Genomic DNA, 115343 nt, shown 5'->3' with positions numbered 1-115343 from the left:
CTAGCTCGCGCAAACGATTAGATGCCGATGCGGATGCCGCCGGAGTGGCCAAAGAGAGCGCACAAGGGCACGTAACGACTAAAACAGACAATGTTATCCAAAGCGCTTTATCCGGAGCCTGCCACAACCAATAGCTTCCAACTGCCATGGACACCAACAAGACAGCCAGCACAAAGTAGCTGGCAATTCGATCAGCATAAGCCACTAGCGAGGGCTTATGCTCCAACCCTTGTTCAACTAAGCGCTCTATTTCTGCAAGCCGCGTATCGGAACCCAGCGCCTGAACCTGGACAATTAAACCCGATTCAACGTTTTGACTGCCGGCAACAACGCTATCGCCCACCGCTTTAGCCCGTGGTAACGACTCCCCTGTTAACAGCGATTCATCGGCACTGCTGCTTCCCTCAAGAACAGGGCCATCACAAGGGAAAGTATTGCCAGAAGCAACCCACAAGCGCTCCCCGACCGACAATTCCGAAAGCGGGACAACCTCTTTACGCCCCGCGCTATCAACTCGAGTAGCTGTTACTGGCATTAAGCACTGAAAGCCCTGCCCCGATAAAAAATTGTTGTAACGAACGCGCTGCTCTAAATACCGCCCCAGCAATAGAAAAAAAATAAACATAGATACGGAGTCAAAATAGACCTCTCCGCTATGGGTCAGCGTCGCCCATACACTAGCGCTAAACGCTAGAATCAAGGCGAGGGAAACAGGGACATCCATAGTCAGGTGCTGCAGCTTAATAGAACGGAACGCAGCACTAAAAAATGGGAAACCACTGTAAAACAAAACTGGAGTAGCAAAAAGTAAACTAACGCACCGCAAAAAGAATTCCCATTGACCGGTAATCCCCTGCAACGCACCTGCATGCAAGGCAATTGCAACCATGCCCGCCTGCATCATCCCCAAGCCTGCAACACCTAAACGTAGCAACGCAGCACGCTGCCTTTGCTGCCAGCTGGTTTGGGCGTCATTGCCAATGCTCGGCGAAGCCTTAAATCCTATGCGGGCAAGCGCATAAAAAAGATCACTTACGTTTAATTCAGTAGCGTCAAAAGTAATGCGGCCTTGATGACTACTGGCGTTGACATTTACCTTAACAACACCCGATATCGTCAATAAATGTTTTTCAATAAGCCACACACATGCCGCGCAAGTAATCCCCTCAATATTGAGGCTTGCTATAAAGAATGATTCACTGCTGGAAGGGCGAACAAAGTCGGCTTTTACTTTAGGTAGGTCATAAACATGGAAGGCTTCTAGGGCCAACGCAGAAGTTTGCTCAGGGCGAACATTTTGCCCCTCTCTATAGCTGTAAAAATTTTCTAGCCCGCCATTAACAATGGCCATGGTAATGGCTTGGCAGCCCGCGCAACAAAATAGCCGAGGCTCACCCTGAATATTAGCCGTAAATTCAGGCACGCTCGGTTGCGCACAATGAAAACAAGGGTCTGTAGACATTAATGCGTCGTTGCAATTAATTCTTTGCTTGTGCGATTTGAAGCATCAACATTGGCTAAATTAACATCGCTCGGTATGCGCCAATGACTCTCAACGCCCTCGTGATTAACGGTACCTTGTAACGATATATACCAGCGCCCTCTTTCCATGCCATCTAAGTCTGCGCGATAACGATTAGGCGAAACTTGCTTTAAGGTTAACGAAAAGTCTTTGTTTGCATTCGCGGGGTGTGAAAAGTAAAGATCGAGGTTGTTGCTAGTTAACGGTTTTTCAGCGGTAAACCATAACTCGCCAACAGTCCAATCAAATGCAAGAACACCAGTAACACCGAGCTGAACAGCCAGCTCATGCTCCTCGAAACGGTGATTAATCATTCGGCCTTCTTTGTAATAGTTGTCCAGAACTCGATCATCCGCACCTTTAAAGGCTGTAGTCAGCATCACCGGTACAGAAACAACCAGTGTCAGCATCGGTGAAACCAACAACCAAAACCATAACTCTTTGTACCACGGCTTGGCCGATGACAAGGTATTCATATCTATCTCGCTTTAGGTGCCATAAAGACTGTTGACTCAGTTGCGACTAGCGCCGGATTATCTTCTGCAATAATACGAATAATTAAATCGTGTTTCTCTTTTTTAATTGCCGCCCGCGGCGCTGCTATGCGTATGGGCAAAGTAAACACCTCGCCTTCACTTATCGGCACCGCATGGTATTTTTTTAAACTATAAGGTAAATCACCTTCAAGCTCTATACGGTAGGTATGCGTTTGCCGATCCATATTATTAATATTAATGGTATAGACATTGTGCACTTCTTTACCTTGTATGCGGTACATTCGGGCGCTACGATCACGCAGTACATCAACCCCAAGCGGACTTCTGGTGTAAATTGTGTAGCTCAGTAGCGACATCATAACGAGCACTATCGCAAAATAACCAAAGAGCCTAGGCCTTAAAAACTGCGTTTTTCCTGTTTCTAGCTCATCTTCTGAGGTAAAGCGAATTAGCCCTTTGGGGTAATTCATTTTATCCATAATGGCATCACACGCATCTACGCATAAACCACAGTTAATGCACTCGTATTGCGCGCCATCACGAATATCAATATCAACAGGGCAAACCTGAACACACCAAGAGCAATCAACGCAGTCGCCCAAACCTTGGGCTTTGTAATCATCTTTAGGCTTCCTTGGCCCTCTTTTTTCACCTCTCGCTGCATCATATTGTACGTACAGGGTATCTTTATCGTACATCACCGCCTGAAAACGCGCGTAAGGGCACATATACTTACAGACTTGTTCACGCAGCCAACCAGCATTTAAATAGGTAAAAGCGGTAAATAGAAATGTCCAAAAAATAGCGGCTGCAGGGGTATCCCAAACAATTCCATCTAACGATATTGTTGGAATAAACCCCGCCAATAAATCGCGAATAGGATAAAAGTAACCAATAAAAGTTGCCCCAGTAACAAAGGCAATCAAAAACCAGAGGCTGTGTTTACCCCCTTTACGAACAAGCTTTTCAGCACTCCAAGGCTGTTTATCGAGCTTTATGCGTTTATTGCGATCACCCTCGCACAAATCCTCGACCCAAATAAACATCAATGTCCAAACCGTTTGGGGGCAGGTAAAGCCGCACCAAACGCGCCCCACAGTCACTGTCACAGTAAATAATGCAAAGGCTGCAATGATTAAAGTCCATGCTAATAGCATGAAGTCCTGAGGCCAAAATGTGACTAATAGAATATGAAATTTACGTTCAGAAAGGTCGAATAACATCGCAGGGCGACCATCGATGACCAACCAAGGCATCAATAAGAAACCAAGCAATAGTGGAATGCCGGTATACCGACGCAACCGCTGATAAAAGCCTTTAACCTTGCGGGTGTATATTTTGGCCTCAGATTCGTACAGATTTACATATCGAATTTCATTATTCGATGACGTGTTTTTTTCATCTGATTGAGACAACTAAAAGCACCTTTGGTAGACAAGACTATGGGCGAGGGCGAGAAGAAATGTATTAGCACTTCGCGTAGCTTTTATAAAAAAGGCGCGCTAAGCGCACCTTTTCAAGTTAATGAGACAAGCTATAAACGTAAGCTGTTAAAAGATGAATTTTATCGTCTCTTAACAAGTCTTTTTGTGCAGGCATACGATTAACTCGGCCATTGCGCACAGTGCCCGCAATGGTTTCACGGTTGCTATCGAAAAGCCAAACATCATCAGTTAAGTTAGGTGCACCCATTGCGATACTGCCTTTAGCGTCAGCGCCGTGGCAAGTAGTACAAATAGTGCCAAACACTTCTTTACCCGCAGGCACTAAAGTCGCATCGTGCTCTAAGCCCGACAAACTCAAAACATACTCAGTCACGGCGGCAACGCCCTCTTCACCAATCGTTGGCCCCCAAGCTGGCATATTTGCATTACGGCCGTTAACAATAGAGGCTTTAATGTGATCAGGCGTACCGCCGTGCAGCCAGTCATTATCCGTAAGGTTAGGGAAACCATAGTTACCGCCGCCATCAGCACCGTGACAAACTGCGCAGTTATTGGCGAATAAGCGAACTCCCATTTTCATGGCTTCAGGGTTTTGGCTAAGCTCTTCGACGCTCATTTTGCTATACGCATCATAACTATCAACATATTGCTCGCGCGCCTTTTCTTGTGCTGCCGCCAGCTCGCCTGTGCTTGTCCAACCCAAAATACCTTTCCAATTCCCTAGCCCTGGGTACAAAACCAAATAAATTGCTGTAAAGATAATGGTACCCACGAAAAGCTGAAACCACCATTTAGGCAGAGGGTTGTCATACTCTTCAATACCGTCATAAACGTGCCCGGTCGTATTGTTTTCTGCGTCAGCATCGTCTCGCTTGGCTACTTTTTTATTCGCAAAAAGTACCCATGTACACAAAGCTATGCATGCAAGGGTTAATACGATAACCCACAAACTCCAGAATGTACTCATCATTGTAGTTAGCCCTATTTCTTAGTCTCGTCAGCAGATGATGGCGATGCGTCTTCGCCCTGCGCCTTAGGTTCATCCGCAAAAGGCAGTTGCGCCGCCTCGTCAAATTGCTTGCGGCGCGAAGGCGAAAAAGCCCACCAGCACACCGCAAAAAAAGCTACAGCAACCAATACGGTTGCCACGCTGCGTAAAGTGTTGATATCCACAGCAGCTACCGCTTATGTGTCAGCAGCGTACCCAACTGCTGCAAGTAAACAACGAGAGCATCAATTTCAGTACGCCCCTGCACAGCGGCTTTGGCGCCCGCAATATCTTCATCGGTGTAAGGCACACCAACAGAGCGCAAAGCTGCCATCTTCTTGCCGGTATCATCACCCGACAGCTTATTATCAAATAACCACGGGAAGGCAGGCATGTTGGATAAAGGCACCACACTGCGAGGGTCATATAAGTGCGCACGCTGCCACTCGTCACTATAACGCTGCCCTACCCGCGCAAGATCGGGCCCGGTACGCTTTGAGCCCCACAAAAATGGATGCTCATAAACACTTTCACCAGCCACGGAATAATGACCATAGCGCTCAACTTCTGCACGTAATGGTCTGATCATTTGGGTGTGGCAAACATGGCAGCCTTCGCGGATATAAATATCGCGGCCTTCTAACGCCAAAGCCGGTAAAGGCTTAAGGCCTTCGATAGGCTGGGTTGTTTCTGGGCTGAAAAACTGCGGAACAATTTCCACCAAGGCACCGAAGCTAATCGCTACCACTATCAGCACACTCATTAAACCAATATTTTTTTCAACTAAATCGTGATTTTTCATGCTCGCTCTCCTATGCCGCTTGAGGCGTAGCTTTAGTTTCTTCTGGCTGCACTTCAAACTTCATAGTGCGAATAGCGTTGTAAGCCATAATCACCATGCCGCTTAAGAATAATGCACCACCCAAGAAACGCACAAAATAACCAGGGCGACTAAACTCTACCGCCTGAATAAAGCTATAGGTCAGTGTTCCGTCAGCATTGAACTGGCGCCACATTTGGCCTTGACCAATACCATTCACCCACATCGCCGCGACATATAACACGGTACCAACCGTTGCCAGCCAGAAGTGGACATTGATTAATTTTACGCTGTGCATTTCTTTACGACCCGCCAAAATCGGTAGCAGGTGGTAAATAGCACCGATACTAATCATAGCTACCCAGCCTAACGCACCTGAGTGCACGTGGCCGATAGTCCAGTCTGTATTATGCGATAGCGCATTTACGGTTTTAATCGCCATCATAGGGCCTTCAAATGTGCTCATCCCGTAAAACGACAAAGAAACCACTAAAAAGCGTAATACTGGATCGGTCTTTAACTTATGCCAAGCACCAGACAAAGTCATCATGCCGTTAATCATACCGCCCCACGAAGGCGCTAGTAGAATTAAAGACATCACCATGCCTAGGCTTTGGGTCCAATCAGGTAATGCAGAGTAGTGAAGGTGGTGCGAACCGGCCCAAACATATAAAGAAATTAGCGCCCAAAAGTGCACAATAGACAACTGGTACGAATAAACAGGACGCCCAGCTTGCTTAGGCACAAAGTAATACATCATGCCCAAGAAACCTGCCGTTAAGAAAAACCCTACGGCGTTATGGCCATACCACCACTGAATCATGGCATCCATTGCGCCACTATAAGCCGAGTAAGACTTCATAAAGGAAACCGGCACAGCCATGCTATTCACAATATGCAAAAAGGCGACGGTAATAATGAATGCGCCAAAGAACCAGTTGGCAACATAAATATGCGAAGTTTTGCGCTTAACAATAGTGCCGAAGAAAACTACACCATAAGCTAGCCAAACTAGGGTAATAAGAATATCGATGGGCCACTCAAGCTCTGCGTACTCTTTGGCCGAGGTATAACCCATCGGTAGCGTGATCGCTGCAGCCACGATAACTAGTTGCCACCCCCAAAAAGTAAACGCAATAAGTGGGCCGCCAAATAATGTAGCTTGGCACGTGCGCTGCACCACATAGTAAGACGTCGCAAATAACGCACAACCACCAAAAGCAAAAATTACGGCATTGGTGTGTAGTGGGCGCAACCGGCCAAAGTGGCTGTAAGGCTGCAGAATGTTATTAAGCTCTGGCCACACTAGTTGTGCAGCGATCAAAACGCCGATTCCCATACCGACAATTCCCCACAGTATTGTCGCTAATGAAAACGACCGTACAATATCGAAATTGTAAGCAGGTGCCTCGGACGCGTGCGCCGAATGACTACTCATAGGATTTTCCCAAGTTTAAAATTAAAAGCAAAAAAGGTATCAGCTGCAAAGCAGCATAAAAATACATTTAAGATAGTGGAAACCGTAGGTTTTGCCGCATATTTTCTTGATGCGTTACAGGTGCATACCTAAAGTCCATAAAATGTAAGCCCGTAGCAATAAGCAAAGGCTTTATTATTTCAATCTAAAAAGCAAAACATCACTAGCTTAACCAACTCGCAAGGCTTTACTTTGATAAAAATCAAAGCAAAGCCTATTTAAGTTTAAAAAGCCATTCGTCCGCCTATGGCGAAAGAGCGCTGATCAGAGCCAAAGCCAATATCTGCAGTTGCAGAGAAGTTACCATTAAACCAGTACGCACCGCCCACTTTAGCGGTTAAATCACCATCGTTTAACGTTGAATAATCAACCTCAAAGTAGCCTTCAATACCCGGTACAATATAACCGCGTATGCCGCCACCAATAACTAAGCCTGTATCTCCTGAACCCGAATCAGGCGACACATCAGTAAAACCCGCAACACCATATAGGTGAGAAGCCTCGCCCCATGCAGAACGGTACCCCACACTGGCAGATAAAGAGGTTGAACCACAGCTATCACCGTTAACATCGCCCAAGCTACCGCGAGCAAACACTTGACCATTAATATCGAAAGAACCATCCACAAACAAACCGTCTTGAGAGCAATCATAGTCGGTTAAACGCTGCGCAAAATATTTAATGCCCGCGTAGTTGTACGTAGGGCGCACTTTTTTAGTTTGTTTGGGTTCGGCGGCATAAGCAGCAGATGCCAATAATGATGTAGCTACAATAGCGCTCATTAATTTTTTCATGGTTGTCTACCTAATACATTAAAAGAGTTTACGGCCTTTTTGAGCAGCGATACGCATACGCAAGGCATTCAATTTAATGAAACCCTCAGCATCTTTTTGATCATAAGCACCCGCGTCATCTTCGAAAGTGGCAATCTTTTCATCAAACAAGCTTTGCTCAGAGCGTCGGCCCACAGCACTTACGCTACCTTTATACAGCTTCAGCCTTACATCGCCATTAACATTGGTTTGAGACTCGTCAATGGCTTTTTGCAGCATGATGCGCTCTGGGCTCCACCAGTAACCGTTGTATACCAATTCGGCATATTTAGGCATTAGGGAGTCTTTAAGGTGCGCAACTTCACGATCCAGTGTGATTGATTCAATCGCACGGTGCGCTTTTATCATAATGGTACCGGCTGGTGTCTCGTAACAGCCGCGCGACTTCATACCCACATAACGGTTTTCAACAATATCCAAACGGCCAATACCGTGTTTACCGCCAAGCGTATTTAGCGTTTCCATTACAGTTGCAGGGCTCATAGCTTCGCCGTTGATGGCAACAATGTCGCCTTTCTCGAAACTAACTTCAATATACTCAGGGGCATCCGGCGCATTCTCTGGCGACACGCTCCAGCGCCACATATCTTCTTCGGCTTCAGCCCAAGGCTCTTCTAAAACACCGCCTTCGTATGAAATATGCAGTAAATTTGCATCCATTGAATAAGGCGACTTTTTCTTTTTATTGAAATCGACGGGAATATTATGCTTTTCACAATAAGCCATTAAGGTTTCACGACTGGTTAAATCCCACTCGCGCCAAGGCGCAATAACCTTTACACCGGGTTTTAGCGCATAAGCACCTAACTCAAAACGAACTTGGTCATTACCTTTACCCGTTGCACCGTGAGAGATGGCATCGGCACCGGTTTCGTTGGCAATTTCGATTAAACGCTTGGCGATTAAAGGGCGCGCAATAGACGTACCCAATAAGTATTCACCTTCGTAAATTGCGTTAGCGCGGAACATAGGGAAAACATAATCGCGCGCAAACTCTTCACGCAAATCATCAATGTAGATTTCTTTAACGCCAAGGGCCTCTGCTTTGGCGCGCGCAGGCTCTACTTCCTCACCCTGACCAATATCAGCGGTAAACGTAACCACTTCGCAACCGTAGGTTTCTTGAAGCCAACGAACAATAACGGAGGTATCAAGACCACCCGAATAAGCCAGAACAACTTTATTTACAGACGACATAGAGGCTCCAAAGGTAGAAATTTGTGACAAATGGTAAAAACGGCGGCATTGTAGCGGGTACAGCGGTGAAATAACAGGTATAAGCACCGTCATTATCATCAGTCAAAACAAACTTTTACGCGCCAAAAGTGTCAAGCTGTACAGACAGCCCAAACAATCACTGATCATTAGCGCCTAAAGTAGGCAACTAGCCCTCTGTTTAAGACGCAAAACGGCATCAACATGACCCTTTCTGTTCCTCCATCACGATTAAAACGCCACTTACTTCTGTGGCTGGCGCTGCTACTAACCCATGTTGGCCAAGCCCAAGCACTTAACCGTACCGAGTTCGGGCAAAACCCTTATCCGATCTGGAGCCCACTATCGTTCTTTGAGCGTCAGACCGTCGGCGAGCGTCACGCCGCCGAAGCCGGCGACCCAGATGCCTTATTGGCACTTTACATTATGGCCTCAGGGCGATATTCCGTTGATGATTACCTCGCCATCAAAAAACAAATCGACACATTTATAAACACCCTGCAAACGCGCACCGATGGTATGTTAGACCCTTGGCAACAAGGCGAGCTATTAAATGGGGCTATGCACCATACTTTTTTCAAAGCTCCTAACCCCAAAAAAACATCCTCCGATAATGAGAAACAAGCCAACAATAAGCCACCTAACAACTACGATTTAGATCAATCGGCACTGACCGGAATATTTCAACAACACACGTTTAACTGCATTAGCTCAAGCTTGTTATACGCTGTTTTGGCGCGCCATTTAAATTTCAACGGCCGTGGCGTAATGCTGCCGTCTCACGCCTTTATTCAGCTCGATTTTGATGATGGCAAAAGCGCCGAAGTTGAAACCACCAGCCCAAAGGGCTACGACAAGCACCACGACGCAGAGTTTTACCAACGTGCCGCCGAAGCTTGGTTCAACCCACGAGGTTTAGCGCCATCGACCTACGAGGATTACCTAAACCGCGAGCTCATTCCATTTTGGCAGCTGGGTACTCGCAATATGCTGCACCAGCATACACACCCTAACCGAATGAATGACGTCGATCGTGGCCGGCTTGCCGAAATAAGCGCCTTCATCGACCCGCGCCACGAGCCCGCGCAAATCAACCGTATGCACTACTACACAACCGAAGCTTCGGCATTGGCCGAAAAGAAGCAATGGCAAGACCTAACCCGCTTACTCGAAACCGTGCTAGAACAACTATCACTCGATACCGCAAGCTTCAGCCATAACGAACAACTGCAAAATAGTTTTTTTTGGTTGCACTTATTAGCTATTGAAGCTTACTCCCAGCGGCTTGATCTAGACGCGACGCTTAATGCGATTGATAGAGCAAATAATCTAGCTTATACCGATGAGCGCTTATCACGAGTTAAAAACCGCAGTGTCGATGCTTTAAATACGCTACTCAAAAATACAGTATCCAAAGAAGACTTTGACAGTGGCCTAGATGCCATTACAGCAATCGAAATGATCATTAGCGACCACCCGCAATTCATTCAAATACTCGAATGGTTCTACAACCAATGGGCTAAGTTTTACTGGAATAGCCAATCATGGCCAGACGCGGTTGCTACCTTAGAGGATTATTTGGCACAACCCTACTTGCCCAGCGACATTAGCCAAACCCAAAAAAACCTCGCTAGCGCTTACAAGAACTGGGTACTTTATGAAATTGACTACAACAACCTTAAAAGTGCAAAAGCCATTGCCTTACAGTGTGAAATGCAACATTTAGAAGCGCAGATTTGTAAAGCCGCGAAAGACGAAGTCGCCATTGCCAACACGAAACACACCATGCTCAAGCCGCACACTCACTAGGCTTTGTTTATACAGGCGATGATGCAAAAATAAATGTATCGTAACTATTCAGCCGTACTCAAATAGGTCGGCAAACTGATCATTTTCTGGGCCGCTCAAGCCATCAACGACTTCGTGTTCCTGCAAAGTCTACCCCCACGCACCCTTGCTGGGGCTGGGCGCTATGAATGCGATCCCGACGCATAAATGCCTAGAAAACAATCAACCAGCCCTCCGAGTGAGCTATATTTTTTATGGCTGAATAGCTCCAATTTATCTAAGGGGCATCTCTAAAAATAGTAATTTTTTTGTGAGAGCAAGGAAGCACCGCCCGGACGACTGAATGGATTCAGGAGGTAGAGCGACGCATCGGTGCAGGAAGCACCTTATTAGAACGGCGCAGGAGCTGAATGTCGAGGAGCGAAAACCTGTAAGCCGCTATTGCGGAAAAAGTGCATTTTTAGAGATGCCCTAAGAACCTTTAAGGGCATAAACCACACAGGCAAGTGCGTTAAGCTATGATGTTAAATGCCATTGAAATCACCACTATGACAGGCATAAAAAAACGGTAAAGAACCTAACCCTTAAAAATAGGTTCTTTACCGTCGCCGTACGCTAGCTTAGCCAGCAGTATTATGTTTATTTTTATTATGGAGTAGCAGGATACGCCGGTAAGCTAAAGCCTCTAGCATTCGTAATCACTTCCCAAATATCAGGGACGTCATTCGCCGCATCAACATCTCCAGTAAAGTCGCCAGGGTGATCTACCGCAAGTAAATCGAGTGATAAAGTGGCGCCATCATCAACAATCAGTGTATCCGTAGTCTCATTGAATATATCACCATCTAAGTCACGGTCATAAATGAAACTGCCGGTACCATCGTATTCACAACTATTAGTTGGCGCATAAGTGATATTGGAAGACGAGCCATTGTCGTTCACGGTGTAAATACCCGCCGTAGTATCCAGCGATAAGTGCTGACGCTGAGCATAATCCATTAGCGTATGATCACCATTAGGGCCCGCCCAGTTACAAATGAAGCCACCGATAATGCCGAATTCATTAACGGCAGTCACATCCTGAACACGATTGCCATAACCAAACCAAGACTCCCCTGCAACTCCAGCACTTAAACCCACATCCAATATACGAGCATGACTATCAAAATTCCCTGCTTGCCACGTATAGGTGTAGCGACCATCTAATTCGCCATCTGCGGCTGTTGGGTCATAAGCCGCGGTAAAGACACTAAAGTTATCAGACCAATCCGCTAATGGGGATAGTACAAAACCCGTGACATAAACACTTTGCCCCTGCACCGATTCGGAAAATGCACCGTGGGTAACGCTATCATCATCCGCATTACCGCAGAACTGCGCTTCTCGGCTTTGCAAGCGTAAATCGGTTTCAGCATTTTTCACATAATGGACAGAGGTATAGCGAGTGACATCGTTTTCACCCATACCGCAATTACCGCCATTAAAAGTGTCTTTAATCTCAAGTGTTAATAAACCTTCGTACGCGTGCTCTGAAGTTTCATCCTGTTCGTGAAGCAACGTTATTGAAACCTCCTCATCAACCCCATCGTCGTTGTAGTCGGCTAATAACGTTATGTAGTAGGAAGATAAAGTGCCATCGTCAATTTCTTCCACTGAAAAATCAACGCCACTAGAATCCATACCTACCGGTAAATCGGCACTAATATCCGCATCACCCGTTGCATCATAATTCGCCTTCATTGCCGCAAGAACAGCTAGCGCCATGGTAGAACGGCTTTCAACCGCATCCATTTGTGCGTTTAATTGAGCTGCAGCACACGCTTCCTCGACACCATCATCGTTATCATCCGGCATAGTTTCACGCCAAATACCTAAATCACCAGATGGCAGCTGCCCGCTATTACCGGCCGTACCATCGGGGTGCTCTTCATAGTTTAAGGTTGGGCCATAACAATCCTGCGCATTTTGCGCAGTGCGGAAAAAATCCGCTACATCTAAGTAATTTGCCAATGCACTGGGCGAAGCAAGCACAGTACTTAGCAGCATTTCTATATCTAAAGCGTGGCGAACTTTTTGTGATGCCTGAGCATCAGTTTGAACCTCCACTGAAGCGAGTGGTGAGCTAACAGCCAACTTCATGGGGAAACCGGCACTCACCCCACCACCAGGAGTACCAACATTATTTAATGCCATAACATAAGCACTGACGTCCTCTGCACATTTATCAATGCAAGTTGAAGCAGTACCAAAAGGCATTTGCGTCGCGTTGTATTCCACCAAAAAACTCATATCCATATAGGCTTCTCGCAAAGGCACAATGATTGAGTTTTCAAAGGAAGAAAACTGGCTAGTTCCGTCAGCACCGTGGCAATGAGCGCACTTGGCGTCATACTCAAGCTTACCTTGCTCAGCATCACCAACTGAAGGTGGCGCGCACTCATCAACTGCAGGGTCGCAATCCTCAGGCGGAGCACAAGTCTCAACCGCTGGATCACAATCCTCATGAGGCATGCAATCTTCTGTCATCGGATCGCAATCTTCTGGGGGCGTGCAGTCCTCAAGCGCAGGGTCACAGTCCTCTGGCGGAGTACAAGTCTCAACCGCTGGATCGCAATCTTCAGGAGGCATACAGTCCGCAACCGCAGGGTCACAGTCCTCTGGCGGAGTACAAGTCTCAACCGCTGGATCACAATCTTCATGAGGCATGCAGTCTTCTGTCATAGGATCGCAATCTTCAGGTGGCATGCAGTCTTCTGTCATTGGATCGCAATCTTCAGGTGGCATGCAGTCTTCTGTCATAGGATCGCAATCTTCAGGTGGCATGCAATCACCACTCGTAGAGTCACAAGGCTCGCCTTCCATAGATAGGTAAAAACCCAGCACTACATCATCACGCGCTATAGCGTTAAAAGTGAGCGCCATTTCTACATCACCGGCAAAAGAGACATTGGCAAGGCGAACGACAGGCATATCCTCTTCTGTGCTATCGACAAAAATAGCGCTCGCCTCGTGTTCTAACAGCTCTTTAATATCCTCAGGGTGGGTCAGCTCTATGACTTCAGTATTACCAACATAAGAGACAGCTAAAGCTTGAGCAGCGACTAACTCGGCAGTTTCTTCGCCATTGTCATTCATAAAATGCACGTAGTTAGCTGTTAAGCCCTCTCCCATAACCGTGCCATCGAGACTAGTGATAATGACCTCTATCGATGAATGAACCTCACCATCGTAATGCTCGCCCAACATAATGCTCGGCAAGTCATAACTAAACAGATCTTCAGCCGATACTAACTCTGCCAAACTCTCCGCTAGCACAGGCACCTCCCATGTAGTGGTCATATCACCATCAGCGCTAGTTTCATCGTTCCAATCAAGCACAACACCGTTTGCGCATACTAGATTATCTTGGCTCCAGCTATCCCACAGCTGATCGCACTCAAACATATAGGCTGTTGCATCAGTAGTCAGCTCGGTAACATAAGCCATTGCGCCATCAGAAAACGCTGCATCATGCGCAACCCCTTTGGCAATATCACCCACAACATCACGTATTTGCATACCCGAAATATCAAAGCCTTCAAGTTCAACGGTACGTGTTACTCCTTCGATACCGCTACCAAAAGACGTTGGCTGCAAAGTTGCTAGCTCGCCATTTTCGCCATAGCCAGTAATTTGATTAAGATCGTCAGAAAGCACAACGCCGTTGATCGTTAAGAAATATTCTGCATCCGAATTATCCCAGGCAATCCATGCTGCTGTTTCGTAATCCCAAGAGAAAGACTCTTCAAGTCCATCATCCGTGATAACGCCATAATCAACATCAAAGTAGCCTGCAGCAGAACCACCATCAGACCAGAACCAGTTAATACCGCCAACCGATACAACATCCTGTTCATTAATAGCGACAGGTGGCAAAGCGTTAACCGACATTCTGCTAGTGCAAAGCTCTACAGCTTCTTCACCTGAAGTCGAAGTAAAATCAAAACCTAAAACATCTTCAGTTGAATCATAGAATTCACCGCTAGCCACAAAATTTTCGCGATCAATAATCTCAAAACTTCCATCGTCAAATAACAGCGCATGGATTTTGTGGTCGGCCCCTTCAGGGTGAATAAAGAGTTGTGAGCCTACAGTCTCTACAAACAATAACGATTTATGCCCTTCTGCCGCTTCACAGCTAGCGGTCTCTTCGTCGTATTCTTCGCTACCCTCTGCAGGCGCTAATGTCGCGAGATAAACACCAGAGATTTCAAAACCTACAGACTCACAAGCATCACCAATACCATTTTCATTAGTATCTTCTTGCTCAGGGTTGTACACCAATACGCAATTATCTTCCCGCCCGAACAAACCATCATCGTCAAAATCGATAGCCATAGGCATTGGTGGAGCACAATCCTCAGAGCCATCAGTACAACCTTCTGATGGATAGCAGCCCTCAGCAGTTAGCTCACAATCTTTAGGTGGCTCGCACATTTCAGTTCTGGGGTCGCAACCTTCGGGCGGATAACAATCGGCCATAGTTGAGTCACAGTCTTCTGGGGGGTAGCAATCCTCAAGCGCAGGATCACAGTACTCAGGTGGATAGCAATCTTCTGGGTAGGCGTCGCAATTAGGCTCGGAAGGCTCAGGTAACGTTAAAGCAAAGTCCACAATAATATCTTCACGAGCGACGACATTTAATGTCAATGCCATTTCCTCTTCGCCAGCAAGCTCTATACTTCCGCGGCGTACAAGTGGCATCTGGTCAAGTTCAGACTCAACTAAAATAAAGCCGCCATTGTCGCGAGCCTCTATTTCGTCGACTAACTCACTAGGGTAAATGAAACTAATCAGCTCGATGTCACCACGTACTTCCAACATTGCATCACCAGTGGCCATAACCATCGGCGGCATGCCGTAATCGTAGTGATAATGCGCGATATAATGCACCATCAAATTAGCACCAAGTGCTGTGCCATCGTCACTGGTTATATGCGCATGAATGCTAAACTCGCCATACTCATCAAAACCACGCCCCACATACACACCTGTCATAGCCATGCCATTTTCATCGGCCATCGTTTTCATGGTGGCATCAGCAGCGGCAGACGATGAAGCCCCATTTGAGCTATCAGCCTCTGACTCAGACATATCCATATCTGAAGACATTGCTATCAAATCATCAAGACTTGCAGCTAAGATCGGATCAATATTGCCATCAACATCCTCAAGCCAGTCGATAACAAAACTGTTATTACACACTAACGTAATATCAGCTTCTTGATGGTGATCGCAATCGAAGCTGTAGCTCGTACTTTCAGCGGTCAAGGTGGTGATATAAGCCATTGCACCGTCTGAGAAGACTTCGTTAGACGTCCCATTAGCCAAAGGTCCTACAACATTCTCAATCGCCATACCACTAATATCAAACGCCTCTAGCTCTACAAGTGTTTGAACGTTCTCGACCCACTGGCCGTTAGAGGTTGGCTGTAATACACCCACTTCGCCTTCAGCGCCGTAACCGGTTATAGCGTAAAGGTCATCAGAAGGCACAATCGCTGTATCAGTGACGAAATATTCGAGGTCGATTTCGCCATCAACCCATGCTTGTGCTTCAAAGTCCCAATAGAATGTCTCTTCAGGCACATTATCCAGCACAATCCCGTAATCTACATCCAGTGATACAGCACCAAAGTCTTCGCGCAAATCATAATCAAACCAAGTTACGCCACCGTTAGTGAATACCGCTTGCTCATTAACCGCATCAGGGCCATAAGCAAAAACAGCAACACTCTCGGTACAGCCTATAGCGCCTGCACTAGCAGAAGATGGGTCAGCAGAAGATTCTGTTTCGGCTACTTGCCCATCGCCCGATTGCGCATCAGTACTAGCGACCGAACTGCCATCATCAAAAGAAGATGAGTAGCCTTCGTCATAGCCATATGGGTATTCTGTCTCGGTAAAATCAAAGCTGAAAGTGCCGTTGGTAACATCATAAAAGCCACCCGCGCTATAAAAGGCGTCGCCGCCCATCACGCTAAAGCTACCATCAGCTGCCATCACACCGTGAAGGCCATCCATTGGATCATCACCCACTTCATGGATAAATAATTGAGAACCCATAGAATGCACAGCGATTAGCAAACGCTCATCATCAGCAATAACACAGGCGCCTGTGTCTTCATCAAACACTTCACTGCCTTCTTGCTGCGTAAGCTCTGCCATGTATATGCCGTCAATCTCAGGGCCAACAGCTTCACACGCATCGCCCAAACCATTTCCATCAGTATCCATTTGGTCTTCGTTGGGTACGATTACACAATTATCTTCGCGGTCAAACCAACCATCCCTATCGGTATCACGCTTCTCTGGCTCTGGGTAATGTGGGTCAGTGGGCGGTTGATAACCTTCAAAAACACGAACCACAACATCGAACCCGGTGTCGAAAACTTCTAGATCCCACAAAACGCCATTATTATCGAAACTAATAAACTGTAATGCGCCCTGCCCTAGCGGGATCGATGTACTAGCGCCTTCAATATATTCTCCAAGCTCAAAATCATAAAAGCCTAAGTAAGCCTCTGTGGAAACTCCATCAGCAAGAGTAATAACTATTTCATCACCCACTATTTCAAAGTTAAGCAATGCGGCACCGTTATCATCAGTGTTTAACCCAAGGTCGCCGCCATCAAATAACGATAGCGGATGCCCGTCTTTAAAAACAAACTCAAATAAAGACTGAGGGCAGTCATAACACTCGCCGGGGTTACCTCCTGGGTCCGTTGGCTGACCATAGATTTCAAACCACTCTAAGAAACCTTGACCATCATGCTCGAACTGCACATACAGCTGATACTGCGTGTTATCGAGCACCACCATGAAATCAGCAAAGCCTGTATCCTCTGCAATTGTTGCACTATAAGAACCGTCAGTTTCTGCCTCTAACACTTCAGGGCCATTAAAACCAAAGTACTCAACACGCTTAGCGGCATCCGTGAATACAAAACTCCAGTCCCGTAATTCAGCGCTGTAGCTCAACGTGATATCAGTATTACCATCGCCATCGATATCATGTTCACCTTCCAATGCTTTGCGTGGCGGCGGCATGAACCATGCGAGTTTTATAACGCCATCGCGAACAAAACGAATATCAAAATCGACAGGTTGACCACTATTATGCGATACAAATAAATAACCAGGAGACGATAAGTCGAGTGTATTATCGCCTTCACCATGATATTCATTACCACCAGCGGTTAATGTGAAGTGAGCAAATACTTCTGAGGCACCGTCTGCATCAATAAATGCATCAACACCAATTTCCATAATCTTTTCACCATTAAGCGGATCAACAAGCGCGTAAAAGCCTGAAGAAGTTAATGGGATTTCACCGCTTAAATCCAACAACTCGCCACCGGCAAATTGAAGATCAATAGGCAAGGCATCCGCCAGCATCAAGCTATCGCCCTCTGGTGAAACAACAAAGAACTCTGTTAAAACATCCGTTACATCGTGATCGAAACAGGTATTCGAGAATTCATCACCCGAAATAACACCGCATGTAGGCGCTTCAATATCGACATCTTCTGGTACGTCAAGGTTAACGTTGAATGTTACGGTTGCATTAGCTGTTAAGCGTCCGCCAGTAAGGTCTTTACGGCTGCCATCGGCAAAAGCTTCAGTAACATTTTCACCTAATTCAACAATGGCAGAAGCATCAGCCGCTGAATCAACAACCGTATCAAGTAGGGTAAATAATGTTGAATCTGTATCGCAATTTTCTTTGGAAACAACGGTAGCGCCATCACTTGCAGATAAGCACAAGCTTTGTCCAACCTCTACTTTAATCTCGTTATCAACAAAGTCGCCGCCACTGCCAGCACCGCCAGAGATAACAACATCGTCAAAGCGCAAGAGGCTGACACCCACAAAATCACCGGCATCATTTTCTAACGCTGCCTCTAAGGTGAAGTCGCAACTGCGGCCGCCCAACCAAGGTAATTGAAGGAAGAACTCTGGTCGTACACTTTGCCCTGCTGCGTCAAATGCTGGCGCATAGAAGTGCATATATTCTTCAGGCAAAAAGTCTTCGCCAGGTAAAGAGCCTGCACAAAATACGTTAAGCTCGTATTCTTTCGCCCCTTTAATAGTGGCGCCAGTCATAGTAAATTCACGCGTAACGTCTAACGAGGTAAGTCCACCAAAATCTTTAGGCTCATCCGTTCCCAAAGTAACGCGCATATCGCTAATAACGGCCACAGTAGTAGGGATTCTTACGGTTAATTTGCCCGTTGAATTAGGTCGTGCAGGACACACTTCTGTGCCACACATAAAGGCATTGCCATTCAAATCTATCGGGGCGCGATAACTCACCACATATTCAATATCGGCTCGGTTACCCAATTCAATCAAAGTGGCTTCCGGCGCAATTAGCTGGTACGCAATTTGATCACCCGTTTTAGAGTGCTGAGTAATAGTTACATCACCCGCTAAATCACGTGCAGAGCATTGAAAATCAATAAAATTGCCCGTTGATGAATCAAGTTTTGGCGGTGTACAGGTGAATACAACCTGTTGGTCAGATTCACTACCGAACAAGTCACTTTTTAAAGTAACCGCTTTGATATCACCGGGGTAAACATTATGCGTCTCTAATAAGAACGACTTAACGGTTCCCACATCGGCGACAGACTCAGCCAAGACAAAAACATTAACACCTTCCCCATTACCGCCGCCATCACCATTTTCTGGCGCATTAACGACTGGCGAACCAGGGATATTAGGATCTTGATCGTTAGGATCGAAAACAAAGGGCACGCCGTCATAATCACTATCAAAAACCACACCTACCGAAGTTGTTAATGCAGACGACAAATAAAGGTTTGGTTGATCGCTAGGGCATGGACGCGTTTCCTCAACAAAACATACGACCTCTTCAGGGCCTATTTCACCATCGGCCGAAGGCATAAACGGTACAATTTCTAACGACAGTTCGAAGTTTGCCCATGGATCGCCCGCAGGTTTATCGCGAATCACGCGCGCTAGGTAAACAGGCGTTGCACCGTCGTTAACGTTGTTATCGAAAATCGCAATAATGTTATTGTGCTTAAGGTTAGTCACAAAGTTCTTCGCATTTTCGGGCGAAGGTGTCATCACATATTTACGATCTTGTTTATTAAAACTTAGATTAACAAATGTAATACCCTCACGACCCGCATCTATACGCACAGGAATCGCACTGTAATCTGGAGGATTCCCAAATGCAGTATCGAAGTCACTTGCCGATATAATTTTCTCCTCGAAATGCTCGGAGGCATAGCGAATCACAATGCCATCAGTTGCTGCCGCTAACTGTGTATAGTCGTCTTGCGAACCACCAAACGCTAATTGCTCTGCTGGCAACAAGTGTGGTCCGGCGTAATCCATTGGCGACTCTATAACTAACCAATCTCCATAAGCCATATAGTTGTACATAGGACCATAGTTAACATCCGCCCCATCGGTTGGCGCGCCGCTAAAGTCATCAAAGCCCGCCTCAGGAATGTCTAAGTTACCTACATTGCTGATACCGGCAAAACCAATATCAATAAAGCCAGCTTCTTCGCCGTTAGGCTCGATAAAAAAGTCTAAGAAACGTAATTCAATAACCCAATAAAGGCCTTTACGATCGCGCATTAAGTACAAACGGTCGTACTGCCAATTATCCAAGTTACTATCTATTGCAATTTCAGGCTCAAGCAGTAATTCATTAGCCAGTAAAGTTTCTACTACGCCGCGTAAGTTAGTACTCTGTATAGAGTGCATACCAAACAAAGGCTCTAAGCCTGCATCAGCCTCAATAGACAGTACTAATTGACCATTTTGATATTCTCCAAACAATGGCGCAAAACCAACACCTTGCGCACCAGTTAAGACATAGCCAGCAACATCGCTCTCGAAGTAGAAATCAGCAAGCCCCAAGGCTTGCTCCTCTTCGAAACCAGACACATAGACAGGCGCACCCGGTAGCTCGAAGTTTGATAGATCCACACCTTCAGGCGTTTCGTTACCCGCCCCGTCAAAACGCATTTGATCAGCCATTAACCCAAGCCCTGGAATCGCTGCGAATTGTTGATCTGGACCAATAAAGAGTGGGAATTGTGCATCGCAAAGATTTATATTTTCAGCATAACCATCGACGAAGATAAATAACTCTGGCAATTCATTTTGATAGCCAGGAATTTTTAGTCGAATAACATAATCACGCCCAAACTGATCACCTGACTTAGACGGAATACTACTTATGGTATACGTTCGTCGAACAGCACCGCTACCATCAACTATTTCAGAGCTAAGTGTAACTTCACTCAATATATCGCCCTTAAAGAACTCACCCGTTTCAGGATTGATCTCAACAGGGAATACATTAAGCTCTAGACCTTTGTCGCTAGGGTCTGTGCCATCAAAGTTTTCGATAGTACATGTAGCACTAACCAATTCAGCACGCCCACCTAAATCAGCCTCAAGCTCTTCTATATTTTGCTCTTTAAATTCAGGAATAACAGGCAAATCACTAAGTCCTACAGCAAGAAGAGTACTTAAAGACTTGAAGAATTCACCATTATCAATTTGAGTAATATTTAACAGAGACGAAACTAGCGTACCCATTGAAACAGAGTCGTTAGGACGCATAAATTTGTAGTTCTCAAAATTGGGAACGTAGCGTTCACCAATATCAGGCAAATTTAATGCGGTAAAATAGCCTTTATCTTTTTCAATTAAGAATTCGCTTTTAATTATCAAATCCATAAAGAAAAGTGCAGATCGAATATTAATAGCACTTTCACTTGTCAAAGTTTGACCAAATAATACACTAGGCACCGCAGACGTTAAGCCACGTGCAACACGCTCCCTAGCAACGCGATAAGCTGGTGCACCAGGTGTATTAACCGCCCCGTTAACAGCGCCTATGACTAAATCTCTATAACCTTCTGGTACGGTGGGGTAAACACTGCTTAGTGCCGCTATAACATCAAAGCTATCTCCGCTTTCATAGCGCTTGCGCTCGATAGCCGACTGCACAGCATCCGGTGAAAACTGCGCATAAAAACTAAGGCGCTCAGTTAAGAATTTGGCCGCCGCACTTGGATCATCCGCCAACGTTAAGCTTAATGCTCGAACGAGTTCAGAGCTTTCTACTGTGCGAGCACCCGTTGCTAATAACTCTGTTCTACCAGTAAAAATAGGGAACCCTTCTGGCGTCACATTAACCTTTTCGCGCGCCCACTTAAAATTATTGGCCAGCACTTTTGCTAAATAACCAATATTTACTGTTACATCGCGATTAGTCACTAACGTAGTAATCACTGCCTCAGACACCAAAGTAGCAGCACTTAAGCGGCCATCCAATTCATGATAAAGGCGCACTTGGTCAATTAATTCGTAGTCTTCCTTCGATGCAACAAAATCATCAACAGAATTCGCTACGCTATCAAGTGCTATGCGTTCAAAGGCAGCATCGATATCATCTTGGCTCGGCAGCGCAGCGGCCACCTCAGATAGCGCTTGCGCAACTGGGCGGCTATCGCTAGCAGTTTCGCCACAAGCAGGCTTAACTCCCGAAAACTCACTATCATCATCTAGCGTGCCGGCACCCACTTTAAATAACCGAATGCCACGATCTCCAAAGCCCTGACCACCAGGCAGCTCACAATTGCTAATGAAAAACGGAGCTTGCACGTTTAAAGCAACAACCGCAGCATCACCTGCAGCATTTTGCTCTAGCACAACACCTAAGCCCATGGATAAGAAAAATCGCTGCAACGCTATTTTTAACTGTTTCGCTTTTTGCAATGCTTGCTCAGCAAGCTTCGCGTCTAATGCCGCTTGGTCTTCCGCGCCCACTCCAAACAGTAGTGCAGCATCTTCTTCAATTTTGGCATCCACTGTAGTATTGATACTTTCAGAAAGCACACTATCCAAGCTCGATAACAAGCCTTGTGATTCGCTGCCCAAAGAAGTACCTAGCGTACTATCTTCCAGGGCAATAATTTCCTCGGCTTTTATAGTATTCTCTTCAAGGCCAGTAATTTGTTCTTCTGTGAGTTCTTCCTCTTCGGAACTCACAAGAACATTCAGGCTTTCAATTTCGTCAGCAGGAAGATTAATTTCAAATTCATCTTCCTGAGCCTTAACCACAGACTCAATAGACTGCCCCTCAGGGATTTGAATAATGTCATCGGCGGCGGCAGCAACCACATCAATAATCGTTGCTGCAACGTTATCGACAACCGTCGCTGCCAGCTGATCTACAACATCGGCCGCAACACCCATATCTTTTAAGGAATTAATTGTCGCGCGAATTTGGTTAACAATGCCGCGTACAACACTGTGCACAATTGGATTAACCGCAACAGGAGCAGGCAGGTCTTGCCCTTCTGGGGGCACGGGGTCAGCAATTGATTGAATCGCCAAAGCTCGCTGAACCCCATTATCCTCTTTAACCACCAAGGCCCTAACTTGTAGTTTTCCGAGCAAACGGAAGGCAGCTATTATTTCGTCATCCGATGCGTCCTGTGAAACCTTATTGGTTTGCACTAGGTAGCCTTTAACATCTTTAGCTCGGACTTGGTAATCACCATCAGCATCAGTTTTTACCGTCGCGATAGGTGTTGTAAATTCCGTGTCACTTAACAAAAAGAGCGACACTAAAGCGCGGGCATTTACCATGTCTTGACTGGTTAAATTCGATTTCGCGCCCTCTTCGCCAGCCCTTCGCAGCTTGGAGTAGTAATTCGCAATACCTCCCGCTTTTTGCACACCCACCTTGTTAGACGAAGAATCTGTACTCGCCGTTGGGAAGGTCGTAACTTTACCTTGCAGCGTCACGGGGCTGTCAGCCACAGCTTCTGAACTAGCTTCACTACTGGCTGCTATGGAAGAACTTGCCACGCTCGAGCTGGAGGGAGCATCATTACTGGCTTCGCTACTCGAACTAGCAGCATCACTGCTACTAGCCGGTGCAGGCACAGAGCTTATAGCGCTACTAGAACTGGCAACACTACTAGAGCTGACAGTAACGCTACTTGTGGCCGCAGGCTCGCTAGAGCTCAATGCCGCGCTAGAAGAATTACCAGCATTGGCGGGCGTACTGCTACGCGCGACAATGGGTTCGTCATCACCGCCGGAGCTTCCGCATCCTGCGAGGTAAACAGTAAACATTAAGGGTAACGCACGGCTCAGCAATTTCATTATTCGCTCCTGCTGCCAGTTAAAAAGTGAAGCAACACCGTCAACCTGTTCACCACTTAAACGCAGCCGGTAAAAAGGTTGGCGGTACAACTTCTATCAACACCAGCTAAAACCTTAGACCGAAATTCTTAATACAACTGTTTAAATTTGCCGCATATAACCAATTAGTTCTAACAAGTTATTAATATTCAAAAGTAACCAGGCTTACATTCAGCCACTCTAAATTTAACAGCGAAAAGAAATGAAATGATATTTACCAGACGAGTAAAGCACACGTGGTAAAAAATGATTTCAAAGATCCAACAAAATGACTTTTACAAACTTTCATGAAACAGCCTATACTCAGCGACTTTTTTTTGACGCATTCCAACCAAAGGGTACCCCGTCATTTATCATTAATGACGTTTGTAGAAATAGTAATCTTTCCTGAACGCGGGGGCAGGAAAATCGCCCGCCTTGCCTGCATACATGCCACCCTAGGCCATAAAGTACCCCCCTGACGACTGAGTGGAGGGCGTGAGCGACGCATCGGCACAAGACTTATTTATTAGACATTGCATCCGTATAGAACGTACGTTTTAGGATAATGCATCGAGGCGGAATGCCTCTTATTAGACATTACACCGGCACACCGGAGTGGCTAATTAGAATAGCGCAAAGAGCAGTTAGCGAGAGTACAATATCGATGAGCTATTGCGGAACGAAATATCGAGGAACAAAAAAACGATGACGCAGCCTTCGCGAAAAAAGTGTATTTTTAGGAATACCCTTAAGGCGAATAAGCTAATCGCAGATACACAGCTAACCAAAAGTAGTAATAACAATATGCATTCTATAAATGGGTAAACAAATATTTATCCACCGGATTCGCCCTCAAACTAAATTACAGAAAATTTAAAAACAGTAGCGTTATGGCCATTCAAAAATATTTAGCAAACTACCCACCTGCTGTGCTTGCTCAAGTTCAAGCATTAGTCGATAAAAACCGGTTAGCCGAGGTGCTGCTTAGTCGCTACCCTACTACCCATAGCATTACAAACGATCACGACCTTCGCCAATATGTTGTCGACATTAAAAACCAATACATGCAAAAATCTGCACCCTTGAGCAAGGTCATATACGATAGCAAATTGCATGTTATTCATAATGCGCTTGGGCTACACAGTTACGTTTCGCGCGTTCAAGGCGGGAAGCTAAAAAGTAAAAATGAGGTGCGTATTGGCGCTGTTTTTAAAAAAGCACCGGAAGATTTTTTAAATATGATTGTGGTACACGAATTAGCGCATTTAAAGGAAAAGCAGCACAACAAAGCATTTTACCGGTTGTGCCATCACATGCAGCCAAACTACCACCAGCTAGAATTTGATATGCGCCTTTACTTAATCCAGCTGGACCTTTTTGGTAGTATTTATGCGGCATAAAACTAAACAGGAAGCTTCTTAGTGCTCACCCCAATCAAAAGCCCTGCCCTCAACTTTGTCGTGATACTTTAATTGCATGCCCTGCAAGAAATTACGCAATACTTGATCAAGGCATTCACGGTACTGTTTATGCCCTGCGCGGCGAAAAAATGCGCTTAACTCATGCTTGCTAATTTTAAAGTTCGCCAGTGCCAGCAACGCCAACACATCGTCTGCGCGCAAATTAAGCGCTATTTTTAGCTTCATCATCACCATATTATTGGTGAGCTTTGCTTCCGGTTTTGGCGGTTGTTCCTCGCGCGCGCCGCGTTTGTCGATAATCAAGCCGTTCAAGAAAATAGCCAAGTTCTTATCATTTAACGATACAAACCCTTGGGCATCTTCTTTTTTCAACCAGCTACTCACCTGCTCGCGGGTTACAGTGCTGCCGCCATGCTGGAACAGCGTTATCATTTGGGTATCGGTAAAATCAAAGGTGTAACGCAAGCGGCGCAATATATCGTTATTTAACATACGTTTAGTCTAATGGGCTGGATAAAGGAAATAGAGGCGGCATTGTACTGCATGCCTCTGCATTGTACGAACGCAACAAAAAGGCCCATTAAGGGCCTTCACGCTTAGATAACCAACTTTGCTTACACTACCAGTACGAATAACCCGCCCAAGGTACGCCACCTGCAGTTATTTGCACGCAATAGCCACCGTTTTCGGGGGCTGGAACATCCCAACTACTACACGACATAACTTGGCCATTAACCGACAACTGCCGCGGGCTCGCTAAGTTATAACAATTGCCGCCTTGAATAGGGCTGTTAATTTCTTGGCACACATCACCAGTGCCTACACCGCTATTTTGGCCAGATGTGACGGTTTCGGGGTTGCTACAATAATTAGCACAAGGGCTATTACCGCCGCTGGCAACAACCTCAAAGGTTGCACTCAGGTTTTGATTGCTCGATATATTTTCAATCGTGTAGCTCGTAAGGTTGCCCACAGATTGGCCATTAACTACCACATCTGCCACACGGTAACCGGCATCAGGCACAACGCTAAAAGTCTGGCTGCTGCCGTGCGTCAAAGTGGCTGTGGTCGGCGATATACTGCCATTAGCACCCGCATTAACCGCCACGGTATAACTTGCAACAGCATCTTGTGCAAAAGTTGCGCTTAGGGTTTGATCTGCCGATACATTGGCAAAGCTCACACTATCAACCGACCCCAAGGACACGCCGTTTTTAGTCACATCCAAAATGTGAAAACCGGTATTCGGCGTAATGCTGAAAGTCGCGCTGCCGCCATTAGCCACCGCTGCCGACGTTGGCGAAATAGTGCCGTTTTGGCCAGCATCAACAGTAATGGTATGCGTTATCGCGGCATCTTGCTCAAATGCGACCTGCAAAGTTTGGCTAGCGTTTACATCTGTAAAAGTAACGCTTGTTAGCGCCCCCAAAGAAATGCCATTTTTTACCACATTCAATACGTGGTAGCCCGCATTGGGGGTAATGTTAAAGGTTTGATCATGGCCCTGAGTAACATCAATGCTGCCAGGCGATACCGCACCGTTCGCGCCGCTGGTAACGGTGATTTCGTAACTTGGGGGCGGCTCTGCTGCATCGCAACCTACCACTGCGCCACAAGGGTCTACGCTACCTGCCACTAACCACATGTTGTCGACAACAATATCGCTATTGCTATTGCCCACATTCATCACAACTCGAGCATTGCTTAACGAAGTGGGCATCTCGAAGGTATAGCTAAAGCGCTGCATAGTGGTTGTTAGTGACTGCCCAGCGCCCGTTTGCGAAAAGTCTTCCCAAGGCGAGCCACTGCGTTCGACTTTAATTTCGGCGTTTCGGCTTGCACTCGCGCGTGCATCAAAGGCAAAAGTGTAGGTTTGACCACTGGTTAAAGTTAAACCTTCCTGCTTTGGTTGAATATGCCATGCAGCAGAGCCGCCATTTTGAATATTCACAGCATAAGCACCGCCCGCCGCGCTGCACGTAGCATTGCCCGAGGGGGTTGTACACAACCAACCCGAGGTCGACAGTGCGAAATCACCGTTTTCCAGCAAGTTGCTAAATGCGGGTAAAGCGGTCGTCGTTGCATTTGTAGCAACAGCTGCTGATGCGCCATTCGCATTAAAGGCTTCTAGCCAAAAATAGTACGGTGTTTGTGCAGTCAAACCAGTAGCCACCCAAGATGTTGCCCCCGCTGGCAAGCTAGTAACAGCTGATGCCGGCTTAACATTCTGGCTATTGCGGTAAACATAAAAACCCGTTTCGGCATCATCATTGGCGCCAGAATTATCGCGCCAGCTTAACGTGATGCTATTTGCACCGCCGGCTTGTGCGCTAAACAAAGAAGGCGCTGCCGGTACGTTGGCCGGCAAAGTGGTGTTACCTAAAGGGTCCTGCGCTAAAATAGCCGGTGCTATTTCGGTAGCGAAATAAGCCACTGGCACCAAAGCCGCATTAGCATCGATAGATATTTCCCGCGATGACCAACCGGTGCCCGTCACTGCAAACATTTTAAGGCCAGGCTGGCTATTAAATGCGGGCATGGCACCATCATCAGCGTTGGTCCAGTTATTAGGGCCTAACACTAACTTACCCGACCACGAATCAGAGTTATTCGCACCATCGTGCGTGCGCTCTACCGCATTTTCAAACTGCGGATAATCCGGCGCGGTAAACATGGCTAAATTCATCGCGTTTATACCGCTCATGTGGTCCAGCACCTCAATGGCACTGCGCGCATAACCAGCTGCAGCGGCAGATTCATTCGCGTCTTTCTGAATTTCAGACGCCGCCATTAAAATTCGTGCATCGTTTAACGCCATACGGTGCGAACCCCAGCGCACATTGTTATCCGCATTATCTAAATCGCCATTATCCCAAGCATTTGATGTCGGGTCCCAAGTAACCCCTGGGTAACCTAAAGCTTGGTTAGCTTGAATGGCATCGGCTTTATTAAGAACATTATTTTTAAACCCTGTAAGGTCAATGGAGTGTAACGCCGCGTGAGTTAACAGCGATAAATTCCCCTCCATACTGACAGCCCCCCACCAAAACGACGAAGCCTCAGCAAAGCGCGCATGGTTAATGACTTGGCTGCGGTAATTAGCCGCATCAGTGGTAAACCCCAGTTTAATAGCCGCCAGGTAGGTTTCTACCAAAGCGGCATATTCGTCGTCGGCGGTATTATCTTTATCGGGCGCACAATTATCGCGTGCGGCTTTAGGGTTGCGGTAAATACTGTAATTATCGTTATCGGGGTACATGCCGCCCTCACCGCCAAACGCATCGGCTTGGTTGCATACCAAGGGCTCGCTTTGCGCGCTAGCAAGCGCGGCTTTGGCATTGTTGTAGGCCGTTAAAGCCAAAGCTTCAGAGGCATAATCTAAATGCAAACGCGCCATCGCTGCCAGTGTACGCGCGCTGGCGAAAGTCGCTTTGGTTTCTGGCTCAGAAATACATGTACCACTGGTATAAGGTGCGCAAGCAGCCCAAGAGCTATTAACATTGGTATGAAATTTAGCAATGGCTAAAGGTCCACCGTGATCAAACACATGGTCGAATTGCTCGGTTAAAATCAATAATTGCTCGTATACCGTGCGTGCGCCGGCCCACTGGCTACTGTAATAACTATTAACCGCAGGGTAGGTTTCCAATAAATTAATTAGCGACCATGCCGCCTCGGCGGTATTGGTAGGGTAAGCGCCGTTATCGCCGGCATCTTTAACATACGAAAAACTAATGGCGAGCCCTGTCGCCCAGTTATTTTTTGCATTAATAAAGGTTGCAGCACCTTCGTGGTCCTTAAAATAATCAAAGAATTCGTATTTGATATTGCCGTACGGGTCATTGCTGATATTAAAAGGAACCGATTGGTCAGCACCAATAACCAGCCGCAAGCCATCTCCCTCTTCTACGCAATGCGAAAAATCAATACGGTAAAAACTATCGCCAGAACTTATATCATTATTAATATAAGAATCTTCTGAGCCGCTGCACTGGGTGCCTGCAATTTGCCAATTTACAGGGCCGGTATATGGGTTGATGTATAGCGCCGTTTTACTCGCCTGCGGCAGATAACCAGCATAGTTAATGCGGAACTTGGCATTCATCTGGCTACCGTTATCAATCCCATAGCTTAACGGCGCCGCCAATACGCTACCTAAACACAGTGTAAAAATGGCCATCGAAAGTTGTTTTGTCAAAATACAGTACTCCTAATACATCGCACAAAATAGAAACAGCCCCAAGCAAACCCATCGTCAATGTGACAGCAGGCGCCAAAATAACCTTCTCAGAGCCTAGTCAAAACAACCTCTATCGTCGGGTCAGTCATCCGGTAAATGGCCGATAAACGGTCGCCATCACCAAAACAAGACCCAGTGCACACTTGACCCAAGGCTGCGCATACACCGAGGGCAATCAATGAATACCAAAAGCACGCATAGCCTGAATCAAAGCCCATTTCATGGTATAAATAGCGCCCATTTTTGACCGCTGTACCCCATGGCCAACAAACTTAACCCCCGTCAAAGCGAAGCCGTTCATTACATTGCAGGCCCATGCCTAGTGCTGGCTGGCGCAGGTTCTGGCAAAACCAGTGTAATTACCCGCAAAATTGCCTATCTCATTGAAGAATGCGGCATGGGTGCGCGCAATATCGCTGCTGTAACCTTTACCAACAAAGCCGCGCGCGAAATGAAAGAGCGCGTAAACAAGCTTGTTAAAGGCAAGGCCTCTCGCGGGCTTACGGTATCGACCTTTCACAACTTGGGCATGAACATCATTCGCAAAGAACATAAAGCCTTAGGCTTAAAAAATGGCTTTTCGATTTTTGATGCCGAAGATGCGAAAGGGCTATTAAAAGAAATAATGCTCAAGCAAAACGAGCTTGATAGCGATAATGTCGATTTAGTGCAAAGCGAAATTTCCAACTTCAAAAGTGCAATGATCAGCCCAAAAGAAGCCCTAAACCGGGCAGATAGCCCTGCCGAGCTTTGCATTGCCAATGTTTTTGAACGTTATAACCAAGCTTTACAAGCATACAACGCCGTAGACTTTGACGACCTTATTTGCCTGCCGGTAAAACTGTTTAATGACCAACCTGCGGTACTTGAACGCTGGCAACACAAATTGCGTTATTTATTGGTCGACGAATATCAAGATACCAACGAAAGTCAGTATCAGCTGGTAAAGCAAATTGTTGGCGGGCGCGGCGGTTTAACCGTGGTCGGCGACGACGATCAAAGTATTTACGCTTGGCGTGGCGCACGCCCCGAAAACTTAAGTTTATTAAAACAGGATTTCCCTTCCCTACACGTTATTAAGCTAGAACAAAACTACCGCTCTACAGCCCGCATTTTGCGCGTAGCCAACGCAGTGATTAGCCACAACCCGCACGAATTCACTAAAACATTGTGGAGTGATTTTGGTTTAGGCGAACACTTGCGTTTAATCCGCTGCCCAACCGACGATGCCGAAGCCGAACGCGTCGCGATGGAAATTCTCAATCAAAAAATGCGTCGTGGTTTAAGTTTTAAAGATTTCGCCATTTTATACCGGGGCAACCACCAAAGCCGCATACTCGAAATTAAATTGCAGCAAAACCAAATACCCTACAATATTAGTGGCGGCACCAGCTTTTTTGCCCGCACCGAAATTAAAGACATCATGGCCTACCTGCGATTATTGGTAAATAGCGATGACGACAACGCATTTTTGCGCGTTATTAATACACCACGCAGGCAAATAGGCACCTCAACACTAGAGGCCTTAGGGCGCTATGCCACCGAGCGTGAAATAGGCCTTTTAACTGCTTGCGACGAAATGGGCTTACACGCCATTTTGCCCGCCAAAGGTCTAGAGCGGCTGCGAGAGTTTTCTGGCTGGCTAAAACGTGTACGCGATAACTGTCACCAAAATAATCCCGTCACGGCCATTCGAGAAATGATCGAAGATATCGATTACGAAGGCTGGCTTTTTCAAAACGCCAGCAGTGCCAAAGTTGCCGAAAAACGCATGCAAAATGTTTGGTATTTAACCGACAATATCGAAAATGCCATCGCGCGCGACGAAAGCGCCGAAGACAACGAAGAGTTCGTTAAAAACGCCATCGCTAAATTATTATTAATGGATTTAATGGAGCGGCAAGAAGACGAAGACGATTCTGATCAGGTTCAATTAATGACCCTACACGCAAGTAAAGGGCTGGAATTCCCCCATGTATTTTTAGTCGGCATGGAAGAAGAACTACTCCCCCACCGCAACAGTATTGACGACGACAACATCGAAGAAGAACGCCGCTTAGCTTATGTAGGTATTACCCGCGCTCAAAAAACACTCACAATGACACTCAGCGCTAGCCGAAAGCAATTTGGCGAAAAAATAGAAACATCACCTAGCCGCTTTATTGAAGAAATACCAGAAGAAGATTTAGAAATGGAAGGGTTTGGCAAAGCCAGTGTTGCGCAAGTAGAACAACGCGCAAGCGAAACCGTGAGTAACATTATGAATATGTTTGATGATTAATGTAGGCTCTACCCAGTAAAAACTGAAAAGCGCCCCATTCTCAGGGGCGCTGAGTTAGATTACTGAATCACAATATAAAATGTTCCCATACCACGCTGGATATGCAGCAAGGCTTGCTTTTTATTGCGTGACAAAGCGTCTTTCAATTCCTGCATATTATCAGTGCGCATGCGGTTGGCTCCGATAATAACATCCCCTGGGCGCAAGCCCGAGCGTGCAATATGGCTATCACGAGCAACTTGCGTAATGATAACGCCCTTACCATCTTTATTGGGCTCTAAGCTAGCGCCTTCAAATAGCTTATGCACTTTACCATTGCCAGAAATCGACGACGGATCACCGACTTTAACTTTAAAGGTTTTTTCATCACCTTCGCGAATTATTTTAATTTTTACCGTATCACCAATGCGGCGAATACCAATTTGATTACGTAGCTGGCTAGCGCTGAGCGTATCTTTACCATCAACCGCAATAATCACATCGCCAGGGCTTAGCCCCGCTTTATCAGCCTCAGAGCCTTCGCTAACGTTAGTCACTAAAACACCCAACTGGCCATTTTTCAAACCGAAAGCTTTTTGCAACTCTTGCGTTACATCTTGTATGCCTACACCAATTTGGCCGCGCTTCACCTCACCGTGACTCAGGATTTGCTCGACACTGACGTTTGCCATATTCATGGGAATGGCAAAGCCAATTCCTACGTTACCGCCACTGGGGGCAATAATCGCGGTATTAATACCAATTAACTCCCCTTTTAAATTCACCAAAGCCCCACCAGAGTTACCAGGGTTAATAGAAGCGTCGGTTTGAATAAAATCTTCGTAGCCCTCTATGCCCAACCCCGTGCGCCCTAGCGCACTCACAATACCGGTTGTCACTGTTTGCCCTAAGCCAAAAGGATTGCCAATGGCAACAACAAAATCGCCCACACGCATTTTTGTGGAATCGGCGCGCTTAACTTCCGTTAGGTTTTCTGCATCGATTTTGAGTACTGCAATATCCACTTCAGGGTCTGAACCTATCAGCTCGGCTTTAAAAGAACGGCCATCAGTGAGGGATACATGGATTTCATCCGCCCCTTTGATTACGTGATGGTTAGTAATAACAGTACCTTCACCGGCATCAACAATAACGCCAGAACCGGCACTGCGTTCTCTGCGCTCTGGCTGATCGGGAATATTAAAAAAGCGGCGAAAGGCTGGATCGTTTAATAAGGGGTTGTCGTTATCACGCGAAGTGTAAGTCGCAATATTCACAACTGCGGGGTTTATCTTTTCTAACATTGGCGCCAGTGTTGGCAAATTATTACCATCACTATCAGCTGATGGCCACAAAGCTAATGCATTATTGGACAAACCGCCTAACGACAATCCAGCCGCAACAATAACAGACGCTAAAACATGTTTCATAATTAAAGGCTCTCCGTTAATCGACGGGTTTACAAACGTAAACCCTGCATGATGAATCGATTAAAAAGAGCCTATGATTAAAAAAAAGTTCCAGTAATTACTTTAATTTTTTAATGCTAAACGGCCTTTAAAAATGGCTGGCAGGCATCACCATTAGATCATCACTGTGTGAGCGTATTCGCTCTGCCAAAAAGCTTACGCGTGGTAATTCGCGATTAAGGAAGTATCGGCACAAATACTGTTTGGCAGCCAAAAATTCGGCACTGTAAGCGCCCTCGCTTGCTACGCCGCCGCTTTGTATATGCTCTGTACTGTGCGCCATTTTAAGCCATAAATAACCGTAGGAAACTAAGCCAAGCGCGTGCAAAAAATCAACAGCACTTGCACCAATCACATCAGGGGATTTACCGGCGCGCGCAATCAACTCTTGCGCTAACGCTGTAACCTCATGGATGCACTCAACTAATTTCGCGCCTTCTTTTTGCCACTCGCCGCTTAAATCATGTTGAACAAAATGGAGTATTTCGCTGCAATAGTCGTTAAGGATCACCGCTTTGTTGGCAATAACTTTGCGGCCTAGCAAATCTAACGCTTGTATTCCATTTGTACCCTCATATATTTGAGTAATACGTATATCTCGCACATACTGCTCTTGTCCCCATTCGCGAATATAGCCGTGGCCACCAAAAACCTGCTGGCCTTCAATAGCTGCAGATAGCGCCATATCACTCATAAAAGCTTTGGCCACAGGTGTTAACAAGGCGATGCGCCCTTCAGCTTGCGATTTTGTTTTGTCGTCCTGGCTGTATTTAGCAATATCCAAATATTGCGCAACATACAAATAGAAGGCTCGGCTGGCTTCGTTAAAGCTACGCATATGCATTAACATGCGGCGTACATCGGGGTGCACAATAATGGGGTCGGCCGGATCATCAGGAAATTGGGCGCCGCTTAAGCTTCGGCTTTGCAAACGCTCGCTGGCGTAGTCTCTGGCACTTTGGTAGCTAGCCTGCGCTACTGCAACCGCTTGAATACCGACTGTTAAGCGCTCGTAATTCATCATGGTGAACATTGCCGCCAAACCTTTATGCGGCTCACCGACCAACCAGCCCTTGGCCTCTTCAAAATTCATCACGCAAGTGGCAGATGATTTAATACCCATTTTCTTTTCAAGCGCACCGCAACTCACAGTGTTGCGGGCCCCTAAGCTGCCATCTTCATTAGGGAGGTGCTTAGGCACTAGGAATAAAGAAATGCCTTTAGAGCCAGCAGGTGCATTGGGCAGTTTAGCCAACACTAAATGCACAATGTTTTCGGCCATATCGTGCTCGCCCCAAGTAATAAAAATCTTGGTGCCAGTTACCGCGTACAAAGCCTCCCCTAGCATGTTTTGCTCTAAGGGCACCGCTTTGGTACGAATAAGGCCAAGATCTGTGCCCGCATGGGGCTCGGTTAAATCCATTGCCCCCGCCCACTGCCCCGTGTACATATTAGGCAAAAAGCGCTCTTTTAAATTGTCGCTGCCATGCGCGTTAAGGGCAAGGCATGCGCCCGCTGTAAGCATGGGCGCCAAGCCAAATGCCATACAAGCGCCCTGCAGCATTTCCTCAACACAGGCAACCAAGGTTTTCGGCATACCCATGCCACCGTATTGCGCATCACCGCCTAATGCTCCCCAACCACCTTCGCAATAAGCGCTATACGCCTCGTTAAAACCATCGGGAACAACCACCTTGCCCGCCGTCAAGTGCGTACCGGTCTCATCGGCCTCTCTGTTAAGTGGGGCAATAACTTGCTCACACAACTTAGCGGCCTCCTCCAATATGGCTTTAGCGGTTTCTGGGTCGGCATCGTGCAGGCCTAATTGCGGCCACAGCTGATCTGCCTTAATCAAGTGCTCTAACAAAAACGATAAATCGGTAATTGGTGCTTGGTAATCGGCCATAACTTGCCCTCGCCTATTGGCTGCATTCAATACACATTTATTAAAGTAACAGCTTAAGTTTACGACACGAATAGCGAATTTGGGCAAAGCCAATGTTGAAGATGCTCTTGCGCTAGATATGACACACAGATTGCAGTTTTAGAACGCTACAGTGTGTAAGTGATATCGCCAGATTGGGTATGGTAGTCAATATGTACTGGCGGCAGCTTTTCGTGGTGGTACGAAAAGCGGCAAGCGTTGCCGCGAGGGCTCGCAAACCAATAACGTGAGCGATCACCTACCGGGCTGGGTAACGACACTAGCGCGCGCCATAATTGATCACAATCAGCTTGGCTAGCTTGCGGCAGGGCATCAACGCCCATTGGTATACCCTGCGACGAGAATACTAACCCAGATGCCATATTTCCCTGGCTAACAGCCCACTTTGCCTGCTGTAATATTACCGCGCTATGCAACGCTGAGGCCGTTACTTGGGCATGCGTTTGCAACGCCAACTGCTCTGTTGCTTCATTATTATGTAACGCAACGGCAGCCACGCTCCCCATTACCGTCACCCCAGCTAACACCTCGACCAAAGCCGCCCCTGCTTGCTTGCGCTTAAGGGCAACCACGCGGCCCCCTTTGCCTGCGCAATTCAACGAAGCTATACGTAAAATATCGTGAATAAAGTGTTTAAAGCGAAAGGACATGTTTGATACTTAAGGTTAGTTATTCCATTACCGGCATGCTCGCAGCCCACCAATACGCAGCAATATGGTTGAATTGAACCCGACACAAAACGGGCAACACGTGCGTGAGTGCTAGCCGTTCAGATTGTATTCAGGACTAAAAGCAGATTCTGTGCGTCAATTATCAGTGACCACAAAGGTTATAAGCCACCCGTCGGGTGATGGCGCCAGTAAATTGACATTCGTACCGAGATAATTGCTGTTGCAAAATCGTAATCCGGTCACATATAGCCTGTGTGCATGCAATCCTTGCTCAAGTCGATATAATGGGCGATATTTACATGTAATTGGTACACGTTGGCCCAACTCACCCATTACCTTTGGTAAAGCAACGATATATGCCCACAAAAAAAGCCGCTAGCAACCAGCCCAAATCATCTGCACATTATCAGCGGGAGTTTCGCAAGCGTTTGCGCGAACAAGGCCTCGTTAAAAAAGAAGCGTGGATTATTCCCGAAAACGGTAAGCTTTTATCGCTTGTAGAAAAAGAACTGCGCTTGCACATCGAACCACCCACGCTAGGCAATGCCGGTCAACTCGTTGGCGATGCGATGTTGTCGCACAACCCGCCAAGCTGGACTATCGAGAAACTCTATGAGGCATTGCTTACCACCGATTTAGCCACCAGCGAGCTTGCAACCTTTACGGTTTTAAACGAAGACAATACCCTAGAAGTCACCCTACATGAACTTGGCGACCTACCACTACTACTAACCATTGCTGGGCAGCAAATGCTCGTTGAAGCGGTACTTTGGGCCGTTACCGACGTAAATGACACAGCCGAGTTTGATGCCGCGATTTTGCGCACCCATAAATATTTCCCATTATCAACCATTGGCGTAGAAACATTCTCAGACGGTAACGATTACTACACCGTATTTGGCGCACTCTCGACCAACTCATTGCTAGCAAATATTGTGTTAGAAATTGAAACTTTAGGCGTCAATGTTATCCAAGCTGCAAACGCCTATAGCCACTTTTTAAAGGACTGCATAAAAAAAGAAGGCTTTTTAATTGACGATATTGAGTCCGCATTATGAATACTTGGAGCACCGTAATAGCCCAACTCGCCAATACGCCTGGTGGCGCGCAAGCACAAGCTAGCGCGCAGGCCAAAGCGCAACACTTGGTGCGCAAAGAGTATTGCACGGTAAAACAACAGTTTGAAGACAGCGAAAAACAGCTAAAAGCGCTAGAAAGCGATTATGCCGCAGCCAAAGCGGCACTATTGGCGCTAGAACAGCAAACGCAAAAAATAGAACGCGACACCCAGGATGCGTTAGCGCAGGAAGAAGCACAAAAAGCATTGGGCCTTGCCACTGAGATTGCCAAAATCAACCTGAATGTTTTTAATAATCGCCAGCAGGTTTTAACCATTGAGAGCACACTAAATACACTTAAGGGTACTCTTAGCCACAACCGCTACAACCTATTTCGGTTAGAACAACAGCTCGACACCCTCAACGCAACCTGCCAACTTCAACAAGCGCAGTCCCAGCTAGCTCAAAATAAAGGCATTCGCACAGCTTTGCATTCCATTGCCACGCTTCATGCGCGCGCAGGCCAACCAACCTCAAAAACGGCGCCTAAAGCTAAGCAAATAGTAGCCACCGCCAAGCAGCCCGAGTCCGCCGAGCAAATCATTCGCCGCCTAAGAGCTGTCAAGTAAAACCGCTTTCAAACGCCGATATCACAATGATCTCGCGCCTTTAGCTATTGTTCACCTAGCCGCCCGCCCGTATACTCCAGCGTTTAATTAAATTTATCTGGAGTTGGGCTATGCGCACTTTGCGAAAGATGGGCAGCGCATGCATTAACAGTGCACCTTTGGCCATATTACAGCTAAGCTATAACGGGCAACATAAATACCGCGCGGGGTTTATTCTAGCGCTGGTATTTTCCCTATATGGTTGCGGCCACAAAGGGCCACTTATAGCCCCTGAAGCCAACTCGGACTCAGCCGTTAGCGCTTCCGACACTCAACCCGGCGCGCTACAGCTCCCAGAGACCCACTCTCACTAGGTTTATATATGCCATTAACATTACAAAACAACAGCTTGTATTTTGAGCAAGCGAGCTTAGATGCCATTGCCAACCAATTTGGCACGCCGGCTTATGTTTATAGCCGCGCGGCGTTAACCAGCGCCTACCAAGACTACGCCAATGCCTTGGGCGAATGGCCCGGCACTATCTGCTACGCCGTAAAAGCTAATTCGAATATTGGTGTATTAAATGTACTGGCGCGTTTAGGTGCGGGTTTTGATATTGTCTCTGTCGGTGAACTTGAGCGAGTATTACGCGCCGGTGGCCAGCCATCAAAAATGGTATTTTCAGGTGTTGGCAAAACAGCCAGCGAAATGGCTCGCGCACTTGAAGTTGGCGTAGGTTGTTTTAATGTAGAGTCCGCAAACGAGCTAGAAACCCTTTCTCAAGTTGCCGGATCACAAAATAAAGTGGCCTCCATTTCAATTCGTGTAAACCCGGATGTCGACGCCAAAACCCACCCCTACATTTCTACCGGCCTTAAAGAAAATAAATTTGGTATCGATATTAATGACGCCGTCGCCGTGTACCAGCGCGCTTCTAGCTTGCCAGGCTTGCGCATTGTGGGTGTGGATTGCCATATTGGCTCTCAGTTAACAGAAACACAGCCATTTATTGATGCTCTCGATCGCGTATTGCAGTTGGTCGACAAATTAGCCGACAAGGGCATTACCATTCACCACCTCGATTTAGGCGGTGGCTTGGGCGTGACTTACGATCAGGAAGTTCCACCCGCTGTGAGCGATTACATTAGCGCTATTAAAGCAAAGCTTGGCGATAGAAAACTGGCATTAATGTTTGAGCCGGGTCGCTCAATTGCCGCCAATGCGGGTGTGCTACTAACTCGGGTGGAATACCTCAAGCCCACCGAGCACAAAAATTTTGCCATTGTTGATGCCGCCATGAACGACTTAATCCGGCCAGCGCTTTATCAAGCTTGGCAAGGGATCGTTCCGGTCAACCCTCGCGATGCCGACAGCCAAGTGTGGGATATCGTAGGCCCAGTATGCGAAACCGGTGACTTTTTAGGTAAAGATCGTGAACTCGCTATCGAGCAAGGCGATTTACTCGCCATTAAATCCTCAGGCGCCTATGGTTTTACCATGAGCTCCAACTATAACTCTCGCCCTCGTGCCTGCGAACTTATGGTTGATGGCGATGCCGTTCACGTTATTCGTAAACGCGAAACGATTGATGACTTAGTCGCCCTCGAAGCCATACTCCCTGCATCAGAATAAGAGGCATTATGAAAATTCGCTTCACCAAAATGCACGGTTTAGGCAATGACTTTGTCATGATCGATGCCATTAGCCAGCAAGTGAATATTACGCCAGATCGGGCGCGTAAAATTGCCGACCGCAATTTTGGTGTAGGCTGCGACCAAATATTAATTGTTGAAGCCCCCACGCGGCCCGACGCCGACTTTAAATACCGCATTTTTAATGCCGATGGTTCAGAAGTAGAAAATTGCGGTAACGGCGCCCGCTGCTTTGCTGTTTTTGTACGTTTGCGCAAATTAACAGGAAAGCATGTTATCCGCGCCGAAACGGCAACAGGTGTGCTGATATTAAATGTGGTCGACAAATATAACGTCACTGTTGATATGGGCGTACCGGAGCTTTCGCCACCTAAAATTCCATTTATTGCCGATGCTGAAGCTAGCGTCTACGCTATTGATATCAATGAGAACACAGCCAATATTTCAAGCTTGAATATCGGCGCTGTATCCATGGGAAACCCGCATGCGGTTGCAGTAGTAGATGATGCAGCAGCCTACCCAGTAGAGCTTATTGGCCCATTGATTGAATCACACCCGCAGTACCCTAACAAAGTTAACGCGGGTTTTATGAGTATTGTCAATCGCGGCGAAATTAATCTACGGGTATACGAGCGTGGCTCGGGCGAAACCCTAGCCTGCGGAACCGGCGCTTGCGCTGCTGTGGTAGCAGGAAGATTACAATCACTACTAGATGAAACCGTTACGGTTAACTTACCCGGTGGCAGCTTGAGCATCACTTGGCCAGGCCCAGGCCATTCAGTAATGATGACAGGCCCTACAGCAACCGTTTTTCATGGGCAAGTGCGTATTTAACAAGGGGAACATAGTGAGCGATAGCCATAATAAAAAACCAACTGCTCCAGAACCTACACCAGTAATTAATGACGAAAGCGTAGCTAATTATTTAGTAGAACACCCCGAGTTCTTCGAAACCCACCTTGATTTACTGCTAAGCCTGAGGCTTTCACACCCGTCAGGCAATGCAATTTCGCTGATCGAAAAACAAGTACACACCTATCGCGAACGCAACAGTAATATTCGCGAGCGGCTCAATATATTACTCGCCAATGCGCGCGAGAACGATCGCCTTTTTGAATTGAGCCAGCGCCTTACATTATCACTCATTGAGTGCTCAGAGCTTGGCGATATTTTTGATGCACTTAGCTACAGCTTGGACCAAGAGTTCAAAGTAAAACACGCAGCCATTTGGGTGCTAGATCAGCGCCTTAACTCAGCAACAACACACTTCTGGGCCGAAAACAGCTTTCACCCCATGCTTAACGACCGACTCAATAGCAGCAAAACGGCTTTCAGTGGTATTAGCCAGGCCGAAATTAATGCGTTATTTGAACATCAAGAGGAAGTAGGATCTGCCGCGGTAAGTATTGTTCGTCACGGCAGCCGCCCAATTGCTATCATTGCTGTTGGGCACGAAGATAAAGAGCGCTACCAACCCAATGGCGGCACGCTATTTCTACGTCATTTAAGTGAATTATTAAGCCGCGTATTAGGCCGTTTTTTGTAATTTATTCGATTGACCCAGCGCGGTTTTAATTCGCCCCAATAGTTTAAAACAAAAAAAGGCGAGCTTGCCAAGCTCGCCTTTTTGGCGTTAACGCACCACTAACCTTTCATATCTTCCAGTTCTACGCCTTTAGTTTCGTGTACATACTTCATAATAAACACGACCGAAACAAAGGCACAGAAAGCATAAAATCCGTACGCGCCAGCCAACCCAACACCGGCAAGCAATATTGGGAAAGTGATTGTGATTGCGAAGTTTGATCCCCACTGGAATAAGCCTGCCACGGCTAGGCCCGAACCGCGAATTTGGTTTGGGAACATCTCACCCAGCATGACCCACATTACAGGCCCCCAGGACAAGTTAAAAAAGATGACGTATAAATTCGCACTGATTAATGCCAAGGTACCCATTGAATTAGTCAGTGACAGCTGGCCGCTGTCATCAAACGAGGCGGTCGCAAACGCAATGGTACACAGCGTTAAGGTCACCGCCATTCCGGCAGAACCAATCCACAATAAAGGTTTACGACCGATCTTATCAACCAACAGCAAGGCCACAACACAAGCTGCAATACTTAATGCACCTGAAACCACGTTAATTAACAGCGCATCATTTTCCGAGAAACCAACAGACTGCCAAAGTACAGCACCATAATAAAATACCACATTAATACCGACCAACTGCTGGAACGTCGCCAATCCAATACCCACCCAGACTAAACGACGAATCCGGCCGGTTTTACTATCAATTAAATCTTTTAACGCTGGACGATGGTGGTCTTTGGCTAATGACTGATCGATTTCAGTGTATTTAGCTTCGCCCTCGGCATCGCCATAAAGCTTTTTAAGTACGGCTAAGGCCTTTTCTTTTTGCTGACGACTTACTAGAAAACGTGGGCTTTCAGGAATTAGCATCAAAGCGCCTAGGAATATGGCTGCGGGAAGAATCTCAACCCAAAACATCCAGCGCCAAGTATCAAACCCTAACCATAAAGGGCTTAAGGCTGAGCCAGAAATATCAGCTAGCAAATAATTACTTAAAAATGCCGCCGTCAAACCCGAAATAATAGCCACTTGCTGAATTGTTGTTAAGCGTCCGCGATAAGCGGCAGGCGCAACCTCACTGATATAGGCAGGTGCCATAACACTGGCAGCGCCAACAGCAAGCCCCCCGAGCACACGATAGATAATGAACTCAACGGAGCCGCCTGCAACGCCAGACCCCCAAGCAGAAACAATAAAGAATATTGCCGCTAGGATAAGCATCGTTCTACGGCCGTAAAAATCGGCTAACCGCCCAGCCATTGCAGCCCCTACAGCGCAGCCCAATAACATAGAAGCAACATTAAACCCTGTGCCCATAGAATCAGAATTAAATGCTGTTCTTAAACCATCGACAGTGCCATTAATTACACCGCTATCAAAACCAAATAAAAACCCCCCAATTGTTGCTATGCAACTAATTAATACAATAAAAGAAAAATTGTGATTATTTTGAATATTGCTATTATCCATACCGTTTTTTTGCTCAAGTTTGTCGTTATTGTTAAGAAACGCTATTGACTGCTGTTTATACCATCGCCGAATTACGCATCGACAGGCGCTATACTAGCTTGATTACCGGGTTTAAATTCAACTGTTTTTTTGAGTAAGTCTGTTGCTCCGGAAATTCAACCACCATTCAACAAAAGCAGCCATTTGCCACTTTGCCATTCTTACTAGTAGCGCGGAGGCTTACCCCCAAAACCCGGAATTAACACTGCGCCTGCAAGTAAAAGCCCTCGGCTGACGAATCCGCTGCGGCCAGCAAACCAGCATAAAAGCAACGTTCATCCTCAGGTTCAAAACGGCAGGATCAATGCTATAGGTGTAATGCTATATGTCTATCGCTGCGATATGACAGATCCTAATCGCCTGTCACTACAAGCGGCGCCACTCTCAACCTATTACATCAACCGCCCGCAACTGAAGCTAGACCAAGCTGACTCATCGATGGCCGATCGACATCACTTTTAGAACAAGCGACGAATAAAATACCAGAAAAAACTCGGAAAGATGACAACAACCTAATATCTAACGCCTCAAATAAAGCGCGTTAAATGACAGATCGCAAAGACTGCTGCCATTATAAGAAAATAAGCTACCTATTTTTAAACATAAGAGATAATCTTTATTTAGCAGCCAATGAAGCTTTTTTTATCTTCAAACTGATACAAATTATACTTGTACTCAACATGCCAACAATTAGTCCCTATTACCATTAGTGATGGGTTAACATTTCAATAACGACAAGTGATCAGCCACTTGAACATAGCGTACGATTTGCGCATATAATAAATACTATTACTCCTCTGATTATCGACTAGACTTATGGGAAAACCAGCGTTTGAAAATGTTGTACTAAACGAACAAGAATCTATTAGAGTTCTCCAATTTTCTTGCCCGGCGTTTCAGTCCAACCATACATGGCACTTTCACCCTCAGTACGAGCTTTCACTAATACTCAAGGGTCGCGGCAAACAATTTGTGGGCGATCATATCGAAAGTTTTTACCCTGGAAACTTAATCCTTGTTGGACCGAACATCCCTCATTGCTGGATAAGTGATGACGAAGCAGTCAACAACGAAATGCTTGTTGTGCAATTCGACCCGCTGTTTTTAGGCGAGAGTTTTTATAACTTACCGGAAGCACAAGCAATACATTCGCTATTCAAAGCCTCAGGGCAAGCCGTAAAATTCACCAACTACCCGCAAGATATTCGCGAGCAACTCGAAAGGGTTTGCGATAGCCAAGGAATGACACGCATTGCGCAATTATTAATCCTGTGCGAAAAACTAACGCAATGCGAACAAAAGCGCCTTATCAGCAGTGACTACCGCGTAGATAAATCCGTTAAGGGAGTCGACAGGCTGACCAATGCCATCAACTACGTTAAAAATCATTTTCACGAAGAGATTCGCCAACCGGATATCGCCAAACTCGTTAACATGGCACCGCAAAGCTTTTCGCGCTTTTTCCGCACCCAGACTGGCCGCACTTTTGTTTCGTTTGTAAACGAAGTTCGGATAGCTGAAGCTTGCCATTTACTCAGCTCCTCTGATAAAGATATTCTCGATATTGCGCTCACCTGCGGTTACGGTAATATTTCACACTTTAATCGAAAATTTTTGGAGAAAAAACAACTCACGCCTAGCCAATACCGTGAAAATCAGCGCTTAAAATCTCCACCCACCGCAAACCTGTAACAATAAAGCCAAATAGTGCCTAAAAAAACTATAAAAATGCACTATTTGGAGACATAAAAATACCGGCTGAATTTTGGATACTCAAAGACAACAAAAATCACACAAGTCATTGAAACTTAATAGCTTCCTGACTATAACAAGGGTCTTCTCCGCTTTAGTGAGGTAAAAAGAGATGCTAAGACCCGCCATATCCGTTGAAATGTAAGGTTCTCACGCCACTACACTTAAACGAATATATGAGCCTTAACATCTCCAGCAAAATTTTGAGCCTTCCTGGTCAGCGTGTCAAACAAGTTCAGCATGACTTGGCCCTGCAAAGATTGACTATACACTGCAAGCGAGACCGTCGTTATAGAGCGATTGACCCGTCAAGTAATGAGGCGGCCAACATCAACCGATACTTGCGCAGAACGATCCGTGATGTCCCTTTGTGTGGCTTCGAGTGCTATTTGGAAGTTGAGCTCGCTCAAGTTGTGACGACTTGCGGTAGGCGTCTAATGGAGGCTTGCGAATTTGTCGATACAGGCAATCGCTATACTCAAAGATTTTGCCAGTTGGTGAGCGGATTGTGTCGCCATATGAGTATCAGCACGGTCAGTCGGCACCTAAAGCTACGATGGGAAACGGTGAAAAATATGGATAAATTTCACCTAGAGAAAACGTTGCCTGCACTTAATCCTGAAAAATTAATTGACTTAAAATATCTTGGGGTCGATGAAGTCGCTAGAGCCAAAGGCCATGATTATATGACGGTGATTTATGACATGGAATCCGGTCATTTAATTGGCGTTGAGACAGGCCGTAAAGCCGAGGTGTTGACAGCGTTTCTAAAGCGCTTACCAGCACAAACCGCTGAAAACATAGAGGCGGTAGCCATGGATATGGGGCCAGCCTATCAAAAATCGGTACGCGAATGCTTGCCTAATGCTGACATTGTTTTCGATCGGTTTCATGTGATGCAAAACTACAGTAAAGCCATGAGCAATCAGCGTAGGATCGAGTTCAGAAAGGCGGATCGCGCAGGCAAAGAGCAGCTTAAAGGTACCCACTACCTGTTGTTAAAAAATGCCGACAAGTTAAATGATAAACAAGCCAATAAACTCCAGACATTGCTCGAAAATAATTCCAATATCAATACACTTTATATACTCAAAGAGCAGCTCCAAGCTTTGTGGAATGCAGGGAATTATGACGCCATGATGAATGCATTGGAGCAGTGGTGCGACATCGCGGAACAGACGAATATGCTCTATCTCAAGAAATTTGCAAAGTCACTAAGGAAGCATAGCGTAGGCATTTGTAACTACGGAAAACACGGGCTGACTAGCGCCAGAATTGAAGCCGGCAATGTCAGCATTGGCATGATTCGCAAGCGAGCAAGAGGCATCAAGGATACCGAGTACTTCAAGCTAAAAATAAGGCAATCATCGATGCCTGACGAGCAATCCATGTTCTATGGAAGCCACTAGATCACCTCACTAAAGCGGAGAAGAGCCTATAACAACTCGCGAAATGGCTAGTTAAAAAAGGAGGGCATTCCAGCGAAAAAGCTTGTAACTACAGAGCCCGCATATCCTCTAACCTCACCGGCTAGCATCAAGCTTTTGTGGTCAGCTCCTTTAGGCTTATTGATTCAGCCGCTCTGGTATTCAAGTTGCGCTATTTTGAAGTGCTACAGCATTACGCCCACTCCCAGTTATAAACGCAAAAATAATTAAGGTCTGTTGTAAACATGTATTTTCTTGGTATCGATATTGGCAGCTCCTCTGTAAAAGTTTCTGTATTTAACGGGGACAGCGGCCGCACTGTGGCAGCAACACATTACCCTAAGCTTGAGATGGAAATTAGCAGCCCACAGGCTGGTTGGGCAGAACAATCACCGGAGTTTTGGTGGCAGTGCACGCAAGAAGCCTGCAAAGAGCTTTTTACTCGAGACGACATTGACGCAACACAAGTCACGGCTATCGGCATTACCTATCAAATGCACGGGTTGGTCTGCGTAGATAAGAATCAAGCCGTTCTTCGCCCCGCCATTATTTGGTGCGACAGCCGCGCTGTAGCTCTAGGCCAAGACGGCTTAGAGCAACTCGGCGAAGACTACTGCTTTGAACAGCTGCTTAATTCCCCGGGCAACTTCACTGCCGCCAAGCTTCGCTGGGTACAATTGAATCAACCTGAGATTTTCAGCCAAATTGATAAAATCATGCTTCCCGGCGATTACATTGCAATGAAGCTCAGCGGCGAAGTCACAACCACCGCAACCGGCCTTTCTGAAGGGATGCTGTGGAACCATATCAACCAACAACCTGAACAAAACTTGCTTAAGAAGTGGGATATAGATAGCGGTTTAATTCCCGATGTTGTCCCTGCTATAGGTCAGCAGGCAAACGTGTGTGCAACGACAGCAGCTGAGCTAGGTATTCCAGTGAACACCCCAATTTGCTATCGCTGCGGAGACCAACCAAACAACGCTTTCAGCTTGAATGTCTTAAACCCTGGTGATGTGGCCGCAACGGCAGGTACCTCGGGGGTTATTTACAGCGTAACCGACCAAGCCGTAGGCGATCGCCAACACCGCGTTAACACCTTTCAGCATGTAACACATACCGAGACCGCACCACGCAACGGCATTCTGGCTTGTGTTAATGGTGCCGGCCGGTCACTGAGCTGGTTGCGTGAACTGCTTAGCGCGTCCGGCGACAGCATCGGTTACGACAAGCTAAACCAAGCCGCTGAGCCTATTGCCATTGGTAGCGAAGGCCTTAGTTTTATGCCCTTTGGCAATGGCGCCGAGCGCATCTTTAACAATAAAATATTGGGTGGCGGCCTAAGCCATTTAGATTTCAACCGGCATTCTCTAGGGCACGTTGTACGCGCCACACAAGAAGGCATTGTCTTTGCCCTGAAAGCCGGTTTTGAAGTAATAGAAGGCCTTGGCGGTGCAAGTAAAGTAATTCGCGCGCCTTCAAGCAGCCTATTCCTAAGCCCTATTTTTCAACATGCTTTTTGCAATACCACCCAATGCACACTAGAACTATTAACAACAGACAGTGCAGAAGGTGCCGCAAGGGGCGCGGCGTTAGGACATGGCTTTTTTAGCAACGAAGCAGAAACATTCAGAACCATCGAGCGGGCCAAAGTCTTGGAGCCCGAGCAAGGCGCCATGGAGCAATACTCAGCGGCCTATGCCCGCTGGCAAGCCGACTTAAACTCAGCGGTTTAAGCCCGCCGCCTTTAACACCACTTATTCATCACACAGTGCAAACTGTTTTTACAAGGTAAATACTATGAGCGTACTCATCGGAGATACTGAATACTTCAAAGGAATTAACAAAATTCAATTTGAAGGTCCAGAGTCAGATAATCCACTAGCTTTCCGCTACTACGACGAAAACCGCGTAGTCGCCGGTAAGACTATGAAAGAATTTTTAAAGTTCGCTACCTGCTACTGGCACACTTTCTGCGACACCAGCGGCGACCCGTTTGGTCCAGGCACACGTCGCCACCCTTGGTTTGAAGGTGCTGACCCAATCACACGCGCCAAGAAAAAAGCGGACGCAGCATTTGAGTTCATCACCAAGCTCGGTACACCTTACTACTGCTTCCACGATGTTGACGTGGTTGAGGAAGCTGGTACCACTCGCGCCGAATTCAGCAAGCGCGTTGAAACAATGGTTGACGTACTCAAAGAGAAACAACAAGCCTCTGGCGTTAAATTGCTGTGGGGCACGTCCAACTTATTTACCAACCCACGCTTTATGAATGGCGCATCGACCAACCCTGACTTCAACGTAGTCGCCTATGCCGGTGCTCAATTGAAAGATGCAATCGACGCGACTATCGCCCTTGATGGCGAAAACTATGTGTTCTGGGGCGGCCGTGAAGGTTACATGAGCCTTCTGAATACAGACCAGAATCGCGAGAAAGAGCATTTGGCGCGCTTTTTAACCATGGCTCGTGACTATGCACGTAGCCAAGGCTTTAAAGGTACGTTCTTCATCGAACCTAAGCCAATGGAGCCGTCTAAGCATCAGTACGATGTTGATAGTGAAACCGTTATCGGCTTCTTGCGCCAGCATGGTTTAGATAAAGACTTCAAACTGAACATCGAGACTAACCACGCAACCCTGGCACAGCATTCCATGGATCACGAGCTGCAAGTAGCTGCTGATGCTGGCATGCTCGGTAGCATTGACGCTAACCGTGGCGACTACCAAAACTCTTGGGATACTGACCAGTTCCCATACAACATCAACGAAACCGTTGAAATGATGCTAGTGATCTTGCGCGCTGGCGGTTTCCAAGGCGGCGGCGTGAACTTCGATGCTAAGGCGCGTCGTAATTCAACGGACCTTAAAGACCTGTTCTACGGCCACATTGGCGGTATGGACGTATTTGCACGCGCACTCTTGATTGCTGATGACCTTATCCAAAACTCACAGCTCGAGAAAATGCGCTCGGAGCGTTACGCTACTTTTGACTCAGACAAAGGTCGCGAGTTTGAAGAGGGCAAATTGTCTTTAGCTGACTTAGCCGCCATCGGTAACGCTATTGGTGAGCCACCTGCGACAAGTGGCCAGCAAGAGCTTTACGAAAACATTATTAACCGCCACATCCGTTAATAGCTTTCTACTGCACACAAAAAAGGGGCTACCGCTTTGCGATAGCCCCTTTTTTTACAGCTAATACTTGTTACTTTTCGGCGAGCTTGAGTAGTTCCGCGCTACCAATAGTCGGCGCTAATCCTACAGGAAGCTCCGAGAGCTCCCATTCGACAGACCAAACGGCTGTTTCACCTGGCGCAATTTCGCCATACCGCCCCTGCTGCTCTATTTCAATGTAAGGGTTTTTAGGGTCACCGTGCGCGTAGACTTCTACCTCGGCCTCCTGGGGAGCGATATTGCCCTCAGCAATTTGAGGGAATATTTTTTTCAGTAATAAACCGTTATTGGCATTGGCCAACCAACCATCACTATTGTTAGCAAACAGTTTTAAATTCTGATCAAAACCCGCCGGTACGTACGAGAACCAAAAGCTATTACCCAGCGCCACTACCGGCAAAGAAGAAATCTCTAAGGGTGCTGTCGCCGCTTTATAAAACGTTAAACCGCCATCAACGCGCGTAATTTCCCAGGGCGCATACTCCAGCTTTTTATCACTAGGGTTGTGCATTCGGTATTCCACCCTAAATCCCTTTGCGCTAGGACGAATACTCTTGCTCAGCACTAAATGTGTTAAGGGGCAAACTTGGCTCGTAAAGACCCAGCCATCTTCTACGGCACTTGCTTCATAGGGTTGACTATCAAGTGCCGGCGGCGGCGGCCAACCCCAGGAATGCTGAGGACTAGGCCAAAAGGTCGAGCCAATTTGCGGGCCCTTGGTCGTTAGTGCATTTTTTCCTTTAAAAGAAAATTCAATGATTCGAGCACCGTTATTAGCGTCCACCACCATGGAATAAGGGCCGTGCTCAAGCGTAATGATAGCGCTCACCCTAGGCTCTCCCGCGCAAGCAAGCTGCGCACAACAAAAAATATAAACACAAAATATAGTCCGCAATAATAAAAACGAGAATTGGATAACTACAGCCACTTAGGTCAACCTACAGTAAGCGATCCTTGTAAGCCAAATAGGCGTCCTCTAGAGCTCCTAGATTCGGGATGATCATTTCTTCATCCTCAAACTTCACGCACAGCGTCTCGAAAGCACCTAGGCTGACATTGCCTTGGGAGTCTTCCATATCCTCAGGTAAAAGCATCACTTCTCTGGGAATGCCTTGCGTCGGAATGGCAAGAAAGCCAACTTCGGTATTTTCACCCGTATTGTTAAAGAGCGCTATTCGGCCATTGGGGTTAATACCGCCGCCCTGCTCACGGGTTAGCTTTTCGAAACTAAGTAATGGAACCCGGCGGTTGCGCCAACTGTAGTGCCCCAAAAACCAATCCGGACCACTGTTGTCAGGGAAGATCGGTGCAACAGGCGCGATTTCCGCAATGCTCACACTTGGCACCAGTAATGCGCCACCTTGTATAGGCAGAACAAAACAGGCCATTCCTTCTTCCGGCGCACCCACGCCTTCTGTAACGTCTTGATCTTGCATTTGAATTACCTTTCTTTGTTGTTACACAATGCACCGCGCGAGGCGCATTAGTCATTAAATAATGTCGGTATTCCCGAATCAGATGCCTGCAGCGCAGTAAAGTGCGCCACCAACTTTTGAGCCAACTGCGCCGGCGCGCCATCAACAGATACATCGACCAAAGCCTGAACACTGACGGGCATGGAGTCCACAGCGCACGAATTGGCACTTTGCACCCACACCTTACCGCCACGGTAGTGCAATAATTTACTACTTCGGGCGCCATCATCCCCCATGCCGGTAAAAATAATCGCGCCGCCACGCTGCGCAAACACGCGAGCAACCTTAGCAATTACTTGATCAATAGATGGCGAATAATCGCCCAACCAAGGCTGATCTAAAGGCGTAATCACACCGCTATCTAATAAATCTATTTGCGTGTTGGGTGGGATTAGATACACCGTTTTTTCGCGAATGACACATGGAGCATCCAATGAGCGGACGCAAAATGCCGAGTGCTTATCAACCACTTGTTTGAGGGTTTCCATCGTACCGCTATCAATATGCTGTACGTATAAAAAAGCAACATCAGACAGTGTCGCTGGAATTTCATCTAGGAATTCGGCAATCGCTTTAGGCCCGCCGGTGGAAGCAGCCAATACCCAAACATGCTTAGCGCGCGCACGCGTTTGCGATGATGAGTCACGTACATGCCCGTGAGCCAATAATTGCAGCTTGTTGGCTAAACGTTTAGCCCGCTTAACGCGCAATTCAGCCGGGCCAAGCGAAGCTAATTCTTCATCACCTTCAACTAGGCCTTCGTCTTCGTAAATAATAGGGGTATTGGTCGAATCTAAAGACTCTAACAACCGCCTAGCCCGCTCACTGTGGTTAGAGGTCGCCAGCCACACATCGGCTTCTGGCAGCACACTAGGTAAAGGCTGGGAAGCATCTAAAGAAGCGCTGGCGCGATGTCCAGCTGTTTGAATCAAGCGAACAAACTCACCGACTTGGGCCGGTGAGTTCGCCAATACGCCAACTTTCAGGCAGGGGCCTCCCATTCAGTTTAGGTCCCTAGTAACTCGTTGATGCTCTCCAATAGCAGTTCTTCTTGGTAAGGCTTACCCAAGTAATGATTAACGCCAATACTTAATGCGTGCTCGCGGTGTTTATCGCCGGTACGCGATGTGATCATAATAATCGGGATATGCGCCCACTCTTCAGATGTTCGCATGTTTTTCGCAACCTCAAAGCCATCCATGCGCGGCATTTCAATATCCAGCAACATCACATCTGGCGTTCGCGTTTGCAGTACCTGCAGTGCATCCACGCCATCTTTTGCGGTAATAACATTAAAGCCTTCGCGCTCAAGGAAGCGGGTTGTTACTTTGCGCACCGTTACCGAGTCATCGACAACCATCACCGTTTTAGTAACGCGCTCCGTTTCTATTGCCGGTACCGTTGTCGGCGCCGCCAAACCAATCGTGGCCACAGCACGACGCACCAACGCATGAGGATCAAGGATCACAACAACGCTACCATCGCCCATAACCGTAGCACCTGACAGGCCTTGAACTGCAGCAAATTGCGCGCCCAAGCTTTTTACAACAATTTCCCGGCTCCCCATCAAGCCGTCGACTTGTAGTGCCATTGTATGCTGTGCAGAACGCACCAAGATAACTGGCAAAGGCATAACCTGCCCTTCTAGCCTTGGCTGCATTTCTTCATAAAGCATGCCACCAAGGTAGCGAACCTCATAGCTTTCACCGGCGTACTCAAAGCGAGCATCTTCTTGGCTGTAGTAATGTTCAAGCTCGAAAGGACTCACCCGCACAATACCTTCAATGGTATTCAACGGAATGGCGTAAGTCTCTTTGCCGAGGTTAACCATCAGCGCGCGGTTAACCGATACTGTAAACGGTAGGCGAACCGTAAATTGCGTGCCAACGCCAGACTTCGACTCGATAGTCATGGAGCCGCCAAGCTGCTTAATTTCAGCTGCAACAACATCCATACCAACACCGCGCCCCGAAATCTGAGTGACGTTATCGGCAGTACTAAAGCCCGCCTGCAAAATAAATTGCATGATATCGTGATCGCTCAGCTCGGCTTCCGCCGCCATCAAGCCACGCTCTATGGCTTTCTGTCGAACCTTTTCAAGCGCAATACCTTGGCCATCATCAGCTAGGCGCAACAAGATATCGCCACCCTCACGGGCAAAACTTAACAAGATGCGGCCATTTTCCGGTTTGCCTGCCGCTAGGCGTTCTGCCGGTGATTCAATACCGTGATCCACCGCATTTCGTAACATGTGCTCAAGCGGTGCCACCATATGCTCAAGCACCGAGCGGTCCATTTCACCTTCGACATTGTCGAGCTCGAAACTGACCTGCTTATTTAACTCGCTAGCAACTTGGCGAACAATACGACGTAACCGCGGCACCATCCTCGAGAAAGGCACCATGCGTGCGCGCATCAAACCTTCTTGCAACGAAGAATTAATGCGCTGTTGTTGCAATAAAATGGCTTCAGTGTCTTTAACTTTGTCGCTAAGAGTACGCTTTAAATCAACCAAGTCAGAGGCCGACTCGGTCAACGAGCGAGAGAGCTGCTGCAACTGCGAGTAGCGATCCATCTCGAGCGGATCAAAGTCTTCGTTTTCGGCTAACTGTTCCTGACGGAAAACAATCTGCGCTTCAGTTTCAGCATCTAAACGACGCAGCTGTTCTTGCAGGCGACGCAATGTAATATCAATTTCGCCAATTGCAGAGCCAAAGTCGCTCACTTGCTGCTCTAGACGACCGCGACTGATAGACGTTTCACCCGCTAGGTTAACCAGCTCTTCCAGTAATTCAGAAGAAATTTTAACCACCTCTTGAGAGCCGGCCTTTTTCGCGGCAGCAGCCACATTTTTGGCTTCCTGAAGTACTGGCGATGGTGGCATCGCGAACTCAGGCTTAGGCTCATCGGAACTTTCAATCACCGCAGGCGCGGTTGTCTCAAGCGATGTGACCGGCGCTGCAGGTCGCTGCGCCGCAGCCTCTTCAGGCACTGGCGTAGCAGCTGTTTCGGTTGCTTTGGTTTCGGCTGGAGCAGCTTCACCCGCTAAGCGAGCTTTCACGCCCCGCACGCCTTTTAGTACTAGATCTTGATACTGGTGCACCGAGTCAAAGAATTTTGGCGTATTATCCGGGCCGATACTATTAATTAAGTAAGTTTCGTATTCGTGCGTTAGCTCGCCCAACACGGTCAAGCCCGATAACCTAGCACCACCTTTTAAGGTATGCAGCGCACGTTTCATCTCATCAGGTGCTTCGGTGCTAGCCCAATCAGACTCCCAGGCGTGAATCGCTTCTTCTAACTCTTCGACTAACTCATCGGCTTCTTCAACGAAAATTTCTATGATTTCTTCATCAAAATCATCGACATTGATTAATGATGGATCACCGCCCACAAAGATAGAGTCGCCAGCTTCAGTAGGCGCTGGCGACATGTCACTAGCCGCTAAAGTTTCTTCTGCAGAAGCGACTTCGCCCAATTCGCTAGGCGGCACAATAGAATCCACCTCGGGAGTCTCATCAAGCTCTGTACTCGTCGATGATACATCTTGGTCACCAGCAGGCAGCGCTTCGGCAAAAGCATCTAAGCTTTCTGAGTCAAATAAATCCGAAGAGTCCATTTCAATATCAAAGCCTTCAGCTTCCGGCACCGCTAGCGACTCATCTAGAGAACCTTCGTTGGCGGTTTCGGTAATCGCTGATAGGTCGAGTGTATCGTCGTCCTCACTGTAACCGACGGTAGGCTCTATCTCTATCTCGTCAAAGCTTTCGTCAGTCGATGTCTCTAAGCTTACGTCATCAAGTGGTGCAATTGGGTCATCAGCAGCAGCTTCCTCGGTCAGCGGCTCTTCAACAACCAATTCATCACTCTGTACGTCATCAAACTCAGCTGAAAGCTCCGGCAAATCAGAAATGGGCGCTAAGTAACTATCGAGCATTTGCTGTAAATGCTCGCTTGGTAACGGCAATGTTTGCGCCGCGGCCACTGCATCCACCATATCCAACAGGCTATTGTGCGCGAGACGGAAAGTATCAAAAACATCATTATCCGGCGCCAAATGATCCAGTGTTGCCGCATACAAATCGTGCAACTGACCACTGAGTTTTTCCATTGGCGGGAAGTTGGCTTGCTCTGCTCCGGTCTCTAGAGTTTTCAGCTCTGCCATCATTGCAGGCAATTCACTGGTATGGCCTAAATCCGCCTGCCAGCGATCCAATACTTCATCAGCGTCCAGTAACAAGCTGATTTCTTCAGCCATAAAAATGGCCAGCATTCGAGGGTCAACAGGATGAGCAACATCAGCGCCTTTAGCTTCATTCGCGTGGATTAGATGCCCTAAATGCACCTCTTTGAGCTCGGCAACGCGGGCAATAAACTGCTCTAATTTAGGCAGCTCAGCTTGCTCATTGCGCTCAATAAAGGCGAGGCCTTCACGGATGTATTCCACCGCATCTTTGATGAGCTGCAAGATGTCAGCATCTATAGCGACCTGATAGCTACGCAGCTCTTTCATGAATAATTCAAGCGGCGAAGCCATCATCGCAATGGCAGTAACACCGGCCATATGCGCACTGCCTTTTAGCGTATGCAAAGCACGCTGTAGGCTATCGGTTGGAGTGGTAAAAATAGGCGCGGCAGCATCCATATCAGCAATAAATTCTTCAACCGCGGTGAGGTGTGTTTGCGCTTCCGAGGCAAACAACTCCCAAAGAATTTTCTCTTCTGCAGCATCGTCTTCTACAGTTAAATCTTCAGCAGAAGGTTCACTTTCGACTTCAGGCTCGCCCTCAACTTCTTCGTGACTTTGAGCTTCAACAGTCTCAGCAACTTCGTCGTTAACAGCAGTTACATCGTCAGCTAATAAGCCCGCCGGCACATCACCCGCGCTGAGCATATGGCCCCATTGCTCATACGTTTGTGCCAATGCCTGCTGAGAAGAAATAACGCGCTGCTCAAAAGCATTGACAAGCTCTGGCAGTAAATCGTAAACCCGTGAAATGTAGTCTTTTTGTACTACGGCAACAGGCAGGGTTTGATCCAGAATACGATTCAATAAATTTTCGACAGACCATGCCAGTTCACTGATATCGCTGGCCTTAACCATGCGTCCACTACCCTTAAGGGTGTGGAAAGCGCGGCGGGCTGTTGTGACGGCCTCGCCAGATACGCTATCACCCTGCCATTGCGGTAAGGCTTGGGACAAGGTCTCTAGAACTTCGCGCGCCTCTTCGACAAAAATCTCTGCAATGTCTTCATCAACATCGGCGTCTAGCGTAAAGGGCACAGGCTCTGCGGTAGCAGCTTGTGGTGCGGCCTCACCGGAAGGCTCGGTCTCGGCAGCTTCATCTTGTAGCGATGGAATTTGATCGGCTTCGTCACTGGCTGCAGGTAATAGTGGCTCAACAGGCTGTTCACTATCTTCCGTTACAGCTGCTGGGCTGTGCTCTTCCGGCGATGACTCGTCATTAGAGGCAGACTCAGTATCTGGCACATTGCAGCCAAGCTCGCGTAATGCCTCCTCTGCCAGCTCCAAAAAGCTATCTACATCATCGGTAAAATCGCCAATTAAGCGATCCAAATAATAGTCAACCCCTTCAATAGCATTAGCCAATGCCGTTAACGCATCGGCTGTTGGGGCTGAATCATCAGCAATAAATTGTTGCTGAATATATTGGCCGCAAATGTCGACAATAGTCGCCGCGCGCACAAGCGGAATCATTGATAAGCCGCCACGCACATCACGGATAAGCCCTTCGGCGCAACCTAACGCGGATTTATCCCATTGCGACGAATAAAACTCGACAATTGCTTCCTTTAGTTTTTCTAAGCCTATACGGCTTTCTTGCAGAACAACAATTTTGGCCTCATCGATTTCGACATCGCGTTCATTAAGATCGTTGATATTGGCTTTGTTGGCACCTTTGGCAATAGCATCTAATCGGTGCTCAATAACGACCAGTTCATTGGCAACATCCGTCAGCTCTTCGACATCCATATCCGCAGAAGTACACGCATCAGCCAAGCGATCGTGCTGTGTATTAGTAGCATGGCGTAGTTCAGCAACACCCAACACCGCTAAGGTATCAGCAACGCGCTTAACAATCGGCAAAGATGCTTCTAAATCTGAAGTTGCACCACCTTCGGTAACAACATGATTAAGAATCTGCTTTACGGTGTTCATTTCTTCACGTAAAGCGACCACTACCGAGCGAATGGTATCGGGCTCGGGAGCTGAGATCATATTTTTATGGAAATCTCGGCCTTCAACCGCGCCTTCGAATAAAGCGTTCTCTAAACCGTAAGTGTCTTTAACTAAACGAATGCGCTCTGTGACATCACCAGAGCGCGCAATGTAATACAAAATATTACGCGCTAGAGACTCATCTATCGCCAAATCAAATGCACCTGGCGACTTTTCGTATAACGTTTTTATTTCTTTTGCTAACCGGCGAAGCACACCTTTAACGGCAACGCTTAACTCGATTTCATCCTCAACGAGGCTATCGACCAAAGCCCCTGCAATTAGCCATAAATTACCTTGAACGGTGCCACCAGACGTATTTTCTAAGCGCGTAAAAACCTTACTGACGTAAACTAAGTTTTCGTCAATTTTTATACCACGCAAAACGCTTGCAGCTGCATATTGGTACATTTCAAAAAGTTTTTTAAGAACTTCTTTTAACTTTTGCTCGCTTTTCAGCAACGGGTGGCGAGTGCCCGTTACTTTTTCAAGTGCTGCAAGTTCTGGCGTAAATAAATTTGTCTCGCTTAAGTAAGGCTCTTTGCGGGCAGCACGTAAATCGTTAAGCAATGGCAGCACAACACCTGGGTGGTCATCCTGAATGCGCTTCACATGATCAAGGTAAATTGGCAGTTGCAGCAAGGAGCGCATCAATACCTCTAGCGACTCTGACTCGTTCACCACCGTTTTGTTGATAATAGCTTGCGCCAGGTGCTCCATCTCTTCGGCAAATAAAGATGCACCATGGAACTCCACCATCTTGAGCGAGCCAAGAACCTGATGGATATGCGTAAGGCAAAAGCGGATACGCGTAATATCGCGAGTATCTTCAGCGTAGGCTTCTAAAGCTTGGCGCGCTTCATTTAAAGCATCGCCAATCTCGCCGATTACCCACTCAAGGGCTGCGTAGTTACGTTTTTCTCCCATTGGGGGTCCCATTCTTATATGTGCACGTAGGCTTGTACTTCTTCTGTAGAAATGCGCTTCATTTTCGGGTGAGACCAGTCAACAACTTCCCCAAGTCCGATCACCAAAATACCACCCGGCTTTAAGCGTTCCACAAAGGCGTTCATAATATTTTCACGCAGCCATCGCTTGAAATAAATCAGTAAATTCTGACAATAAATCGCATCCACCTTAACCACTGGCATTTCACTGATATTCAGTACATTGCCTTGATTAAAACAAATGCGGTCACGCAGGCTAGATATCACTTGGTACTTACCATCGTCTAGCGTTGTAAAGTAGCGCTGGCGATAGTTTTGGTCCAAACGTTCTAATTTGCGTTCGTTGTATATTCCCGTTCGCGCAAGCGACAAAGCCGCACGGCTAATATCGGTGGCAGTAATTCCGTACAACGGATCTTTATTGACCCATTTGTAAGCATCATTCAGCACCATCGCTAACGAATAAGGCTCTTCACCCGACGAGCAGCCAACACTCCACAATTCAAAGCTTTCTGAATCGTGGCTATCGACTAAGCGCTTGGCTAAATGCTGGGCGACCATGTCAATCGATTCTTTGTGGCGAAAGAAGCTTGTTTCTTTTACCACTAACCGATCAATCAGGCGCGTCCACTCGAGCATACCCGAGACGCCATCTAGCACGAAATCGAGATACTTAGAGTAACTGTCGAAATCCAGTTCGCGCATGCGCATAGCAACTTGGGTCTGCAAGAATACCCGCTGCTGGTCACCCATATAGATGCCAGCTCGCTCTTCAAGCAGTTTTCCCCAGCGCTCGAACTCAATATCGTTGAGTTCAGGCAAGGATTGAAGTGACCAAACCATAGTCTTAGCTACTTGTGTTAAACGCGAGCCCCAGGCTCATCCGATTCATCGTGCTCGCCAGAGTCATCTGAATCACCTGTTTCGCCTAATTGATTTGATTCTTCACCATCCAAAGAAAGCTCTGTAAGGTCGTGAGAAATTTCTTCGTTGGCAGGCGGCGCTGCAGCAGCTAGTGTCTGCAATTCATTCGCCATTTCTTCTGGAAGTTTAAAGCCGGCCACAGACTCGTGCAGTTCAATAGCCATTTGAGCCAATCGCCCAATGGCTTCTGCCGTTGCCGATGTACCAGCGGATGTTTGAGAGGTGAACTCTTGGATAACGTTCATCGTATTCGAAATGTGGCCTGCAGATGTTGACTGCTGACGTGCAGCATTCGAAATGTTCTGAATCAACTCAGCCAAGCTCGCCGATACCGATTCAATTTCTTCAAGTGCAACACCCGCATCTTGTGCCAAGCGAGCACCGCGTACAACTTCCGCGGTCGTTTGCTCCATCGAGTTAACCGCAGCGGTGGTATCACTTTGAATGGTTTTTACGAGTGCTTCGATCTGTTTAGTTGCCGTTGCAGAACGCTCTGCAAGGCGCTGAACTTCGTCGGCAACAACCGCAAAGCCTCGGCCAGCATCACCGGCCATCGAGGCCTGAATAGCAGCGTTAAGTGCCAAAATGTTGGTCTGATCGGCAATGTCATTAATTAGGCTTACAATGTCACCAATTTCTTGTGACGATTCACCCAAACGCTTAATTCGTTTTGCAGTATCTTGGATCTGCTCGCGAATAGTATCCATACCATTAATCGTGTTTTGTACCACCTTAGCGCCGTTAAAGGCGATGGATACCGCACGTTCCGCAACGCGGGCAGACTCAGCGGCGTTGGCCGATACTTGGTCAATGGTAACCGCCATTTCATTTACAGCGGCAGAGGCACCCGCAATTTCTTGCGCCTGGTGCTCAGAAGCACGTGCCAAGTGAAGAGCTGTTTGCTTAGTTTCTTCAGAAGCAGCCGATACGTTGGCAGAAGTATCGTTAATACGAGAAACTAGAACCCGAAGTTGGTCAATGGTGTAGTTAATCGAGTCCGCAATGGCACCGGTGAAATCCTCGGTTACCGTTGCTGTTGTGGTTAAGTCACCATCTGCAAGGTCAGCTAGCTCATCGAGTAAACGCAAGATAGCGCTTTGGTTACGCTCGTTTGTTTCGGCTTGTTCTTGTAAGCGGCGTTTAGTCGCTAAGTTCAACACCCAAACAATCGCAATCAAACACAATACCGCGCCCGCAATGGCGGCTATTAAGAAGTTACTATTAACTTTGCGCTCACCGGGCAGGTTATTAATGCCATCCGATAAATCACCTAAGCGTTTGAGTAAAAATGGGCTGCCATCAATAATCGCGTTTGCTGCTTGGCGCGCACTGAATAAATCTGGGGACTTCTCGTAAATATCACTTACCGAGCCACTTACAAATGCAAACAAACGTGTGATTTGGTCAAGGCTTTCAACAGCATCTGGGTCGGTAACCTTCGCCATCCCCATTGCGACGTCACCTTTTTTCATGGCTTCTAGTACATTACCAAAACGACTAGCGTCACGGTTAAACTCATCGGCTGCTCGTGTTGCATCTAAGCCACCACGTAACATTTTGTCGACGTTACGACCAATGCGCTCAGCAAACCAGCTTTGGCGCTGTGCAACAGATATTTGCTCGGCAGGTGCGCCATTCTCAAGCAAAATTTCAACAATGGTATCGTGCTCTTGCTGGAGCTCTGGTAGGGCCTCATTGAGGGTTGTCGCAACATCGTGCATCAAAATAATTGAATCTTGGTTATCGGTAATAACCCCAGCATTATCTTTTATCTTTTTCCAAGCAGAGTCATAAGCACTAATTTGCTCTGACAGCACAGCGCGCGTCTGCCCATCTGTCGACTGGATCTTACCCCAAGTCTGATCCATATCGGCGACCACTTTTTCTAGCTTGGCAAAGGCCTGCTTATTACCAGCGGTTGCATCGCGCGATAGCGACGTTAGTTGATAGGAAGCTGCACGCAAGTCAGCCACCATTTGTTTGTATACCTGATCCTGAGAAGAATCTTCTCGTAATCGATAATCGATCACACCAGTCAACACACCGAAACCCAGCAGCATTAAAACTAAAATTGCCAAGAAACGATTGGATTTAATTCGTGACCAGAGGCCGTCCGAATCATTTTTCATAGGATGCTCCCTAATGGATCAAATTTTCTGCTTTTGGATCAGCAAATATTCATTATTATTTCACTCAACCACTAATATTGAGTGTTGCTACAACTTAAACACTTACAGACAGCACCCTGTCGAATAATCGTTAAGCCGATGCGGCATTCATAAATTTAGAAAAGTTAGCAATAGCATACATATCGAATAACGCCCAAGAAACACCGGAAGCATCAACATAGCCGCCCTTTACAAAAGGTGCCACTGCATCAGGTACATCATCCACGTGTTCTTTGTAGAGGTCGCTCGTAAAGTGCTGCATGCCATAAGCTTGATCAACAACTAAACCGCTGTACAACTGATCAGTATCAATCACCAATGCTCGCTGTTGGCGTCGCTGCCCCAACGATGTGCCGCCAAAAAAAACGGCCATATCAAACAACGGCAGTAACCGACCACGTACATTCGCCAAGCCAATAACCCAAGGCTGCACACCTGGCAACCTTGTTGATGGCGGAATCTCTAACATTTCTGCAATTTGCCCCATTGGCGCAATAAACCGTCGCCCCAACAAAGAAAACCCAATGCCACTCTGACGAGGCGCTTCGTCGCCTTCAGCAGGTATTGGCAATGAGTTAGTTCGGGTTTTTGCCGCAAGATCGAGAAGCGCCTGAAACCCTTCGTTCGAACTCATAGCTGCCCCAACGAAGAGATGGTTTTAAGCAATTGTGGTTCATCAACGGGCTTGGTCAGGTAAGCTTTCGCCCCTTGTCGCATGCCCCACACACGATCAGTTTCTTGATCTTTGGTTGTAACAATAATGATAGGTATGTGAGAGGTTTCAGGTGCCTTACTGAGCTGCCGCGTTGCCTGAAAGCCATTAAGGCCAGGCATCACAACATCCATCAGAACAAGATCTGGGCGCTCTACTTTTGCTTTGGCAACGCCGTCTGCACCCGATGATGCAGAACTCACCACATAACCATGCTTTTCTAGCATGCTTGTTAATTTGTACGTCTCTGTTGGAGAGTCGTCAACAATTAATACTTTAGCCATGTATCCCCCAATATACCCAGGCTAGATCCTTACGCTATGCACCAAGCAGCATTTAGCTGGCTTGCGCGACTTTAACGTGTGCCTCAATGGCACCTAGGAGCTCGCCTTTACTGAATGGTTTAGTTAGGTATTGATCAGAGCCAACAATTCGCCCTTTTGCTTTATCGAATAGACCATCTTTACTCGACAACATAATGACTGGTGTAGAACGGAATTCGCTATTATTTTTAATCAATGCACATGTTTGATAGCCGTCAAGACGCGGCATCATAATATCTACAAAAATGATATCTGGACGGGAGTCAGCTATTTTAGCTAATGCGTCAAAACCGTCAGTCGCGGTAATGACTTCGCAGCCCACCTTATTGAGTAAAGTCTCGGCCGTGCGACGAATCGTTTTACTATCGTCGATGACCATAACTTTTAGATGTTCGAGGTTCACATCCATAGACAGACCCTAGTAGTTATAAGTTATTGAAAAGTTGTCATAACAGGGATCGCCCTGTTTCTTTGGTCGCATCCAGCGGGAGTACCTTTTAACATAGAAATTGGCCTTACGCCAACTCTTGGCTATCACCGGCACGTTATATAGTGCGGTGGTTAGCAAAGGCCTAACAACATCAGAACGCGTAAAAGCTGAGCTTTTGCGCTACACCATTTATAATCGCTCAACTGAATGAAAAGCGCCAATTAATAGCACGTTTATTTTGGCATAAATCGCACATGTAGCCATTAGATTGAATATATGGCCCCACAAATGGGTTTAGCTATGAACAAGCTGATGATTTTCGTGATGGATCCTATCGCGGATATTAATTTCAAAAAAGATTCAACTCTAGCCATTGCACAAGCCGCCCAAGCTGCAGGCTGGCCACTTGCTTACGCTGAACTTAGCGACTTATTTATCGAAAATGGCAACGCGTTTGCAGACGTACAAGCACTTACGGTATTTGATGACGCAAAACATTGGTTTGAGCTGGGCGAAAGGCATACGCTGGCTCTAGGTAGCGAGCACGCCATCATGATGCGCAAAGACCCGCCATTTGACAGCCCCTTCTTGTACGCGACCCATATTCTTCAACGCGCGGCCACCGCCGGCGCATTGGTTGTGAATAACCCGCAAAGCTTGCGCGATTGCAACGAAAAACTTTTTGCAACGCAATTCCCTGATTGCTGCCCCCCACTACTCGTTAGCAACAATTTAGCCAAACTGCGAGCCTTTCACCAAAAACACAATGATGTCATCTTCAAGCCACTCGATGGCATGGGCGGCAGTGGTATTTTTCGCTGCAAGCAAAGTGATAGCAATTTGGCCTCTATCATTGAGGTGCTCACTGACAACGGCACCGATTACATCATGGCGCAGAAGTTTATTCCCGCCATTAGCGCTGGCGACAAGCGTATTTTAATGATCAATGGCGAACCCGTTGAGTATGCCCTAGCGCGCATACCCGCCGATGGCGAATTACGAGGCAACCTAGCAGCAGGCGGGCAAGGCGTGGCGCAACCACTTACAGCGCGAGACAAGGAAATTGCTAGCCGCGTAGGCCCCACTCTTCGGGCCAAGGGCTTATTTTTTGTTGGTTTAGACGTTATTGGCGATTACCTGACTGAAATCAACGTCACCAGCCCCACTTGCATTCGCGAAATTGATGCCGCTTATTCTACGAATATTGGCCCACGTCTCATAAGTGCCATTGATGAGGCATTCTTGAGTAAAAAACGCTAGGATAGCCATATAGCAACGGATATCGGCCAAATAACGCATGCAGCACTTTTGGCCGCTATCCTAAATGTAACCGCGACAACAATAACGACAATACTCTAAGACGACTTTTTATGGCCATTAGCTCTTCTGTATCCACTGGCGACCGACTCAGCTTCACTTTTTTTGCAGCCTTAGCGCTGCACTTGTTTTTGTTATTGCAAATAGGGTTCAAAATACCCGGGGCCGATAAAATTGCTCCAACGCTCAACATTACGCTAGCAACACAAATGAGCCAAAATGCGCCTGAAAAAGCCGATTTTTTAGCCCAACACAACCAAGAAGCCAGCGGCACTTCAGATAAAGTGCAAGAGCTACTCACCGACGAGCAGGCCGACTTTAACGACACGGTAATTCGCGACATCACACCGCCACCACAACAAAAAACGACACAAGCAGCGCAGGAGCAGTCCGAAACATTGCAAACCACTGCCAACAGCCGGTTGCAGTTTGAGGACGATACTCAAACAGAGCAAACACCAGAAGAGCAAACCATCAAAGCACAAGACGAAGATATTGCTATTTCCAACCCCGAATACACAGCCCTACAAGCCAAGCTGGATAAATTACGTCAATCAGAGGCTCTTCGCCCAAAGGTAAAGCGCATTCAAACCGAAGCCACCAAAGCCAGCTCTGATGCAGCATACCTTCACGCGTGGAATTCGCGTGTAGAAAGCGTAGGTAACCGCAACTTTCCACAAGAAGCATTGCAGCAAGAATTGTTCGGCACGCTAATGATGGTTGTCACCCTAAATGCCGATGGCAGCATCGATGACGTGGAAATTATTAGTCCATCTGACCACCCACTGCTAAACCAGTCTGCCCTTCAAATGGTCCACCTAGCAGCCCCGTTCGAGAAGATCCCTAGCGATGTGCTTGACGGCCACGACAAACTCGAAATAACGCGCATTTGGTCCTTTGAAATCACCGGTTTATCGACTCAAGCGACCCGCTAGTTCATGTTATGCCTGTAGCCCGTCGCACAGGTATTGATTTTTTAAACTACGGCCATAGAGTGTAAGTATCGAACGTTATAACGCAGAGAATACAATGCAAAACAGCCCACTATCGCTTCGCAATAAGTTTTTAGTCGCCCTGCCTACAATGGAAGATAGAAACTTTGATAAAGCGGTTACCTTCATTTGCGATCACGGCGACGAAGGCGCTATGGGCATTGTGATCAACCAGCCTTTAGAGCTTTCGTTACCCGAAGTTTTTAAACAACTCAATCTGCCCAACCCAATAGAGCTGCCCACAACCAGTGTCCTTAAGGGGGGGCCGGTAAAGCCACAGCGCGGTTTTTTACTGCACACGCCTAGCGATCACGATTGGCACACGTCTATGCGCGTTACAGACGAACTAATGCTTACAGCCTCCAAAGATGCGCTAGAGTCCATTGCACAAGGTGATGGACCCAGCAACTACCTCTTTGCGCTGGGTTTTGCTGGCTGGAGCCCTGGGCAGTTAGAAACAGAGCTAAAAGAAAATTGCTGGCTCACCATAGACGCCGACTTTGACACCCTTTTTAACCAGCCCGCCGAGGCGCGCTGGAACAGCCTGTACGAAAAAATGGGAATAGACCCTGGCACCATAGCTGTCGGCGGAAACGCTTAATCGTGGGTTATATTATTGGTTTTGACTACGGCCTTAAAAATATTGGTGTGGCCATTGGCCAGAGCATCACACGTACGGCATCAGAACAACCGTCGCTGGCAGCGCGCGATGGTATCCCTAATTGGGAGCAAGTCGAAAAACTGCTTAAAGAATGGAAGATAGATACCGCCATTGTCGGCTTACCTTTAAATATGGATGGTACCGATAGCGAACTGTCTACCCGCACCAAAAAATTTGCTAACCGCCTTCATGGCCGCTTTGGCATAACCGTACACATGATGGACGAACGCCTTTCCACTCGAGAAGCAAAAGCCGAGGCCGCTGAGCGCGGCCACAAAGGCAACTACGGACAAAACCCCATCGATGCCATTGCCGCCAGGCTTATTCTAGAAAGCTGGCTTAATCAGTAAGCCAGCCTCAAGCCAACTATTGCTCTGAGGCTTCTGGGGCAAATTCTTCCATAAAATCAAGCATTGCCTGATGCCGAATAACTTTGCGGTGCTTTGCCCATAGGTTTTTAATTTTATCGGTATTACACGCTTTTCGATCGACAAAAACACGCGTTTTAAGCTCGCCAACAGGCTGCAATGTTGGGCATTTTGCAAACACAAATTGGTTGCTAATCAAATCTAAGAATGGACCAGATTTACTGGTCGGCATAATAAAAATAAGCTGCAGCCCTAACGCATCCGTTAAGTAATTAATCACCTCTCGCGAACGCCCTTCATCCATTTTGGAAAAAGCTTCATCAACCATGACCATCCGCAAATGCGCTTTACCTTCGTTAAAACGAAAAGCCGACGTTACCGCCGCGGAGCGAATAATATAAGCTGGCGTTTCTAATTGCCCGCCAGAGCCCGTGCCATATTCGCTGAGCGCAATCGGCGCCTTATTTGCTGGCTCTTTATAAATTTCGTAGCGCCGATAATTGCGGTAGTCACTAATGCGCTGTAATTCCCGGTGCGCTGTTTGCTCGTCTTCATCTAACAGCATACTGAGCAATTCATCACGAATACGTGCATGCTTTTTATCTAAATTCAATTCGAATAACGTTTTGCCATCACCAAGCTGTGGGTTTGCAATAACAGCTTTAAAGAATTGCCAATACTCTTTGTATTCAGGCACCCACTGGGTGGCAAAAGAGTAGCATTCACGATCGGCGCCAAAGCGATGATGAGCCAACTCGTTATTCAGCTCGTTTAAAACAAACTCGCCCTCATTAATTGCTTGATAAATCGAATGGCACAAGTTGGTAACAAAAGCCGTATTAAACGATTCCTTTAACGCTGTAAGTTCTTTGTGTTTGGAAACCAATATATTGTTTTTAAAGCGGGTATGCAGCGATTCAATCGCCCCTTGTAAATGCACAAGGTGTTTAAAGAAATCGAAGCTGTGCATCTCCGAAACACCTGCGTCGTAAAGTAGAGAGTCGCCCACGCCTGCATCGATATTGTATTGCTGAACAATATTGAATAGTTCACGCTCACAACGCGTAAGCTGCTCTTGCGATGTTTTCAATTTCTCGGCTAGTGAATTCTCGGCGGCTTTTTCCGCACTTGCATCGGCATCGAGCAATGCCTTTTCAATGTCAAAACGTGGATGCACTTTTGCAATATCTTGCACAGCATCTTCAAGTATTTCACGCTGTTTTTCGGCTAGATCTTGCTCGTCTAGCAGTAGCGTTACTTTCTTTTCGAGCGCGGCAAGCTGCGCTTGGTAGCGCCCAATATCCTGCTCGTGTTGTTTTTGCTGATCCTCTTGCTCTTGATACTGGTGTTGAATCTCTTCAAGCTCGCGCTCTAAGTCACTGCCCTCACCGGCATCAATATTTGCCAGCGCTTCTTGTGCCTGGGTTAACTGGCGCGACAATTCAAGTAATTGCTCTAATACATCGGCAATACGGCACGGTTTGACGCCAGCCATTTTGGCCACAACCGCCTGCAACTGCGCAAACTGCTCTAAACCATCTTGTAAGCGCTTTTGGCAACGATCCAACTCTTCTTGCTTCGCCACCAAAGCGCGCTGGCGTGCACCTTGACCAAAAACTAATTCGGCATCATTTAAATCACAACGCCACAAACTGTAGTTACCCGAGCCTAAACCCTCGGCTGTAATACCGCGCGCGGTATGTTTAAGCGTTTGCGCTGAATCCACGCGCACTACATTACCGTAGGAGGCTTTAATATAGGCGTTTGCCGTACTGTGGCTAAAGTCCATAACCTCCAGAATTGAGCCTTTAACAGGGTTAAAACGATCGGCATCTCGCTCGGCTTTTTCGCCTTGAATAACCCGTGCACTATTGCGTTTATGACCGCGCATATTGCGCACCGCTGCAATCGCATCGGCTTCGTATTCAGCATCAACCAGCAAACTAAAGCGCGCGCCACCCAAATAGCCCTCAATGGCCATTTGCCACTCCGGCTCCAGCACTTCAACGTAATCACACAATACTTTGGGGTTTGCTTTTGGGCAGGCTTCCTCTATGGCTTTAATCGCAGCAACTACCGCAGGTGGGTAATTTACTTGGCTCGACATCAACAATTGCACATCGTTACCCAGCGCCAAACACTCTGCCTTTAAACGCTCCAATGCTTGCTTGCGCTCAGCCAATAAAGATTCCACCGCATCGCGGCGGGAATTACCGCAATCGCCATCTGCGGCTGTCACATCAGCCACCCAGTTATTTTGTTCGGCTTGCCAAGCCAGCGATTTATCCATTAGCTGCTCCAACGGAGCAGAGCCAAGCCAATCACTGTTAAAAACCTTGCGCGCATCAAGCGTGCGCAACTCACCAGCATTAACAATCGCACGCGACAACTTTTGAAAAGCTGGGTCGCTCAAAAACTTTAGTTCTAAACCTAAACTGGTTTGCTGACTAGCCTGTAATAAAAATTCTGCACATGTCGCATTATTTTGCGCGTTAGCGACTTCTGTCAGAAATGGCTCGACCAATTGCGCCATATTTTTTTGCGCTTTATCGGCAGTTTGCTGCAGTACATCTTTATCGCGCAAGGCATCAATACCTTGGCGCTTCGCCTCGAGCTGAACAATGCTTTTATGTTGCTGGCGCTTGCGTTCGCGCGCTAACTCGCTACGCTCTTGCGCTTGCGTTAAGGCGGTATCGGTTTGTTTTTTCTCACGGCGTAACGCTAAATAATTATTCTGCGCGCTCAACACATGGCGGGTCGCTTCGGTATAGCGCGATAACGCTAAATCCACCCATGTATCAATGTATTCGCGGCTACTCGCTGCGGCATTGCCAAGTAAGCCAATGGCATTTTTTACCGCGCCAGCAGAAGCTTCCATTTGATGGATTGTTTTCATTAAATCAGAAACATTACGGATCGCATCCCCAAGATCTTTAGCCTCGAGTATTTCACCGGCCACAAAATCATGGATACTTTTTACCGGTTTATAGGCCATGAAATTAGCCAAAGTACGCGCAGCATGCTTTGCTTCGCGGTCGGGTACCGCGTCCGGCCGGCCGCGCAAGGCGCCATACAAGCGACGCAAGTAAGCACCTTTTTTATCGTAAACTTCTACTGTGCTAGCAGCAAAACGCTGCTTTAAATAAGCGGCCACCTCAGTCGTGGGTTTAATATGCTTGCCATCGTTAAAGTCGCGTACAAAACAATCAAGCGAGACCGACTCGCCAGGTATAATCATAAAAAACAGATTATCTAAGCGCGCCTGTTTCTGGCTACCGCCCGTTTCAATATGACCGCGCATCGCCATAATGGCCGAAAAAGGCTCAGCCGCCTCACCTTCTGTAGGGTAAAACACGGCCGCCACATAACCATCTGTGGCGTAAGGTCTAGCATAGCTACCATCGTCACAACCTAGTAAGTAAGACGCCAAAGTCCGCACCTGCTTACCGCCACGCCCTTTTTGCGTGGTTTCGTCCTGTCCTGGGTTAAACGCAAATAAATTGTCATGCGCAGCAGTCATCAATGCCTGCAAGGCATCGGCAGCGGTTGTTTTGCCTGAACCATTACCGCCAGAAAATAAATTAACTGGGCCGAAATCAAATTCAAGCTTGGGGATATTACCCCAATTAACAAATACGGCTTTTTTTATAAACATGCTTAACTCTTAAAATTTACGCGTAGTGCGGTGTTGTAAACGTTAACCGTTGTAGTTTAAGTCTGTTGATCAAATACAGACTCTTGAACCACTTCCTCTTCAACGCGCGCTTCCAAAGCATCGAGCGCGGCGTCCCCCACAAACCCCATAATAAGAGGGCGAATTTTGATCCAGCCTTCAAGGCTATCGAGATCATCTTCACTTTGATAATGCAACACGCGCAGCTGCCGTAATTTACGGAATAAATTGCGTCTTTCCGTAATGTTTTCAGGCAAGCTTTTTTTCAATAAATTATGAAAGGCAATGGCTATTGCTTCCATATTGGCCAGTACCGCACCCTGCTCGTCTACCTTGCCCTCGCGTAATTGCTTGCCGTATTCAACCCTAAGAATAATCGCAAGCGCAGCTTCAAACTGATTTAAACGTTGGCGAAAACCACTATTAAAAGGGGCATGTTCGTCATCCGGCAGGCTGGGCACTTGCGCCCCTGGCGGGTATATTCGAATAAAACCAAAGCGCGCATTATGCTCGATGCGCATACCCAATAACGCAATAAAATCTGTTACTAAAGCTTCGATACGCAAATAACGATCGTACAAGCGCTGCTCAATATTGTTTTCGTCACGACATAAAACGCCGTAGTCTAGTAGCCTAATCACAAGCTCGGAAAACTCATCGTTCGCAACGCCTTTTTCCGCTAATGGGCCACGTAAAAAATCACTGATCATCCACTTGCTCCGATAAGGTATTCTCGTCTGCGCCAATAGGCGCATCCGCTTCGTAGCTCAGCGACAATTCGAAATCATCCGCTGTACTAAAAAAATTATTTTGGTATTGCCGATTAAGGTATTTAACTCTAAAGCGATAATTAGCATCAGGCGCCTGCCGCGATGCAGACTCAATGGCATGCGCAACCGCTAATAAATCACTCGCATTGTCGATGGGTAAATCACGTGTCGCAATGGATTGGTCATTGCGCAATGCCGACTCAATATGTGTGCGCAAATAATGCTGCTGGCGGTTATCGTTAATGACAAACGCTTGATCTAACATTTGCTGAATCAATAATTCTTTTTGCGCTTGCGGATCTAACGGTCGCTCATCCTCTAGTGCACTCATCACGGTAGTCGCGCTCTTGCGTGTTGATAAACGTACTTGCGCTGGATCGACTAAACGGACATTCACACCCGATAAATATTCGCCCAGTTGCGTGAGCCGTTGCTCGGCCTCTTGAGGGGGTAATTTGCGCAGGTTATCGCAAGCTTCCAACCAAGGGTCGCGCGCACTATTGGCCAAATAGCTCAGTTGCCGAATAATAATATCGGCGCGTTTAGTAAACCCAGCTAGCGCTGAACGCAATGCTGGCAGCATGGTATCGGCCGCACGGCGCATCCGCTGATCTATCGTATCAAGCACATACCACAGCGCCGATTGGCGTGTATCGTGAATTAACTCGGGAGCCAGCTCGCGAAGGCGTCGCTCGGCTGTTTGTTTAAACACTTTATCTTTGCGGCGAATGCGCGTTATCGCTTTAAATACGCGATCTCGATGTTTTTCCACGCTATCAGCGGACAGGCGCACGGATACATCCGGCTGGAAGCGCTTTTCCATAAACTCAAAAAACTGCTCTGTCGCTTGCTGCACAATGCGCTGCGATTCAACCTCTTGGACCAATTCACGCTTGCGCTCTTCTAGCTCACTAATAATGTCGGTGAAGTCTGTAATAATCCGCTCGGAATATTCAAAAGCATCGAGCAAATCATGAATTTCTCCCCGACTCGCAAATGCCTCTAGCGCATTGAGGGTATTGCGCGTATTGCGGTGACGCGTACGCACGCGGCGCGACCCCATTTCAACCATCGGGGCAATGAATAACCGACCGGCACGCGACAAGGGGTAGCTCGATTGCAAAGTCGCGGCATCCACTTGACGCTCCAACCAGCCGTGCTCAAGCAGTAATTTGAGCACCCAGCCTGCGTGCTCGCGATGGTTTTTAAAGCGTTGCTCTATTGGCTCTAGCTCAACATCGCCAAGGCTAGAACCCTCAGACGCCATAGCCTCTAGCACGGGAGCGCGAGCTAAGGCCTCCTCAAACACATCTAATACTTGATCGCGCCCTAGCGATTGCCCGTACTCGGCTGTTGCACCGTATAAGCGCTCGTGCAGCAGGCACAAGCATTCCAACACCTGCTGACGATACTTGGTGGTTAGCGGCCGGAAAAAATGCAATCGCTCGCGAACAAAAAACATAGAAAACTGCGGTTCTAGGCAAAAGGGCGGCGATTATACCGTTATTTGAGGGCTTTGCTGGGGATAGATTCGCGAGTGGTAAAGTCGCTCACAATGGGTGCCATTTTCAGCATTTTATGTAATGCTCACACCTTTCATTTGCACCGCTTTCAGGTGGGTAATTATTTATGATTTTTAGGAGCACAACCGAATGACTAAAGCTAACCGTTTAATTCGCGGCGCAATACTCGCCAGTGCGCTTAGCCTTGCGGCAGCATTACTGGCCAGCTGCGAAACCACCAGCGCAGTAGTTGGCGCATCACAAAAAGGGCTTGGCGCGCTAAGCTGCGGGGAGATATACAATACCTTCCAGGCTTACGACCGCGATAAAATCTCTATTGATGCTGCCAAGCAACTGTCTAGCTCACTTGGCGTACCCTATACCGGTGGTAGCGGCGCAAGTTACTTTGATACCATAAAAGCAACCGCCAATGTGGCATTAGCCGCACAGGGCTGCAACCCATTGTAATTGCTGCCTGCGGCGCCAAGCGCGCCGCATAGTTAACGCTTACCGCAAACCACTCGTTTCTTCAGCCGCGCTACTTTTTAGTACCAGTGCAACGCGGCGAAACTGAATGGCCATTTCCTTGAACAGCTCTGGTGGCGCCTTAGTTTCCCAAGGCTTACCATTAATATGCCGTACCACTTTGCCCGACACTGTCTCTGGGTTAATACGCAGGCCCATAACCTGTTGTGCTGCGTGCTGCGCCAATAGAACTGGCGTGGGCGAATAATGTTGCTCTAGATAGCTTTGCATAGCCGCAACAGGTAGTGTCACTCGCAGCCACTGGTCTTGCTGGGTATCAGGGTCGAAAGTAATCAGCGTTTGGCTGTTTAACGTTGCAATACTTTGGTCTTGAAAATTGGCACCAAACAATGTGATACCAAAGTTATACTGCTGACGATCGATAGTATCTAATTGTTCTGGTTTAGCGACTGCCCCGAAGTGTTGATAATAGGCTTTACGATCTACAAGCCGCGTCTTTTCGCCAACCAATTTCAGTTCAAGCACTACAGACTCTACATCTTCAAATCGAATATTGGCGCGATCAAATAGTGGTTCAATACCATTGGTATGACTGCCCTGCCAAGTGCCCAGCTTTTTCACAAGTATCGTTTGAAAGACTTTCTCGCCACTGCATTCTTGCGATGCCACCCAAGCACTTGCATCGACGCGATAAGCCTCCGGCGGGTAAGTTAGTGCTGCAAACTCTGGGCTTTTAGTCGCGTGACTCCAGCCCGCAAGCAAGTTTGTTTGACCATCAAAAAGCACAAAATCTTCGCCACCTGAGGCTTGCGCGGGACACTTGGTAAGCACTTCGACTTGGTAAGGGCTCGTCGTTGCTGGCTCAACGGCCACGACAGGAGCCGCTAAACATGCGAAGCCAATGCACAAAAAGCGCGCAAAACGAGAATTGATCACCATGTAATACCCCACAGAATAATTAACAAATGCTATTTATTGTAGGCAATAGCGGGCAACTGCGCGATCAATATCAGCGCTTTCCGAGTCTACAGGCTGGCTATTGGCCTTATTGACTATTAGCCGTACAATGCGAATCGACTATACTTTAGGGTTGATGTAATCGGCCGGTTTCGCCATGAGCTATTCAATTAATAACCATCATTTTGTTCCGTTTCAGCCTTTGTCTGGCCACAAAGAGGCTCGCCGTCCTGTTGTAATTGAAGGCGAGAAAACGAATACCTCAAATACCGCCCAGAGTGTAGAGCAAGCACAAACACGTAACAGCACAACACACTCATCCCAATCGCCACCAGAGCGTATTATTGAAGCGCGCCCAATAAAAGAAAGTGAGCAACTTTTGGGCGCCAAAACAGTCCTACCAGCTCGTTCGCCGCTCGCCGCTTTTGCTACCGTTGCCCAGCCAGCATTAAACCTTGGCGCATCGGTAGATACGTACGCATAGCGAAGGTATAGTAACCGGCTAAAATTGAAGCTGAATACTGCTACTCAAACTAAATCCGCAGCCAAATATTCAAGGCCGCAACCTAACTTGATAACCGTGTGCCCCAACGGGGAAACTTGACACTTAAAAGGATCGCTCAATGTCTCTAAAGCCTTTCGCACCCATAAAGCTCGCTATTGCTATCGCCGCCAGCGGGCTTATGTCTCCGTTGATGAGTAACGCTGAATCGCTTGCAGAAATATACGATTTAGCCCTTAAAAATGACGCGCAATACAAAGTTGCGCAAGCCAACCTTGAAGTTGGGCGCTTATCCAAAGACATTAGCCGCGCAGGCTTGCTACCCCAAATTGCTGCCTCAGGTAGTTACAACCAAAGCGACGCATCGGGTAATAGCGTAAGTAATGTAGGCACGTCTGCCGACCCGAACTACCAAGCTTTCGATTTTGATAGCTCTACCAATAGAACAACACTTGCCGCCGAGTTAAACCAACCTTTATTTAATGCTGCGGCTTGGTATGAATATAAGCGCGGCAAAAAAAGCGCAAATTTGAGTGAAATTGCATTTAACATTGAAGAACAAAATCTTATTTTGCGCACCGCCGAAGCTTACTTCGACAGCTTAAAAGCGGTGGACGACCTAGAAACAGCAAAAGCCGAAGAAGAAGCCCTATCCCACAGCCTAGAACAAACAAAGCAACGCTTTGAGGTTGGCCTAACCGCTATTACGGAAGTTCACGAGGCTCAAGCCGAGTTTGACTCAGCCACAGCTAACCGCCTTATCAGTGAAGGTGCTCTTGTCATCGCGTTTGAAGCCCTGCAAGTACTCACGGGCACGCCCCACAAAAGTGTAGCGCCACTTAAAAATAACTTTCCTGTTACACCACCAGCTCCAGCTAACAGAGCTGAATGGGTAACAATGGCAAAAGAGGCCAATCTAGAGCTATTGAGCGCCAAACAACGCTCTGAAATTGCTGAGTCCAGCTATAAAATTGCCCGCAGCGGTCATTTGCCCACCGTCAGTGCCCGCCTGGGTTATAGCGACATCACTGACGATGGCGATTTGCCCAGCGATGCCGGCGACTCTAGCGGCACATCAGCCACTGTCACACTTTCGCTTCCCCTCTTTACTGGTGGCCGAACCTCCGCGCAGCGCCAGCAAGCGGCTAACGAAAAAATCGCCGCACAAGAAACAGTCAATCAAACCGAACGCAGTGTGGTGCAAACTGCACGCTCTTTGCATCAGCGGGTAAACACCGGGGTAGCAACAGTCCATGCACGGCAACAGGCTATTATTTCTAACGAAAGCGCACTCGAGGCAACCAAAGCTGGCTACGACGTGGGTACCCGCAACCTGGTTAACGTACTGGATGCTCAACGTCGCGTTTACGAAGCCAAGCGTAACTTTTTAATAGCTCTGTATGACTATGTTTTAACAGGCCTACGCCTTAAGCAAGCGGCGGGTACATTAGGCCCCGATGACCTTATCCAACTGGACAAGTGGTTAAATAAAGAACAACTGGTTGGTCTAGCCGCCGAGAAGTAACCCAAGTTAGGCAGTTTTCATATAAGCTTTGAAGTGAATCACTCCTGTTTACAGGGCTAGCCGCTACCATGCGGCTAGATACCGAGGGCCATCTATGAAAATTGCTGATACTTTACGCGCTAATCGCTGCTTGCTTTTAACTTGTTGCTTTATGGTTTCCACACCAGCCATGGCTGGAGAGTACTACAAGTGGGTCGACGATAAAGGCGTCGTCCACTTTTCCGAACGCCCACCACAAGAAACCAATACCGCCGAAAAAATTAAAACCCACGCCAGAACGCCAACCGAAGAAGAAACCAGCGCTGCAGATACTGCGATCGAAAAAGAACTCGCACCTACCCAGCAAATAATGGCCGACCCTGCACGCTGTGACCAAGAAAAAGCCCGCTTAAAACAGTTATCATCCGGTTCACGTATTCGAATGAAAGATGCCCAAGGCGGTTTTTACTATTTAGATGAAAACCAAATTCAGCAAGAAATACAAAAGTCCAAACAAGCGATTTCCGAAAGCTGCCAATAAATAGCTAAGCATCTTTGCCAATAAAACGAAAAAGCCGCCATTACGTCTGTAATGGCGGCTTTTTTAATCAAACACCGTATCGACTAGGTAAAAGAGACTTTATCGCCATCCAATACAGCGCTGATGGTTGCCCCTGGCGCAAAACTGCCGGCCAGTACCGCCTGCGCCAGAGGGTTCTCGACCATTTGCACAATTGCACGTTTCAGTGGCCTAGCACCATACACAGGATCAAACCCTACCGCCGCCAACTTATCCATCACTTCATCGGATAAATTCAGGCTTAAATCGCGTTCAGCTAAGCGCTTACGTAAATGTTCTAACTGAATTGTGGCTATCGAGCGAATATCCGAACGTCCTAATGGATGGAAAACCACAGCCTCATCAACGCGGTTAATAAACTCTGGCCTAAAGTGCTGGCTCACAACCTCCATCACCGCATCGCGCATCGCATTGTAGCGGTGCGAATTGGCGTCGTTTTCAGCGATTTCACCATCAAAGCTCACAACGTCAAATGACTTGTTATTCGCTAGTTCCTGAATTTTGTCACTGCCCAAATTAGAGGTCATAACAATTACCGTATTTTTAAAATCAACGGTTCGGCCATGGCCATCCGTTAAACGCCCGTCGTCCAATACTTGTAACAAAATATTAAAAACATCGGGGTGCGCTTTTTCAACTTCATCAAGCAACACCACAGAATACGGTTTGCGGCGCACAGCTTCTGTTAAATAACCACCTTCCTCATAACCCACATAGCCAGGAGGGGCGCCAACTAAACGTGCAACTGAATGCTTCTCCATAAATTCCGACATATCGATTCTGATAATGGAATCGGTGGTATCAAATAAAAACTCAGCCAAGGCTTTACACAATTCCGTTTTACCCACCCCTGTTGGCCCTAAAAATAGAAATGAGCCATTGGGGCGATTCGGGTCAGATAAACCTGCCCGGCTACGGCGTACAGCATCAGAAACAGCGGCTACCGCTTCATTTTGCCCAATCACACGCGCGTGCAATGCATCTTCCATGGACAATAATTTATCGCGCTCACCTTCCAACATTTTAGAAACAGGAATACCCGTCCACTTCGAAACAACTTCGGCAATTTCCTCATCCGTTACACGGTTACGCAATAGTTTCATATCGAGCATTTCGGCTTGGCTTGCCATATCCAATTGCTTTTCTAATTCGGGGATGACGCCATACTGCAATTCGGACATGCGCCCCAAATCACCGGCGCGGCGCGCAGCCTCTAAATCAAAACGAGCTTGCTCCAATTGTGTTTTAACCCCTTGCGAGCCTTGTAGCGCGGCTTTTTCTGCCCGCCAAACCTCATCAAAGTCGGCGTATTCACGCTCGGCCGTATTGATGTCTTCATCAATTTTACGCAATCGCTTTTGCGCCGCTTCGTCGTCATCTTTTTTGACCGCTTCGCGCTCTATTTTCAGCTGGATTAAGCGCCGTTCTAGGCGGTCCATCACTTCAGGCTTAGAGTCGATTTCCATGCGAATACGGCTACCGGCCTCATCGATTAAATCAATCGCTTTATCAGGTAACTGCCTGTCGGTAATGTAGCGCTGCGATAATTTCGCCGCCGCTACAATGGCCGAATCCGAGATATCGACCCCATGGTGAACCTCGTAACGCTCTTTTAGGCCACGCAAAATTGCGATAGTGTCTTCTTCGCTAGGCTCATCCACTAATACCTTTTGAAAACGGCGTTCCAAAGCGGCGTCCTTTTCAATGTATTGGCGATATTCATCAAGCGTGGTAGCACCAACACAATGCAACTCGCCGCGCGCAAGTGCTGGCTTTAACATATTGCCGGCATCTAAAGCACCGTCACCTTTACCCGCACCCACCATGGTATGCAGTTCATCAATAAATAAGATGATGCGGCCTTCTTGTTTGCCTAGCTCGTTCAATAAGTTTTTTAAACGCTCTTCAAATTCGCCCCGAAATTTCGCGCCTGCCAATAAAGAACCTAAATCTAAAGACAGCAATCGCTTACCCTTTAGCCCTTCGGGAACTTCACCGTTGACGATGCGCTGTGCCAAGCCCTCAACAATAGCCGTTTTACCAACGCCAGGCTCACCAATTAATACAGGGTTGTTTTTCGTGCGACGCTGCAGCACTTGCACTGTTCGACGAATTTCATCGTCGCGCCCAATAACGGGGTCTAGCTTGCCAGCTTCTGCTCTAGCAGTAAGGTCGACTGTGTATTTCTCCAAGGCTTGACGATTGCCTTCGGCATCGGCATCTTCAATTTTTTCGCCGCCGCGTACCTTTTTAATGGCTTCTTTTAAATTATTTTCGTTGCCAAACTTTTTAAATAACCGGCCCAGCGCAATATTGTTGTCGCCCATTGCTGCTAACAAAACCGATTCGCTAGAAATAAACTTATCCCCGGCTTGCTGCGCCTCTTTGTCTGCCAAGTTTAACAAACGACCAAGCTCAGGCGACATATGCACGTCGCCAGTAGGATTTTTGATTTTGGGTAAGTCTTCAAGCGCTTTAGTTAATGCATTACGCAAACCGGGTACATCAAAGCCCGCTTGCGATAATAAAGGCCGAACCGCGCCGCCTTGCTGATCGAGCATAGCTTGCAACAAATGCACGCTATCCATATGGGCATGGTCGCGCCCTACGGCTATTGATTGCGCATCAGACAATGCCATTTGTAATTGATTGGTTAACCGATCTATTCGCATGAAACCTACCCTCTTAAAATGCCGTTTTAACCTGCCGCAGCCAGAACAATAAGGGCAATTAAGCGCTATTGCCGCCTGCAAATGCAATGACATAAAAGTGGGGGTACAATGCACTTAATCAATGGCCGCCCGCGAAATAGTCAGTAAAACGTTAAATAAACAACCGGGCTATTTGATCTGAATTAAATTCCAAACCTTCCACCGCCCCATTTTGCTAAAAGGATTCGAATATGCTGCACTTAATACGAAAATATTGCGCGCGCCCTCAGCAAATATTGCTACCGTTTTTGTTGGTTATCTCAGCCGTAGGCTGTGCCGGTGCCGTAAAGCTAGATACTGCCACCATCATTGATGCAAATGCACTTTCGCCCCAAGCGGTGGTCGTTAAGCCTGTCGCTATTGAGTTTTCGTCTTACTGGGAAAAGGAGCAGCGCCGCGACCACACCAAGGCCGACATCGACGATCTACACCAGCGTTACACCGAAGTACTCACCCGCAGCGTAGAAAAAACACTCAGCCAACAAGGCTGGACCATTGCCGACAGCGGTGATGCCAATGCCGTTATCGCCAGTGTAAGCATCAACAATATGCGAATTACAGCGCCAGACTTTAAAGGCGTTCAGGTAGATCTTTACTCCAAAGACGAGCACGGCTCGGGCGAGTTTACCTTGACGCTAGAGCAGCAAGGCAAGTTAGTGGCTGAGTTTAAAGATAAGCGCAATGTAATGGCAGGCGCCGGCGGCAATCAACTAAACAGGACCAGCCGCGTCATGAACCAACATGCCTTTGATCGAACCTTAAAGCGCTTTATTGAAGACGCGTTAAAATCGAGTAAGACAAGCCAATAACCTCCGGTTAAGCCCGCTTTTCGATACCTAAAAAGTGGCCATCTTCACTAAAGTGTATCGAAAAGTGCCCTTGCACACCGTCACGAGTAACGAAGCGCTGGAGTATTTTTGCAGGAAAGCGAACCCGCCGACCATCGCGCGCGGTCGCCAACACATTGCGGGCAACCCCCTTGTAAAGCAACAGATACTCCCGCGCGCTAATAGATAAAACCACATCAATAACCTGCTCTTGAGATGCCTCCATTTACTGCCCCCGCTACTGCCGTACACGCCTTGCATTCAATTTCACCACGATTCGCATCCAAGTATAGAACAGCCATCAAAAACCACTGTTAAATCAGGGTTTTAAGAATGAAATTTTACGTGCCAACTCATGCATTCAGGATGCGAAAATGGTATAGTTTCGCGCTTTTTTAAGCGCCCCACCCAGCCAGACATCATTATTGATAGAAAATCTCGTGTATTAGCCTGCAAACCGGCCTTATGCACGCGCCATGGGTGTAAAGCTTTCGCCTACTTTGGGCAGGCCTTTAACCGTTAGGACTTCAGGACGTTATGAGTACAACACCACGCAAGATATTGGTCACCAGTGCACTTCCTTATGCCAATGGGTCTATTCACCTCGGGCATATGGTGGAAACCATCCAAACTGATATTTGGGTTCGTTTCCAGAAACAGCGCGGCCACCATTGCGTGTACGTATGCGCCGACGATGCCCACGGCACGGCGATTATGCTCACCGCAGAAAAAAACGGCATTAGCGCCGAGCAGCAAATCGAAAACGTTCAGCTAGAGCACGAGGCCGACTTTGCCGGCTTTAACATCGGTTTCGATAACTACTACACAACACACTCTGCCGAAAACAAAGAGCTTTCCGAGCAAATTTACAACCGGTTGAAAGCCAACGGTCATATTGCCGAGCGCGAAATAACCCAAGCCTTCGACCCAGAAAAACAACTGTTCCTAGCCGACCGCTATATCAAAGGCACATGCCCCAAGTGCAACGCGCCAGACCAATATGGCGACAACTGTGAAGTGTGCTCAGCCACCTACTCCCCTATGGAGTTATTGGATGCAAAATCCGCTATTTCAGGTGCTACACCCATAGCTAAAGCCTCCAAACACTTATTTTTTAAACTGCCTGAATTTAGCGACTTTTTAAAAGACTGGACCCGCGCGGGTCACTTACAGCCTGAAGTGGCCAATAAGCTGGCCGAGTGGCTTGATGCTGGCTTGCAAGAATGGGACATCTCCCGTGATGCGCCTTATTTTGGATTTGAAATCCCCGGTGAGCCTGGCAAATTCTTTTATGTTTGGCTCGATGCCCCCATTGGCTACATTGCCAGCGCCAAAAATTACTGCGATAAAAATGGCTTAGATTTTAACGAGTACTGGGCCAAAGATAGCACCGCCGAGGTGTATCACTTTATTGGTAAAGACATTATTAATTTTCACGCACTGTTTTGGCCTGCCATGTTGCATTCCGCCGAGCTGCGCACCCCAACACAGGTCTTTGCTCACGGCTTTCTAACCGTAGATGGCAAAAAAATGAGCAAGTCACGCGGCACTTTTATTAAGGCCAGTACTTACCTCGAACACCTAAACCCCGAGTACTTGCGTTATTACTACGCCACTAAGCTCACCGGTAGCGTGGACGACCTAGACCTAAACCTTGATGATTTTGTGACGCGAGTTAATAGCGACCTTGTCGGTAAAGTCGTCAACATCGCCAGCCGAACCGCTAAGTTCATCAATAAAGGCGGCAATGTGTTATCGGCCAACAATCCCAACCCTGCCCTGTGGCAAAAGTTTGTCGAAGCCAACAACGTGATTGCCGAGCTTTACGAAGCCCGCGAGTTTGGCAAAGCCATGCGTGAAATTATGGCACTAGCGGATGCCGCTAACGAGTATATTGCAGAAGTTGCACCTTGGACTCTCGCCAAAGACCCAGCTAATACCCAGCAAGTAATGGACATCTGCAGCTTAGGCATTAATTGCTATACAGCGCTGATTACTTTCTTAAAGCCAGTGCTACCCAAAACAGCTGAAGCCTCGGAAGCATTCTTAGGCACTCAGCTCAACTGGAGCACAACGCTCAGTTATTTGGGCGAGCATACGATTAATGCCTTCTCGCCATTAATGACTCGCGTAGACCCCAAAGCCGTAAAAGGCATGGTCGACGCCAGCGTAGAATCCATGCCAGAAGCCAAGCAAAGCTCAAGCACTGACAACCCGTGGTTAACCAAAGAGCCCATTGCAAGTGAAATCGAATTTAACGACTTCGCAAAAGTAGACTTGCGGGTCGCCAAAATTGTCAATGCCGAGCACGTCGAAGGCGCCGACAAACTCTTGCGCTTAACCTTAGATATCGGCGAAGCCCGCAATGTTTTTGCCGGCATTAAAAGCGCTTACAACCCAGAGACACTGATTGGCAAAAATACCGTGATGGTCGCCAACCTCAAACCTCGTAAAATGAAGTTTGGAATGTCCGAAGGCATGGTGTTGGCGGCAGGTCCTGGCGGCAAAGATTTATTCATACTAGAACCCAACGAAGGCGCAGAGCCTGGCATGCGAGTAATGTAATGACCGAGTTTTTTGTCATTTTTGTAGGCGCCGTACTGGTCAACAACTTTGTGCTTGTCCAGTTTCTCGGTCTGTGCCCTTTTATGGGTGTCTCCAATAAACTCGAGACAGCCATAGGCATGGCCGCAGCCACAACATTTGTACTCACACTGGCCAGTATTTGTAGTTACATGGTGCACTCTTGGGTGCTTGCGCCACTAGGGCTGACCTTTTTAAAAACAATCAGCTTTATTTTGGTAATTGCAGCGGTTGTGCAGTTTGCAAAAATGTTTATTGAAAAAACAAGTCCGCTGCTATATCGCGTGCTGGGTGTTTTTTTACCGCTAATTACCACCAACTGCGCGGTGCTCGGCGTTGCCTTACAAAACACCAACAAAGTGCACACCTTTAGCCAATCGGCACTTTATGGCTTTGGCGCGGCTGTTGGCTTTTCGTTAGTTCTGATTTTATTTTCTGCTATGCGCGAACGCTTGGCCGCCGCTGATGTACCCATTCATTTTCGTGGCGCCGCCATCGGCATGATAACAGCGGGCTTAATGTCCTTGGCCTTTATGGGTTTTGCAGGACTGGTATAAAAATGTTGCACTGGATTATTGATAACCCTGTCCTTGGGGCGCTGTTAGTCTTAGCCGCCCTATCACTCGTCTTTGGCGCCATATTGGGTTTTGCGGCCGTAAAATATAAAGTCGAAGGTGACCCACTGGTCGAACAAGTCGATGCCCTACTTCCGCAAACACAATGCGGCCAGTGCGGGCACCCAGGTTGCCGCCCTTACGCGCAAGCCATTGTTGCCGGCGAAGCGATTAACCACTGCCCACCAGGTGGCCAAAGCACAATTAACAACCTAGCCGATTTGTTAGGCGTAGAAGCCCCCTCACTCGATGAAGAACATGGCGAAGCCACTGAAATTAAACAAGTGGCTTTTATTCGCGAAGAAGATTGCATAGGTTGTACAAAGTGTATTCAGGCATGTCCTGTTGATGCCATCTTAGGTGCCCAAAAGAAAATGCACACGGTGATAGAGAGCGAATGTACTGGCTGCGATTTATGCGTAGAACCCTGCCCAGTTGATTGCATTGACCTATTACCGGTTGAACAAGGCGTGCAACAGTGGGTATGGGATAAACCGCAAACCAATATTATTGCCACCGACCGCCCCGCCCCTAAGGAGGCTGTCGCATGAGAAAAATTTGGGAAGTCCCTGGTGGCATACACCCGCCTGAAAACAAAGCGCAATCACTACAGCTACCCATTGCCAAAGCTACGCTGGCCGATGAATATATATTGCCGCTAAACCAGCACATAGGGGCGGCATCAACACCACTGGTTAAGGTTGGCGACAGCGTCCAAAAATTTCAGCGCATTGCCGATGCCGAAGGCATTTTTAGTGCAGCCCTACACGCGCCAACGTCGGGGGAAGTCACCGCAATAGAAGACCGCTTAATTGCTCACCCCTCAGGCTTAAGTGCCCCTTGCATTGTGATTAAAGCCGATGGGCTCGACACAGCTCATACGCTGGATGAAACAATTGACCCCTTTGCCTTAGCGCACGCAAATATTATCGAAAAAATTCGCGACGCCGGCATCGTGGGCATGGGCGGCGCAGGCTTCCCGTCGGCCGTCAAATTAAACCCACGCAGCAATACCCAAATAAATACGCTTATTTTAAATGGCACCGAGTGCGAGCCCTACATCACTGCCGATGATGCCTTGATGCAACATCACGCCGAAGAAGTCATTTTAGGGGCTCGCCTTTTGGCCCATACGCTGGGCAACCCACAGCAAGTACTTATCGGTGTTGAAGACAACAAACCACAAGCCATTAAAGCACTACAAAAAGCCGCTAAAGGAACTGCCATTGAAGTTGTAAGCTTCCCCACTAAATACCCATCGGGTGGCGAAAAACAGCTTATTTATATTTTAACCGGCAAAGAAGTTGGATCCGGCCAAATACCGGCAAGCTTGGGTATTGTGGTACAAAACGTAGGTACCGCCGTTGCAGCTTGGCGAGCTGTACGCTTTGGCGAGCCGCTAATTGAACGCATTACAACTGTCGTGGGTGAAGCATTAAAAACTCAGCGCAACATGCGCGTGCGCATTGGCACACCAATGAACCACGTATTGGCGCAAAACGGATTTAACCAAGGCGACAGCGCTCGCCTTATTGTGGGCGGCCCAATGATGGGCTTTGCGCTAGAGCAAACCTGTGTACCGGTGATAAAAACCACCAACTGTATTTTGGCCCCCAGCCATCAAGAAATGCCCGAGGCGCCACCGCAACAAGCCTGCATTCGTTGCGGCCATTGCGCCGAGGCCTGCCCAGCAGGCTTGCTACCGCAGCAACTCTACTGGTACGCCCGTGCAGACGAACACGACAAGCTCGAAAACCATAATTTATTTGATTGCATTGAGTGCGGCGCTTGCTCCTATGTTTGCCCTAGCGCCATTCCATTAGTGCAATATTACCGCGCAGCTAAAGGCACTATTCGCCAAGCCCAAGAAGACAAGAAAAAGTCCGATCGCGCGCGCGAACGCTTTGAACAGCGCCAAATTCGCATCGCAAAAGAAGAAGCAGCCAAAGAAGCCAAACGCCAAGCACGTAAAGCTGCGGCCGAAAAAAACAAAGCGAAATTAGCCAGCGCCGAAGCAAACAACGAAACACCAACCGAGACATTAATCTCGCAAGCCGCTAGCGCAGCAAAGGCGCAAGTTAACCCCGAGCAAGAAAAGGCGCGATTAGTGCGCTCTGTTGAAAGCCTTAACGGCCGAATCGAACGCTTTAACGAGCAAATTAAAGAGTTTAGCGACGACCAAGCACGTGTCGAAAAAATTACATCGCAACTCAAGCAGACGCAAATAAAACTGAAAGATACGGAAGCTAAACTTGCAGGCTTTGACCAAACACAACAGCAAGCACAAACCAAAGTTGAAGCTGCGATCGCTAAAATACAAGCAAGCCCTGTGGAGCTCGCAGAAAAAAATCTTGCGTCTTTAAACAAGCGCTTAACAACCGCGCAAGAAAAACTCAATGAAGCCATCAGTGAAGACAAACCCACTGCAAGCGCACTAAAACAGGGCGTAGAAAAACTTCAGATTAAAATAAAAGAGGCTGAACAAGCCTTAGTAGCCGCTAAAGATCAGCCCGCTGCAGGCCCAGCCAACGATAGCGCGACAGACGCCGCCAGCGCAGCGATTGAACGCGCCAAAGAAAAGGTAAAAGCCACAGCCGCTATGTCACCAGCGGAAAAAAAGGCCGCCAGCATTGCTTCGTTAGAAAAGCGCTTGAGCAAAGCGAAAGACCGCTTAGCCAAAGCCGAGCAAGAAAACGATGAAAATGTCGCTGCATTTGCAGCTGGCGTAGAAAAACTGGAGCAAAAACTGCAGGAAGCCACATCAGAGGGAACGCAATAAAAACGACACGGTTACAACGTTCGTAATGACAGGGGAAAGGCAAACATCGAGGCGTTAATTCAACGCAGCAGATATCACTTAGGAGTTGCATATGTTAGAAAAATTTAATGAGTTTTTTGCCGACGGAACGTGGGTAGATAGCGTTGTTCCGTTTTTAATTAATGTTTTAGTCGCCATTGCCATCTACATCGTTGGTAAATGGATTGCATCGCATATTGTTAAGTTAATTGATAAAGGCATGGAATTGCGCAAAATGGACCCGGTATTACGCGGGTTTTTAACAGCAATTCTCGGTACTGCGTTTACCTTTGTCGTTATTTTAATTGCGGTAGAACAGCTGGGTATTAACACAACTTCACTGCTCGCACTATTAGGTGCTGCCGGTTTAGCAGTTGGTTTAGCATTAAAAGATTCGCTATCAAACTTTGCTGCCGGCGTTATGTTAATTTTGTTTAAGCCATTCAAAATTGGCGATTTCGTAGAAGCCGGTGGTGTTTCTGGAATTGTGGAAAAAATTGAAGTGTTCAATACTATTTTCCGCTCTGGCGACAACAAAGAGATTATCGTTCCAAATGCCCAAATATACGGCGGCACAATCACCAACTACTCTGCCCGCGCCACACGCCGCATTGACTTAGTTATCGGTATTGGCTATGACGACGACATGAAGAAAGCACGTGACTTAATGTTGGAAGTATTAAATGCCGACGAGCGTGTTTTACAAGACCCAGCTCCCGTTGTTGCAGTTAACGAGCTTGGTGATAGCAGCGTTAACTTTGTTGTGCGCCCTTGGGTTGCCTCGGGCGATTACTGGCCAACACGCTGGGCTTTACTTGAAGCCATTAAAAATACTTTTGATGCGAATGGCGTTTCCATTCCCTACCCACAACAAGATGTTCATATGCATCAAGTGGAAAAGTAAGTTCGATGAGGGCGAAAGCCCTCGTTTTTATTTCTTTTTAACGACCTTTGGCTTTTTGAATGGCTTTTTTGCGCGCTTCATCACCCCATACACACAACCCCAACACCACTCAGCGCGTAATGCGCGATGTGCTTTTGGCAACCCTTCCTGGCGTTGCTGTGCTCACTTGGCTGTTTGGGCTTGGCACGCTCTCTAATATTATTATTGCGAGCGCGTTTGCCTTAGGGTTTGAAGCGATTATTCTTAAACTACGCAGGCGCCCCATTGCCTTTTACTTAAAAGATTTAAGCGCCTTAGTCACCGCCATTTTACTTGCTGTCGCTATGCCGCCAGGCAGCAGCTGGTGGTTAATTGCTGTGGGTATGGTTGCCAGTATTATTATTGCAAAGCACTTGTATGGTGGCCTAGGCTATAACCCATTTAACCCAGCCATGGTTGGCTATGTTGTACTGCTAGTATCCTTCCCACAGTACATGACGCTATGGTTAGCACCTGAGGCGCTCGCCAGCCAAGGCGCACTTTTCGACTTGCACACGCTAGGGCAAATGATTATAGGCGCAGCGCCCCTCGATGCGCTTACCGCTGCCACACCGCTCGACGTATTCAAACAAAGTAACGGCATGACCGCCGAAGACATTTACCAAAACGAAGCTGTTTTCAGCCACGGCTTTATTGCTGGCGCGGGCTACGAGTGGGTTAACCTCGCCTTTTTATTAGGTGGCATCTTTTTATTATTTAGAAAAGTATTTACCTGGCATGCCCCTATAGCCATGCTAGTGACGCTCGGCCTATTTGCCGCTATTTTTTACGATGGCGGAAGTTCCTCAAGTGGAGGGTCACCACTTCTTCATTTGTTTTCCGGTGCGACTATGCTCGGCGCTTTCTTCATCGTCACAGACCCTGTTTCGTCTGCAACCAGTAACAAAGGGCGTCTTATCTATGGCGCTAGCATTGGAGCCTTGGTTTACATTATTCGCGCGTGGGGCAACTACCCCGACGCTGTTGCATTTGCCGTTTTACTCATGAATTTTGCTGCGCCCTTTATTGACTACTACACCTTACCGCGTACCTACGGCCACACCAAAGCCAAGCGTGCCACCCGAACAGAGAACTCCTAGTCATGCTTGGCCAATCCATTACCAAAAACAGTTTAATTCTAGGCGCCTTCGCTGCGGCTACGGCAGCGGTTATCGCTTTAACCTTTCAAAGCACTAAAACACGTATCGCCGCTGAAGAACGCAAAGCCGCCTCTGCTGCTTTAATCGATATGATTCCTACCAGCCGGCACGATAATGACATGCTTACAGACACCCTCACGCTATCGCAAAAACAAAGCGAAGACTTAGGGTTTAGTACATTGGTCGAGATCAATATTGCTCGAGCCAATCACCAACCTATTGCTTTTGTGGTGCCCGCCATTGCCCCAGATGGTTACAGCGGCGATATCAAACTGATTGTCGCGATTAATATTGATGGCACGCTTGCTGGCACACGAGTACTCGCACATAAAGAAACCCCAGGGCTAGGCGATAAAATTGACCTACGAAAATCGCAGTGGATTCGCAGCTTTGACAACTTATCGCTTTCTAACCCTGCGCTACCCCAGTGGGCGGTAAAAAAAGATGGCGGTTATTTTGACCAATTTACAGGGGCGACGATTACCCCCCGTGCAGTTGTAAAGCGGGTAAAACGCACCTTAGAGCTTTACAACCAACACAAAGAACAATGGCTCAATGCCGCTAAACAATCGCAAACAATAGGAGCTAACCTGTGAGTAATGTCGACTACAAAGAAATTACTCGTACAGGGCTATGGAGCAATAACCCCGCACTAGTCCAATTACTCGGGCTATGCCCTTTGCTGGCTGTGTCAGGCTCGGTCGTTAACGCTTTGGGTTTAGGGCTTGCTACCATGCTTGTATTGGTTGGCTCAAACATGGCTGTCTCAATTATCCGTAATGCAGTCACCGATGCCATTAAGCTACCCGCCTTCGTAATGATTATTGCCGCCTTCACTACCTGCACAGAATTACTTATGCAGGCATTTACCTACGAGCTTTATCAAATACTCGGCATTTTTATTCCACTGATTGTCACTAACTGCGTCATCCTCGGCCGCGCCGATGCATTTGCCAGTAAAAACCCTATTCTCCCCTCAATATATGATGGCCTAATGATGGGGCTTGGCTTTGGTGCCGTACTAGTGGTTATTGGCGCTGTGCGAGAAATTTTGGGCCAAGGTACTTTATTTGCCGATATGCATCTGCTGCTTGGCGATGGCGTCGACTTAACAATCCCCTTGTTTGGTGCGGACTACCCCAGCTTTTTGGTTGCAGTACTCCCTCCTGGAGCATTTATTGTTGCCGGACTACTCATTGCCGCAAAAAATGCGATTGATGCCAACATAGAGCGCAAGCGCGCAGCGGCCAAAACAGTGGTTAAAGGCAGCAAACGCGTAAGAACCACAGGAAAAATTGCGTAATTTTTTAACCTATCGCTACATCACGTTTTAATACTACTGTAGCGATAGATATCCGCCCCCCTTTTTCACCTTCAAATCTATAAGGACATTTTATGCTGCTTTTTTTGCGACAGTGCATTGTTGCCAGTTTTATACTGCTATTTACAACAACCGCATTCGGCGCGCCATCACTCAAAGACTACGGCCTGCTGCCAAGCACTAGCATGATGGAAATTTCGCCCAGTGGTAAAAAAATTGCTTTTCGAAAAAGCACTGCTGACAAAGACCTCCTCGTCGTCTACTCGCTCAGTGAAAAAAAGACGCTACTTGCAACTGACATTTCGGAGATCAACCCAAGTTACACTTATTTTATCAGCGAAACTAAACTCGTTATTGTCGCCTCACAGTACCGCAGGATTTACGGTTTTAAAGATACTCACAATGTTAGCACCGCATTTACCATCGATATCAAAAACCAAAAAATAGAACAGCTGTTAACACCCGGCCATAAAATTTACAAAGGTCAGACAGGGCTTGGGGACATCGTATCCATATCGCAGAATCGGAAATATGCCTACATGCCAGCTTATGTCGGCAGGTCCGAGACCGATCACTCGCCAAACTATTCTTTAGTTCGCGTGGAAATTGACAAACCCAAGCGCCTTAAAGTGATCGAGAAGGGGCATGACGATAGTCGCGATTATTTTATGGACAATAAAGATCGTGTTATCGCTCAAACGCGTTACGACCAAAAAAGTAATATCTATGAAGTACTCGTCCCAGAAAAAAAGGGCTGGAAAGTTATTTATTCGCAGGAAATGCCAATTCTTAGCATCAGCATGGTCGGATCAACACCAGATTTCAAATCGCTAATAATGCTAGCAGACAATAGCAAAACTGGGCGCTCTGATTACTATTTAATGTCACTAACGGATGGGGAGATCACGCCAAGCCGGCTTGGCAGAGATGATAAAGATATCGAAGGTGTAATCACCGATGTAAATAGAGTTGCTTATGGCGTACGCTATTCAGGCTTTACCCCCAGCTATCATTTTTTTGATAAGAAGCTCGACGAGCGCATTCAAAATGCACTGCAAAAATTCCCCGAGCACTCTGTTTGGTTAACCAGCCACAGCAACAACTGGAAACACTTCATCACCCGCGTAGAGGGCAGCAATTATGCTGGCGATTACATATTGTTTGATGATAAAAATAAGCCCAGCTTTTTAGGCACGCAACGCCCAAATATAAAACCAGGCGATATCAACCCCATCGGCACGCTGACCTACAAGGCAGCCGATGGGCTTGAGATCCCAACATTACTGACTATTCCTAAAAGCAAAGTCGGCAGCCTAAAAAACTTACCAGCCGTAGTTTTACCACATGGAGGGCCAGCCTCTTACGACCGTATTGGCTTTGATTGGCTAGCTCAATCTATAGCTTCACAAGGCTATCTTGTTGTGCAACCCCAATTTCGTGGCTCCGAAGGCTTTGGCGCCAGCTTTAATTTGGCGGGTAACGGCGAGTGGGGCAAAAAAATGCAAAGCGACATCACAGACGGTGTTCTTTACCTTACCCAAAAAGGCATTATTGATCCCAAGCGGGTTTGCATAGCCGGCGCTAGCTACGGTGGTTATGCAGCCCTTGCTGGTGGAGCCTTTACACCCGAAATATATCAATGCGTGGTGTCCATTGCTGGGGTAAGTGATTTACCCCGAATGCTAAAAGAAGAAAAAAGTCAGCACGGAAAACACCACTGGGCAGTAAGTTACTGGGAAAGTAACATTGCAAATAACGAGTTGGACAAAAATGCCTTAAAGGAAATTTCACCGGCATTCCACGCCCAAAATTTTACTGCGCCAGTTTTATTGATGCATGGGGAGCGCGATAAAATCGTTAGTTACAAGCAATCGAAAGTCATGCGTTCCGCACTTAAAAAGGCTGACAAAGAAGTTAAACTCATAAAACTAGAGGATGAAAACCATCATTTGATTGAAGGTCAAAGTCGCTTACTTGTCATCAATAAGATGATTGAATTCTTTAATGCACACATAGGCGAAAAAGCGACGAGGCCAGCCCCTTAATCGATCTTAGGCCTCATAAACTAGCAGCTTCAATTTGCGTTCTTCATCCTCATCAGGGAAATCCTCGCTGGGGGTGAGGCGCTCTATGAATGATAAGCAAGGCGCTTGCTCCGCAAAAATAGCTTTAAGATATTCACTGCTAAATTCTGGCGCATTCAAGCAAGACAGCACCCTTCCTGTTTCACTGAGTAATTCTGGCAGCCTGCGGACGACTTTTTGGTAGTCCTTGGTTGCGACAAAACTCCCCTTTTGAAAACTGGGTGGGTCGACGATAACGATATCGTACGGCCCCATTTTTTTCAGCTTCCCCCACGACTTTAAAATATCAACGCCAAGAAATTTAACCTTGTTGGTATCGTGCTGATTCAGCCTATGGTTTTCGCGGCCGGTGGTTAACGAGCGACGACTTAAATCGACATTCACAACACTTTGCGCGCCGTATTCAATCGCCACGACCGAAAAGGCACAAGTATAAGCAAACAAATTTAGCACTCGCGCACCTTTTGCATGCTTGACTAACCAAGCTCGACCGGGCTCCATATCTAAAAAATAACCCGTATTTTGTTGCTGAAAATCCAAATGAAACTTTAGATTTTCACGCTGAGCAAAAACAGTATTCTGCTCAACGGGTTCACCTCGATACCATTGGTAAGGAGCATTGTTTAAATCCCTGCGTTGAACAGCAAAATGCGTCACACTCGCAGGCAATATGTTAGACAGCAAAGCGATTAACTCAGTGAGCTTTTTATCCTCTGGCACACTAAATACTGTCAGTAAAACAAGAGGGGCATAATAATCCAGTACACACCATTCCAAGCTCGGGTAGCAATGCCCCCGACCATGAAAAATGCGGCGCGAGTCCTGAGTTAATTGCTGGCTTGCAAAGAAAGCATCGCAGCATTTTTTAATCGGGGAGAAATCGGTCATTTGGGGGTACTTACTGTGTGTTCATTACCAACAGGATAAACAAGAACATCCTCGTAACCTGTAATTACAGGGATCAAACCGGCCCATTTTGCATCTAACGCGGGGCAACCGGTGTCCAACAACAAAGGCCTACCATTTAGGGATAACAGTTTTGTGCGTGTTGCAATTACATTGAGATGATCACGCCCCAATTTTTGTAATAGCTCCACTGTGAGCTGCTGGTTGCCGCGACCAAGAATATGGCCCTGCCCGCCGATTGCGGTAAGCACTAGCTCACAAGGGCCTGTGTGTTGCTCTAACAGCTGCTCTAATTGCTGGGCATTAACATCACAGCGCAACTCACCGCTTGGCAACAACACATCAACACCTAATAATGTGCCTTCGTGCCCCCACTCCCGAAGCACACCCAATGTGGTTGAGCCTGGCGCCCAAATAATTAATGCTTGAGTATCAAATTTTTCACGCAAATAAGCCGCAATGTCTATTAATACTAATGCTTCAACTTCCATACCACCTTGCTTTACCGCTTGCACAAACTGTGCGGCGGCAGGTACTCGCATTTGGCCAAAGTAACGCGCTTTAACTTGGCCCTGTCGAAACAAAGCTTCGTCGATGTCTCGCACCTCTTGCACACTTTGTGCGATCAATTCACCATTCACCATTTGCCGCACCAACTCGGCAGCACTTTGCGGGTTAATGGCATAAACACCTGAATGCATTTTTACGCCTGAAGGAATACCCAACACAAGAGTGTCCTCGGTTAGCGCGGTATATATGTCGCGGGCTGTGCCATCGCCGCCAACAAAAACGAGCAGATCAACGCTTTTATCTCGTAGTAATTTTGCCACCTTAACTGTATCTAAACCTGACGTTTGAAGTGGTAATTCAACATCAACAGCCAAGTGTTCGATATTTAAAGATGTAAGCACGTCTGCGCCCATTTGGGCAGGCGCGCTAATAATTTCAATATGCTGAAGAGCGGGACTCAATTGCTGCCAAAAAGTTTTCGCACGATCTGGCGCGCGCAAAGCAATATCACCTTGGCTAGCGGCATGCTGTAACTCCGCTAAATCACTGCCCTTATAACCCGACGGGCCGCCAATGCCGGCATAAGGGTTCATCAAAAAACCCAAGCGGAACGTCTTCATATTTTATTTTTTCACGCTGTTTACAAGCTGTAAAAAATCAAATATTTTCCCGCTTTTCTGAGGGCAGTAATAGTGCCCCAGCTCTCGGCGCTGCCAATAAGCTTTGCGCAACTTATCAAACGCGGTTTTCATGGGCTCACCAGATTCGATAGCTTGCTCGATTAATTGATGGTCGGCCTTTAAATTATAAGTCGCCAAAACGGCTTCATTAATAGAATTGGCAGCAAGGGCTTCTTGCTCACCTAATATTTCACGCTTAACGGCGTCCAAGCGCGCATTAATTGCTAAGGGATCGATGGCTAACGATTCGGCAAGCGCCTGATAAATCATTAAAGAACCATTGAGTTTGCCTTCAAAACTATAGCCTGCAATATGAGGAGTGCCGCAACGCAGCCACGGCATTAGCGGAGTCAATATATCGGGTTCTCCGCTCCAAACATCGAGCACAACATTTAAAGTCGGCGTGCTTTTTAAGTGCTCGTATAAAACTTGATTATCAATGACCTCCCCCCTGCCTGCACTAATCAATAAAGCGTTCGGGTTAATCACAGGCAAATTAGCCGCGTTAATTAAATTTTCGGTAGGATGCTCTCCCTCACGAATTAAGGGGGTATGGACACAAATGATATCTGCCGTTAAGACATCGTCCAATGTGGTTAGCTCTGGAATATCAGTTGATGATTTATGCGGATCGCTCACCTTTAAAGCCACACCTAGGGCTTTCAGTGTTCTGTACAAACGCCCACCCACATTGCCACAACCTACTATGCCAACAGTTTTAGATGACCAATCGGGACTATAGGTTGCCATCGCAGCTAACGCATACTGCACAACACCACCAGCATTACAGCCTGGCGCTGCAGACCAATTTATACCAGCCTCGTTAAAATAGTGTTTATCTAAGTGATCTGTACCGATGGTGCATGTGCCGACAAATTTAACGCGGCTTTTCGATAACAAAGCTTTGTTCACTTTAGTCACAGAGCGAACTAACAATACATCGGCATCAACTAAATCATCCGCGCACATATGCCGGCCGGGAAGCTTGATGATATCGCCTAAGTCGCCAAATAGTGGCTCTAGCGCGGGGATGTTTTCGTCGGCCACAATACGGAGATGAGTCACAGCATACACCTTTACAAAAAGCGCGCAGTCTACACTTTTTAGCGCTGCGATTCAGCCAGCAAGCCTAAACTCACAGCTCCTCTAGGCTATAGAGCTGGTCGCTGAAGACAAGCGTAGTACCGTAAAAAGCAGCCAACGACTGACGAAAGCGCTCTGCTCTAGCGGGCAAGCCTTCCGCTTGCAAAGCTTGAACCTCTTGCAAGACCGCCTTTTTAAACGGCATTGTCTGTGTTGCCTCACCACTTAAATTATCAACACTGACCCGAAAAGCATGATCGCACGCCTTGGTTAATACCCACTCGATAGCTTGCGGCCTGACCTCTACACGCTCGAACTCGGCTTGCTGGCGTGCATTCCTGCCATCGGGTGCATACCAATAGCCATAATCCAACTTAAGCCGCCTTAGATCACCAGCCACCAACCAATGTGCCACCTCATGTAAGGCGCTGCGAAAAAAGCCGTGCGCAAAAATAATTTGATGATAGTTTTTTACACTATAACCCTCTGCATTGGCGCCACTTGGGATGTAAATAGGCTCGTGCCCGCCCTTCACTAAGCGGGTATTGAACTTGTCGAAAAAACACACCTCAAAAAGTGTAATCAAATCGGTGTAACTATGATTAGGCATAAACGAACAGGGATTAGGCATAAACGACGAGAGCTTTGTACAAAAGTGGTTATAGTAAACCGTTTTAAAGCTAGGCGCATGTCGTCCAAAGTAACCCCCGCTGAGATGACAAAATGCGCCACATAGCGAAAAAAATTGCATTCTGGTATTGAGTTACGGCAATTGTGCATATACTGTTAAGGCAGATGGACCTATTCCACCACCGGCTAATGCTGTACACGCAACACAACTTAAGGGTTTTGCGTAAAAGCAAAACAAGTAAGTGCTCAATTTGCATCAGCAAAAGCCCACTGCTCGGAGGTGACACCCATGAAGACTTCAGATAAAAGTCATGACATAGACAATGTTATTGACCTCTTCACCGGCAAGTCATACAAGTCGGCCCATGACGCGCGCTTTATTCGGCTTGCGGCAGAGCTCGACGGTCTTGAAATGCTTTACTCCAACGATTCCAGCGAAGAAAAACTCTATAGCCTAAAAATTCTTGCTTGGGGGCTTCGCGCCACCGGTGAAATTGTTGGCCTAGTCCCATGGCTCGATAAAGTCATCCCTTGCACTGATATTCAAGATCCATTGAATGGACAGTTCGAAGGGTATTACGACCCAGGCATCGACGAAATCTTTTTCGAACCCCCTATTCATAAGGTAGTTGAAGTCGAAACTGCGGCCGAGTACTACGAGTATGATAGCGACAACCCCGATGATATCGTGCAAGAAATTCCAGACTTAATCGGTACTCACGCGGTTTTATCTGATTTAGAAAAGCGCCGGTTATCCCTATTTGAAGTGGTCAGCTGGCGGCTGAATAATGATGGCTCCATCGAAGGCATGCTAATTGATGATCAAAAAATCAAAAGCACACCGGTGCTACCAGGGGACAGCTGCTTGTACCCAGCACAAGAGCACGGCCACTTTAAGTACTTTTTTCAGCACCATATAGCCAACAAAATTAAAGACGAAGACCCAGAAGCCCTAGCGGCGATAAGCATGCTTGTTGACGATGGCAGCGCTAGCGGCTAATGCGCAAAACCCCAGCACCTGAAAAGTGCTGGGGTTTTATTTTTTGAGGTTTAAAGCGCTTTAAACAAAGCCAGGGAACCCTGTGCTTTCAAGATTTTGCATATTGCAATAACCACCAGGGTTTTTAGCCAAATATTGCTGGTGGTATTCTTCGGCAAAATAAAAGGCAGGGTTATTAACAATCTCTGTAGTCACACCCGCCACATCCAAGCGCTTTAGCTTAGCACTGTATACATCGTGGCTTTGTTTGGCTAAAAAATGCTGTTCTGGCGTTAACGGATAAATACCGGAGCGATACTGAGGGCCAACATCATTCCCCTGCCTAAAGCCTTGAGTTGGATTGTGATTTTCCCAGAATAGCTTCAGCAAATCGCGATACCAAAGTTTTTTAGGGTTATAAACAACCACAACCAGCTCGTTATGCCCCGTAAGGCCAGTGCAAACCTCTTTATAAAGTGGATTAGGGGTAATGCCCGCACCATAACCAACGGCCGTTGTGTGCACCCCTTTTACTCCCCAAAATAGTTTTTCTACCACCCAAAAGCAACCCATGCCGAATAGTGCACGTTCAAAATATGGAGGATAAGGAGGTTCGATGGGAGTGCCGAGTACAGCATGAGGCTCAAACCCAATGATAGGTTCTTCGCGCCCTGGCAGCGCAGCCTCGGAATACAATATTGGATCCTTTTGGGAGTCAACCAACATGTTTGTTACCTGTGGTGTCAGATTCAACAAACAGCGCATACATAAAGTGCGCGACCATAGGTTAGGCTGCGCTTGCGCTAGGCCGCACGAATTGCGACGCCTATTATTGTTTTAGCAATCAAACAACACAAATGCAATAACACTTTGTGTCATAACGACACTTTAGGCGTAACAAGCCTACTTTTGCGTTTTAATTCGTTACTTCTGGCAATTTTTCTCTCACCCAAAGCAAGGCTTGCGCCAAATACTCCTGCTGGTTTTGCGATAACCCCTGCTCCATCAAAGCCTCAATACGCGCCTCGAACTGCGCTAGCGTAAGGTAACCTTCAACGCCACCAAACCAACGACTATGGCAAATCCCTTCCCACTCCACTTTTTCTTGCTCGGTTAGCGCCTCGGGAAAAAAGCGCCCCTTATAGCGCAGCAGCAAACCGTTGTAGCGCTTATCCTGAAAATTAAAACAAGCGGCCTTTAGTATCGCTTCGTCAGCCGCCCTTACCTCGCTCAATACGGGTTTATCTCTCGGTGACAAAAAGCCTTCGTATAATTGCTGCTCGGCATCCGCGCGCGCGGCAAATTCGTTTAACGCAAAAGCTTTGGCTATTTTATCGCTCAAGTCATATTGCAATATTCGCTGCCAGTGCTTTTCACAAAGCTCAATATCAATTTTTAGGCGGCGCGCATTCTCAGGCGTGAGCAACTTTGGCGTTAAGACGACAGGACTTTTGTTTAAGTGCACAGCTTTCAGCTCGATGCGCTGCACCCCTTCTGGCAGCTCGGCGGCGGCTGTAAAAACACGGGCGGCAATGTCCTGCGCAGACAAATGAATAAGTTCATCTGGGTCTTGCGCTAAATTGGCAACAAGCACCGCATTTTTATTTTTAGGGTGAAACGCCAAGGGCACCACCAACGCGGCGCAGCCATTTTCAGACGGAAACTTAGAAGAAATATGCAAAAAGGGCTTTCTTCGCTTTACATCAATACTCTGCGCAACATTATTTTTTAGCCGCAACTTAAAAATATGCTCAAATAACTGCGGTTGCCGCACCTTAATTAATTTAGCCAGCGCAATTGTTGCCTCTACATCACTTAAAGCATCGTGAGCTTTTGCATGAATCAGGTTATTCGCAGCCGATAAAGCTTCTAACTTAAAACTCACCCGGCCCTCAATTGTGGGCCACTCAAGCGTTTCTGGCCGCAAGGCATAACAAGTGCGCACCATATCAATAATATCCCAGCGGGAATTACCATTTTGCCACTCGCGTGCATAAGGGTCGTAGAAGTTGCGGTAAAAAGTGTAACGCCCAACCTCATCATCAAAACGAATGCTGTTATAGCCCACACCACACGTATTTGGCGCCGACAGCACATCGTGTATTTTTCGCGCAAATGCAGGCTCCACTAAACCATCACGCTGTGCCTGCTGTGGTGTAATACCTGTCACTAAAATGGCCTCTGGGTGAGGCAATACATCAGGGGTTGGCTGGCAAAACCATACGTCGGGCTCAGCTATAGGCTCTAGCGCTAAATTAGTTCTTATACCCGCGAACTGACAAGGCCTATCAATTGAAGGGGTAGCACCCCATGTTTCATAATCATGCCAGTACAGCGTTGCTTCGTTCACAATAAAACCTTATATTTAGTCGGTTTTTTATCGTTTGATAAATTGGGTATACTTTCGGAAATTACAGAGAGACCGATATACCATGAATGACCTAGATACACTTTTTGACAACAATATACGCTGGGCAGAAGAGATCAAAGCGGAAGATCCGCATTTCTTTGAAAAACTTGCCGCACAGCAAACCCCTGAGTACTTATGGATTGGCTGTTCCGATAGCCGAGTACCCGCCAATGAAATTGTAGGGTTATTGCCTGGTGAGCTTTTTGTCCACCGCAACATCGCCAACACCGTTGTGCATACCGACCTTAATTGCTTATCGGTTATTTATTACGCAGTTGCCGTACTCAAAGTAAAGCACGTTATTGTTTGTGGCCACTACGGCTGCGGCGGTGTTCAAGCAGCTATGGGTGATCAACAAGTTGGCTTGGTTGACCACTGGCTGCGCAATATCCGTGATGTTTATTTCAACAAACAAAATGCTTTTGGTGAAGACCTTAGTGAAAAAGAGCGCGTTAATTTATTGTGTGAGCTTAACGTAGCGCAACAAGTTGCCAACGTAACCCATCTGCCCGCCATCCAAAATGCCTGGGAAGAAGGGCAAGAGCTATCGGTACACGGTTGGATTTACGACATCAACGACGGTCTACTTAAAAGCCTCACTCCAAGCATCGATAACATCGAGCAAGTCGCCGAGCAATACCGAGTGAAAAGAAAACTTCTTTAAATTGCACCCACTGTAAAAACCACACTTAAAAGTAGCGGTATTCTCTTTAAAACAAAAATGCCGCTACTTTTTATGCTCTTACTGCGCACTAAAATAACGATAATAGCTCAACAGCAGCATTAATAAGCAACCCAAAGCCACCCAAATAATCTTCTGAAAAAAAGCGTAATCCAATTCGCTGATATGGCTACCAAAAGTCGTTGCACGCAGTAAGCGACTATTAAAATACAGTGCCAGCGCCATAATCGCTATCGATACCATCGGTAAACCAACAAAATGCAACGCCGCCGACATTAGCGCTAGCACCACAACGCCTAATGCAGCAACAAAACGCAAACGAGCTCGACTTTCGGGCAGCGTTGGCCTTAGCCAGTGTTGCGCGCAATCGCCAACAATAAAACCTGCCATAAAAACATTTAATACCCCAGCCCAAAACATGCTCAGCACAGCAACCCGAGCGACTGCATCGGGCTTTAGCCAAGGGAGTAATGCAGCCATTAAAAACGGTAGTAAAGCAATAAATATATAGCGGGAGTTTTTCACAGCAAACCTATTGTGCACATATTGGCCGTAACGGGAGCGACTTAAGTTTGTGGAAGGGTTACACCTGTCTGCCCCTGATATTTTCCGCCTCGATCAGCGTAGCTAGTTGCACACACTTCGTCACTTTCAAAAAACAGCATTTGTGCCACACCTTCATTGGCATATATTTTTGCAGGTAACGGTGTAGTGTTAGAAAACTCTAGAGTAACGTGCCCTTCCCACTCAGGCTCAAGCGGTGTCACGTTCACAATAATGCCGCAACGCGCATAAGTTGATTTCCCCAAACACACAGTCAGTACGCTGCGTGGAATTTTAAAATACTCTACGGTGCGCGCTAGCGCAAAAGAGTTCGGGGGAATAATACAAACATCGCTTTTTACGTCAACAAAACTACTTTCGTCAAAATTCTTAGGGTCAACCGTTACTGAATGCACGTTGGTAAATATTTTAAACTCATCAGCACAGCGCACGTCATAACCATAGCTTGACGTACCGTACGAAATTAACCGATCGCCCTTTTCACCATAACGCACTTGCTCTTGCGCAAACGGCGAAATCATTTCTTGCTCTTGCGCCATTCGGCGTATCCACTTATCGGACTTAATCGACATATTCTTCTCCAAACTATTAATCAATAACTGCTAGTCATCGCTCTGCGTCATCAACGGGGATGACGAGGCGCCACTGGCTGAATCTTGCGCATTGCGCTGATTCAAAAATAACTGCAAAGCCACTCGCTGAGCGACAGCTAAGTACACTAAAGATTCAGGGCTTGTCACATCAGCCACTACCGAAGGACAACCACCATCAGCCCCCTCTCTAATAGCGAGCTTCAAGGGTAAACGCCCAATAACTTGGGTATCGTACTCTTTGGCCAATGCATTGCCACCGTGCTCACCAAAAATGGCTTCCGAATGCCCGCACTGGGAACAGGTATGCACAGACATATTTTCCACAACGCCTAGCACGTCAATATTCACTTTACGAAATAATTCAATGCCCTTTTTGGCGTCAAGCAAAGCAATATCTTGCGGCGTAGTAACAATGACACTGCCACTTACCGGAACTGTTTGCGAAAGCGTTAGCTGAATATCTCCCGTACCAGGAGGCATATCGACAATCAGAAAATCTAAATCTGGCCACTCGGTTTGCCGCAACATTTGCTGCAAAGCCCCAGTAGCCATTGGCCCGCGCCAAGCCATGGGCGTATTATCCGTGACTAGGTTGCCCATGCCTATTGCGAATACGCCGTGTGGCGACTCGATAGCATGCATGCGCTTACCCGGCAAAATGTCTGGGCGCTGCCCCTCAATATTTAACATTAAGGCTTGGCTTGGGCCATAAATATCAGCGTCCAGCACGCCAACCCGAGCACCTAGCGCCTTTAAAGCCAGAGCCAAATTAACAGCGGTTGTCGATTTACCAACACCACCTTTGCCCGATGCTACGGCAATAACTTGCTTTACGCCGGCAATTGGCTCTCGCTCTTGCGCAAGGGCGGGTAACGTCGGCAACCATTCAAAAGCAACATCTACCCCACTAAAATCGGCAATTAACGCCGCTTGAATCGCTTCGGTAATCAAAAGCCCGCGGGCTTGAAGTGCTTGCGGCAATTGCAGCGTTAATTTACAAAGATCTTCGCCTCGAGGCGAAACCTCAGCGGCGATTGTCACATCAGCAACGGTGCAAGCAAAATCGGTAATTACCGGCACGGCGGATAATCTTGCCGCCAATGCGGGGGGAAGAGGTATAGCCGGCGAGTAAGATAACGGCGATATAGACATAAAACTTCTGCAACCATCAAAATGAGGCCGCCATTTTAACGGCTATCACCTACCTATGCACTTAATCTCACTATTTAATCGCCAAACAGCAAAAAGCCCCGAAACCAGACAGTTTCGGGGCTTTTACAATGCCACCAATCAAACTTGCAGCATCAATACAGAGAGCTACTTAACGAAAACGTCGCCATCGTTATGCTCTTCAGGCTCTTCTTCTAGCAAAAGCTCTGGCTTATTTTTACAGGCTCGCGCCAATATATCGCGACGCTTTGCTAGCAATAAGCCAATAGCTTCAGCCTGCGCCTCGTCAACACCGGTTATATTTTGCTCGATCAAAGCTGTAATATTTTCTGCCAGCTCCAACATCTTGTCATGGTCGTCGGCATCTTTTTTGTTTTTGAACATAGCCCCATCCCGATCACATTGCCAAACAGCAAGTACTGCCATAAATGTATCCTCACAATTAACTGTATAAACGAACAGTATTTGTTTTGCCGCACAAGGTCAAGCCTTATTAGCTTTAAACCTCGTGCACACAGCTTTTAATTAACAAAAACCCGCGCATTGCGGAAAATACGCAACCAGCCGCCATCTTCTTGCCAACCTTCTGGCTTCCAAGAATTCGCAACAGTACGGAATACACGCTCTGGGTGCGGCATTAAAATTGTGGCGCGACCATCGGTGCTGGTTAAACTGGTAATGCCTGCCTGCGAGCCATTAGGGTTAGCGGGGTAAGCTTCTGTAACATTGAGACTGTTATCAATAAAGCGCACTGCAACCTGGCCGCTGCTGTTGCACGCCTCGAAAGCCGCTTGATCGACAAACTCCGCACGACCTTCACCATGCGCTACAGCTACTGGCAAATGTGAACCTGCCATTCCCTGATAAAGCACAGAGTTAGATTGTTCTACTTTAACCAAAGCCACTCGCGCTTCAAATTGTTCAGATACGTTGCGCACAAAGTGCGGCCATAAATCGGCACCTGGAATTAAATCTTTTAGGTTCGACATCATTTGGCAACCATTACAAACACCTAAACTAAAGGTGTCGTTACGATTGAAAAACGCTTCGAATTGGTCGCGTGCAATGGCATTAAACAATACCGTTTTTGCCCAGCCCTCACCGGCACCTAAAACATCGCCGTAACTAAAACCGCCGCAGGCCGCCAAACCCTTGAACTCGTCTAGCGCAATACGCCCAGCCAAAATATCACTCATGTGCACATCGATTGGGGTAAAGCCTGCACGCTCAAAGCCTGCTGCCATTTCTAAGTGGCTGTTAACGCCTTGCTCGCGCAAAATAGCCACTTTGGGTTTATTGCCTATAGCAATAAACGGCGCAGCCACATCATGGCTAGGGTCGTAACTGAGTTGGCTACTTAAGCCTGGATTATCGGCAGTAATGCCAGCAAATTCCTGCTCGGCGCATGCAGGGTTATCGCGCAACGCTTGCATGTGGTAGCTCGTTTTACTCCACAGCTGCTGCCAATTTCCACGAGTAGTCGATACCAGCTCTTGCGCACCATTGCGAATAACAATGGCCTCATCTACAGTTGCGCAGCCCAACTCAACAAGCGCAGCCTGCAAGCCCGCAGCCGCAAAGGCTTGCTGCACATTAGCTAATTCGCTGCTCGCCACTTGAATCACAGCGCCTAGCTCTTCGTTAAATAAAGCACTCAGTGCATCGCCACCTAAAGCGGCAATATCAATACTTAAACCACAACGGCCAGCAAAAGCCATTTCTGCCAGAGTCGCCAACAAACCACCATCACTGCGATCGTGGTAGGCAATAAGGCTGTCACTGTCTAAACAGGCCTGCATGCCATTAAAGAAGGCTTTAAGCTCATCGGTGCTTTCTAGGTCGGCAACCTGCTCGCCCATCTGATTGCATGCTTGCGCCAAAATAGAGCCGCCTAAACGCTGTTTGCCTGCCGCTAAATCAATTAACAGCAGAACATTATCGTCAGCGGTTTTAATTTCTGGCGTAATCGTTTTACGAACATCCACTACAGGGGCAAATGCCGATATAACCAGCGACATAGGCGAGGTAACGGCTTTGTCTTGGCCATCTTGCTGCCATGCGGTGCGCATGGACATGGAATCTTTGCCGACGGGAATGGTTAAGCCCAATGCTGGGCACACTTCCATACCTACTGCTTTTACGGCTTCGTACAATTTGGCGTCTTCGCCTTTATGGCCAGCCGCGCACATCCAGTTGGCCGAAAGCTTAATATCACGCAGCTTATCAATACGCGTACAAGCAATGTTGGTAATCGCCTCAGCTACCGACATGCGCCCAGATGCCGCGGCATCCATAAGAGCAATCGGTGTGCGCTCGCCAATACTCATTGCCTCACCGGCATAACTATCAAAGGTTGCCGTTGTTACCGCGCAATCGGCGACGGGCACCTGCCACGGGCCAACCATTTGATCACGCACAACCATACCGGTTACCGAGCGATCTCCAATCGTAATCAAGAACTGCTTACTGGCAACTGTTGGGTGCTGCAACACGCGTTGCGCGGCATCTTCTACGGATAAAGAAATATCTAAGGGCTGTAATGCGGCATTGTAAGTTTCAGCTTCGCGGTGCATTTTAGGTGGTTTACCAAATAGCACGCTCATTGGAAGATCAACCGGTTTAGCATCGAAATGGCGATCGTTCACAATCAATGTTTGCTCACTAATAGCCTCGCCCACTACCGCGTACGGGCAGCGTTCGCGCTCACAAATCGCTTTAAAACGCTCTAAAGACTCTGGCGCCACAGCCATCACGTAGCGCTCTTGCGATTCATTACACCAAATTTCTAAGGGTGACATGCCCGGCTCGTCATTAGGCACTTCACGCAGCTCAAAGTTAGCGCCACAGCCACCGTCTTTTGCCAATTCAGGGAAGGCATTAGAAAGGCCGCCAGCGCCCACATCATGAATGAATGCAATGGGGTTATTGGCCCCCAACTGCCAGCACTGATCAATCACCTCTTGGCAACGGCGCTCCATTTCTGGGTTTTGGCGCTGAACCGAAGCAAAGTCGAGGTCTTCTGAAGAGGTACCCGACGCCATAGACGAAGCCGCACCGCCACCTAAACCAATCAACATTGCGGGGCCACCAAGCGCAATAAGGTGGCAGCCTGGTGCAAACTCTTCTTGCGCAATATGCTCTTCACGAATATTGCCATAGCCACCAGCAAGCATAATAGGCTTGTGGTAGCCACGGCGCTCACCATCAAAATCTAGCTCGAAGGTACGGAAGTAACCACAAATATTGGGGCGGCCAAATTCATTATTGAACGCAGCGCCGCCAATCGGGCCTTCCAGCATAATATCAAGCGCATTCACAATGCGCCCTGGCTTGCCGTAATCTTGCTCCCACGGTTGGTTGTAACCTGGGATTTGCAAATTAGATACCGTAAAGCCACTTAAACCCACCTTAGGTTTAGAGCCCTTACCCACCGCACCTTCATCGCGAATTTCACCACCCGAGCCAGTACCAGCACCCGAGAAAGGAGCAATCGCCGTGGGGTGGTTATGGGTTTCGACTTTCATCAAGATATGAACAGGCTCTTGATGGTAGCTGTACTCGTGGGTATCTGTATCAGCGAAAAAACGCCCAGCAACGGTACCTGTCATGACAGAAGCGTTATCGGCATAAGCCGACAATACATCTTCACCACCTAATTCGTAGGTGTTCTTAATCATTTTGAACAGCGATAGCGTTTTATCTTCACCATCAATAGTCCAGCTCGCATTAAAGATTTTATGCCGGCAATGCTCACTGTTTGCCTGTGCAAACATCATCAACTCAACATCGGTTGGGTTGCGCTTTAAATCTTTGAAACTGGCAACAAGGTAGTCGATTTCATCTTCGGCTAATGCCAATCCCAACGAAGCATTAGCTGCCTCTAGAGCAATGCGGCCACCATCCAGAATATCCACATAATGCAAGCCACGTGGTTCGTGCTTGGCAAACAGCGCTTGGGCTTCATCCAAGCTTGCAAACATCACCTCGACCATGCGGTCGTGCAACAAGCCCGTCACAGCATTCGGATCAAAATCACCATCAATATGGTAAGCAATGCCGCGCTCGATGCGATTCACTTTAGCCACACCGGCATTATGGGCAATATCGGTCGCCTTCGAAGACCATGGCGATATAGTCCCTGGGCGCGGCACGGCTAATAATAATTGACCATCGCCAGCTTGCTTATCTGCCTTTGGGCCGTAAGTGAGCAAACGAACGAGAACCTCCGTTTCAATGGCCGTTAAGGCATCACTCAGGTCGGCAAAATGGACATACTCGGCATAAACCGATGAAATGCCAGGCTGCAGAGTCTGAAGCGAAGAAAGGAGTTTTTGAGTACGGAATTCTGATAGCGCAGGTGCACCGGGCAAAATCAACATGGAGGGATAGGTCTCGCAGTTCATAAGACGGGTTGTCGAAAAAGCGCGCATTGTACTCGATTTGGCCGCAAGTAGCAGCCGCAACTACGCCTTACCGACAAGCGCCCGCAAGACTGAACTGGCGCGTGCATTCCTGTATATGGCGCACAATGCTTCCCATGAGACACATAAGACGATAAAATTGGTTCTTTTTTAAACAAAAATTTTACATTAGTTTGTTATATTGCTACCTGCAAGCAAAACAAAAAACACTAAGCATGCACGGCACTGCTGGCACAAAAAAATAAAGTGAATAGCTACTAACAAGCAAAATCACACTGCAAGCCAGTTCCATATACCACTCAAAATATGGCGCCGTTTGTTGCTTTTGAATTGGCTTTTTTTCGCTGCCAACGCGTAAAACAAAGCCAGAATATACCGGTTTTAAGCACAAAACAGTTTAAGTAACGGCTGGCAGTTCGTGTCAATACGCTTAACAATTAGCCTTTAAGGCACCGTTGCGTTAAGCCACAAACAAGCACAAAATCAGCCATCAAATATAGAGTTATCCAAATTTAATGAAGTCATGGATCAAAACACTTAGCATCATAAGTCACAGGGTTTGTAACCATGTGCTGGTTGTTGCGTGCGTGTTTTGCTTGTGCTCATTGCTCACCGGTAGCCGCTTACCCACCCTACTCGACCGCATTCAAAAAGAAGGGGTGTTAACAGTCGCATCACGCAACGGCCCTACCACCTACTACCAAGGCATCGACGGCTACACAGGCTTTGACTACGAACTGCTGCGCGGCTTTGCCGAGTATTTAGATGTAAAACTCGAAATCGTCGAGGAAGAAGACCTTGGGCATATATTTAATGCCATTGCCGCGCGCGATGTTCATATGGGCGCCGCTGGCCTCACGGTAACCGACAAGCGTCGCCAAGTGGTCGATTTCAGCCAGCCCTATTTACACGTGACACAGCAAGTTATTTACCGCTCAAATTCGCCCAAACCCAAAAGTATCGAAGATCTTATCGGCGAAGAGATTCTAGTAATAGGCAATAGCAGCCACGCCGAACGCCTAAGGGAGCTTAAACGCGAGCACCCCGATCTAGTCTGGAATGAACGCCAAGATATTGAAATGCTCGACTTGCTCGAAATGGTACACAATAAAAAAGTTACCTATGCCGTTGTTGATTCCAACGCATTGGAAATGAATAGCAGTGTCTATCCTCGTGCTCTGGCCGCTTTCGATATTACCGAACCCGAACCCCTTGCCTGGGCACTGCCCAAAATTACCGACCACAGTCTGCAACAAGCCGCCAACCATTATTTAACGCAACTTGAGCACTCGGGTGAGCTCGCCGAAATTACCGAAAGCTTTTACGGCCACGTAGGCCACATCAATTACAGCGGCGCACTCGTGTTTACCAAACGCCTGCGCACACGCCTCCCTAAATGGCGAGAAAAAATTGAAGCGGCCGCCAAAGAAACAAACCTAGATTGGCAATTGCTAGCAGCATTAAGCTATCAGGAATCCCACTGGAACCCCAGAGCCAAATCACCCACAGGAGTGCGCGGCTTTATGATGCTTACCCTAAATACCGCACGCGAAATGGGCGTAAAAAGCCGATTAGATCCCGACCAAAGCATTAATGGCGGCGCAAGATATTTTCGCAAAATGTACGACCGTCTTAGCGATGACATTGTTGAACCCGACCGCACTTGGCTAGCGCTGGCAGCCTATAATATTGGTTTTTTACATTTGCAGGACGCTCGAAAAATAACGCAAGACCAAGGCGGCAACCCAAATTTATGGAGCGATATCCGCGAACGTTTACCACTGCTCACTAAGCGCCAATACTACAAACAAACGCGCTACGGTTATGCCCGCGGCCACGAAGCGGTTAGCTATGTAAATAATATTCGCAACTTCTACAATGTTATCGCGTGGAAAGAGCAAGAGCGCGCAAAACAAGAGGCTCTAGCCGCCGAGGAAAACGAAACAGACAAACCCCTTGGCTACGAATCGATTATTAGCAGTGCATTAGAAGAGCTTGAAATTATTAATGCGATGTAGCCATTCTGCCATTTTGCAGGTTTAACGTTACGTATTCATATTATTTTGTTTTAGCGCTTTTTTACGCGCTCGCCTTTCGGCAAAAAAACGCTGCATAAGCGCACTTGCAGGCTCGGCACAGACTCCAGCAGTCACTTCTATATGATGATTAAAACAAGGGTCGTCCAATAAGCTATGGCTACAAACACGTCCCGCTTTCGGCTCGGTAGCAGCAAATACAATACGTTGAATACGCGCATGCACCAACGCCCCAAGGCACATAGTGCAGGGTTCAACCGTGACGTAAAGCGTAGCCTTCGGTAAACGGTAATTGCCCAAGCGGGCCGCAGCCGCCCTTAGCGCTTGTATTTCAGCGTGCGCCGTGGGGTCACTTGCGCTAATAGGCCGATTAAAACCGGCCCCCACCACCACACCATTGTCGACAATAACCGCACCAACAGGCACTTCGTCACAGCCATACGCTAAGCGCGCCTGCAAAAGTGCAAGATGCATAAAAAAAGCATCGTCAACCGCGCGATTCATCAAATACCCTTAATTCGCAACCAACACACATTATATTACCTCGACAAAAGCAAACCGAGGCACCGCTTGCCCCTCAACATCAACCGATTCGATAAACATAGCCAAAGGGCGCACAAACAGCTGGAAATCGCCATACAACGGTCGATAAACCACCAGAAGCTCTTCAGTTTCACTATGCTTTGCCACCCCGGTAACGTGGTAATAATTGCCTTTATAGTGCCGATATTTCCCGAAAGGAATTTGCATGAAAACCTCAACCTAAAAAAACACCATTATCGGTGACTAAAGGCATTTCACAAAGCGCTTACTGATATACGTAAAATTTTTGGTAACTATTCAGCGATAAGAAAATATTGCTCACTTAGGACTGATTGATTATTTTCTAGCCGTTCACGCATCACGATCGCGTGCATAGCGCCCAGCCCCAACAAGGATGCGCGGGGTAGAGTTTGCGCCAGCATAAGGATATGCAAGATTAGATTTTGCAAAAGCACAAAATCGAGGAACAAAAAGTCGAGTAGCACAAACTCGTAAACGGCTTGAGCGGCCTAAAAAATGATTAATTAACACTCAATTTCGCTGATGACTGAATAGTTACAATTTTTGTAACCTATATATACTGTGCAGGCAAAAAAAGCCCCAATAAGCGAGGTAAAAAAATAGACTCACAGCAAACTAACATACCGCTTTATGTAGCAATATTTGCAACTTATATGGCCTAAGCTTATAGGTGTTAGGCAGTTTTAAATACAGCCATCAATGCCTGCAAATCTTGAGACTGCGCCTTTATTTCTCGCCCCAAATCACTACTTGAATGCGTGCTTGCCACCAACGCCTCAATTAATTCATTAATTTCTGCCGCGCTATCGGCAATAGTTCGGCTGGCCTGCCCTTGTTGCTCTACCGCAACAACCATGGTGCTATTAATATCAGTTAAAGCCAGCATCTGTGCTTGGCTGGCTTCAACCTCAGTAACGGTTAATTGTATTTTGCTGATGCTTTGCTCGGCATGTAATTTTGAGCTTTGCATAATATCCACCGCTTTAGCGCTAGCGCCTTGCAGCTGGCCAATCGTACCCTTGATTTGATCGGTTGATTCTTGCGTTCGTGTCGCCAGCGCGCGTACTTCGTCGGCGACCACGGCAAAACCGCGGCCTTGCTCACCAGCGCGCGCCGCTTCGATAGCCGCATTCAGTGCCAGCAGATTAGTTTGCTCTGCAATACTATTGATCACATTTAAAATTTCAGAAATGTTGCGGGTATATTGCTCTAGAGTTTGAGCGGTATTGTTAGATTCTTGAATAAGAGAATTGAGTTCTTTTAACGATTGCTGACAACCCAATAAGTGCTCGCTCGCCGAGTTGTTTGCGGCGCCCACGCTGCGCAATTGCTCGCTGGCATTTTGCATATCGCGCACCATATTAAACGAGGTGGCCGCTAGCTCTTCTGTCGCCGAGGCGATTATATTCGTGCGATCGTATTCCGTCTGCGCCAATACACCGAAGCCTTTAATGTCGTCAAGCAAACGCGCTAAACCGTCATCGACACGTACAGAAGCCTCTCCAGATTTACGTGCAGCACTGGCCATAGCCCCTAACAATTGATTAAGTAAGCTGGCAACACTACTTTCGCTATCCATTCGCTGGGTTAAATCTAATTGATTGCCCGGGTTAGCCACTACCCGCTCTATGGTGGCGGTTAACTGCTGATCACGTTTAGCATTATTGGCCAACACTCCCAATAAGACGCATTCAGCCGTTAAGTATCCCGCGTGAATTAGCACAATACCCACGGTGCAATGCTCATGATCATAAAAATAGAAATTATGGAAAAGGTGCAAATGCTGAATTACAAATAGAACAACATGCGCTGCTGCGCCGCAGACCAAAACCGTAATGAAAACCTTGGCATCACGGTATAAAAAGAAAATGGACGCGGTCACAAAATAACCAAAGTGGGCCTCGATCATGCCGCCACTTTGTAGCACCTGCAGCGAAGTCATTACACTGAGCACCGCAGCCAACAAATGCCGCGCGATTGGCAAACCGGCCAAATGTGTGCCAGCCATTGCGGCGACAGGTAATAAAACCACCGCCGCAACAACGGCCCAAAACCAATTGCCCGTTGCAAGAATCCACAACAGTGACACTAACCAATAGGCCAGTGCCAGCTTGAAAATAAGGGCGTCAATTCTGGCCTGCGAACGGCGCGGCGTGAGCTCTTCCATAAAAGTCCTTACTGTGGCCTATACGTTTTAACGTAAAGCATAGACAAACCAACAGCCAAGCGACAAATTTATTATGGGCGCCTCTAAAAATAGTCATATTTTATAGGGACAAGAAAGTCCCGCCGGGGCAAATGAATATATTCAGAAGACAGCGCGACGTATCTAGCCAGGGAGCACTTTATTAGACATCGCACGCCACACGGAAGTGACTGATTAGAGTGGGGAGCAGTTATCGATAAGCGGAATGTCGAGGCGCAAAAACAGTGATGCTGCTATCGCAGAAAAAGAGCATTTTTAGAGATGCCCTATATTTCGTTCAGCCCCTCGGTTAAGGCCAAGCGCTGAATCGCCGCTACGCTAATAGCATCGGTAATCTCTCCATTCATAACCATCGCCAACGCGCTTTTAAACGACAGTTTCAATACGGTGATATCCTCGCTAGCCTCATGTGCTACTGCGCCCTCGGTTAACCCCTTGGCCACAAAGATATCTGCGGCCTCATCAGTGACAGAATTTGATAAGTGTAAGGTCATTAAATATCGGATATCTGTTGCTTCTAGGCCTACCTCTTCTTTCAATTCTCGACGGGCACAATCGATGGTTTTTTCTCCCGGCGCGGCGCCCCCTTCGGGAATTTCAATACTTTCGCCGCCTAATGTATAACGCGTTTGTTTGACCAGCCAGGTGTTACCTTCGTCATCAATAGGCAATACACCTACCGCGGTGCCTTTAAAATGCACCACGCCATAAATCCCTGCTGTATTACCCGGTGTAATTACGTTTTCGTGGTGCACGCTAATCCATGGGTTGTCATAAACCACTTTAGAATCTAAACACTGCCAAGGCCCTACGGTTTTTATCGTCACAATTATCTCGCTATAAATTAATTAACTCTGCACCTTCGCGATACGCTTTAGGAATGCGATCCCAAGTTGAAAAATGGGTTTGCCCATCCGTGCTTTTCCATTTAAACATCACCTCGTGTGCTGGGCCAGATGGCGCTACGGGCTGCTCTGTTTTAATCTGTTCGGCTTGCTCGTTTACCGGTGCGTGCGTTGTTGGTTTTTCAGGTTCCCGCGCCATACTGCCTCCCATTATGGCGGCCAGCAGTGGCTGCATTTTAGGGTGCGTCATTAAACGCGCAGTATCTCCCGATTGCATAATGGCTTGAATCTCTGGGTCTTCGAGTACTTTACGCGTTTCGTCAGATTGCTTGATATGCTCTACCCGCTGAAACACATCCACCATTGTCGTTGCCAAGGCCTGCGCCTGCGACTCGCCATTATCCCGCGGCACCAAAGCAATCATGCTCTCCATACCCGGCTGTTGCGAAAATGCGACAAAATCAGGGTGTTGAATCAGTTGCTCTACATCGCCATTAGCAATGGCTTGCTTGAGCGGCTCACTGTGCAGCAGCGCTTTGGTTTCATTCGAACCTGATACGGCCTGCAAATTCATAACCCCAGCCGCTGGGGTTTGCGCCAACACAACACCGGCTTTGACTTGTTCGTCCGATGCCCCGACTAAACGAAGCCCCACACCAATAAAACGAGACATCACCGCATTGCTAATGCGCACTAAAGGGTGCTCGGCCGAATAACCAATTTGCTGCAAAACATCTTTAATATTGGGGTTAGGGATAGCGCCAGCAACCAAACCTGCACCCCACAAAGCTGCCATTAACATTACCGTTGCCATTGCAGTATTACCAGCAACGCCAAGCCAAGCCGTAGCAGCTGACTGTTTAAAGCGCTTAACCAGCGGCCAAAATAATAGGTTCACCACCAGTGCTGCCACTAAAAAAATGCTACCCGCCGCAATAGGCCACTGTAAAAACGGCGTAACCTTACCGGCAAGCGACTGCGCCAGTGGCCAGCCCCATAAAAAGCAAGCAACATAGCCCAGCAACAAAGACAGCACACCCGCCAACACTCGAATAGCACCGCGCTTATAACCGCGCCACGCGCCCCAAAGCACCCAAACGCAGGCAATAACAGCCAGAATACTCATGTCTCTATTTTTCGCTCCATATCATTACTGAAACAGCCTTATTTACCACTCGCCTGCAGCGTATAAGAATTGCTAGGGTTAGGCCAGATTGCTATCATTGCGCCCCTTTATAGCCGGTCCTCCGCGCTTTAGCCTTTTTTATTGATGTATCAGCAAATGCTCGCAGCCCGTACCGGTAGCAATCCGCCTAAGCACGCAGCCCTTGCCAATCAACCACTCACTGTATCGCCCCCTATTTAAAGGTAGCTTTTATCATGCCTAATGCGTTGTCGCCCTTAGTGGAATTAGAAAATTCTGTAGAATTTATCGGTCGCCACATTGGCCCAGATTCGGCCCAAACTCAAGCCATGCTCGAACGCCTTGGCAAAAATTCTATGGCAGAACTGATAGAAGCCACCGTACCCAAAAGCATTCGCGCCGAAACCACCAGCGTACTTAAAAGCGCCATTACCGAACAAGCAGCGCTGGCCGAACTTAAAACTTTAGCTAGCCAAAACCAAGTATTAAAAAGTTACATTGGTATGGGCTACCACGATACCTACACGCCCAATGTTATTTTGCGCAATGTATTAGAAAACCCTGGCTGGTATACCGCGTACACGCCCTACCAACCCGAAATAGCCCAAGGCCGCCTAGAAGGCTTATTAAACTTCCAGCAAATGATTCTGGATTTAACCGGTATGGATTTGGCCAATGCCAGCATGCTGGATGAAGCCACCGCCGCTGCCGAAGCCATGGCTATGAGTAAGCGCGTTAATAAAAAGAACAAAAGCAACACGTATTTTGTCGCCAGCGATGTTCACCCACAAACCATTGCCGTTGTACAAACCCGCGCCGAGCATTTTGGTTTTGATGTGATTGTGGGCGATGTCAGCACCCTTGCCGAGCACGATTACTTTGGCGCACTGGTGCAATACCCCAGCACCACAGGCCAAATACACAACATTGCCGAACTCGCGCAAACCGTACACGCACAAAATGCACTCATTACCGTGGCCGCCGACATCCTTAGCTTAGTACTGCTTGAAGCCCCGGGTAAACAAGGCGCCGATATAGTCATTGGTTGCAACCAGCGCTTCGGCATTCCCATGGGTTTTGGCGGCCCCCACGCGGCCTTCTTTGCGTTTCGCGATGCCTACAAACGTTCATCACCAGGTCGCATTATTGGCGTTTCTATTGATGCCCGCGGCAAACAGGCCCTGCGCATGGCCATGCAAACCCGCGAGCAACACATTCGCCGCGAAAAAGCCAACTCCAACATTTGTACCTCGCAAGTATTGCTTGCCCTGCTTAGCACCTTTTACGCCATGTACCACGGCCCAGAAGGCTTAAAGCGCATCGCCAAACGCGTGCACTTATTAACAAAAACATTGGCCCAAGGCATTCGCCAAGCCGGCTTCGAATTAGCCCACGATCACTTTTTCGACACTATTACCGTCGAAACAAACAAAGCCGCAGCCTTAGCGGAGTCTGCCGAAAGCAACGGCATGAATGTTCGCCTAATTGATAGCAATCGCTTATCCATCAGCTTGAACGAAACCACACACAGTAGTGATGTAGACGCCCTGCTAGAAATATTTGCCAGTAACGATAAAGCCGCCGAGTTAGTCGATGCCGCAAATACACTTGTGACCATTCCGGCTGAGCAAACCCGCACTAGCGCTATTCTTAGCCACCCGGTATTCAATACCTACCACAGCGAAACCGAGATGATGCGTTACCTCAAACGTTTAGAATCTCGCGATATCGCACTTAACCACGCCATGATCCCGCTGGGCTCGTGCACCATGAAGCTCAACGCTGCCGCCGAGATGATCCCAGTCACGTGGCCCGAATTTGGCCGTATGCATCCCTTCGCCCCCATCAGCCAAGCCAAAGGTTACAGCGCGCTGTTCGAGCAACTGCAAGACATGCTCAAAGCCTGCACCGGTTACGATGCTATCAGCTTGCAGCCCAATGCTGGCTCGCAAGGTGAATACGCTGGGCTTGTGGCCATTAAAAAATACTTTGAATCCAAAGGCGAAGACCAGCGCACTATTTGTTTGATCCCCGCATCAGCCCACGGTACCAACCCCGCATCGGCGCAAATGGTCAGCATGAAAGTGGTAGTCGTTAAATGTGATGACGAAGGCAACGTCGACATGGCAGACCTAAGCGCCAAGGTCGAGCAATTCGGTAATCAAATAGCGGCATTAATGGTGACCTACCCATCGACCCACGGCGTATTTGAAGAAAACATTCGCGACATTAGCGAGCTAATTCACAGTGTAGGCGCGCAAGTTTATGTTGATGGCGCCAACATGAACGCCCTAGTCGGCTTAGCCGCACCTGGCGAATTTGGCGGCGATGTTTCGCACCTTAATTTACATAAAACTTTTTGTATTCCACACGGCGGTGGCGGCCCTGGCATGGGGCCTATTGGCGTAAAAGCGCACTTGGCGCCTTTTGTAGCTGGCCACCCTGTACAGCCTGTGCCCAACACCAATACCGCCAACGGCACTATTTCTGCCGCACCTTGGGGCAGTGCCAGTATTCTGCCCATTAGCTGGATGTACATTCGCATGATGGGCGCCAGCGGCGTAAAGCTCGCCACCGAATACGCCATATTAAACGCTAACTATGTCGCGCAACGCTTAAAGGCTCACTTCCCTATTTTGTATTCTGGCCGCGAAGGTTTTGTTGCCCACGAGTGCTTATTAGATTTACGTCCCTTAAAAGCCGCCAGCGGCATTAGCGAAGAAGACATCGCCAAACGCCTAATGGACTTTGGCTTTCACGCACCGACCATGAGCTTTCCTGTTGCCGGAACACTGATGATCGAACCGACCGAAAGTGAATCGCAAATGGAGCTAGACCGCTTCTGCGACGCCATGATTCAAATTCGCCAAGAAATTAGCAAAGTAGAAAGCGGCGAATGGCCAAAAGATAACAACCCTCTAGTGAATGCCCCGCACACACTAGACGACATTATGGACCCACAATGGAGCCGCCCCTACACCCGAGACCAAGCCGCCCGCCCACTACCTTATTTACATAACCACAAAGTATGGCCGACGGTTAATCGTATTGATAACGTGTACGGGGATAGAAATTTAATTTGCTCTTGCCCGAGCATTGATAATTATGTGGATTAATTTTTAATACCGCTTAGCGAATCACTACTGTGCGTTCACATGCCGTTATTGCCACTGAATAATAACTGGAATTTGTGTAGGTTGAATAACTACAACATAATTTTGGATTGTTAACGAAAGTCTCACGGGGGGACTTTATGCTGGAGGTATGTCAACTGAAATAGGGGAATCACTCTTTGCTAAGCATTACTGGGAATATAGGACGCAGGTTCTCAATTGAATTGTATGCATCACTCGCTATCTTTTGCATCCAACTCAATCGTCAATTGCAAGGTTTTAGCATTACCTGCGAACCATTTCTGGACATAAAGCGAGCCTACAATTGGAGGCTTGCCTTGTTCGGGGACTTCTTTATACCTAACGCTGTTTTTAGTTTCTTTTTCAAATTCAAATTTTACGTGCTGCTTCGACATAATAGCTCCTGTATTCCAATACTAAAAAAGCCCTAACAACCAAAGATTAGGGCTTTTATTTATCGCGCTATTTAAACGTAACTACTCTACACGCAATGTTGAAAATTCATCGAAGTAGGTAGGGAATGTTTTAGACGTGCATTTCGGGTCGTTAATAGTAATGTCGGCATCGCCAAAACTAGCCAATGAAAAACACATCGCCATGCGATGGTCATCGTAAGTATCGATGGCGGCAGAAGTTAAGC

Annotated in this window: 83 protein-coding genes (2 of these 83 running past the window's edge); 34 read left to right on the top strand and 49 right to left on the bottom strand. The window is 47.4% G+C overall.

Annotated elements, in window-relative coordinates:
* From MARGE09_RS11750 to MARGE09_RS11710, 9 genes are all read right to left on the bottom strand, one after another.
* A protein-coding gene (locus MARGE09_RS11750; RefSeq protein WP_236982123.1) for a heavy metal translocating P-type ATPase crosses the window boundary here: on the bottom strand, window positions 1-1462 show its 5' portion. Its footprint begins 929 nt before the window's first position; only the first 1462 of its 2391 coding nucleotides appear in the window; the start codon lies at window positions 1460-1462; its stop codon lies off the left edge, out of view.
* On the bottom strand, window positions 1462-1998 hold the full coding sequence (locus MARGE09_RS11745; protein ID WP_236982121.1) for a FixH family protein: 537 nt from the start codon (window positions 1996-1998) through the stop codon (window positions 1462-1464). Before MARGE09_RS11745 ends, MARGE09_RS11750 begins: the two co-directional genes overlap by 1 nt.
* A 2-nt stretch (window positions 1999-2000) precedes the next feature.
* Entirely contained in the window at window positions 2001-3434 is a 1434-nt protein-coding gene (gene ccoG, locus MARGE09_RS11740) for a cytochrome c oxidase accessory protein CcoG (protein ID WP_236982119.1), read from the bottom strand.
* A 106-nt stretch (window positions 3435-3540) separates the two neighbouring features.
* Window positions 3541-4431 carry a cytochrome-c oxidase, cbb3-type subunit III gene (ccoP, locus tag MARGE09_RS11735; protein WP_236987360.1) on the bottom strand — a complete coding sequence of 297 codons (891 nt, stop codon included), beginning with the start codon at window positions 4429-4431 and terminating at the stop codon, window positions 3541-3543.
* 14 nt (window positions 4432-4445) lie between these two features.
* Entirely contained in the window at window positions 4446-4637 is a 192-nt protein-coding gene (locus MARGE09_RS11730; RefSeq protein WP_236982117.1) for a cbb3-type cytochrome oxidase subunit 3, read from the bottom strand.
* A gap of 5 nt (window positions 4638-4642) precedes the next feature.
* Complete coding sequence (ccoO, locus tag MARGE09_RS11725; RefSeq protein WP_236982115.1) at window positions 4643-5254, bottom strand: cytochrome-c oxidase, cbb3-type subunit II; 612 nt, start codon at window positions 5252-5254, stop codon at window positions 4643-4645.
* 10 nt (window positions 5255-5264) lie between these two features.
* Entirely contained in the window at window positions 5265-6710 is a 1446-nt protein-coding gene (ccoN, locus tag MARGE09_RS11720; RefSeq protein WP_236982113.1) for a cytochrome-c oxidase, cbb3-type subunit I, read from the bottom strand.
* Between the two features lie 263 nt (window positions 6711-6973).
* Entirely contained in the window at window positions 6974-7543 is a 570-nt protein-coding gene (locus tag MARGE09_RS11715) for a hypothetical protein (RefSeq protein ID WP_236982111.1), read from the bottom strand.
* Window positions 7544-7561: 18 nt separating this feature from the next.
* Window positions 7562-8779 (bottom strand): argininosuccinate synthase, encoded by a 1218-nt coding sequence (locus tag MARGE09_RS11710; RefSeq protein ID WP_236982109.1) that lies wholly within the window; start codon window positions 8777-8779, stop codon window positions 7562-7564.
* Between the two features lie 222 nt (window positions 8780-9001).
* Here MARGE09_RS11710 and MARGE09_RS11705 point away from each other — a divergent pair, with 222 nt between their 5' ends.
* Window positions 9002-10606: a transglutaminase family protein gene (locus MARGE09_RS11705; RefSeq protein ID WP_236982107.1), complete on the top strand. Its 1605-nt coding sequence runs from the start codon at window positions 9002-9004 to the stop codon at window positions 10604-10606.
* Window positions 10607-11233: 627 nt separating this feature from the next.
* Here the strand turns inward: MARGE09_RS11705 and MARGE09_RS11700 are convergent.
* On the bottom strand, window positions 11234-23797 hold the full coding sequence (locus tag MARGE09_RS11700) for a hypothetical protein (protein WP_236982105.1): 12564 nt from the start codon (window positions 23795-23797) through the stop codon (window positions 11234-11236).
* A 911-nt stretch (window positions 23798-24708) separates the two neighbouring features.
* Here MARGE09_RS11700 and MARGE09_RS11695 point away from each other — a divergent pair.
* Window positions 24709-25218: a YgjP-like metallopeptidase domain-containing protein gene (locus MARGE09_RS11695; protein WP_236982103.1), complete on the top strand. Its 510-nt coding sequence runs from the start codon at window positions 24709-24711 to the stop codon at window positions 25216-25218.
* 18 nt (window positions 25219-25236) lie between these two features.
* Here MARGE09_RS11695 and MARGE09_RS11690 read toward each other — a convergent pair whose 3' ends face one another.
* Window positions 25237-25731: a YehS family protein gene (locus MARGE09_RS11690; protein WP_236982101.1), complete on the bottom strand. Its 495-nt coding sequence runs from the start codon at window positions 25729-25731 to the stop codon at window positions 25237-25239.
* Window positions 25732-25858: 127 nt separating this feature from the next.
* Entirely contained in the window at window positions 25859-29437 is a 3579-nt protein-coding gene (locus MARGE09_RS11685) for a carbohydrate binding domain-containing protein (protein WP_236982099.1), read from the bottom strand.
* A 301-nt stretch (window positions 29438-29738) separates the two neighbouring features.
* Here MARGE09_RS11685 and rep point away from each other — a divergent pair, with 301 nt between their 5' ends.
* Window positions 29739-31760: a DNA helicase Rep gene (rep, locus tag MARGE09_RS11680; RefSeq protein ID WP_236982098.1), complete on the top strand. Its 2022-nt coding sequence runs from the start codon at window positions 29739-29741 to the stop codon at window positions 31758-31760.
* Between the two features lie 59 nt (window positions 31761-31819).
* Here the strand turns inward: rep and MARGE09_RS11675 are convergent, their stop codons facing one another.
* From MARGE09_RS11675 to MARGE09_RS11665, 3 genes are all read right to left on the bottom strand, one after another.
* The gene (locus MARGE09_RS11675; RefSeq protein ID WP_236982097.1) at window positions 31820-33169 is read right to left on the bottom strand and encodes a DegQ family serine endoprotease; all 1350 of its coding nucleotides are present in this window, start codon (window positions 33167-33169) and stop codon (window positions 31820-31822) included.
* Between the two features lie 127 nt (window positions 33170-33296).
* On the bottom strand, window positions 33297-35114 hold the full coding sequence (locus MARGE09_RS11670; protein ID WP_236982096.1) for an acyl-CoA dehydrogenase C-terminal domain-containing protein: 1818 nt from the start codon (window positions 35112-35114) through the stop codon (window positions 33297-33299).
* Window positions 35115-35260: 146 nt separating this feature from the next.
* Window positions 35261-35803, bottom strand: coding sequence for a hypothetical protein (locus MARGE09_RS11665; RefSeq protein ID WP_236982095.1), 543 nt, complete (start codon window positions 35801-35803; stop codon window positions 35261-35263).
* A gap of 377 nt (window positions 35804-36180) precedes the next feature.
* Between MARGE09_RS11665 and MARGE09_RS11660 the strand changes: the two genes are divergently transcribed.
* From MARGE09_RS11660 to MARGE09_RS11640, 5 genes are all read left to right on the top strand, one after another.
* Entirely contained in the window at window positions 36181-36882 is a 702-nt protein-coding gene (locus tag MARGE09_RS11660) for a YjfI family protein (protein WP_236982094.1), read from the top strand.
* Window positions 36879-37511, top strand: a complete 633-nt coding sequence (locus MARGE09_RS11655; RefSeq protein ID WP_236982093.1) for a hypothetical protein — start codon at window positions 36879-36881, stop codon at window positions 37509-37511. The genes MARGE09_RS11660 and MARGE09_RS11655 overlap by 4 nt, the downstream gene beginning before the upstream one ends.
* Before the next feature lie 361 nt (window positions 37512-37872).
* On the top strand, window positions 37873-39123 hold the full coding sequence (gene lysA, locus MARGE09_RS11650; RefSeq protein WP_236982091.1) for a diaminopimelate decarboxylase: 1251 nt from the start codon (window positions 37873-37875) through the stop codon (window positions 39121-39123).
* 8 nt (window positions 39124-39131) lie between these two features.
* A complete protein-coding gene (gene dapF / locus MARGE09_RS11645) occupies window positions 39132-39977 on the top strand; it encodes a diaminopimelate epimerase (protein WP_236982088.1) in 846 nt (281 codons plus the stop codon).
* Between the two features lie 13 nt (window positions 39978-39990).
* A complete protein-coding gene (locus MARGE09_RS11640) occupies window positions 39991-40689 on the top strand; it encodes a DUF484 family protein (protein ID WP_236982086.1) in 699 nt (232 codons plus the stop codon).
* A 98-nt stretch (window positions 40690-40787) separates the two neighbouring features.
* Here the strand turns inward: MARGE09_RS11640 and MARGE09_RS11635 are convergent, their stop codons facing one another.
* Window positions 40788-42203, bottom strand: coding sequence for a sugar porter family MFS transporter (locus tag MARGE09_RS11635; RefSeq protein WP_236982084.1), 1416 nt, complete (start codon window positions 42201-42203; stop codon window positions 40788-40790).
* An 855-nt stretch (window positions 42204-43058) separates the two neighbouring features.
* On the opposite strand from MARGE09_RS11635, the gene MARGE09_RS11630 reads away from it, so the two are divergent.
* The 4 genes from MARGE09_RS11630 to xylA all read left to right on the top strand — a co-directional run bounded on the left by MARGE09_RS11630 (window position 43059) and on the right by xylA (window position 48556).
* On the top strand, window positions 43059-43934 hold the full coding sequence (locus tag MARGE09_RS11630) for a helix-turn-helix domain-containing protein (RefSeq protein ID WP_236982082.1): 876 nt from the start codon (window positions 43059-43061) through the stop codon (window positions 43932-43934).
* A 236-nt stretch (window positions 43935-44170) separates the two neighbouring features.
* A complete protein-coding gene (locus tag MARGE09_RS11625; RefSeq protein ID WP_236981837.1) occupies window positions 44171-45403 on the top strand; it encodes an ISL3 family transposase in 1233 nt (410 codons plus the stop codon).
* Between the two features lie 263 nt (window positions 45404-45666).
* On the top strand, window positions 45667-47157 hold the full coding sequence (locus tag MARGE09_RS11620) for a xylulokinase (RefSeq protein WP_236982080.1): 1491 nt from the start codon (window positions 45667-45669) through the stop codon (window positions 47155-47157).
* A 64-nt stretch (window positions 47158-47221) separates the two neighbouring features.
* Window positions 47222-48556 (top strand): xylose isomerase, encoded by a 1335-nt coding sequence (gene xylA / locus MARGE09_RS11615; protein ID WP_236982078.1) that lies wholly within the window; start codon window positions 47222-47224, stop codon window positions 48554-48556.
* 70 nt (window positions 48557-48626) lie between these two features.
* On the opposite strand, the gene MARGE09_RS11610 is transcribed toward xylA, so the two are convergent.
* The 9 genes from MARGE09_RS11610 to pilG form a co-directional block, all read right to left on the bottom strand.
* Window positions 48627-49424, bottom strand: a complete 798-nt coding sequence (locus MARGE09_RS11610) for a DUF4380 domain-containing protein (protein ID WP_236982076.1) — start codon at window positions 49422-49424, stop codon at window positions 48627-48629.
* 109 nt (window positions 49425-49533) lie between these two features.
* A complete protein-coding gene (locus MARGE09_RS11605) occupies window positions 49534-50031 on the bottom strand; it encodes a chemotaxis protein CheW (RefSeq protein ID WP_236982074.1) in 498 nt (165 codons plus the stop codon).
* Window positions 50032-50078: 47 nt separating this feature from the next.
* Window positions 50079-51071: a chemotaxis protein CheB gene (locus tag MARGE09_RS11600; RefSeq protein ID WP_236982072.1), complete on the bottom strand. Its 993-nt coding sequence runs from the start codon at window positions 51069-51071 to the stop codon at window positions 50079-50081.
* 5 nt (window positions 51072-51076) lie between these two features.
* Entirely contained in the window at window positions 51077-57238 is a 6162-nt protein-coding gene (locus tag MARGE09_RS11595; protein ID WP_236982070.1) for a hybrid sensor histidine kinase/response regulator, read from the bottom strand.
* A gap of 14 nt (window positions 57239-57252) precedes the next feature.
* Window positions 57253-58101, bottom strand: a complete 849-nt coding sequence (locus MARGE09_RS11590; RefSeq protein WP_236982069.1) for a CheR family methyltransferase — start codon at window positions 58099-58101, stop codon at window positions 57253-57255.
* 17 nt (window positions 58102-58118) lie between these two features.
* A complete protein-coding gene (locus MARGE09_RS11585; protein ID WP_236982068.1) occupies window positions 58119-60311 on the bottom strand; it encodes a methyl-accepting chemotaxis protein in 2193 nt (730 codons plus the stop codon).
* A 130-nt stretch (window positions 60312-60441) separates the two neighbouring features.
* Window positions 60442-60984: a chemotaxis protein CheW gene (locus MARGE09_RS11580; RefSeq protein ID WP_236982067.1), complete on the bottom strand. Its 543-nt coding sequence runs from the start codon at window positions 60982-60984 to the stop codon at window positions 60442-60444.
* Window positions 60981-61346 carry a twitching motility response regulator PilH gene (gene pilH / locus MARGE09_RS11575; protein WP_236982066.1) on the bottom strand — a complete coding sequence of 122 codons (366 nt, stop codon included), beginning with the start codon at window positions 61344-61346 and terminating at the stop codon, window positions 60981-60983. The genes MARGE09_RS11580 and pilH overlap by 4 nt, the downstream gene beginning before the upstream one ends.
* Before the next feature lie 52 nt (window positions 61347-61398).
* Window positions 61399-61794, bottom strand: coding sequence for a twitching motility response regulator PilG (gene pilG, locus MARGE09_RS11570; RefSeq protein ID WP_053979775.1), 396 nt, complete (start codon window positions 61792-61794; stop codon window positions 61399-61401).
* Between the two features lie 321 nt (window positions 61795-62115).
* Between pilG and gshB the strand changes: the two genes are divergently transcribed.
* From gshB to ruvX, 4 genes are all read left to right on the top strand, one after another.
* Window positions 62116-63075, top strand: a complete 960-nt coding sequence (gene gshB / locus MARGE09_RS11565; protein ID WP_236982065.1) for a glutathione synthase — start codon at window positions 62116-62118, stop codon at window positions 63073-63075.
* Between the two features lie 110 nt (window positions 63076-63185).
* Complete coding sequence (locus MARGE09_RS11560) at window positions 63186-64067, top strand: energy transducer TonB (RefSeq protein WP_236982064.1); 882 nt, start codon at window positions 63186-63188, stop codon at window positions 64065-64067.
* A gap of 94 nt (window positions 64068-64161) precedes the next feature.
* Window positions 64162-64725 carry a YqgE/AlgH family protein gene (locus MARGE09_RS11555; protein ID WP_236982062.1) on the top strand — a complete coding sequence of 188 codons (564 nt, stop codon included), beginning with the start codon at window positions 64162-64164 and terminating at the stop codon, window positions 64723-64725.
* Window positions 64726-64727: 2 nt separating this feature from the next.
* Window positions 64728-65135 (top strand): Holliday junction resolvase RuvX, encoded by a 408-nt coding sequence (gene ruvX / locus MARGE09_RS11550; RefSeq protein ID WP_236982061.1) that lies wholly within the window; start codon window positions 64728-64730, stop codon window positions 65133-65135.
* 16 nt (window positions 65136-65151) lie between these two features.
* Here the strand turns inward: ruvX and MARGE09_RS11545 are convergent, their stop codons facing one another.
* From MARGE09_RS11545 to MARGE09_RS11535, 3 genes are read right to left on the bottom strand one after another with little or no spacing between them, the layout of a single operon-like run.
* The gene (locus MARGE09_RS11545; protein ID WP_236982060.1) at window positions 65152-68808 is read right to left on the bottom strand and encodes an ATP-binding protein; all 3657 of its coding nucleotides are present in this window, start codon (window positions 68806-68808) and stop codon (window positions 65152-65154) included.
* Between the two features lie 56 nt (window positions 68809-68864).
* Window positions 68865-69536 (bottom strand): DUF4194 domain-containing protein, encoded by a 672-nt coding sequence (locus MARGE09_RS11540; protein WP_236982059.1) that lies wholly within the window; start codon window positions 69534-69536, stop codon window positions 68865-68867.
* A complete protein-coding gene (locus MARGE09_RS11535; RefSeq protein WP_236982058.1) occupies window positions 69526-71058 on the bottom strand; it encodes a Wadjet anti-phage system protein JetA family protein in 1533 nt (510 codons plus the stop codon). The genes MARGE09_RS11540 and MARGE09_RS11535 overlap by 11 nt, the downstream gene beginning before the upstream one ends.
* Before the next feature lie 190 nt (window positions 71059-71248).
* On the opposite strand from MARGE09_RS11535, the gene MARGE09_RS11530 reads away from it, so the two are divergent.
* Window positions 71249-71566: a hypothetical protein gene (locus tag MARGE09_RS11530; protein ID WP_236982057.1), complete on the top strand. Its 318-nt coding sequence runs from the start codon at window positions 71249-71251 to the stop codon at window positions 71564-71566.
* 39 nt (window positions 71567-71605) lie between these two features.
* Here the strand turns inward: MARGE09_RS11530 and MARGE09_RS11525 are convergent, their stop codons facing one another.
* Window positions 71606-72523: a hypothetical protein gene (locus tag MARGE09_RS11525; RefSeq protein ID WP_236982056.1), complete on the bottom strand. Its 918-nt coding sequence runs from the start codon at window positions 72521-72523 to the stop codon at window positions 71606-71608.
* Window positions 72524-72698: 175 nt separating this feature from the next.
* Here MARGE09_RS11525 and MARGE09_RS11520 point away from each other — a divergent pair, with 175 nt between their 5' ends.
* From MARGE09_RS11520 to MARGE09_RS11510, 3 genes are all read left to right on the top strand, one after another.
* A complete protein-coding gene (locus MARGE09_RS11520) occupies window positions 72699-73025 on the top strand; it encodes a hypothetical protein (protein WP_236982055.1) in 327 nt (108 codons plus the stop codon).
* Between the two features lie 139 nt (window positions 73026-73164).
* Window positions 73165-74568 carry a TolC family outer membrane protein gene (locus MARGE09_RS11515; protein WP_236982054.1) on the top strand — a complete coding sequence of 468 codons (1404 nt, stop codon included), beginning with the start codon at window positions 73165-73167 and terminating at the stop codon, window positions 74566-74568.
* A gap of 94 nt (window positions 74569-74662) precedes the next feature.
* Window positions 74663-75088: a DUF4124 domain-containing protein gene (locus tag MARGE09_RS11510; protein WP_236982052.1), complete on the top strand. Its 426-nt coding sequence runs from the start codon at window positions 74663-74665 to the stop codon at window positions 75086-75088.
* Between the two features lie 83 nt (window positions 75089-75171).
* Here MARGE09_RS11510 and clpB read toward each other — a convergent pair whose 3' ends face one another.
* Window positions 75172-77799 carry an ATP-dependent chaperone ClpB gene (gene clpB / locus MARGE09_RS11505; protein WP_236982050.1) on the bottom strand — a complete coding sequence of 876 codons (2628 nt, stop codon included), beginning with the start codon at window positions 77797-77799 and terminating at the stop codon, window positions 75172-75174.
* 230 nt (window positions 77800-78029) lie between these two features.
* Between clpB and MARGE09_RS11500 the strand changes: the two genes are divergently transcribed.
* Window positions 78030-78647 carry a hypothetical protein gene (locus MARGE09_RS11500; RefSeq protein ID WP_236982048.1) on the top strand — a complete coding sequence of 206 codons (618 nt, stop codon included), beginning with the start codon at window positions 78030-78032 and terminating at the stop codon, window positions 78645-78647.
* A 7-nt stretch (window positions 78648-78654) separates the two neighbouring features.
* Here the strand turns inward: MARGE09_RS11500 and MARGE09_RS11495 are convergent, their stop codons facing one another.
* Window positions 78655-78891 carry a DUF2835 domain-containing protein gene (locus tag MARGE09_RS11495; protein WP_236982046.1) on the bottom strand — a complete coding sequence of 79 codons (237 nt, stop codon included), beginning with the start codon at window positions 78889-78891 and terminating at the stop codon, window positions 78655-78657.
* Window positions 78892-79202: 311 nt separating this feature from the next.
* Here MARGE09_RS11495 and metG point away from each other — a divergent pair, with 311 nt between their 5' ends.
* The 9 genes from metG to MARGE09_RS11450 all read left to right on the top strand — a co-directional run bounded on the left by metG (window position 79203) and on the right by MARGE09_RS11450 (window position 90107).
* Window positions 79203-81230: a methionine--tRNA ligase gene (metG, locus tag MARGE09_RS11490; protein ID WP_236982044.1), complete on the top strand. Its 2028-nt coding sequence runs from the start codon at window positions 79203-79205 to the stop codon at window positions 81228-81230.
* Window positions 81230-81805 (top strand): electron transport complex subunit RsxA, encoded by a 576-nt coding sequence (gene rsxA, locus MARGE09_RS11485; protein ID WP_236982042.1) that lies wholly within the window; start codon window positions 81230-81232, stop codon window positions 81803-81805. The genes metG and rsxA overlap by 1 nt, the downstream gene beginning before the upstream one ends.
* A gap of 2 nt (window positions 81806-81807) precedes the next feature.
* A complete protein-coding gene (gene rsxB, locus MARGE09_RS11480) occupies window positions 81808-82413 on the top strand; it encodes an electron transport complex subunit RsxB (protein WP_236982040.1) in 606 nt (201 codons plus the stop codon).
* A complete protein-coding gene (gene rsxC / locus MARGE09_RS11475; protein ID WP_236982038.1) occupies window positions 82410-84641 on the top strand; it encodes an electron transport complex subunit RsxC in 2232 nt (743 codons plus the stop codon). The genes rsxB and rsxC overlap by 4 nt, the downstream gene beginning before the upstream one ends.
* Before the next feature lie 91 nt (window positions 84642-84732).
* On the top strand, window positions 84733-85563 hold the full coding sequence (locus MARGE09_RS11470) for a mechanosensitive ion channel family protein (RefSeq protein ID WP_236982037.1): 831 nt from the start codon (window positions 84733-84735) through the stop codon (window positions 85561-85563).
* A 59-nt stretch (window positions 85564-85622) separates the two neighbouring features.
* Window positions 85623-86681, top strand: coding sequence for an electron transport complex subunit RsxD (gene rsxD, locus MARGE09_RS11465; protein ID WP_236982036.1), 1059 nt, complete (start codon window positions 85623-85625; stop codon window positions 86679-86681).
* A gap of 2 nt (window positions 86682-86683) precedes the next feature.
* Entirely contained in the window at window positions 86684-87337 is a 654-nt protein-coding gene (gene rsxG, locus MARGE09_RS11460; protein ID WP_236982035.1) for an electron transport complex subunit RsxG, read from the top strand.
* Window positions 87334-88044 carry an electron transport complex subunit E gene (locus MARGE09_RS11455; protein ID WP_236982034.1) on the top strand — a complete coding sequence of 237 codons (711 nt, stop codon included), beginning with the start codon at window positions 87334-87336 and terminating at the stop codon, window positions 88042-88044. The genes rsxG and MARGE09_RS11455 overlap by 4 nt, the downstream gene beginning before the upstream one ends.
* Before the next feature lie 92 nt (window positions 88045-88136).
* Entirely contained in the window at window positions 88137-90107 is a 1971-nt protein-coding gene (locus tag MARGE09_RS11450; protein WP_236982033.1) for an alpha/beta hydrolase family protein, read from the top strand.
* A gap of 6 nt (window positions 90108-90113) precedes the next feature.
* Here MARGE09_RS11450 and MARGE09_RS11445 read toward each other — a convergent pair whose 3' ends face one another.
* From MARGE09_RS11445 to MARGE09_RS11430, 4 genes are all read right to left on the bottom strand, one after another.
* Complete coding sequence (locus MARGE09_RS11445) at window positions 90114-91034, bottom strand: class I SAM-dependent methyltransferase (protein WP_236982032.1); 921 nt, start codon at window positions 91032-91034, stop codon at window positions 90114-90116.
* Window positions 91031-92182 carry an ATP-NAD kinase family protein gene (locus tag MARGE09_RS11440; protein ID WP_236982031.1) on the bottom strand — a complete coding sequence of 384 codons (1152 nt, stop codon included), beginning with the start codon at window positions 92180-92182 and terminating at the stop codon, window positions 91031-91033. The genes MARGE09_RS11445 and MARGE09_RS11440 overlap by 4 nt, the downstream gene beginning before the upstream one ends.
* A 3-nt stretch (window positions 92183-92185) precedes the next feature.
* Window positions 92186-93307 (bottom strand): 4-phosphoerythronate dehydrogenase, encoded by a 1122-nt coding sequence (locus MARGE09_RS11435; protein ID WP_236982029.1) that lies wholly within the window; start codon window positions 93305-93307, stop codon window positions 92186-92188.
* Between the two features lie 70 nt (window positions 93308-93377).
* Window positions 93378-93956 carry an elongation factor P hydroxylase gene (locus tag MARGE09_RS11430; protein ID WP_236982027.1) on the bottom strand — a complete coding sequence of 193 codons (579 nt, stop codon included), beginning with the start codon at window positions 93954-93956 and terminating at the stop codon, window positions 93378-93380.
* A 288-nt stretch (window positions 93957-94244) separates the two neighbouring features.
* Between MARGE09_RS11430 and MARGE09_RS11425 the strand changes: the two genes are divergently transcribed.
* On the top strand, window positions 94245-94955 hold the full coding sequence (locus tag MARGE09_RS11425; RefSeq protein ID WP_236982025.1) for a hypothetical protein: 711 nt from the start codon (window positions 94245-94247) through the stop codon (window positions 94953-94955).
* A gap of 60 nt (window positions 94956-95015) precedes the next feature.
* Here MARGE09_RS11425 and msrA read toward each other — a convergent pair whose 3' ends face one another.
* Window positions 95016-95660, bottom strand: a complete 645-nt coding sequence (gene msrA / locus MARGE09_RS11420) for a peptide-methionine (S)-S-oxide reductase MsrA (RefSeq protein ID WP_236982023.1) — start codon at window positions 95658-95660, stop codon at window positions 95016-95018.
* Between the two features lie 190 nt (window positions 95661-95850).
* Window positions 95851-97284 carry an exodeoxyribonuclease I gene (sbcB, locus tag MARGE09_RS11415; protein WP_236982021.1) on the bottom strand — a complete coding sequence of 478 codons (1434 nt, stop codon included), beginning with the start codon at window positions 97282-97284 and terminating at the stop codon, window positions 95851-95853.
* 82 nt (window positions 97285-97366) lie between these two features.
* Here sbcB and can point away from each other — a divergent pair, with 82 nt between their 5' ends.
* Complete coding sequence (gene can / locus MARGE09_RS11410; protein ID WP_236982019.1) at window positions 97367-98008, top strand: carbonate dehydratase; 642 nt, start codon at window positions 97367-97369, stop codon at window positions 98006-98008.
* A 78-nt stretch (window positions 98009-98086) separates the two neighbouring features.
* Here can and MARGE09_RS11405 read toward each other — a convergent pair whose 3' ends face one another.
* The 5 genes from MARGE09_RS11405 to purL all read right to left on the bottom strand — a co-directional run bounded on the left by MARGE09_RS11405 (window position 98087) and on the right by purL (window position 104732).
* Window positions 98087-98551, bottom strand: coding sequence for a hypothetical protein (locus MARGE09_RS11405; protein ID WP_236982017.1), 465 nt, complete (start codon window positions 98549-98551; stop codon window positions 98087-98089).
* A gap of 41 nt (window positions 98552-98592) precedes the next feature.
* The gene (gene dcd, locus MARGE09_RS11400; protein WP_236982016.1) at window positions 98593-99162 is read right to left on the bottom strand and encodes a dCTP deaminase; all 570 of its coding nucleotides are present in this window, start codon (window positions 99160-99162) and stop codon (window positions 98593-98595) included.
* A 30-nt stretch (window positions 99163-99192) separates the two neighbouring features.
* The gene (apbC, locus tag MARGE09_RS11395) at window positions 99193-100335 is read right to left on the bottom strand and encodes an iron-sulfur cluster carrier protein ApbC (RefSeq protein WP_236982015.1); all 1143 of its coding nucleotides are present in this window, start codon (window positions 100333-100335) and stop codon (window positions 99193-99195) included.
* A gap of 165 nt (window positions 100336-100500) precedes the next feature.
* Window positions 100501-100779, bottom strand: coding sequence for a YebG family protein (locus MARGE09_RS11390; protein ID WP_236982014.1), 279 nt, complete (start codon window positions 100777-100779; stop codon window positions 100501-100503).
* 95 nt (window positions 100780-100874) lie between these two features.
* Window positions 100875-104732 carry a phosphoribosylformylglycinamidine synthase gene (purL, locus tag MARGE09_RS11385; RefSeq protein WP_236982013.1) on the bottom strand — a complete coding sequence of 1286 codons (3858 nt, stop codon included), beginning with the start codon at window positions 104730-104732 and terminating at the stop codon, window positions 100875-100877.
* A 611-nt stretch (window positions 104733-105343) separates the two neighbouring features.
* Here purL and mltF point away from each other — a divergent pair.
* A complete protein-coding gene (gene mltF, locus MARGE09_RS11380; RefSeq protein WP_236982012.1) occupies window positions 105344-106792 on the top strand; it encodes a membrane-bound lytic murein transglycosylase MltF in 1449 nt (482 codons plus the stop codon).
* 27 nt (window positions 106793-106819) lie between these two features.
* Here the strand turns inward: mltF and tadA are convergent, their stop codons facing one another.
* The 5 genes from tadA to MARGE09_RS11355 form a co-directional block, all read right to left on the bottom strand.
* Entirely contained in the window at window positions 106820-107314 is a 495-nt protein-coding gene (gene tadA, locus MARGE09_RS11375) for a tRNA adenosine(34) deaminase TadA (protein ID WP_236982011.1), read from the bottom strand.
* Between the two features lie 30 nt (window positions 107315-107344).
* Entirely contained in the window at window positions 107345-107560 is a 216-nt protein-coding gene (locus MARGE09_RS11370) for a DUF1653 domain-containing protein (RefSeq protein ID WP_236982010.1), read from the bottom strand.
* 487 nt (window positions 107561-108047) lie between these two features.
* Window positions 108048-109541: a methyl-accepting chemotaxis protein gene (locus MARGE09_RS11365; RefSeq protein WP_236982008.1), complete on the bottom strand. Its 1494-nt coding sequence runs from the start codon at window positions 109539-109541 to the stop codon at window positions 108048-108050.
* A 305-nt stretch (window positions 109542-109846) separates the two neighbouring features.
* Window positions 109847-110407: an NUDIX domain-containing protein gene (locus tag MARGE09_RS11360; RefSeq protein WP_236982006.1), complete on the bottom strand. Its 561-nt coding sequence runs from the start codon at window positions 110405-110407 to the stop codon at window positions 109847-109849.
* 10 nt (window positions 110408-110417) lie between these two features.
* Window positions 110418-111551 (bottom strand): hypothetical protein, encoded by a 1134-nt coding sequence (locus MARGE09_RS11355; protein WP_236982004.1) that lies wholly within the window; start codon window positions 111549-111551, stop codon window positions 110418-110420.
* A 254-nt stretch (window positions 111552-111805) separates the two neighbouring features.
* On the opposite strand from MARGE09_RS11355, the gene gcvP reads away from it, so the two are divergent.
* Window positions 111806-114685, top strand: a complete 2880-nt coding sequence (gene gcvP / locus MARGE09_RS11350; RefSeq protein WP_236982002.1) for an aminomethyl-transferring glycine dehydrogenase — start codon at window positions 111806-111808, stop codon at window positions 114683-114685.
* Window positions 114686-114915: 230 nt separating this feature from the next.
* Here gcvP and MARGE09_RS11345 read toward each other — a convergent pair whose 3' ends face one another.
* Together MARGE09_RS11345 and aroA are read right to left on the bottom strand one after the other, a co-directional pair.
* Window positions 114916-115098, bottom strand: coding sequence for a hypothetical protein (locus tag MARGE09_RS11345; protein WP_236982000.1), 183 nt, complete (start codon window positions 115096-115098; stop codon window positions 114916-114918).
* Window positions 115099-115179: 81 nt separating this feature from the next.
* Window positions 115180-115343, bottom strand: partial view of a 3-phosphoshikimate 1-carboxyvinyltransferase gene (gene aroA / locus MARGE09_RS11340; RefSeq protein ID WP_236981999.1) — the final stretch only. It continues 1123 nt past the right edge of the window; the window shows 164 of its 1287 coding nt (coding positions 1124-1287); the start codon falls outside the window, past its right edge; its stop codon occupies window positions 115180-115182.

It is taken from the genome of Marinagarivorans cellulosilyticus (assembly GCF_021655555.1).
GTDB classification, from domain to species: Bacteria; Pseudomonadota; Gammaproteobacteria; order Pseudomonadales; family Cellvibrionaceae; genus Marinagarivorans; species Marinagarivorans cellulosilyticus.
This window is presented reverse-complemented; position numbering and strand designations above follow the sequence as displayed.

Coding starts and splice junctions, on each gene's coding strand:
- MARGE09_RS11745 (WP_236982121.1), bottom strand. CDS start 1,998: ATGAATACCTTGTCATCGGCCAAGCCGTGGTACAAAGAGTTATGGTTT.
- MARGE09_RS11530 (WP_236982057.1), top strand. CDS start 71,249: ATGACTAAAGCTAACCGTTTAATTCGCGGCGCAATACTCGCCAGTGCG.
- pilG (WP_053979775.1), bottom strand. CDS start 61,794: ATGGATGTGAACCTCGAACATCTAAAAGTTATGGTCATCGACGATAGT.
- MARGE09_RS11665 (WP_236982095.1), bottom strand. CDS start 35,803: ATGTCCTTTCGCTTTAAACACTTTATTCACGATATTTTACGTATAGCT.
- tadA (WP_236982011.1), bottom strand. CDS start 107,314: ATGAATCGCGCGGTTGACGATGCTTTTTTTATGCATCTTGCACTTTTG.
- MARGE09_RS11515 (WP_236982054.1), top strand. CDS start 73,165: ATGTCTCTAAAGCCTTTCGCACCCATAAAGCTCGCTATTGCTATCGCC.
- MARGE09_RS11500 (WP_236982048.1), top strand. CDS start 78,030: ATGCTGCACTTAATACGAAAATATTGCGCGCGCCCTCAGCAAATATTG.
- MARGE09_RS11440 (WP_236982031.1), bottom strand. CDS start 92,182: ATGAAGACGTTCCGCTTGGGTTTTTTGATGAACCCTTATGCCGGCATT.
- apbC (WP_236982015.1), bottom strand. CDS start 100,335: ATGTCTATATCGCCGTTATCTTACTCGCCGGCTATACCTCTTCCCCCC.
- rsxG (WP_236982035.1), top strand. CDS start 86,684: ATGCTTGGCCAATCCATTACCAAAAACAGTTTAATTCTAGGCGCCTTC.
- MARGE09_RS11660 (WP_236982094.1), top strand. CDS start 36,181: ATGCCCACAAAAAAAGCCGCTAGCAACCAGCCCAAATCATCTGCACAT.
- MARGE09_RS11590 (WP_236982069.1), bottom strand. CDS start 58,101: ATGGTTTGGTCACTTCAATCCTTGCCTGAACTCAACGATATTGAGTTC.
- MARGE09_RS11595 (WP_236982070.1), bottom strand. CDS start 57,238: ATGGGAGAAAAACGTAACTACGCAGCCCTTGAGTGGGTAATCGGCGAG.
- rsxB (WP_236982040.1), top strand. CDS start 81,808: ATGTTGCACTGGATTATTGATAACCCTGTCCTTGGGGCGCTGTTAGTC.
- MARGE09_RS11675 (WP_236982097.1), bottom strand. CDS start 33,169: ATGAAACATGTTTTAGCGTCTGTTATTGTTGCGGCTGGATTGTCGTTA.
- MARGE09_RS11535 (WP_236982058.1), bottom strand. CDS start 71,058: ATGTTTTTTGTTCGCGAGCGATTGCATTTTTTCCGGCCGCTAACCACC.
- pilH (WP_236982066.1), bottom strand. CDS start 61,346: ATGGCTAAAGTATTAATTGTTGACGACTCTCCAACAGAGACGTACAAA.
- gcvP (WP_236982002.1), top strand. CDS start 111,806: ATGCCTAATGCGTTGTCGCCCTTAGTGGAATTAGAAAATTCTGTAGAA.
- MARGE09_RS11655 (WP_236982093.1), top strand. CDS start 36,879: ATGAATACTTGGAGCACCGTAATAGCCCAACTCGCCAATACGCCTGGT.
- MARGE09_RS11370 (WP_236982010.1), bottom strand. CDS start 107,560: ATGCAAATTCCTTTCGGGAAATATCGGCACTATAAAGGCAATTATTAC.
- MARGE09_RS11390 (WP_236982014.1), bottom strand. CDS start 100,779: ATGGCAGTACTTGCTGTTTGGCAATGTGATCGGGATGGGGCTATGTTC.
- can (WP_236982019.1), top strand. CDS start 97,367: ATGAATGACCTAGATACACTTTTTGACAACAATATACGCTGGGCAGAA.
- msrA (WP_236982023.1), bottom strand. CDS start 95,660: ATGTTGGTTGACTCCCAAAAGGATCCAATATTGTATTCCGAGGCTGCG.
- MARGE09_RS11510 (WP_236982052.1), top strand. CDS start 74,663: ATGAAAATTGCTGATACTTTACGCGCTAATCGCTGCTTGCTTTTAACT.
- MARGE09_RS11545 (WP_236982060.1), bottom strand. CDS start 68,808: ATGTTTATAAAAAAAGCCGTATTTGTTAATTGGGGTAATATCCCCAAG.
- MARGE09_RS11430 (WP_236982027.1), bottom strand. CDS start 93,956: ATGCCTAATCCCTGTTCGTTTATGCCTAATCATAGTTACACCGATTTG.
- MARGE09_RS11585 (WP_236982068.1), bottom strand. CDS start 60,311: ATGAAAAATGATTCGGACGGCCTCTGGTCACGAATTAAATCCAATCGT.
- rsxC (WP_236982038.1), top strand. CDS start 82,410: ATGAGAAAAATTTGGGAAGTCCCTGGTGGCATACACCCGCCTGAAAAC.
- MARGE09_RS11345 (WP_236982000.1), bottom strand. CDS start 115,098: ATGTCGAAGCAGCACGTAAAATTTGAATTTGAAAAAGAAACTAAAAAC.
- rsxA (WP_236982042.1), top strand. CDS start 81,230: ATGACCGAGTTTTTTGTCATTTTTGTAGGCGCCGTACTGGTCAACAAC.
- MARGE09_RS11620 (WP_236982080.1), top strand. CDS start 45,667: ATGTATTTTCTTGGTATCGATATTGGCAGCTCCTCTGTAAAAGTTTCT.
- xylA (WP_236982078.1), top strand. CDS start 47,222: ATGAGCGTACTCATCGGAGATACTGAATACTTCAAAGGAATTAACAAA.
- MARGE09_RS11470 (WP_236982037.1), top strand. CDS start 84,733: ATGTTAGAAAAATTTAATGAGTTTTTTGCCGACGGAACGTGGGTAGAT.
- MARGE09_RS11425 (WP_236982025.1), top strand. CDS start 94,245: ATGAAGACTTCAGATAAAAGTCATGACATAGACAATGTTATTGACCTC.
- ccoP (WP_236987360.1), bottom strand. CDS start 4,431: ATGAGTACATTCTGGAGTTTGTGGGTTATCGTATTAACCCTTGCATGC.
- MARGE09_RS11715 (WP_236982111.1), bottom strand. CDS start 7,543: ATGAAAAAATTAATGAGCGCTATTGTAGCTACATCATTATTGGCATCT.
- MARGE09_RS11450 (WP_236982033.1), top strand. CDS start 88,137: ATGCTGCTTTTTTTGCGACAGTGCATTGTTGCCAGTTTTATACTGCTA.
- lysA (WP_236982091.1), top strand. CDS start 37,873: ATGCCATTAACATTACAAAACAACAGCTTGTATTTTGAGCAAGCGAGC.
- MARGE09_RS11670 (WP_236982096.1), bottom strand. CDS start 35,114: ATGGCCGATTACCAAGCACCAATTACCGATTTATCGTTTTTGTTAGAG.
- MARGE09_RS11690 (WP_236982101.1), bottom strand. CDS start 25,731: ATGTTAAATAACGATATATTGCGCCGCTTGCGTTACACCTTTGATTTT.
- MARGE09_RS11630 (WP_236982082.1), top strand. CDS start 43,059: ATGGGAAAACCAGCGTTTGAAAATGTTGTACTAAACGAACAAGAATCT.
- MARGE09_RS11705 (WP_236982107.1), top strand. CDS start 9,002: ATGACCCTTTCTGTTCCTCCATCACGATTAAAACGCCACTTACTTCTG.
- MARGE09_RS11580 (WP_236982067.1), bottom strand. CDS start 60,984: ATGAGTTCGAACGAAGGGTTTCAGGCGCTTCTCGATCTTGCGGCAAAA.
- MARGE09_RS11625 (WP_236981837.1), top strand. CDS start 44,171: ATGAGCCTTAACATCTCCAGCAAAATTTTGAGCCTTCCTGGTCAGCGT.
- ccoO (WP_236982115.1), bottom strand. CDS start 5,254: ATGAAAAATCACGATTTAGTTGAAAAAAATATTGGTTTAATGAGTGTG.
- MARGE09_RS11495 (WP_236982046.1), bottom strand. CDS start 78,891: ATGGAGGCATCTCAAGAGCAGGTTATTGATGTGGTTTTATCTATTAGC.
- rsxD (WP_236982036.1), top strand. CDS start 85,623: ATGGCTTTTTTGCGCGCTTCATCACCCCATACACACAACCCCAACACC.
- MARGE09_RS11525 (WP_236982056.1), bottom strand. CDS start 72,523: ATGGTGATCAATTCTCGTTTTGCGCGCTTTTTGTGCATTGGCTTCGCA.
- MARGE09_RS11365 (WP_236982008.1), bottom strand. CDS start 109,541: ATGGAAGAGCTCACGCCGCGCCGTTCGCAGGCCAGAATTGACGCCCTT.
- dcd (WP_236982016.1), bottom strand. CDS start 99,162: ATGTCGATTAAGTCCGATAAGTGGATACGCCGAATGGCGCAAGAGCAA.
- ccoN (WP_236982113.1), bottom strand. CDS start 6,710: ATGAGTAGTCATTCGGCGCACGCGTCCGAGGCACCTGCTTACAATTTC.
- MARGE09_RS11600 (WP_236982072.1), bottom strand. CDS start 51,071: ATGGGAGGCCCCTGCCTGAAAGTTGGCGTATTGGCGAACTCACCGGCC.
- MARGE09_RS11605 (WP_236982074.1), bottom strand. CDS start 50,031: ATGCAAGATCAAGACGTTACAGAAGGCGTGGGTGCGCCGGAAGAAGGA.
- MARGE09_RS11445 (WP_236982032.1), bottom strand. CDS start 91,034: ATGACCGATTTCTCCCCGATTAAAAAATGCTGCGATGCTTTCTTTGCA.
- rep (WP_236982098.1), top strand. CDS start 29,739: ATGGCCAACAAACTTAACCCCCGTCAAAGCGAAGCCGTTCATTACATT.
- MARGE09_RS11700 (WP_236982105.1), bottom strand. CDS start 23,797: ATGAAATTGCTGAGCCGTGCGTTACCCTTAATGTTTACTGTTTACCTC.
- MARGE09_RS11540 (WP_236982059.1), bottom strand. CDS start 69,536: ATGATCAGTGATTTTTTACGTGGCCCATTAGCGGAAAAAGGCGTTGCG.
- MARGE09_RS11695 (WP_236982103.1), top strand. CDS start 24,709: ATGGCCATTCAAAAATATTTAGCAAACTACCCACCTGCTGTGCTTGCT.
- gshB (WP_236982065.1), top strand. CDS start 62,116: ATGAACAAGCTGATGATTTTCGTGATGGATCCTATCGCGGATATTAAT.
- dapF (WP_236982088.1), top strand. CDS start 39,132: ATGAAAATTCGCTTCACCAAAATGCACGGTTTAGGCAATGACTTTGTC.
- MARGE09_RS11710 (WP_236982109.1), bottom strand. CDS start 8,779: ATGTCGTCTGTAAATAAAGTTGTTCTGGCTTATTCGGGTGGTCTTGAT.
- MARGE09_RS11355 (WP_236982004.1), bottom strand. CDS start 111,551: ATGAGTATTCTGGCTGTTATTGCCTGCGTTTGGGTGCTTTGGGGCGCG.
- MARGE09_RS11520 (WP_236982055.1), top strand. CDS start 72,699: ATGAGCTATTCAATTAATAACCATCATTTTGTTCCGTTTCAGCCTTTG.
- metG (WP_236982044.1), top strand. CDS start 79,203: ATGAGTACAACACCACGCAAGATATTGGTCACCAGTGCACTTCCTTAT.
- MARGE09_RS11635 (WP_236982084.1), bottom strand. CDS start 42,203: ATGGATAATAGCAATATTCAAAATAATCACAATTTTTCTTTTATTGTA.
- MARGE09_RS11555 (WP_236982062.1), top strand. CDS start 64,162: ATGCAAAACAGCCCACTATCGCTTCGCAATAAGTTTTTAGTCGCCCTG.
- purL (WP_236982013.1), bottom strand. CDS start 104,732: ATGTTGATTTTGCCCGGTGCACCTGCGCTATCAGAATTCCGTACTCAA.
- MARGE09_RS11560 (WP_236982064.1), top strand. CDS start 63,186: ATGGCCATTAGCTCTTCTGTATCCACTGGCGACCGACTCAGCTTCACT.
- clpB (WP_236982050.1), bottom strand. CDS start 77,799: ATGCGAATAGATCGGTTAACCAATCAATTACAAATGGCATTGTCTGAT.